112 protein-coding genes and 1 tRNA gene (2 of these 113 only partly in view) are annotated in these 115,343 nt (G+C 57.4%); 56 read left to right on the top strand and 57 right to left on the bottom strand.

Going from position 1 to position 115,343, the window contains the following annotated elements; all coding sequences use genetic code 11:
* Positions 1 to 392, bottom strand: partial view of a hypothetical protein gene (locus IPI71_09285; GenBank protein QQR70820.1) — the 5' portion only. It extends 46 nt beyond the left edge of the window; the window shows 392 of its 438 coding nt (coding positions 1-392); its start codon is at positions 390 to 392; its stop codon lies beyond the left edge, outside the window.
* 463 nt (positions 393 to 855) lie between these two features.
* On the opposite strand from IPI71_09285, the gene IPI71_09280 reads away from it, so the two are divergent.
* The 4 genes from IPI71_09280 (at position 856) to IPI71_09265 (ending at position 5,116) form a co-directional block, all read left to right on the top strand.
* On the top strand, positions 856 to 1,758 hold the full coding sequence (locus tag IPI71_09280; GenBank protein QQR70819.1) for a hypothetical protein: 903 nt from the start codon (positions 856 to 858) through the stop codon (positions 1,756 to 1,758).
* Positions 1,759 to 2,152: 394 nt separating this feature from the next.
* Positions 2,153 to 2,710 (top strand): bifunctional (p)ppGpp synthetase/guanosine-3',5'-bis(diphosphate) 3'-pyrophosphohydrolase, encoded by a 558-nt coding sequence (locus tag IPI71_09275; protein ID QQR70818.1) that lies wholly within the window; start codon positions 2,153 to 2,155, stop codon positions 2,708 to 2,710.
* Between the two features lie 105 nt (positions 2,711 to 2,815).
* Positions 2,816 to 4,669: a tetratricopeptide repeat protein gene (locus tag IPI71_09270; protein ID QQR70817.1), complete on the top strand. Its 1,854-nt coding sequence runs from the start codon at positions 2,816 to 2,818 to the stop codon at positions 4,667 to 4,669.
* A 15-nt stretch (positions 4,670 to 4,684) separates the two neighbouring features.
* On the top strand, positions 4,685 to 5,116 hold the full coding sequence (locus tag IPI71_09265; GenBank protein QQR70816.1) for a hypothetical protein: 432 nt from the start codon (positions 4,685 to 4,687) through the stop codon (positions 5,114 to 5,116).
* Here IPI71_09265 and IPI71_09260 read toward each other — a convergent pair.
* Positions 5,089 to 5,400, bottom strand: a complete 312-nt coding sequence (locus tag IPI71_09260; protein QQR70815.1) for a hypothetical protein — start codon at positions 5,398 to 5,400, stop codon at positions 5,089 to 5,091. The two genes, IPI71_09265 and IPI71_09260, sit on opposite strands and share 28 nt — an antisense overlap.
* 119 nt (positions 5,401 to 5,519) lie before the next feature.
* Here IPI71_09260 and IPI71_09255 point away from each other — a divergent pair, with 119 nt between their 5' ends.
* Genes IPI71_09255 through IPI71_09245 form a run of 3 tightly spaced genes read left to right on the top strand, consistent with a single transcriptional unit; the run spans position 5,520 to position 9,371 of the window.
* Entirely contained in the window at positions 5,520 to 6,572 is a 1,053-nt protein-coding gene (locus tag IPI71_09255) for an NAD-dependent epimerase/dehydratase family protein (protein ID QQR70814.1), read from the top strand.
* On the top strand, positions 6,565 to 7,629 hold the full coding sequence (locus IPI71_09250) for an NAD-dependent epimerase/dehydratase family protein (protein QQR70813.1): 1,065 nt from the start codon (positions 6,565 to 6,567) through the stop codon (positions 7,627 to 7,629). Before IPI71_09255 ends, IPI71_09250 begins: the two co-directional genes overlap by 8 nt.
* Before the next feature lie 14 nt (positions 7,630 to 7,643).
* Positions 7,644 to 9,371: a flippase-like domain-containing protein gene (locus IPI71_09245; GenBank protein ID QQR70812.1), complete on the top strand. Its 1,728-nt coding sequence runs from the start codon at positions 7,644 to 7,646 to the stop codon at positions 9,369 to 9,371.
* A gap of 455 nt (positions 9,372 to 9,826) precedes the next feature.
* Here the strand turns inward: IPI71_09245 and IPI71_09240 are convergent, their stop codons facing one another.
* The gene (locus IPI71_09240) at positions 9,827 to 10,744 is read right to left on the bottom strand and encodes a hypothetical protein (protein QQR70811.1); all 918 of its coding nucleotides are present in this window, start codon (positions 10,742 to 10,744) and stop codon (positions 9,827 to 9,829) included.
* Between the two features lie 476 nt (positions 10,745 to 11,220).
* Here IPI71_09240 and IPI71_09235 point away from each other — a divergent pair, with 476 nt between their 5' ends.
* Positions 11,221 to 12,279 (top strand): transposase, encoded by a 1,059-nt coding sequence (locus IPI71_09235; GenBank protein ID QQR70810.1) that lies wholly within the window; start codon positions 11,221 to 11,223, stop codon positions 12,277 to 12,279.
* A 287-nt stretch (positions 12,280 to 12,566) separates the two neighbouring features.
* Here the strand turns inward: IPI71_09235 and IPI71_09230 are convergent, their stop codons facing one another.
* From IPI71_09230 to IPI71_09215, 4 genes are all read right to left on the bottom strand, one after another.
* A complete protein-coding gene (locus tag IPI71_09230; GenBank protein ID QQR70809.1) occupies positions 12,567 to 13,400 on the bottom strand; it encodes a PrsW family intramembrane metalloprotease in 834 nt (277 codons plus the stop codon).
* A 259-nt stretch (positions 13,401 to 13,659) separates the two neighbouring features.
* Complete coding sequence (gene lon, locus IPI71_09225) at positions 13,660 to 16,041, bottom strand: endopeptidase La (protein ID QQR70808.1); 2,382 nt, start codon at positions 16,039 to 16,041, stop codon at positions 13,660 to 13,662.
* Between the two features lie 39 nt (positions 16,042 to 16,080).
* Entirely contained in the window at positions 16,081 to 16,497 is a 417-nt protein-coding gene (locus IPI71_09220) for a MarR family transcriptional regulator (GenBank protein QQR70807.1), read from the bottom strand.
* Between the two features lie 277 nt (positions 16,498 to 16,774).
* On the bottom strand, positions 16,775 to 18,283 hold the full coding sequence (locus IPI71_09215) for a DUF2769 domain-containing protein (protein ID QQR72016.1): 1,509 nt from the start codon (positions 18,281 to 18,283) through the stop codon (positions 16,775 to 16,777).
* Between the two features lie 329 nt (positions 18,284 to 18,612).
* Between IPI71_09215 and IPI71_09210 the strand changes: the two genes are divergently transcribed.
* The 5 genes from IPI71_09210 (at position 18,613) to IPI71_09190 (ending at position 21,767) form a co-directional block, all read left to right on the top strand.
* Complete coding sequence (locus tag IPI71_09210) at positions 18,613 to 19,146, top strand: amino acid permease (protein QQR70806.1); 534 nt, start codon at positions 18,613 to 18,615, stop codon at positions 19,144 to 19,146.
* Between the two features lie 43 nt (positions 19,147 to 19,189).
* Entirely contained in the window at positions 19,190 to 19,915 is a 726-nt protein-coding gene (locus tag IPI71_09205) for an amino acid permease (GenBank protein ID QQR70805.1), read from the top strand.
* 207 nt (positions 19,916 to 20,122) lie between these two features.
* Positions 20,123 to 20,278: a hypothetical protein gene (locus IPI71_09200; GenBank protein QQR70804.1), complete on the top strand. Its 156-nt coding sequence runs from the start codon at positions 20,123 to 20,125 to the stop codon at positions 20,276 to 20,278.
* A 43-nt stretch (positions 20,279 to 20,321) separates the two neighbouring features.
* Positions 20,322 to 20,912, top strand: a complete 591-nt coding sequence (locus IPI71_09195; GenBank protein QQR70803.1) for a DUF308 domain-containing protein — start codon at positions 20,322 to 20,324, stop codon at positions 20,910 to 20,912.
* A 54-nt stretch (positions 20,913 to 20,966) separates the two neighbouring features.
* Positions 20,967 to 21,767 carry an RsmD family RNA methyltransferase gene (locus tag IPI71_09190; protein ID QQR70802.1) on the top strand — a complete coding sequence of 267 codons (801 nt, stop codon included), beginning with the start codon at positions 20,967 to 20,969 and terminating at the stop codon, positions 21,765 to 21,767.
* A 4-nt stretch (positions 21,768 to 21,771) separates the two neighbouring features.
* Here the strand turns inward: IPI71_09190 and IPI71_09185 are convergent, their stop codons facing one another.
* The gene (locus IPI71_09185) at positions 21,772 to 22,503 is read right to left on the bottom strand and encodes a DUF2807 domain-containing protein (protein QQR70801.1); all 732 of its coding nucleotides are present in this window, start codon (positions 22,501 to 22,503) and stop codon (positions 21,772 to 21,774) included.
* Between the two features lie 532 nt (positions 22,504 to 23,035).
* On the opposite strand from IPI71_09185, the gene IPI71_09180 reads away from it, so the two are divergent.
* Both IPI71_09180 and IPI71_09175 read left to right on the top strand, forming a co-directional pair.
* Positions 23,036 to 23,707, top strand: coding sequence for a flavodoxin family protein (locus tag IPI71_09180; protein ID QQR70800.1), 672 nt, complete (start codon positions 23,036 to 23,038; stop codon positions 23,705 to 23,707).
* Positions 23,708 to 23,933: 226 nt separating this feature from the next.
* The gene (locus tag IPI71_09175) at positions 23,934 to 24,623 is read left to right on the top strand and encodes a small multi-drug export protein (protein ID QQR72015.1); all 690 of its coding nucleotides are present in this window, start codon (positions 23,934 to 23,936) and stop codon (positions 24,621 to 24,623) included.
* Between the two features lie 57 nt (positions 24,624 to 24,680).
* Here IPI71_09175 and IPI71_09170 read toward each other — a convergent pair whose 3' ends face one another.
* Entirely contained in the window at positions 24,681 to 26,933 is a 2,253-nt protein-coding gene (locus tag IPI71_09170; protein QQR70799.1) for a PAS domain S-box protein, read from the bottom strand.
* 198 nt (positions 26,934 to 27,131) lie between these two features.
* Between IPI71_09170 and IPI71_09165 the strand changes: the two genes are divergently transcribed.
* Positions 27,132 to 28,607, top strand: a complete 1,476-nt coding sequence (locus tag IPI71_09165) for an RNB domain-containing ribonuclease (protein ID QQR70798.1) — start codon at positions 27,132 to 27,134, stop codon at positions 28,605 to 28,607.
* A 227-nt stretch (positions 28,608 to 28,834) separates the two neighbouring features.
* Positions 28,835 to 29,269, top strand: coding sequence for a HEAT repeat domain-containing protein (locus tag IPI71_09160; protein QQR70797.1), 435 nt, complete (start codon positions 28,835 to 28,837; stop codon positions 29,267 to 29,269).
* Between the two features lie 623 nt (positions 29,270 to 29,892).
* Here the strand turns inward: IPI71_09160 and IPI71_09155 are convergent.
* From IPI71_09155 to IPI71_09145, 3 genes are all read right to left on the bottom strand, one after another.
* Positions 29,893 to 32,442 (bottom strand): cation-translocating P-type ATPase, encoded by a 2,550-nt coding sequence (locus IPI71_09155; GenBank protein QQR70796.1) that lies wholly within the window; start codon positions 32,440 to 32,442, stop codon positions 29,893 to 29,895.
* A 454-nt stretch (positions 32,443 to 32,896) separates the two neighbouring features.
* On the bottom strand, positions 32,897 to 34,603 hold the full coding sequence (locus IPI71_09150) for a PAS domain S-box protein (GenBank protein ID QQR70795.1): 1,707 nt from the start codon (positions 34,601 to 34,603) through the stop codon (positions 32,897 to 32,899).
* Positions 34,604 to 34,954: 351 nt separating this feature from the next.
* On the bottom strand, positions 34,955 to 35,359 hold the full coding sequence (locus tag IPI71_09145; protein ID QQR70794.1) for a YkgJ family cysteine cluster protein: 405 nt from the start codon (positions 35,357 to 35,359) through the stop codon (positions 34,955 to 34,957).
* 260 nt (positions 35,360 to 35,619) lie between these two features.
* On the opposite strand from IPI71_09145, the gene IPI71_09140 reads away from it, so the two are divergent.
* The 4 genes from IPI71_09140 (at position 35,620) to IPI71_09125 (ending at position 37,825) form a co-directional block, all read left to right on the top strand.
* A complete protein-coding gene (locus IPI71_09140; GenBank protein QQR70793.1) occupies positions 35,620 to 36,120 on the top strand; it encodes a hypothetical protein in 501 nt (166 codons plus the stop codon).
* Positions 36,121 to 36,266: 146 nt separating this feature from the next.
* The gene (locus tag IPI71_09135; protein QQR70792.1) at positions 36,267 to 36,938 is read left to right on the top strand and encodes a VTT domain-containing protein; all 672 of its coding nucleotides are present in this window, start codon (positions 36,267 to 36,269) and stop codon (positions 36,936 to 36,938) included.
* 66 nt (positions 36,939 to 37,004) lie between these two features.
* Positions 37,005 to 37,640 (top strand): HD domain-containing protein, encoded by a 636-nt coding sequence (locus IPI71_09130; protein ID QQR70791.1) that lies wholly within the window; start codon positions 37,005 to 37,007, stop codon positions 37,638 to 37,640.
* A gap of 47 nt (positions 37,641 to 37,687) precedes the next feature.
* Entirely contained in the window at positions 37,688 to 37,825 is a 138-nt protein-coding gene (locus IPI71_09125; GenBank protein ID QQR70790.1) for a hypothetical protein, read from the top strand.
* Positions 37,826 to 37,957: 132 nt separating this feature from the next.
* On the opposite strand, the gene IPI71_09120 is transcribed toward IPI71_09125, so the two are convergent.
* The 5 genes from IPI71_09120 to IPI71_09100 form a co-directional block, all read right to left on the bottom strand.
* Entirely contained in the window at positions 37,958 to 38,725 is a 768-nt protein-coding gene (locus tag IPI71_09120; protein QQR70789.1) for a hypothetical protein, read from the bottom strand.
* A 379-nt stretch (positions 38,726 to 39,104) separates the two neighbouring features.
* A complete protein-coding gene (gene cls, locus IPI71_09115) occupies positions 39,105 to 40,529 on the bottom strand; it encodes a cardiolipin synthase (protein QQR70788.1) in 1,425 nt (474 codons plus the stop codon).
* A 46-nt stretch (positions 40,530 to 40,575) separates the two neighbouring features.
* Positions 40,576 to 40,989: a DUF2703 domain-containing protein gene (locus IPI71_09110; protein QQR70787.1), complete on the bottom strand. Its 414-nt coding sequence runs from the start codon at positions 40,987 to 40,989 to the stop codon at positions 40,576 to 40,578.
* Between the two features lie 63 nt (positions 40,990 to 41,052).
* A complete protein-coding gene (locus tag IPI71_09105; protein ID QQR70786.1) occupies positions 41,053 to 41,505 on the bottom strand; it encodes an RNA helicase in 453 nt (150 codons plus the stop codon).
* Positions 41,502 to 42,137 (bottom strand): DUF2150 family protein, encoded by a 636-nt coding sequence (locus tag IPI71_09100; GenBank protein QQR70785.1) that lies wholly within the window; start codon positions 42,135 to 42,137, stop codon positions 41,502 to 41,504. The genes IPI71_09105 and IPI71_09100 overlap by 4 nt, the downstream gene beginning before the upstream one ends.
* A 271-nt stretch (positions 42,138 to 42,408) precedes the next feature.
* Here IPI71_09100 and IPI71_09095 point away from each other — a divergent pair, with 271 nt between their 5' ends.
* Positions 42,409 to 43,578, top strand: coding sequence for a tRNA sulfurtransferase (locus IPI71_09095; GenBank protein QQR72014.1), 1,170 nt, complete (start codon positions 42,409 to 42,411; stop codon positions 43,576 to 43,578).
* 3 nt (positions 43,579 to 43,581) lie between these two features.
* Here IPI71_09095 and IPI71_09090 read toward each other — a convergent pair whose 3' ends face one another.
* The gene (locus tag IPI71_09090) at positions 43,582 to 44,838 is read right to left on the bottom strand and encodes an NERD domain-containing protein (protein ID QQR70784.1); all 1,257 of its coding nucleotides are present in this window, start codon (positions 44,836 to 44,838) and stop codon (positions 43,582 to 43,584) included.
* A 130-nt stretch (positions 44,839 to 44,968) separates the two neighbouring features.
* Here IPI71_09090 and IPI71_09085 point away from each other — a divergent pair, with 130 nt between their 5' ends.
* Positions 44,969 to 46,018 carry a DUF1848 domain-containing protein gene (locus IPI71_09085; protein ID QQR70783.1) on the top strand — a complete coding sequence of 350 codons (1,050 nt, stop codon included), beginning with the start codon at positions 44,969 to 44,971 and terminating at the stop codon, positions 46,016 to 46,018.
* Between the two features lie 140 nt (positions 46,019 to 46,158).
* On the opposite strand, the gene IPI71_09080 is transcribed toward IPI71_09085, so the two are convergent.
* Positions 46,159 to 46,956: an N-formylglutamate amidohydrolase gene (locus IPI71_09080; GenBank protein ID QQR70782.1), complete on the bottom strand. Its 798-nt coding sequence runs from the start codon at positions 46,954 to 46,956 to the stop codon at positions 46,159 to 46,161.
* 255 nt (positions 46,957 to 47,211) lie between these two features.
* Here IPI71_09080 and IPI71_09075 point away from each other — a divergent pair, with 255 nt between their 5' ends.
* Positions 47,212 to 47,721, top strand: a complete 510-nt coding sequence (locus tag IPI71_09075) for a hypothetical protein (protein ID QQR70781.1) — start codon at positions 47,212 to 47,214, stop codon at positions 47,719 to 47,721.
* 30 nt (positions 47,722 to 47,751) lie between these two features.
* Here IPI71_09075 and msrA read toward each other — a convergent pair whose 3' ends face one another.
* Complete coding sequence (gene msrA / locus IPI71_09070) at positions 47,752 to 48,258, bottom strand: peptide-methionine (S)-S-oxide reductase MsrA (GenBank protein ID QQR72013.1); 507 nt, start codon at positions 48,256 to 48,258, stop codon at positions 47,752 to 47,754.
* 35 nt (positions 48,259 to 48,293) lie between these two features.
* Entirely contained in the window at positions 48,294 to 48,749 is a 456-nt protein-coding gene (locus IPI71_09065) for a YbhB/YbcL family Raf kinase inhibitor-like protein (GenBank protein ID QQR72012.1), read from the bottom strand.
* Between the two features lie 108 nt (positions 48,750 to 48,857).
* Between IPI71_09065 and IPI71_09060 the strand changes: the two genes are divergently transcribed.
* Positions 48,858 to 49,538, top strand: coding sequence for a diphthine--ammonia ligase (locus tag IPI71_09060; protein ID QQR70780.1), 681 nt, complete (start codon positions 48,858 to 48,860; stop codon positions 49,536 to 49,538).
* Positions 49,535 to 50,104 (top strand): hypothetical protein, encoded by a 570-nt coding sequence (locus IPI71_09055; protein ID QQR70779.1) that lies wholly within the window; start codon positions 49,535 to 49,537, stop codon positions 50,102 to 50,104. The genes IPI71_09060 and IPI71_09055 overlap by 4 nt, the downstream gene beginning before the upstream one ends.
* Here the strand turns inward: IPI71_09055 and pscS are convergent.
* The 10 genes from pscS to IPI71_09005 all read right to left on the bottom strand — a co-directional run bounded on the left by pscS (position 50,101) and on the right by IPI71_09005 (position 61,377).
* A complete protein-coding gene (pscS, locus tag IPI71_09050; protein ID QQR70778.1) occupies positions 50,101 to 51,282 on the bottom strand; it encodes an O-phospho-L-seryl-tRNA:Cys-tRNA synthase in 1,182 nt (393 codons plus the stop codon). The two genes, IPI71_09055 and pscS, sit on opposite strands and share 4 nt — an antisense overlap.
* Positions 51,279 to 51,464, bottom strand: coding sequence for a hypothetical protein (locus tag IPI71_09045; GenBank protein QQR70777.1), 186 nt, complete (start codon positions 51,462 to 51,464; stop codon positions 51,279 to 51,281). Before IPI71_09045 ends, pscS begins: the two co-directional genes overlap by 4 nt.
* Before the next feature lie 73 nt (positions 51,465 to 51,537).
* Complete coding sequence (locus tag IPI71_09040; protein QQR70776.1) at positions 51,538 to 53,160, bottom strand: ATP-binding protein; 1,623 nt, start codon at positions 53,158 to 53,160, stop codon at positions 51,538 to 51,540.
* Positions 53,138 to 54,166, bottom strand: coding sequence for a DNA double-strand break repair nuclease NurA (locus IPI71_09035; protein QQR70775.1), 1,029 nt, complete (start codon positions 54,164 to 54,166; stop codon positions 53,138 to 53,140). The genes IPI71_09040 and IPI71_09035 overlap by 23 nt, the downstream gene beginning before the upstream one ends.
* Positions 54,163 to 56,601, bottom strand: a complete 2,439-nt coding sequence (locus tag IPI71_09030) for an SMC family ATPase (GenBank protein ID QQR70774.1) — start codon at positions 56,599 to 56,601, stop codon at positions 54,163 to 54,165. The genes IPI71_09035 and IPI71_09030 overlap by 4 nt, the downstream gene beginning before the upstream one ends.
* On the bottom strand, positions 56,598 to 57,758 hold the full coding sequence (locus IPI71_09025) for a metallophosphoesterase (protein QQR70773.1): 1,161 nt from the start codon (positions 57,756 to 57,758) through the stop codon (positions 56,598 to 56,600). Before IPI71_09025 ends, IPI71_09030 begins: the two co-directional genes overlap by 4 nt.
* Before the next feature lie 341 nt (positions 57,759 to 58,099).
* Positions 58,100 to 58,630: a nucleotide-binding protein gene (locus tag IPI71_09020; GenBank protein ID QQR70772.1), complete on the bottom strand. Its 531-nt coding sequence runs from the start codon at positions 58,628 to 58,630 to the stop codon at positions 58,100 to 58,102.
* Positions 58,631 to 58,639: 9 nt separating this feature from the next.
* Complete coding sequence (locus IPI71_09015) at positions 58,640 to 59,518, bottom strand: formate/nitrite transporter family protein (GenBank protein ID QQR70771.1); 879 nt, start codon at positions 59,516 to 59,518, stop codon at positions 58,640 to 58,642.
* A 214-nt stretch (positions 59,519 to 59,732) separates the two neighbouring features.
* A complete protein-coding gene (locus IPI71_09010; protein ID QQR70770.1) occupies positions 59,733 to 60,497 on the bottom strand; it encodes a dihydroorotate dehydrogenase electron transfer subunit in 765 nt (254 codons plus the stop codon).
* The gene (locus IPI71_09005) at positions 60,490 to 61,377 is read right to left on the bottom strand and encodes a dihydroorotate dehydrogenase (protein QQR72011.1); all 888 of its coding nucleotides are present in this window, start codon (positions 61,375 to 61,377) and stop codon (positions 60,490 to 60,492) included. The genes IPI71_09010 and IPI71_09005 overlap by 8 nt, the downstream gene beginning before the upstream one ends.
* Before the next feature lie 58 nt (positions 61,378 to 61,435).
* On the opposite strand from IPI71_09005, the gene IPI71_09000 reads away from it, so the two are divergent.
* Positions 61,436 to 62,302, top strand: coding sequence for a lactate dehydrogenase (locus IPI71_09000; GenBank protein ID QQR70769.1), 867 nt, complete (start codon positions 61,436 to 61,438; stop codon positions 62,300 to 62,302).
* A 7-nt stretch (positions 62,303 to 62,309) separates the two neighbouring features.
* A complete protein-coding gene (locus IPI71_08995) occupies positions 62,310 to 64,763 on the top strand; it encodes a DNA polymerase (protein QQR70768.1) in 2,454 nt (817 codons plus the stop codon).
* Positions 64,764 to 64,903: 140 nt separating this feature from the next.
* Here IPI71_08995 and IPI71_08990 read toward each other — a convergent pair whose 3' ends face one another.
* On the bottom strand, positions 64,904 to 65,371 hold the full coding sequence (locus tag IPI71_08990; protein ID QQR70767.1) for an RDD family protein: 468 nt from the start codon (positions 65,369 to 65,371) through the stop codon (positions 64,904 to 64,906).
* Positions 65,372 to 65,589: 218 nt separating this feature from the next.
* Between IPI71_08990 and IPI71_08985 the strand changes: the two genes are divergently transcribed.
* The 4 genes from IPI71_08985 to IPI71_08970 all read left to right on the top strand — a co-directional run bounded on the left by IPI71_08985 (position 65,590) and on the right by IPI71_08970 (position 69,229).
* Positions 65,590 to 66,933, top strand: coding sequence for a cobyrinate a,c-diamide synthase (locus IPI71_08985; GenBank protein QQR70766.1), 1,344 nt, complete (start codon positions 65,590 to 65,592; stop codon positions 66,931 to 66,933).
* A gap of 210 nt (positions 66,934 to 67,143) precedes the next feature.
* Entirely contained in the window at positions 67,144 to 67,281 is a 138-nt protein-coding gene (locus IPI71_08980; GenBank protein QQR70765.1) for a hypothetical protein, read from the top strand.
* A 2-nt stretch (positions 67,282 to 67,283) separates the two neighbouring features.
* Complete coding sequence (gene ilvD, locus IPI71_08975) at positions 67,284 to 68,942, top strand: dihydroxy-acid dehydratase (protein ID QQR70764.1); 1,659 nt, start codon at positions 67,284 to 67,286, stop codon at positions 68,940 to 68,942.
* Between the two features lie 95 nt (positions 68,943 to 69,037).
* Complete coding sequence (locus IPI71_08970) at positions 69,038 to 69,229, top strand: hypothetical protein (GenBank protein ID QQR70763.1); 192 nt, start codon at positions 69,038 to 69,040, stop codon at positions 69,227 to 69,229.
* Between the two features lie 153 nt (positions 69,230 to 69,382).
* Here the strand turns inward: IPI71_08970 and IPI71_08965 are convergent, their stop codons facing one another.
* Positions 69,383 to 70,015 (bottom strand): RDD family protein, encoded by a 633-nt coding sequence (locus tag IPI71_08965; GenBank protein ID QQR70762.1) that lies wholly within the window; start codon positions 70,013 to 70,015, stop codon positions 69,383 to 69,385.
* A 585-nt stretch (positions 70,016 to 70,600) separates the two neighbouring features.
* Positions 70,601 to 70,674 (bottom strand) — tRNA-Lys (locus IPI71_08960).
* A 147-nt stretch (positions 70,675 to 70,821) separates the two neighbouring features.
* Here IPI71_08960 and IPI71_08955 point away from each other — a divergent pair.
* Genes IPI71_08955 through IPI71_08945 form a run of 3 tightly spaced genes read left to right on the top strand, consistent with a single transcriptional unit; the run spans position 70,822 to position 74,543 of the window.
* Complete coding sequence (locus IPI71_08955) at positions 70,822 to 72,288, top strand: NAD-binding protein (GenBank protein ID QQR70761.1); 1,467 nt, start codon at positions 70,822 to 70,824, stop codon at positions 72,286 to 72,288.
* Positions 72,278 to 72,898, top strand: coding sequence for a DUF115 domain-containing protein (locus IPI71_08950; protein ID QQR70760.1), 621 nt, complete (start codon positions 72,278 to 72,280; stop codon positions 72,896 to 72,898). Before IPI71_08955 ends, IPI71_08950 begins: the two co-directional genes overlap by 11 nt.
* Entirely contained in the window at positions 72,888 to 74,543 is a 1,656-nt protein-coding gene (locus IPI71_08945) for a radical SAM protein (GenBank protein QQR70759.1), read from the top strand. The genes IPI71_08950 and IPI71_08945 overlap by 11 nt, the downstream gene beginning before the upstream one ends.
* On the opposite strand, the gene IPI71_08940 is transcribed toward IPI71_08945, so the two are convergent.
* Positions 74,530 to 75,663 carry a CBS domain-containing protein gene (locus tag IPI71_08940; protein QQR70758.1) on the bottom strand — a complete coding sequence of 378 codons (1,134 nt, stop codon included), beginning with the start codon at positions 75,661 to 75,663 and terminating at the stop codon, positions 74,530 to 74,532. The two genes, IPI71_08945 and IPI71_08940, sit on opposite strands and share 14 nt — an antisense overlap.
* A 50-nt stretch (positions 75,664 to 75,713) precedes the next feature.
* On the opposite strand from IPI71_08940, the gene IPI71_08935 reads away from it, so the two are divergent.
* A complete protein-coding gene (locus IPI71_08935; GenBank protein QQR70757.1) occupies positions 75,714 to 75,971 on the top strand; it encodes a PRC-barrel domain-containing protein in 258 nt (85 codons plus the stop codon).
* A gap of 52 nt (positions 75,972 to 76,023) precedes the next feature.
* A complete protein-coding gene (locus IPI71_08930; GenBank protein QQR70756.1) occupies positions 76,024 to 76,755 on the top strand; it encodes a tRNA 5'-guanylyltransferase in 732 nt (243 codons plus the stop codon).
* Here the strand turns inward: IPI71_08930 and IPI71_08925 are convergent.
* Positions 76,723 to 79,926: an isoleucine--tRNA ligase gene (locus tag IPI71_08925; protein QQR72010.1), complete on the bottom strand. Its 3,204-nt coding sequence runs from the start codon at positions 79,924 to 79,926 to the stop codon at positions 76,723 to 76,725. The two genes, IPI71_08930 and IPI71_08925, sit on opposite strands and share 33 nt — an antisense overlap.
* A gap of 133 nt (positions 79,927 to 80,059) precedes the next feature.
* Between IPI71_08925 and IPI71_08920 the strand changes: the two genes are divergently transcribed.
* Together IPI71_08920 and IPI71_08915 are read left to right on the top strand one after the other, a co-directional pair.
* Positions 80,060 to 81,505: an aldehyde dehydrogenase family protein gene (locus IPI71_08920; GenBank protein ID QQR72009.1), complete on the top strand. Its 1,446-nt coding sequence runs from the start codon at positions 80,060 to 80,062 to the stop codon at positions 81,503 to 81,505.
* A gap of 26 nt (positions 81,506 to 81,531) precedes the next feature.
* Complete coding sequence (locus IPI71_08915) at positions 81,532 to 81,993, top strand: TIGR00725 family protein (GenBank protein QQR72008.1); 462 nt, start codon at positions 81,532 to 81,534, stop codon at positions 81,991 to 81,993.
* Here the strand turns inward: IPI71_08915 and IPI71_08910 are convergent.
* Positions 81,956 to 83,815, bottom strand: a complete 1,860-nt coding sequence (locus tag IPI71_08910; protein QQR72007.1) for a molybdopterin biosynthesis protein — start codon at positions 83,813 to 83,815, stop codon at positions 81,956 to 81,958. The two genes, IPI71_08915 and IPI71_08910, sit on opposite strands and share 38 nt — an antisense overlap.
* A complete protein-coding gene (locus IPI71_08905) occupies positions 83,809 to 85,014 on the bottom strand; it encodes a molybdopterin molybdotransferase MoeA (GenBank protein ID QQR70755.1) in 1,206 nt (401 codons plus the stop codon). The genes IPI71_08910 and IPI71_08905 overlap by 7 nt, the downstream gene beginning before the upstream one ends.
* A gap of 255 nt (positions 85,015 to 85,269) precedes the next feature.
* Here IPI71_08905 and IPI71_08900 point away from each other — a divergent pair, with 255 nt between their 5' ends.
* The 8 genes from IPI71_08900 to IPI71_08865 all read left to right on the top strand — a co-directional run bounded on the left by IPI71_08900 (position 85,270) and on the right by IPI71_08865 (position 90,843).
* Complete coding sequence (locus IPI71_08900) at positions 85,270 to 86,589, top strand: D-tyrosyl-tRNA(Tyr) deacylase (protein QQR70754.1); 1,320 nt, start codon at positions 85,270 to 85,272, stop codon at positions 86,587 to 86,589.
* Positions 86,586 to 87,677, top strand: a complete 1,092-nt coding sequence (gene ftsZ / locus IPI71_08895) for a cell division protein FtsZ (protein QQR70753.1) — start codon at positions 86,586 to 86,588, stop codon at positions 87,675 to 87,677. The genes IPI71_08900 and ftsZ overlap by 4 nt, the downstream gene beginning before the upstream one ends.
* A gap of 6 nt (positions 87,678 to 87,683) precedes the next feature.
* Positions 87,684 to 87,878: a protein translocase SEC61 complex subunit gamma gene (locus tag IPI71_08890; GenBank protein ID QQR70752.1), complete on the top strand. Its 195-nt coding sequence runs from the start codon at positions 87,684 to 87,686 to the stop codon at positions 87,876 to 87,878.
* Between the two features lie 5 nt (positions 87,879 to 87,883).
* On the top strand, positions 87,884 to 88,357 hold the full coding sequence (locus IPI71_08885; protein QQR72006.1) for a transcription elongation factor Spt5: 474 nt from the start codon (positions 87,884 to 87,886) through the stop codon (positions 88,355 to 88,357).
* A gap of 108 nt (positions 88,358 to 88,465) precedes the next feature.
* The gene (locus IPI71_08880) at positions 88,466 to 88,939 is read left to right on the top strand and encodes a 50S ribosomal protein L11 (protein ID QQR70751.1); all 474 of its coding nucleotides are present in this window, start codon (positions 88,466 to 88,468) and stop codon (positions 88,937 to 88,939) included.
* Positions 88,940 to 88,995: 56 nt separating this feature from the next.
* On the top strand, positions 88,996 to 89,640 hold the full coding sequence (locus tag IPI71_08875; protein QQR70750.1) for a 50S ribosomal protein L1: 645 nt from the start codon (positions 88,996 to 88,998) through the stop codon (positions 89,638 to 89,640).
* Positions 89,640 to 90,494: a 50S ribosomal protein L10 gene (locus tag IPI71_08870; protein ID QQR70749.1), complete on the top strand. Its 855-nt coding sequence runs from the start codon at positions 89,640 to 89,642 to the stop codon at positions 90,492 to 90,494. Before IPI71_08875 ends, IPI71_08870 begins: the two co-directional genes overlap by 1 nt.
* 28 nt (positions 90,495 to 90,522) lie before the next feature.
* Positions 90,523 to 90,843: a 50S ribosomal protein P1 gene (locus IPI71_08865; GenBank protein QQR70748.1), complete on the top strand. Its 321-nt coding sequence runs from the start codon at positions 90,523 to 90,525 to the stop codon at positions 90,841 to 90,843.
* A gap of 383 nt (positions 90,844 to 91,226) precedes the next feature.
* Here IPI71_08865 and IPI71_08860 read toward each other — a convergent pair whose 3' ends face one another.
* A complete protein-coding gene (locus IPI71_08860; protein ID QQR70747.1) occupies positions 91,227 to 91,772 on the bottom strand; it encodes an archaemetzincin family Zn-dependent metalloprotease in 546 nt (181 codons plus the stop codon).
* Between the two features lie 15 nt (positions 91,773 to 91,787).
* Here IPI71_08860 and IPI71_08855 point away from each other — a divergent pair, with 15 nt between their 5' ends.
* Positions 91,788 to 92,210 (top strand): hypothetical protein, encoded by a 423-nt coding sequence (locus tag IPI71_08855; protein QQR70746.1) that lies wholly within the window; start codon positions 91,788 to 91,790, stop codon positions 92,208 to 92,210.
* On the opposite strand, the gene IPI71_08850 is transcribed toward IPI71_08855, so the two are convergent.
* Positions 92,183 to 93,622 carry a replication factor C large subunit gene (locus tag IPI71_08850; GenBank protein QQR70745.1) on the bottom strand — a complete coding sequence of 480 codons (1,440 nt, stop codon included), beginning with the start codon at positions 93,620 to 93,622 and terminating at the stop codon, positions 92,183 to 92,185. The two genes, IPI71_08855 and IPI71_08850, sit on opposite strands and share 28 nt — an antisense overlap.
* Positions 93,623 to 93,703: 81 nt before the next feature.
* Between IPI71_08850 and IPI71_08845 the strand changes: the two genes are divergently transcribed.
* From IPI71_08845 to IPI71_08830, 4 genes are all read left to right on the top strand, one after another.
* The gene (locus IPI71_08845; protein ID QQR70744.1) at positions 93,704 to 94,714 is read left to right on the top strand and encodes a methanogenesis marker 2 protein; all 1,011 of its coding nucleotides are present in this window, start codon (positions 93,704 to 93,706) and stop codon (positions 94,712 to 94,714) included.
* The gene (mtxX, locus tag IPI71_08840) at positions 94,711 to 95,460 is read left to right on the top strand and encodes a methanogenesis marker protein Mmp4/MtxX (GenBank protein ID QQR70743.1); all 750 of its coding nucleotides are present in this window, start codon (positions 94,711 to 94,713) and stop codon (positions 95,458 to 95,460) included. Before IPI71_08845 ends, mtxX begins: the two co-directional genes overlap by 4 nt.
* 197 nt (positions 95,461 to 95,657) lie before the next feature.
* On the top strand, positions 95,658 to 95,864 hold the full coding sequence (locus tag IPI71_08835) for an NFYB/HAP3 family transcription factor subunit (protein QQR70742.1): 207 nt from the start codon (positions 95,658 to 95,660) through the stop codon (positions 95,862 to 95,864).
* Positions 95,865 to 96,205: 341 nt separating this feature from the next.
* Positions 96,206 to 96,415 (top strand): HEAT repeat domain-containing protein, encoded by a 210-nt coding sequence (locus IPI71_08830; protein ID QQR70741.1) that lies wholly within the window; start codon positions 96,206 to 96,208, stop codon positions 96,413 to 96,415.
* Positions 96,416 to 96,445: 30 nt separating this feature from the next.
* Here the strand turns inward: IPI71_08830 and hisB are convergent, their stop codons facing one another.
* The 17 genes from hisB to IPI71_08745 form a co-directional block, all read right to left on the bottom strand.
* Entirely contained in the window at positions 96,446 to 97,027 is a 582-nt protein-coding gene (gene hisB, locus IPI71_08825) for an imidazoleglycerol-phosphate dehydratase HisB (GenBank protein ID QQR70740.1), read from the bottom strand.
* Positions 97,014 to 97,733 (bottom strand): 1-(5-phosphoribosyl)-5-[(5-phosphoribosylamino)methylideneamino]imidazole-4-carboxamide isomerase, encoded by a 720-nt coding sequence (locus IPI71_08820; GenBank protein ID QQR70739.1) that lies wholly within the window; start codon positions 97,731 to 97,733, stop codon positions 97,014 to 97,016. The genes hisB and IPI71_08820 overlap by 14 nt, the downstream gene beginning before the upstream one ends.
* Position 97,734: 1 nt before the next feature.
* Positions 97,735 to 98,652 carry an ATP phosphoribosyltransferase gene (locus tag IPI71_08815; GenBank protein QQR70738.1) on the bottom strand — a complete coding sequence of 306 codons (918 nt, stop codon included), beginning with the start codon at positions 98,650 to 98,652 and terminating at the stop codon, positions 97,735 to 97,737.
* Positions 98,630 to 99,832: a methionine adenosyltransferase gene (locus IPI71_08810; GenBank protein ID QQR70737.1), complete on the bottom strand. Its 1,203-nt coding sequence runs from the start codon at positions 99,830 to 99,832 to the stop codon at positions 98,630 to 98,632. Before IPI71_08810 ends, IPI71_08815 begins: the two co-directional genes overlap by 23 nt.
* Before the next feature lie 133 nt (positions 99,833 to 99,965).
* Positions 99,966 to 100,481 (bottom strand): zinc-ribbon domain-containing protein, encoded by a 516-nt coding sequence (locus tag IPI71_08805; protein QQR72005.1) that lies wholly within the window; start codon positions 100,479 to 100,481, stop codon positions 99,966 to 99,968.
* 413 nt (positions 100,482 to 100,894) lie between these two features.
* Positions 100,895 to 101,761, bottom strand: coding sequence for a succinate--CoA ligase subunit alpha (gene sucD / locus IPI71_08800; GenBank protein ID QQR70736.1), 867 nt, complete (start codon positions 101,759 to 101,761; stop codon positions 100,895 to 100,897).
* Entirely contained in the window at positions 101,758 to 102,843 is a 1,086-nt protein-coding gene (locus tag IPI71_08795; protein QQR70735.1) for a succinyl-CoA synthetase subunit beta, read from the bottom strand. Before IPI71_08795 ends, sucD begins: the two co-directional genes overlap by 4 nt.
* Complete coding sequence (locus IPI71_08790) at positions 102,840 to 103,379, bottom strand: 2-oxoacid:ferredoxin oxidoreductase subunit gamma (GenBank protein QQR70734.1); 540 nt, start codon at positions 103,377 to 103,379, stop codon at positions 102,840 to 102,842. Before IPI71_08790 ends, IPI71_08795 begins: the two co-directional genes overlap by 4 nt.
* Complete coding sequence (locus IPI71_08785; GenBank protein ID QQR70733.1) at positions 103,376 to 104,164, bottom strand: 2-oxoacid:ferredoxin oxidoreductase subunit beta; 789 nt, start codon at positions 104,162 to 104,164, stop codon at positions 103,376 to 103,378. Before IPI71_08785 ends, IPI71_08790 begins: the two co-directional genes overlap by 4 nt.
* Entirely contained in the window at positions 104,161 to 105,243 is a 1,083-nt protein-coding gene (locus IPI71_08780) for a 2-oxoacid:acceptor oxidoreductase subunit alpha (protein ID QQR72004.1), read from the bottom strand. Before IPI71_08780 ends, IPI71_08785 begins: the two co-directional genes overlap by 4 nt.
* Positions 105,244 to 105,257: 14 nt before the next feature.
* Entirely contained in the window at positions 105,258 to 105,530 is a 273-nt protein-coding gene (locus tag IPI71_08775) for a 4Fe-4S binding protein (GenBank protein ID QQR70732.1), read from the bottom strand.
* A 15-nt stretch (positions 105,531 to 105,545) separates the two neighbouring features.
* Positions 105,546 to 106,094 carry a fumarate hydratase C-terminal domain-containing protein gene (locus IPI71_08770; protein ID QQR70731.1) on the bottom strand — a complete coding sequence of 183 codons (549 nt, stop codon included), beginning with the start codon at positions 106,092 to 106,094 and terminating at the stop codon, positions 105,546 to 105,548.
* Positions 106,091 to 106,930 (bottom strand): fumarate hydratase, encoded by an 840-nt coding sequence (locus tag IPI71_08765; GenBank protein QQR72003.1) that lies wholly within the window; start codon positions 106,928 to 106,930, stop codon positions 106,091 to 106,093. Before IPI71_08765 ends, IPI71_08770 begins: the two co-directional genes overlap by 4 nt.
* Before the next feature lie 76 nt (positions 106,931 to 107,006).
* On the bottom strand, positions 107,007 to 107,549 hold the full coding sequence (locus tag IPI71_08760) for a 50S ribosomal protein L16 (GenBank protein QQR70730.1): 543 nt from the start codon (positions 107,547 to 107,549) through the stop codon (positions 107,007 to 107,009).
* 103 nt (positions 107,550 to 107,652) lie between these two features.
* A complete protein-coding gene (locus IPI71_08755) occupies positions 107,653 to 108,414 on the bottom strand; it encodes an ABC transporter ATP-binding protein (protein QQR70729.1) in 762 nt (253 codons plus the stop codon).
* A gap of 31 nt (positions 108,415 to 108,445) precedes the next feature.
* On the bottom strand, positions 108,446 to 109,213 hold the full coding sequence (locus tag IPI71_08750; GenBank protein QQR70728.1) for an ABC transporter permease: 768 nt from the start codon (positions 109,211 to 109,213) through the stop codon (positions 108,446 to 108,448).
* A 12-nt stretch (positions 109,214 to 109,225) separates the two neighbouring features.
* Positions 109,226 to 110,431 carry an ABC transporter substrate-binding protein gene (locus IPI71_08745; GenBank protein ID QQR70727.1) on the bottom strand — a complete coding sequence of 402 codons (1,206 nt, stop codon included), beginning with the start codon at positions 110,429 to 110,431 and terminating at the stop codon, positions 109,226 to 109,228.
* A gap of 194 nt (positions 110,432 to 110,625) precedes the next feature.
* Between IPI71_08745 and IPI71_08740 the strand changes: the two genes are divergently transcribed.
* The 4 genes in view from IPI71_08740 to gatE are tightly spaced (at most 43 nt apart) and all read left to right on the top strand, a layout consistent with a single transcriptional unit that may run on beyond the window.
* Positions 110,626 to 111,159: a helix-turn-helix domain-containing protein gene (locus IPI71_08740; protein QQR70726.1), complete on the top strand. Its 534-nt coding sequence runs from the start codon at positions 110,626 to 110,628 to the stop codon at positions 111,157 to 111,159.
* Positions 111,160 to 111,202: 43 nt separating this feature from the next.
* Positions 111,203 to 112,681 (top strand): argininosuccinate lyase, encoded by a 1,479-nt coding sequence (gene argH, locus IPI71_08735; GenBank protein ID QQR70725.1) that lies wholly within the window; start codon positions 111,203 to 111,205, stop codon positions 112,679 to 112,681.
* On the top strand, positions 112,678 to 113,916 hold the full coding sequence (gene gatD / locus IPI71_08730; protein QQR70724.1) for a Glu-tRNA(Gln) amidotransferase subunit GatD: 1,239 nt from the start codon (positions 112,678 to 112,680) through the stop codon (positions 113,914 to 113,916). The genes argH and gatD overlap by 4 nt, the downstream gene beginning before the upstream one ends.
* Position 113,917: 1 nt before the next feature.
* A protein-coding gene (gatE, locus tag IPI71_08725; GenBank protein QQR72002.1) for a Glu-tRNA(Gln) amidotransferase subunit GatE crosses the window boundary here: on the top strand, positions 113,918 to 115,343 show its 5' portion. The gene runs 455 nt beyond the window's last position; the window shows 1,426 of its 1,881 coding nt (coding positions 1-1,426); it begins with the start codon at positions 113,918 to 113,920; the stop codon falls past the right edge of the window.

Here is a 115,343-nt window from a genome sequence, read left to right as displayed (position 1 = left end):
CACCAGGGTAAAGGGTAACCGGAGCAGGATTTCTTTCTCTCTCCGGCGCTCTTCACCAGGGTCACCGGGCAATTTCCCGTGCATGCTCCTGCTCTCCTTGCCGGAACCGGCACCCGCACCTCGCAGAGGATGTTAAGCACCACCAGATGGATGATCGAGAAGATGAGTGATGCTCGTTCGCCTTGCGTCACATCCCGGTACGAGACACAGGAATGCCGGTTCAGAAAGGAACGGGATGGGTGCACGGTTTCGCGGCATGCCCGGCATACGCATCGGGGATCTTTTTCAATGACCTTTGCATAAGCGATCCTGGGGTCCCCCCAGGCAGCCAGCGCGATGACCGCTAGGGGGCCGATGAGGAACAAAGCGGTCAGGCCCCCCCCGATTCCCACCAAAGATCAGGACAGGGACGATCCCGACCAGGAAAAAACCCCCGGTAACTATGAATATCGCTTCATTTACCTCTTTGTACCCGGTAAATCCCCCGCCTGCACTCGTGGCAGAGCCCTCCGGCGAGTTGGACCAGTGGAGTCCCATTGCGGTTTGTCTCATCTACTAATTACCTGACTTCGCCAGAAGAAGGATGAGAAGGTAGTGTTTATATAATTTCATGCAAAAAAACACAGCCTTCTCATTAGGTAATATAGCATTAATCGATAAAATTGATTCGGAGACCAACTTTTTCGCATCAGTTCTTGGCGGAGTTGGTGGTCGAAGCAAGTCATTCATACCATCCGTAAAGCTCTCATCAGCAACAAACTCAATCAATCGGTATCGATCAATAAGATTCTGGACTTTACCCCCGACGAACTTCTCAAGACACTGGGGTTTGAAGATACAATTTCAGACCGGAGTTTGTATCGGACTCTGGAACGACTGGGAGAAAGAAAGTCGATTGTTCTTGACCAGTTTCAACGCTGGATCTCCCAGCAGAGCCTCGTGGATCCAACCCAGTTCGTGGACTTCAGTTCGAGTTACTTTGAGGGGACAAAATGTCCGCTGGGGGAGTTAGGGTATTCCCGGGACAATCAGCCAGGGAAACTCCAGATCGCATTTGGGATCAGTGTCGGCCTCAATAACATACCGACGATGCTGACCATCCAGAAAGGAAATGTTCAGGATAAAAAGCATATGCAGATGCTGATCCGGTTATGCTCGAGCGTTCTTCCTGAAGGCAGTCTTCTGGTGTTTGACTGTGGAGGGAATACCCAGGATAACAAACGAAGGATCCGCGATCTGAAGTTCCATTATTTGACCCTGAAAGCAAAGAAGAAAGGACCATACCGGAACGAGATAACGATCTACCATGCCAGGAAAGAAAGCCAGGTTTCATTCGTTTCTGGCAACCGGGTCTATTCATGTGTCAAATATCGGGATGGCGAAGAAGTCCGGGACATATTTTTCTGTGACGACCTGGCCTGTGACCAGTTGACGAAGAAAGCAAGGAAACTTGAGAAAGACCTGGAGAAGGGGAAGGTTCTCACAAAGAAGGTTGAACGCGGAAAAGATCTCGGCCAGTATATCGCTCCTGAGGGTTGGATCATCGCCCGTGGTCATCTCCAGAAGATCATTGGCGATATCCCCAACCCCTATGTAACCGGTCTTGAAGGTTTCTTCGTGCTTGAATCAACCATCGATGATGATCCCGAAAACATCCTGAATGCCTACAAGAATCGTGACCGTGCAGAGAAGTTCATCCGGGACCTCAAAGAAGGAGCCGAGCCCGGCCGATCCGGCACTGGTCCAAACACGCGGTGATCGGGTGCGTGTTGATCGTTTTCCTCACCAAAGTCCTGGTGAGTTTGACACAACTTTTCTGTAAAGATCCCGTCGTGAAAAATCTGAAAGTCCTCAAAAATTATCTCACGAATTTGACACTTACGATCATATACCCTTCTTTTGGGTATCCTGTCAAGATCATTTCCAACTTCTCCCCAGAAATACGCCCAATTCTTGGAGATTTTATCAAGAGATATGGTAGCCTGGAGGCGCCAAATCACTGGTAAATTGCTTCTGGCGAATTGGGTTAAGTCGTTTAAATTTGATGGAAGTACTGAAAAGTGGCGAAGTTAGGTAATTACACACTCCGGGTTATCTCACATAATTCCAACAGGACACAAATAAGTTAAATTATCGAAGGTAAGTCCTTTTAATGAATGTCAACCATTTATCCGCGATACAAATTGTGTCCGAGGCGGCGGCGAAGGCTCATTCCGGGCGGACGAGAAAAGACGGTGTTACCCCCTACATCGTCCATCCTGCCCGCGTGGCAGCCCTCGTCTCACATTTTGGTGGCGGCCACATCGCAGTCCTTTCTGCATGGCTCCACGATGTTTTCGAAGACTGCACTCCAGACGCCTGCATACATGCCAAAGATACCCTTCAAAGCCTTCCCCTTCCTCCTGAAGATATACAAAGCATTCATGCAATCGTCATGGCACTGACCAAAAACCCTGATCTCCCGGGAGGTGCACAAATGCCTGATTCTCTCGACAGGATACTCAGTTCTCCTCCGGAAGCGATTTTGGTGAAAATTTGTGACAGGATAGACAACCTTGTTGATGCGGACAGCCGTGATGAGGAATTTAAAGCCACCTATTATCGTAAATCGGGATTGATTGTAGAAAAACTGCGTGATGCAGCGAAGGCATCCGGATATAGCGATGCGTTTCAGACCCTGGAGAATCTCGTTGAGAGTGCCCACGAGTGACATCCGTATATCCGGATATGAGGTGAAAAACCAAGTGAGAATCGCAACGGGATAAAATCAGACCATTTTTATATCGACCGTGTAATAGTTATTTCCGGGCATCTGATGAGTGAAGTACGTTACCCGTATATCGTGAAGAGATGGCATGCATGTGCCCATCAGAAAATTCCAATTATCTTCACCAAAAAGCGCGGTGTCAGGTTCGACAAAGGCATAGTCTATATCGGTTATCCAAAAGAACCGTTTCGGGAGGATGGAACACTGTCGGAGGAATGTCGTCAGTTTCTCATTGAATTACAGTTACGGGGAAAACTCCACCCGTTAATAGTATTTGGCCCTGATGATTCGGTTTTTATTGACCCTCATGCTTTCCCTGCAGGAATAAAAGAGCATCATGGGATCAAATATATCACCAGCAGGGCCTTCCTCAACGGAAAAGAAGGTATCATTGTGGATGACTACCTTCATGACGGACGACACGCGGCAGCAATAATAAAAAGGACCCCATATGGAGCATATCTCCTATTCCTCCGCTATACAGATACCGATGAAGAGCAGTGGATTCGGGAGGGAAGCCTTTCCGGTATGGTGGAAGCCTCAAATGAAATGTTTGGGCGGAATGACAGGGCAGATGAAGAAAAACCGATGTACCGGTTGGATCGTGGAACCCTTACCATCGATGGGTACCCCGTTCTGAAAATATTCGGCACGAATTTCGGCAAACAGTGGTTTGCTACCTGGTGTGAGGAAATCCAGGATGTTTCCTCATCAGAGGACAGCCCCGGAGAGGAGATCAGAGTGCTCCATCAGCAATATTTTGGCGTAATCCGGGATGGCGATGAAGAGCTCTGGGAATTCTGGATGGATGAGGAGATTGAACCAGGAATCCGGAGTGGCGAGATCAGAGAATACGAGCCTGGTGAACTCAGCTTTTTTGATGTCTCCACCTTTGACCAGGTTTACCAAGAAGGGGCCGACCCCGTTGAAACTGTCGCGAGTCCTTCTCCTTCGCCAGTTGCCGGAAAGCCCGACACCCTACCCATGAAGAAAACATCGAAGAGGAAACAAAAAAAGGTCCGGAGGAAACGGACAGGAAGTCACAAAAAGGGGGAGGCAGATGATCGCATTGCCGCATATGAAGCAAAGATAAAATCACTGGTTGATGAAGGCAGATACAAAGAGGCTATCGAATATTCCGAGGAACAGGGCCGGGTGTTGTCTGAAAGCGATGCTGATACCTGCACGTTCTATTCTTACAAAATCATCGGAGTATGTCTTTCAAAAAATATCCGGAAATCCTGGAGCAAGGAGGGATACCGGCCTCCGCATTGGATAGAAGTAGGCAACACCTTTTTTGATGCTGGGGATTATCAACAGGCCATAGAAGCGTATTACAAGAGAATCAATGAGAACCCTGATGACGACATGGCCTGGTATTTGATGGGGTGCGCCTACCGGGCCATGGGGAACCCCTACGAATCTGTTGAAGCCTGGGAAGAAGCGTTCAGCATTGTCCGGAGAGAGGCTAACCTGGAAGAACTCGAATCTGGTTCAGACAGCGCCCTGGCATGGGCCGAGAGAGGCGATATCGAATATGATCAGGAGAACTGGATGGCGGCGATAGACTCGTACAGGAATGCTCTCTCTCTTGATCTAAACCAACCGGCGATCTGGTTCCGGAAAGGGTGCAGCCATTACGAGATCGGGGAGTTCGAGGAGGCGCTAGCAACATTCCGGGAAGCCGTGAAACTCGACACCCGTAATTTCTATGCGCTGAATAATATAGGGGTGATCCATTGCCGTTCTGGACGGAATGCAAAAGGGGCAAGATATTTCCAGGCTGCACTTTCAGTGATCCCCGATGGATCATTTGAAACTTATTTCATCCGATCCAACTACGAAAAATCAAAGGACCAGCCGGATGGAATCCCTCTAGAAAACCTAGCATTCTTTTCATAACCACTGTGAGGGTGCATGATACGCGGAACTGGAATTGTTGATGAATCCACTCCTGTCGATACACAGGATCTCGAGGCAATCCTTTCCTATCTCCCATTATTTGAGCAGCCGGGATATGATTTTGGGGAGATGATAGAAGAAAAAGGGGCGTTACCCTGGGCAGATTATTCCGGGGAGGTTATGGAATTTTATCGGGACCTCTATTCTCACCACTTCATCGTTGATTTTGACTGGCCCTCATGGCAGCATGTCGCGATTGAATATTTTCAAAACCCTGAACTGATTACAACCGCAGATTTGACGACAATCCGACGTCTTTTTACTATTCATATCAGGAAAGACCGGTTTTGCGAGGGGCATCTCCTTTCTGTCCTTGAAAGCGGTCATATCACCATGATGCTCCAGCGACTGGCAACAATTTACAAATCCATGGTTGGAGGGGCATAGGTATTGTCATACCCTACTCCCCTGCCCTTGCGTCGCGCCGGGGGATAGGCAAGTATCCCCCTTCTCTCCGCACCCTTAAGGGTCAAATAATGGAACTTCAGATCGCGGGGATCGGCTTTTACACCGATTTCCCTGAACTTGGTTTCGAAAAATGAGCAGAATATGGCTGCATTGGCTGTTCTGAAAAAACGATTACCTATGCCGGGTTCTAATTGAGAAATCTCTGGGGAGATTTGGATAAACCGCTCACTTCGATGGCTCTCCAAGGCCGTCTCCAGGACCATGACGATCCCAGGGAACAGGTATTCGTATCGTCCCGATCCTGCGGGGTTCCTCTACCCGGGAAAATACAGTGATTTCTTTAAGGAATGCTTTAATAGAAACAGTATTTAATGTATTTTTAATGAAAAACGCTCTGGTCACAGGGTCGGGTGGCCTTATTGGATCAGAATCCGTGAAGTTCTTCGCATCGAAAGGATACCAGGTCGTCGGGATAGATAACGATTTACGCAGCTATTTTTTTGGCGAGGAGGCCAGCACCCGCTGGAACATCGAGAAGTTATCCGGGGAGGTGGAAGGGTACCAGCATTTTGCCGTGGATATCAGGGACAAGGAAAAGATCGAAGAGATATTCCGGGCCTATCCCTTTGACCTCGTCATCCATTGCGCCGCCCAGCCGTCCCATGACTGGGCTGCAAGGGAGCCCTACACGGACTTTGAGATCAACGCGTACGGGACCCTGGTGCTTCTCGAAAATTTTCGGAAATATGCCCCGGATGGAGCGTTCATTTTCACGTCCACGAACAAGGTCTATGGAGATCGCCCGAATGCACTTCCCTTGATGGAGCTCGAAACGAGGTTTGAGCTTGACCCGGACCATCAGTATTTCAATGGGATAGATGAGAGCATGCCGATCGACCAGTCGATGCACAGCCTGTTCGGGACGTCAAAGGCTTCGGCAGACCTGCTCGTCCAGGAATACGGCCTGTACTTCGGGCTCCACACGGTATGCTTCAGGGGAGGGTGCCTGACCGGGCCTGCGCACAGCCCGGCCGAACTCCACGGGTTCCTGGCGTACCTCGCCAAATGCATTGCGACCGGCAGGAAATATACCATTTTCGGCTACAAGGGGAAACAGGTCCGCGACAACATCCATAGTTACGACCTGGTCAATGCGTTCTATCATTTTGCCAGGGACCCCCGTACCGCAGAGGTGTACAATATCGGGGGCTCCCGCCACTCGAATATCTCGATGATGGAGGCAATTTCCATGATTGAAAATATCCTCGATAAAAAGGCTGTTCTGGAGTATTCTGATGCAAACCGGGCGGGAGACCACATCTGGTACATCTCGGACGTATCAAAATTCAGGGAGCATTACCCTGGCTGGGATTTCCGCTACAATATGGACCGTATTATAAAAGAACTCTGCGAGGTCCATGCACGCCATGTATGACAGCATCCTGATCACCGGCGGTGCAGGGTTCATCGGGTCCAGCCTGGCCGTATTCTTAAAAAAGAAATTTCCCTCGGCCGAAGTCATCTGTTTTGACAACCTGAAACGGAGGGGCTCGGAAGGAAACCTCCCCCGGCTGAAGGAGGCAGGGGTCCGGTTTTTCCACGGCGACGTGAGGGAAGAGGAGGATTTCGAATCCCTCCCTCCTTTTGACCTGATGGTTGAGTGCTCGGCAGAGCCGTCCGTCCTTGCCGGCGTCACTTCCTCCCCGCGGTACGTGCTGAATACCAACCTTTTCGGGACAGTCCGGTGCCTGGAGGAAGTGAGAAAGAACGATGCGGACATGATTTTCCTTTCGACCAGCAGGGTGTACCCGTACCGGCTGATCAACAGCCTGCCGTACGTGGAGGAAGAAACCCGTTTTTCGCTCGGTGAGAACCCCAGGCTCCCCGGGGTGAGCACATCGGGGATCAACGAGGAATTCCCCCTCCAAGGTCCACGGTCCCTGTACGGGGCAACAAAATTGTGTTCTGAATATGTCATCGGGGAATATATCGACTCGTACGGTATCAGGGCGGTAATCAACCGGTGCGGGCTCGTTTCCGGGCCGTGGCAGATGGGGAAGGTCGACCAGGGGGTCGTGATGCTCTGGACGGCCTGCCATATTTTTGGGAAAAATCTCGCGTATTTTGGTTATAACGGCACAGGCAAGCAGGTCAGGGATGTCCTGCACGTTGATGACCTCTGCGGCCTGGTTGCGATCCAGATTGAACGTATCAGGGAGATGAACGGGGAGATATTCAACGTGGGCGGTGGTGCGGGCAACAGTATCTCCCTCCGGGAAATGACTTCCCTCTGCAGGCAGGTAACAGGAGCGACAATTCCCATATCATCCGAACCCGTGAACCGGCCCAACGACCTGGTCTGGTACATAACGGATAATGCAAAAGTCAGGCGGTCATGTGGATGGCAGCCCGAAAAAACTGTGAAAGAGACCATCACGGATATCTCCCGGTGGATCCAGGCCAATAAGCACCTTGTTTCCAATATTTTCTAGGACCTGGGAAAACCATGACCATCGACGACCGCGTTCTCCTCTCGTGTATCATCCCGGCCAGGAACGAGGAGGGAAACATCGTCCGGGCGATCGAGAACCTCTCAAAAGTATTGCAGGCCTCCCCCTCCATCCCTTCATACGAGATTATCCCCGTGGATGACAACAGCACCGACTCCACAGGTGCCTTGATCGACAACCTCGCAGCAGGCGATTCCCACGTCCGCCCGGTCCACCGGACTTCATCTCCGGGTTTTGGCAATGCAGTCAAGGCTGGAATGAGGGAAGCAACGGGAGATATCATCGTCCCCTTCATGGGGGACCTTTCTGACGACCCGCATGACATCCCGCTCCTGGTGGAGGGGATCCGGAAGGGATATGATATTGCCTATGGCTCGCGTTTCATCGAAGGCGGGTCATTGAGAGGATACTCCCCGAAAAAGATGGTTGCCAACAGGGCATTCAACAACCTGGTAAGGTTCGCGTTCGGGATCCCCAACAGGGACATAACCAATGCGTTCAAGGCCTACAGGAAGGAGGTCCTCGATGCTATCGGAGTGGCAAACCTCGAGTCATCGGGTTTCGACCTTACGGTGGAGATCCCCGTCAGGGCACATATCCTTGGGTTCCGGAGTATCGAGGTCCCGGTCCACTGGACAGACCGCTCGGCAGGGGAGGCAAAATTAAAACTTTCGAGGAATGCCACGGTGTATGGAAAGAGGTTTCTCAGCCTCTTCTTCCATGGGAATTATATCGCCCTCAGAGATCTCTTCCATTTTTTTGTGAAAGGTTCATGGATTGGAATAGTCCTCGCACTCCTGTTCGGTCTCCTCATACTGGTCTTTCTATTTACCTTCACGGGATTTGCAGCCATTTTTGAGATCCTCGGGCACGTGTCGTGGCCCTGGATTTTTCTTGGATGCCTTGCCATACTGCTCTCGTTCCTGGTGAGGACCTGGAGGTGGAGTGTTCTCCTGAGGACCGCGGGATACGTGTACCCGCGGGATATCCTTTTCAAGTGCCTCATGTTCGGGTGGTTTTTTAATTATCTCGTCCCCATGCGCCTCGGCGATATTGCCAGGGGTGCCGCCCTGAAGACCACATCCGATGCGCCCCTTGGCATGACGCTGTCCACCATAGTCATTGAACGGATCATGGACATGGTCACCCTGGCCCTCCTCCTGGGTGTGGCATCGGTATTCTTTTACCAGGAGGCCTTCATGTTCATCGAGGCTGGAGCGTTTATTCTCATCGCTGCGATGTTCATCGCCCTTTTTCTTATCTATCGCTACGACGAAAAGATCATATGCATATTCGAGGGCCGGGTTCCGTCCATACGCCAGTCCATCGTCCTGCTCAATGAGGGACTGGTAAATACCTCGAGAAACACGGGGGCGGTTGCACTCAGCCTCGCACTCTCGTTTCCAGTGTGGCTCTTCGAGATCGGCAGCATCTTCTTTGCGGCCAGAAGTACCGGTCATGACCTGCCCTTCGCGTATGCCACGATCGCAGGAATCGTTGCTTTTATTGCACAGGCACTGCCCCTGACTCCCGCAGGCCTCGGGATCCACGAAGCCACCATCACGGGGATACTCCTGCTGTTCTCAGTGCAGAGCGTCGTGGGAATGTCGATCGCTCTCATCGACCATTTTGCCAGGGGGATAGTAATTTTTGGCTTTGGCAGCATTGCCACCATTCAGATCGCATTTGCATCGAGGTGGTATTTCAGGAGGATGAAAGAATAGGGAGAGCTGCGGTACCACAGGCCATGCCCAGGACCGTCCCCGCCATGCAGGGACCCAATTGAAGGAGTTGTATCCGCAGCAGCGAAGCCTGGAAGGACCGGCGGCTCCCGCTGGCACTCCTCGACCGGCATGAGGGAGCTGAAGAATCTTTTAACCTAACTTCGCCACTTTTCAGTACTTCCATCAAATTTAAACGACTTAACCCAATTCGCCAGAAGCAATTTACCAGTGATTTGGCGCCTCCAGGCTACCATATCTCTTGATAAAATCTCCAAGAATTGGGCGTATTTCTGGGGAGAAGTTGGAAATGATCTTGACAGGATACCCAAAAGAAGGGTATATGATCGTAAGTGTCAAATTCGTGAGATAATTTTTGAGGACTTTCAGATTTTTCACGACGGGATCTTTACAGAAAAGTTGTGTCAAACTCACCAGGACTTTGGTGAGGAAAACGATCAACACGCACCGATCACCGCGTGTTTGGACCAGTGCCGGATCGGCCGGAGCTCGGCTCCTTCTTTGAGGTCCCGGATGAACTTCTCTGCACGGTCACGATTCTTGTAGGCATTCAGGATGTTTTCGGGATCATCATCGATGGTTGATTCAAGCACGAAGAAACCTTCAAGACCGGTTACATAGGGGTTGGGGATATCGCCAATGATCTTCTGGAGATGACCACGGGCGATGATCCAACCCTCAGGAGCGATATACTGGCCGAGATCTTTTCCGCGTTCAACCTTCTTTGTGAGAACCTTCCCCTTCTCCAGGTCTTTCTCAAGTTTCCTTGCTTTCTTCGTCAACTGGTCACAGGCCAGGTCGTCACAGAAAAATATGTACCGGACTTCTTCGCCATCCCGATATTTGACACATGAATAGACCCGGTTGCCAGAAACGAATGAAACCTGGCTTTCTTTCCTGGCATGGTAGATCGTTATCTCGTTCCGGTATGGTCCTTTCTTCTTTGCTTTCAGGGTCAAATAATGGAACTTCAGATCGCGGATCCTTCGTTTGTTATCCTGGGTATTCCCTCCACAGTCAAACACCAGAAGACTGCCTTCAGGAAGAACGCTCGAGCATAACCGGATCAGCATCTGCATATGCTTTTTATCCTGAACATTTCCTTTCTGGATGGTCAGCATCGTCGGTATGTTATTGAGGCCGACACTGATCCCAAATGCGATCTGGAGTTTCCCTGGCTGATTGTCCCGGGAATACCCTAACTCCCCCAGCGGACATTTTGTCCCCTCAAAGTAACTCGAACTGAAGTCCACGAACTGGGTTGGATCCACGAGGCTCTGCTGGGAGATCCAGCGTTGAAACTGGTCAAGAACAATCGACTTTCTTTCTCCCAGTCGTTCCAGAGTCCGATACAAACTCCGGTCTGAAATTGTATCTTCAAACCCCAGTGTCTTGAGAAGTTCGTCGGGGGTAAAGTCCAGAATCTTATTGATCGATACCGATTGATTGAGTTTGTTGCTGATGAGAAGCTTTTACGGATGGTATGAATGACTTGCTTCGACCACCAACTCCGCCAAGAACTGATGCGAAAAAGTTGGTCTCCGAATCAATTTTATCGATTAATGCTATATTACCTAATGAGAAGGCTGTGTTTTTTTGCATGAAATTATATAAACACTACCTTCTCATCCTTCTTCTGGCGAAGTCAGGTTTTAACCCCCTTTTGAGATCCTGATGGATCCAGCGCTAAATTAGCATTAATATTCAGAATCAGAGGATAAATGCGCTCCCCGACAAAAAGTACAGTTAATAATCGACTAAAATACAGAAATGAGCAAGATTAAACCGTAAAATTGATCGTACTCAAGGGAGCATTCATATTTGAACACAAATGAACACTCCCATCATAGTAGATCCCGAAGACCCAAAATGGTTACTCCTCGAACAGATCATGAACATGACAAGGTCCCGTGTGGTCAAGCAGGCCATGGCACGGCATGGCGTTGTGCCAGTCGAGAAAGCAGGAACAATATTCCGTATCCTTTTCATTTCGATGTATTTCTCGGTAGATATCACCTATCTTCTGGAAGAACTCACAAAACGAAGCGCATTACGAAGTTTTGCGCATGTGGCACAGGTTCCCTCTGCCGCTGTCATCTATCAATTTATCAGCAAAATGAAGGACGATCAATTAGTCTTGCTGATCTCTGATATCCTGAATTCCATGTGCACACGCCCATCCAGGAGGAACCACAGGAAAATGATTGTTGATGGATCTGCTATCACTCTGGATCTCAATGTTTTCAGGAGAAAGTTCAGAAAAAAGGATCTGTTAAAGAAAGATTACCGGTGGGGCTTTTCCAATACGCGGGGATATTATCTCGGTTACAAATTGACCCTCGTGATCGAATACCCAACATTGTTACCGCTTTGTGTGCTCCTTCATCCAGGTTCACCACATGATTCTGCTCTCTTTGTAGAGATTATGAACGAATTGAGGAGAAGGAGAATCATTCGGAATGGTGACATGATTATTTTCGATAAAGGCTATTTTTCTTCAAAAAATTATCAACTTGGTGTGTTGAACTATAAGATCGTCCCGCTCATATTCCCACGAAGTAACTTCAAAATTGAGAAAGCGTTCAGTAAAATGTGTTATCCGCTTTCTGTGTATTCCCGACATGATGGGAAAAAGATCAAGCGAGAATATGAGACTCTTCTTGCCAGGCTAAAATGTGAACTGAATCAGTGGACTGACTATCTCGGTATTCGCTCTTTGATCGAAGATTTCTTTAAATTGGTCAAAGATGCGCTCTCTCTTCAGAGATTGCACAGATATTCACGGAGCTCTGTTGTCAAATTCGTTTGTATTGATGTACTTTTAGCCGGGATGATTATTTTAAGCGGATTTCGCTCAAAGAAGAAATTACAGGCCTTGGCTGAATGGTAATCCCGATAGGGGGCTAGAATCTTTTACTCTTTTATCCCAATTCCAGATACACTGGTACCGGCTGAGTTACACCTGCAGGTGACCATTTCGATGCCCTGGAACACGGGCAGAAAACACGTCACCATGCTCGGATAGAGACCCTGGCACTCTACGACTGCGTTCCCACAGCGGGGCTTCCGTGCCAGTGCGTGGATTGAAATGCGAGCTCTCTTCCCAGTCCGGTTTTCCTTTCTACGCGTGCTGGAGGAGTGTGTCATTTCTCTCGCCGCAGGGAGCGACTTTCCGGGTCATTCGCGATCGACCGGTGCCCCGCAGGACCGGCAGAATCCGTCAGCCGGTGATACCGGCGACCCGCACCTGGTGCAGAAACGTCCCTGCGATGGGGAGGCCCGGGCTTCGGTCTCGACCGTGGACAGGGTGTGCCCCTCCCCGCTTCCATCACCGGCAGGCCGGACGGCTTCCCCCATTCCCATCCGCATCCGCGCCGACGCCGGGTGATTATGGGCATGTCCGATGTTCCGGTGGGCAAGCCACCAGCCGGACGGGACCAGCAGCACCAGGATGACCACCAGGCCGAGCATCATCGAGTCAGATGCCAGGAGGTTGAAGAACCCGTGGAAGAGCATCGCCCCGGCAAGACCGGAGGCGACCAGGACCGTACGCTGGTTTGCCGGCCTGAACCGGGCAACCCCGAGGCTGTATCCCCAGATCGAGGAGAAGAGGGCATGGGCAGGGACAGAGGCCACGGCCCGGATGACGCCAACAGCCATTCCTCCTTCCAGGACATAGGCCACATTCTCGACCATTGCAAACCCGAGGGCAGCAGCCGAGGCATAGACGATCCCATCGACCGGTTCATCGAACTCTTCGTCCCGGTACACGGTGAAATATACCGCACAGAACTTCAGCAACTCCTCGATGATCGGGGCGGCAACTACCGTCGCCATTAAGCCTGGTGAAAAAGGCATCTCCAGGAGAACGGCCGGGATGGTCATGAAAGCCCCGATAAAAAAGACCTTTGCAACCCAGCCGAGAGGTTCGGGTTCGTACCGGTCCTTCAGGTAGAAGTAGCTGAGAATGAATACCGCCGGGGCGATGGCGAGGACGAACAGACCGAGCATGCTCTATACGGGTATTAGACGGCACGTTATAATCGCTGCGAAACAGGATGGCAAAGCCGCGGTCAGGAACACTGCGGGCGACAAAGACCGCCACCAGGGGGCGGGTCCGCCGTAAGACTGTGCAGGCCTGGCCGCGTTACGGCAGCACCCCGGGAGGGGAGGAGAATTGCGCGGGAGGTCTTCATTCAGGCATCAGAACAATTGGGACACCAGCTCCGGTCGGGGGGAGATAACGAAAAATGGAGAAGGGGGAATCCGTTCAGATATTCCCCACCGGGATGACGCAGTTCCTTGCCGGGAAGGGCACCATGCTCTCCTGGAGATCCAACCCAAGCGCCTCCTTGAGCACCTGGTCGATGGTATCCACGAAGACGAAGCGGATCCCGTCCCGGGCTTCCTCGGGGACATCCTCGAGGTCACGCCGGTTCTCCCCGGGGAGGATGATCGTCCTGATCCCGGCCCGGTGGGCGGCAAGTACCTTTTCGCGTATACCGCCGACCGGGAGGACGGCACCGGACAGCGTGATCTCCCCGGTCATGGCCGTCTTCGGGTCGACCGTGGTCCCGGTGATGAGGGAGGCAAGCGCGGCAAAGAGGGCTATTCCTGCCGACGGACCGTCCTTTGGTGTGGCCCCGGACGGCACATGGATGTGGACGTCACTGGCGATGAAATCAAACCCGGTCGCCTTGTACGCCAGCCGGGAGCGGGCCAGGCTCATCGAGATGGTTGCCGACTCCTTCATCACGTCACCAAGCTGCCCGGTCAGGGTAAGTCTCCCCTTTCCTGGCATGGCCGTCCCCTCGATGAACAGGATCTCTCCCCCAACCGGGGTCCAGGCAAGCCCGGTCACCACGCCGGGGACCGCGACCTTTCGTGCCGCTTCCTGGCGGACCACCTCCCTTCCCAGGATCGTATCAAGCATCTCCTCGCAAACGACGAAGGGCTTTTCGGCCCTCCCGGAGACGATCTTCTCCGAGGCATACCGGGCGACCCGTGCCAGCTGCTTCTTCAGCCACCGGACCCCGGCTTCGCGGGTATACCGCTCCACGATTCCCCGGAGAGCATCGTCCCTGATCTCGAGACTGCCTGCATCAAGACCATGTTCATCGAGGACTTCAGGGATGAGGTGGTTCCGGGCGATGGAGAACTTCTCGTTTTTCGTGTACCCGGGGATCTCGATCAGCTCCATCCGGTCAAGGAGCGGAGCCGGGATGGTGGCGGTGGTATTTGCCGTTGCAATGAACAGCACCTCGGAGAGGTCGTAGGGGACCTCCAGGTAGTGGTCTGAGAACGTATTGTTCTGTTCGGGATCAAGAACCTCGAGCAGGGCACTTGCCGGATCGCCCAGGTGGGAGAAGCCGAGCTTGTCAACCTCGTCCAGGATGAAGACCGGGTTCTTCACCCCGGCCCGCCGGATCCCCTGGATGATCCGTCCCGGGAGGGCCCCTACATAGGTCCTCCGGTGGCCCCGGATCTCGGCCTCGTCCCGGACCCCGCCAAGGCTGACCCGCACGTACTTCCGGCCCAGGGCATCGGCGATGCTCCTGCCAAGGCTCGTCTTTCCGGTCCCGGGCGGGCCGGTCAGGAGCAGGATCGATCCCTGCTTCTCGTGCTTCAGCTTCATCACCGCCAGGTGCTGGATGATCCGCTCCTTTACCTTCTCAAGCCCGGTGTGGTTGGCATCGAGAACCTTCCGGGCTTCCGCAATGTCAACGGTGTTCTTCTCCTCCGTCACCCAGGGTAGGTCGAGGAGCAGGTCCAGGTAATTCCTGATGATATGGCCCTCGTGGTTCTGCCCACCGGAACCCTCGAGTTTCCGTGCCTCGGAAAGGGCTTTTTTACGGACTTCTTCGGGCATCTTCGATTGCTCGATCCGCTCCCGGTACCCCGAGTCCCCGGGCACGCCCCCCTCGATCTCGTTCAACTCTTCCTGGATCAGCTTCAGCTGCTCACGGAGCATCGCCTCCCGGTTCGAGCTGTGAACCTTCTCGGAGACCTTCTGTGCCATCTCGACCCGGAAGTTGATATGCTCCCTGACCTTTCCAAGGAGGTCAAGGAACATCCGGGCCCGCTCACGAGCCGATTCGGTCTCAAGTATGGCCTGCTTCTCGCTGGTGGCAACCGGTGCAAACAGCAGGACGTACCCCATGACCTGGTCGACTGATTCCATCGCATTGACAGAGTGGGTGAATTGCGCGGCTCCCTTGAAATGGCTGCTGATATCGTGGATGATTGCCCGGATCTCGGCAAGCAGGGCTTTCTTCATCGGTTCATCGAGGTCATCCCGGTCCGGGAAGGGAGCCCAGGTGGCATAGAGCCGGCCATCCCGCTCATTCACCCCCACCACCCTGGCCTTCCGGCTGGCAAGGGCATCGATCACGTACCCTTCGTCGGAAGGCTCGGCAGCCATCACCTTAACGAGGCACCCGACCGGGAAGAGCGATGCCTTGGGCTCACCGGCATCACCGCTTTCGGCGATGGCGATTGCTTCTGCAGGACCGCCCCTGGAAAGTGCTTCGGCCAGCGCCTGACCGACAGGTTTTTCGACGTTCAGCCTGGTCCGGGTCAATGGAAAGACCACGATCCCGGAGAGGGGTATGACGAGGAGTTCAGGGTTCCTCGGAGTGTTGAATCCAAACATTGCTGTGATCCTTGTGTGCTGTGGGATCCTTTTCTCGGGTTACCAGACCTTCCTGATGATCTTTGCAAGGAGATCCAGGTCATCGTCATCGAGAGATTCTCTCATCCGCCCGATGAGCAGGGAGAGTGCATCCTCATCAGCCCGGGCGATCCTCCGGCCTTTCTCAGTGAGCCGGATAAAAATGACTCTCCTGTCGCTTGGGGACCGCTCCCGGTAGACACATTCCATGCTCTCGAACCGGTTGATCATCTCGGTAACCGTGGGCTTCGAGGTCCTCGTGATCTCGGCGAGGCGGGTGAAGGTCACATCGCCCTGTTCGTCGATGGTCTTCAGGTACCCGATCTGTTTAACCGTGATCTCGGGGACCCCGCATTCAGAGAGGATGAGGGAGGAGGTCTCGTTTCGTATCCTGATCAGATGTTCCACCGCGGCCAGCAACCGTTCCTCCGCCTTCATGACCTCTGCCTGTTATTAGTTAGGCTTTCCCTAATAATAAGCTTGAGATCGATCCTATCCTGGTACGCGGTCTCTCCCCCCCGCGTCCAGGCCAGGAGGGGATGAATTCGGAGGGGGAGAACAAATCCTCGCGGAAAAAGCAGGGACAGGGGCCCTGCTATCCGTTGAAAAGCCCGAAGAACTACTGATAGGGATCCTTTCAGGAAAAGACCCATCGAATTAAAAAAAAAAAACACCGTTGAAGAAGATTACAGGTCTGTTCACAGGACGGGATGGATCATGGGTTTTCCATGGAGCTATCTCCCACCCAGGGACACCCGGTTATGAGGGCCAGGTCCCTGTTGAACGAGACCAGGTCGCGGCACGAGAGATGATGAACGGAATCCTTGCCGGTAATCCTGGCCAGGTGGGCAATCTCCTCGGTCATCACCCTCACGAAGTTGCCCAGCCGGGAGACCCCTGTTGCAACATCACACCGGGCAACCAGATCAGGTCGCTGGGTGGTCACTCCTGTAGGGCAAAGACCTGTATGACAGAGCCGGTATTGTTCGCAGTTTATGGCAATCAGGGCAGCTGTGCCGATGTACACTGCATCTGCCCCCAGGGCAAGACATTTTGCGAAGTCCCCGGAGGTGCGAAGCGATCCTCCGCATATCAACGAGACCCTGTCCCTGACCCCGTGTTCCCTCAAGTACCGTGCGGCGCGGGGCAATGCCACGGCGAGCGGTATGCCGACGTTCTCCCGGACAAAGTCGTTGGTTGCTCCCGTCCCTCCCCCGAACCCGTCAATGGCAATGAAATCGACACCTGCAGAGACGAGGACCGCAATGTCCTGCTCAAGTGCACCACACCCGATCTTCGCCCCGATCGGTGCACCCCGGGTAATGGAACGGAGCCAGTCAACTTTTCCTGCAAGGTCCTCGGGAGTGAGGATATCCGGGTGGTGGGCCGGGGAATATGCATCCTCGCCCTCTTTTAACCCCCGTATACTCGCGATATCCTTCGTTATCTTGGCGGCAGGGAGGAAGCTCCCCTTTCCCGGGTAAGCCCCCTGCGAGAACCGTATCTCCACCCCTGCAGCCTGTGCAAGAAGTTCCCCGGTGATACCGAACCGCCCCGTCGAATACTGCACGATCAGGTGATCCCTGGCCAAAAGATCCTCGGGGAGGACCCCTCCTTCCCCGGAATTGAACACGATCTTCTCCTGTGCTGCCACCCGGGAGATGATCAGTTTCACATTCTTTGAGACTGCCCCGTAGCTCATACCCGATATGAGGATGGGGGAGGAGGAGAGGAGGGGCCTTGCAGAAGCCGGGCCGATCACGGTTGTGGTATCCACCGGGTCTTCCCGGTTCCTGGGGATTTTGTACACCTGTGCCGGGATGAAGTGGAGATCGTCAAGGGAGAAGGGGAGTTGTTTTTGCGATCCCATCGAGCGGACAACACTCTTTCCCGTCGAGGCGACAGCTTTGATGTCATGTATTGCCTGATATTGTGCAGTATCTTCATTGTGGCGCTTTTTCCGCATCACCACCCCTGATTCTTTATCGGATTCCTTGTCGCAGAAATAAATCCCTTTGAGAGAATACTGTTCATAGATCGCGCAATCAGGGCAGATGCACCCCCGGGCACTGATATCGCATGACGTGCTGCCGAGAGCACAGTACAATTTTTCGCCCCTGCACAGGTGAGGATAGGAGGGACACCTGGCGCAGAGACACAGTTTCCGGTTCTCCTCTGTTACCGGGATCTTCATCGTAACAACGTAGTCGTTCATGGGGACCATAAAACTTGCCACAACGCGGATTATCGACGATTCTTGGGTATTATATCCGGATCTGGTATCCAGGATAGCCTTTAATGGTGCTGGGTCATCATACACCGCCGGGGTGTTCCCATGGATACGTTTGAAGACCTGAAAGAGAAACTGAAGGCCATGACGGAGGAACAGCAGGCCCAAGTGGCCGATTGCGGATAACAGGAAGATCTGCACCTGTCTGACCTGCAGACTCCTAAATATGATGCAGTTTTCCCGTCCTTTCCTCTTAAATGATGATTCCCAAAACCTAATATACGGGTAATTGAAGGATATTCACTAATGGCCGGTGTATTGATATGACAACGCTGAAAAAATCCCTTGGCCTGTGGACTGCAGCAGGTATTGGGATTGGAGCGATCATAGGCACCGGTATCTTTGTGCTGATCGGGGTCGCTGCAGGGTTAGCCGGGCCCTCGGTCATTCTTTCGTTCCTGATCGCCGGTTTTGTGGCACTCCTCACCGGTCTCTCCGCGTCAGAACTCTCCTCGTTCATCACCGAGACAGGGGCTTCCTACATCTACACGGCCAAAGCCTTCGGTGCCTTTCCGGGTTTTGTGGTGGGATGGATGAAATCGTTTGATTATATCATCGGGGCAAGTGCTGTCAGCCTCGGGTTTGCTGCCTATCTGGCGTACTTTGTCGGCATCCCTCCCTCGACCGCCACCCTTGTCGCGGTGGGGACCGTCTGGCCGCTCTTTCTCATGCTCCTGAACCTGAGAGGGATGCAGGAGGCATCATGGACAAACAATGCCCTTGTCGTCCTTAAAGTAACAGCGCTCGTCCTGTTTATCGTCGTAGGAGGGGCATTACTATCTCGTCCACAGCGGTGACTTTTCCAATTATAAGCCGTTCTTCCCGGAAGGGATCAAGGGTATGCTGTCGGGAGCCTCTATCATCTTCTTTGCCTTCATCGGCTTCAATACCATCGCGATGGTGGCCGAGGAGGTGAAGGACCCGGAAAAGAACGTGCACCGTGCGATCCTCATCTCCTTCGGTATATGTACTCTCCTCTACATCGGTGTTGCGATGGTTGCTGTGGGGCTCATCGACTGGCAGACCCTCGGGCAGTCGAAGGCACCACTCGAACTGGCCCTCAGGGTGGCGACGAGCAACCCGCTCTTCCTCAAGTTTGTTGCGGTATCGGCCCTCTTTGCCACGACCTCGGTCATCATCTCCTCGATCATCGGTGCATCGAGGGCCCTTTTTGCCATGGCACGCCAGGGGGTAATCCCCGGGACGCTCGCAAAAGTCTCGGGACAGGGAATCCCCGCGACAGGTGTGGTCGTCTCCGGGGTCGTGATCAGCCTGATCGTCCTGCTCACCAGGGCCAATCTCGCAGGGCTGGCCTCGATCTTCAACTTTGGCACCCTCCTGACCTTCTTCTTCATCAATGCAAGCCTGCTCCAGCTCCGCCGGACGATGCCTGACGCCGATCGCAGGTTCACCGTTCCCATTTATCCTGTCACCCCGTTACTCGGCCTGGTGAGTTGTGTGGCTCTCGCCTTCTTCCTGGATATCAATGCCATCATTGCCGGCATAGGCTGGATAAGCGTCGGAGTCCTTGCTTATATCCTCAACAAGAAGCGTATGCACAAGTGATCTTCCAAAGCACAGTCCCCCTGGAATATGGTGATGGGCAGCCCATGTAAAGGACACACCCCACCCCGATGATAAAAGCCGTTCCCGGCACAGAACCGGAGATTTCCCGACATCCCGGTCATGGGGGGGAGAGAGTGGCAGAGGTTCATCGGAGGGATTTGCGGCCTGCCTCCATATAACCGGTAAAAGCAGGTAGTATTGGGGTCTTTGTTCAAGTACCAGGGGATCTCTTTTGCCACCGCGTTTGCAAACGCCCTGCTCCCCTGGTCCCGGAAGACCTCGGGTGCCGCCGACCGGGGCGTATACCCTGCATGTCTTCCCCTGGCATGGATACAACCAGGACAGGAAAACCCCGGGGTTTGACCGGGAACACATCCTTTTTCTCCGGGGACGTACACCTCCATGCATGGCATGCTGGATGGCCTGCGGCCCGGGGCCCTGGAAACCGCTGCTTGTGGCAGGGATAATCTTTCTTTTCCTGGGAGGGATCCTCTTCGTGTTCCCCGGGGAGTCGTTACGGATAGCTATCTTCCTGGCCGGGGTGCTGGCCTTCATGGCCGGTATCGGTCTATTTATCGGTGCCTGGATACTCTCCCGTTCGGGCGGGATGCTCTTTGTCGTCCCGCTGATCCTCGGGATCTGCGCCGTCCTGCTCGGTGCCGTCTCGTTCACCGATCCCGGGACGATTGGGGCATTTGCTGCAGTCCTCCTCGGGATCCTCATGGTTGTCGCCGGGCTTTCCGGGACGATATCCGCAGTATTCCACCCCGGTTCCGGCATCCGGCGGCTGGTATCAGCAGCTGGCGGGGTCGTCCTTGCCGCTCTCGGCGTCCTGATCCTCCTCTCGCCCCGCCTCTCTGGCCTGGTCATCGTCAGGATCATCGGCGGGGTGATGATAGCAGTAGGGGTCATCGCCCTGGCAGGCTCGGTGATGCTCGCCATCCGGGAACGTTCGTGTGCACCCCTGCCCGGGTTCGAGCGGCTGGAGCGGTTCTGACGCCCTGTCCCGGGAGCCATTTATGAGGTTTGAAGAGATAGTCTCCCTTACCGGATGAACCTGCGTACACTCCTTGCCGGCACCATCCCCGCTGAGAAGCAGCGCTACCTGCGGGACAGCTTCGATGTCATCGGGGACATCGCGGTGGTGGTCGTCCCTCCGGAACTTGCGGAATTCCGGCAGGACATAGCCCTGGCAGTCATGTCGATTCGCCGGAACATCCATACCGTGGTTGCCAAGGCAGCGCCGGTCGGTCATGCTGATCGGGTCCCCCGCTACGAGTTCCTGGTGGGGAACTCAACGGTCACCGAGCACCGGGAGGCAGGGTACCGGTACCGGATGGACCTCTCCGAGGTATTCTTTACCGGGCGGCTCTCTACCGAACACCAGCGGGTCGCCCGGCTGGTCGGGGCAGGAGAGCGGGTGCTGGTGCCCTTCTGCGGGGTTGGCCCGTTCGTAATACCGGCAGCAGACCGAGGGGCGCTGGTGACCGCGGTTGAGAACAACCCTGCAGCGGTGCGATGGCTCCTGGAGAACCTGGCCCTGAACCAGGTGGAGGACCGGGTCAGTGTTCTTGCCTCGGATGCCTTCGGGCTGACGCAGGCGGACGGAGCCCCGTTCGACCGCTTGATCTGCCCCACCCCCTACGGGAAGGACGAAATCCTTGGTACCCTTGCCCCGCTGGTCCGGGGCGGGGGGGTGTTGCATTTCTATACCTTCAAGGGAGATCGCCAGGTTGAAGGACTGGTCCGCGGCTTCGAGGAAAAGGGCTACACGGTCCTCTTCCACCACCGGTGCGGGTGGGTCGCCCGGGGCATCGGCCGCTACGTATTTGACCTGGAAAAAGGAGCGTGAGCGGTCAGGTAAGGGGCCGGACGCTCCCGGCCCCGGTGATGGTCTGGCTGACCTCCGGGTTCCCGGTGTAGAGGACCGTGCCTGCGCCGGTTATCTTCACCGTGAGCGATTCGACCGCATTCACCTTCGCATTCCCGGAACCAAGGATCTCCACGGAGGTGCGACTTGTCCTGAGCCCTGCGGCATCGACCGATCCTGCACCGGGCAGGGAGATGGTGTGGTCTGCGACATTACCGGTAAGGCGGATATTCCCTGTCCCGGTAACCGTGGTCGCCAGGGAAACGGCCTCGACCGCGAGGTCCAAGCTGCCGGCCCCGGTAATCTTTGCGGCGAGAGTGCCGGTACGCAGGATACCATCGCTCCGGATCTCACCGGTCCCGAGGATGGCGAGCTCCCGGAACGCGGTGGGGGCATTTGCCGTAATATGGATGGGAATGGAGGGGCGCACGCAGGGACGGGTCTGGCTGATGACCAGGGTCCCGTCTTTCACCGTGGTGACGATTAAGGGGAGGATGTTGTCATCGGCTTGTATCAGCACTTCGGCCCGGTCCCCTTCACGGACGGTGAGGGTTACCGGCATGGACAGGCTCACGGAATGGAAGAAGCCGACATCGCGGGACTGGGTGGTGATATTTCCCGATCCTGTGGTACATGCATCCGGGAGGGTGGTACACCCGGCGGCAAGCAGTGCCCCGGCCGCAAGAAGGGCGAGGAGCATCATCACGCGGGGAATCATTGTGAAAAGAGATCGCTGTGCGAGTATTTCAATCCAGGTGATGCTCACGGGCCTGAGCAGGGGCAATAGTCCCCCGGAGAATACCTGGAATTTTTACCCTCCACTCCCATCTACCCCCTCCCCGTCCCGGAGCCTGATGATCCGCTCGACATGCACGGCGGGTCACCCGGGGGATACTCCCACCAGGGCGTGGCCTTTCTCCTGGGTTGATCTCCTGGAAAGGATCGAACACAGCCTGTGAGATCTCTGAGTCACGGTTCGGCAGGACCCGTTGCCGGTGAAGACCGAGGGTCTGACGGCAATAGCCCGGGCAAAGGCCGCCCTGCCACCGGAAAATCGCCCATACGAAGCCCGGGGCTGCTGACCAGGGCCCGGGCGATATCCAGGATCTCCAAGGCCCGGTCATGGGAGGAGACCGGCGGGTTATCCCCGGGCCAATGAGGCAAGAGACCAGGGTCTTTGAGGACCACAAAGCCAGACCGACACCTTTATTCCGGCTCGCTCCTGATTCCACGGTATCGCGGAGGCTACCATGAAGGTCATCGGACTCAACGCCAGCCCGCGGGGCAAGGAGAGCAGGACGCTCCGGCTGGTGAATGCCGTGCTGCAGGGAGCGCGGGAGGAGGGAGCAAAGACAGAACTGGTCGATGTCTACTCGCTCCGGATCGAATACTGCATCGCCTGCGGTACATGTTACGAGACCGGGGACTGCGTTCTCCTGGACGATTTCCCCGATCTCCTGGAACGGATGATGGATGCCGACGGGATAGTCCTTGGTGCGCCAAACTACATCGACTCGGTCCCGGCCCCCCTGAAGGCGGTCTTTGACCGGATGGCCGATGCCATCCACTGCCGGATGTTTACCGGCAAGTTCGGCTGCTCGGTCTGCACTGCGGGAGGGAGCAACCACGACCAGGTGGTTGAATACATGAACCACGCCCTCTCGTCCTTTGGTGCCATAACTGTCGGGGGGGTTGGAGCAGCGGTGGGACGAAACCCCGGAGCCCTCCCCCCTGCAGAGAAGGAGGCGGTTACCCTGGGGCGGAGGCTGGTCCAGTCCATCCGTGGAGAGCACCGGTATCCCGACCAGGAGGAAGCGCTCCGGGAGCGACGTGAGTATTTCCGGGAGATGATCCTCGAAAACAGGGAGAAATGGACACACGAGTACGAGTGGTTTGTCAGGATGGGCTGGATCACGGAATAGGCGGGAAAGGGAGGAGTCCGGAGGACCGGGGGTTAATCGACCCTTCCCGGCAGGGTGGCAATACCAGGACTTACCGGGAGACCCGCACCCGGTGCGGTGAAAACGGCCCCCTGTACAAAGGCTGGGATTGGGGCCATTCCCTGGTGGCAGTCCATCGGCCGGGTCCGGACCGGTCCCGCGTATACAGATATAACCCCATCCTGCCATAGCTTTTTTGTTGATCGGTATGGGGCTTCCGAATCTTGACCGTCTCCGGCTCAGGAAGTATCCCGTCCCACCGATTTCACCGCGAATCCGCTTCATCCTGCCCATTCTCCTGGGGTTCGCGTTGTTCTTCTGTTCGCTCCCGCTCCTCCCAGTCAACCGCGCCATGATCCTCGGCGGACTGATGATCGCCTACTACATTCCTCCTTCCGGGAAGGAATCGCTCATCCCCCTGGGAATCGCGGCCGGGATACCGTGGTGGCTGATGGCCTTTACCCTGGCATACCTCGATGTCATCACCAGCCTCTTCATGATCTGGAACCTCGACCGGGCAGAACGGTTTCCCTACCTGGGACCCTGGATCACCCGCTCGCTTGTGTCGGGCCGGGAGTTCATGGAGCAGCGCCCCTGGCTTGCCCGGTGGAGGATCCCCGGAGTGTCAGTTTTTGTCATGCTCCCCCTGCAGGGAACAGGAGGGGTAGGGGCCACGATCGTGGGGATCATGGCCGGGCTCTGCCCGGCACAGATACTGCTTGCCGTCGGTATAGGCGCAACTGTTGAATCCCTGGCATTTGCGCTGGGGTCCGTGCTGGTGCTGCGCCTGCTGGTGACGAACATGGTGCTGGGAATTGCCGTCGCCGCAGGAATCGCCCTTGTGGTCATCCTGTACTTCCTGGTATCGGGGTACCGGAAGCGGCACGAAGCGACCTGAACCCGGGCTGACGCCCGGTAAAGGCCATCATCCGCTCATGCCAGTGCGGTGAACCTGTCACCCGGGAGGGTTCCCAATCGTGAAGAAGAACGTCGCTCCCTTCCCCGGTTCACTCTCGGCCCAGATCCTCCCGCCATGCCGCCGGATGATGCGGTCAACGATGGTCAGGCCGATCCCTGAGCCCTCATACTTGCCGGGGGTGTGGAGCCGGTGAAACGGCTTGAAGAGACTGTCGGCATACCGCATGTCAAAGCCCACCCCGTTATCGCGGATGAAGTAAGCAGGGGGTTCTTCTCCGGCCAGGGCTCCGATCTCGATCTCGGGGTGATCCACGTGCCGGGAGAACTTCAACGCGTTTGAGATCAGGTTGTAGTAGACCTGGCGAAGCATTACCGGATCGGCGTAGCAGGGGGGGAGAAGTCCTACCCTGACCTCCCCCCGGCCTTCGAGGCCTGGATGAAGTTCGGCAAGGATCTCCCTGACCATGGGCCCGGGGGAGACCCATTCCCGCTTCAGTTCGACCCGGCCCATGCGGGAGAGGGAGAGGAGCCCGTTGATCAGGTCATCCATCTGCTGGACACTCTGCCTGATGGCGTCGATATAGTGCCGTTCCTGCTCTCCAAGCCGCCCTCCTTTTTCCTGGAGGAGGAGGAACGAGTAGCCGTCAATGGCACGCAGCGGGGCGCGAAGGTCGTGGGAGACCGAGTAGGTGAAGGCTTCCATCTCGCTGGTGGCCTCTGCAAGCTCGGTTGTCCGTTGCGAGACCCGGCGCTCCAGTTCGACATTCAAGCGTCGCATCTCTTCCTCGATGCCCTTTAAGTGGGTAATATCGACAATGGTCCCCCGGGAACCGGTAACCAACCCTCCCTCGGTCTTTCGCGCCTTGTTGTAGATCATCATGGGAAATGTGCTCCCGTCTTTCTTGAGACCCGTGTATTCCGATCCCCCGGTTCTTTCTCCGCGAAGGACGGCCGCAAATGCTGTTTTTGCCCGCGCATGGTCTCCGGGAGCCAGCACCTCGAGGATATTCACTCCCTGTATGAAATCGTCCCTGGAATATCCGAAGAGATCCAAGGCGGCAGGATTCGCATAGTTGATGGTCCCCCGGGTATCCAGCTCAAAGACTCCCTGGGGAAGGAACTGGACAAGATCCATGAACCGTTTTTCATTGATCTCACACTCCCGGATCTGATCTTTCAGATGGTCCACCATGATCCGGATACTCCCGGCAAGGCTCGAGAACTCGTACCCGGGCACCGGCCTGATGGGATGGTCGAGGTCTCCGCCGGCAATACTGTCCATATCTTCGACCAGCTGCTCGATGGGCCGTGAGAGCTTCCTGGAGACCATGACCGCCATGAGACCTCCCGACAAAATGACCAGGAAACCTGCGAAGGCATGGAGCATGGCGATCCTCTTCAGCTCCCGGGCCACAAGGGCATCGTTATAGGTGAGCTTGGCAAAGATGCTCATATCGGCCGCATAATCCGGGTCGCGGAGGTCGATGACCTGCCAGAAGACCGTTTTTTCGTTTTTCCTGTCCCGGACCTCCTGGCTGGTCCGGTTCTCCCAGAGGATGTAATCGAGCATTGCATTATCCTCCGCAGTGCGTCTGTACGTTGTATTGCCAATCAGGCGTTTCTGTTTCTGGAACAGGAGCACCTCTTCGAGGTAAGGGTTGCGTTCCTTTACCTCCTCGGCTATGGTACGATAATGGAGCTGTTTTCGCTCCCCTCCGAAATACTCTGACCGGAGCCCGAGTTCGAGGACGTAGTGGTGATCGGGTGTCGGCATGTAGCTGTATTTTGTCAGGGTCCCCGTGGACCAGTCCCTGACAACCCGGTCCGGGTAAAACCCGGTCGTGTTCCGGATCTTGTGGAGGTACTCGCAGAAGTCGGGGTAGATGACCGCGAAATCGAGCCCGGTATCGGCAGGAGCAGTCGAATACTCAATGACACAGCGTTCGTTGATGACGTAGACATCCATTCCCCCGATTGCCGTCTTCACTGCCTCGAGATCCATCCTGGATGGATCTCCGCCGATCCTCTCGTACTCTGCAATGACAACCGGGAATGCTTTTTCCATGTCGTGGTTGTAGGCGGTATCATAGAGCTTGAGCCCGGAATCGATCAGCTGGAAGGAATTTTCGATATGGGACTCGGTCATGGTCCGCAACCGGTCGAAGTTCTCCCCCAGCTCATCGCAGGAGTTCACGTAGTTGATCCAGATCGCGGAGAGGACGATGACGATAACGATGATGAAGATGGTCCCCGTCAGGAGGTATTTAAAAGGTATCTTCCACCCGGGCATTCTTCAGACTTCGCCTCCCTTTCCATGGGAAGACCCGGCAGTCATGGTCCCGATATACGACAATGAGCGGATCTTATATAAGGTTCATCACTCCCGGGAGCCCCTGGAACCGCCCGGCAGATCTGCCGGCAGGGAAGGGGATGGCCGCGTGGCCCTTTCCCCGGGGTATTTATGCTCTGCCCTTCATGGTTTGTACAGATGACCCGCAGACCTCCCGTCAACCTGAAAGCGATCGCCGATGAGACAATGGAGCGCTACGGGTTTGCGCCTCGATTTCCGGAGAGCGTGCTCCGCGAGGCTGCCGCTCACGAGGAGGGGGAGCTCAACGTGCGGGAAGGGTTACGTGACCTTCGTGGCCTGCTCTGGTCATCCATCGATAACGAGGACTCACAGGACCTGGACCAGATCGAGTGGTGCGAACAGGGCCCGGAGGGTGAGATCCGGGTGATGGTGGCCATCGCGGACGTCGATTTCTTCGTTCCGAAAGGATCGAAGACCGACCTTCATGCCGCCCGGAACGGGACTTCGGTCTATACCGGAGTCCGGACCTACCCGATGCTGCCGGAGGCGCTCTCGGAAGGAATCTCTTCCCTCCTCCCTGGCCATGACCGGAGGGCGGTGGTGACCGAGTACACGGTCCTGTCTGACGGGAGTGTCCGGCACGGGGAGATATACCCGGCCCTGGTCCGCAACAAGGCCAGGCTGGTATACGAGGAGGTCGGTGCATGGCTGGAGGGGACCGGCCCGGTGCCGGGCGAGGTGGGGAGGGTTCCCGGGCTCGAAGATCAGCTCCGGCTGCAGGAAGAAGCCGCCATCCGCCTCAGGGATCACCGGATGGCGCGGGGGGCACTCGACCTCGAGACCATCGAGGCCCGGGCGGTCATGGAGGAGGAGATCGTCACCGGCCTCGTCATCCAGGAAAAGAACATAGCCCGGTCGATCATCGAAGAGTTCATGGTCGCCGCGAACGGGAACATGGCCAGCCGCCTGGAACAGGCCGGCATCCCGACCATCCAGCGGATCGTCCGCGAGCCCAAGTACTGGGACCGGATAGTCGGGGTGGCAGCGGAGCTTGGCTGGACACTGCCCCAGAAGCCGGACTCCAAGGCGCTGTCACGGTTCCTCGCCTCCCGCAAGGACGCCTTTCCCGACTCGTTCCCGGACCTCTCGCTCGCCATCATCAAGCTGATGGGGCCCGGGGAGTATATACCGCTTGGACCTCATGGCGTCCCGCTCGGCCACTTTGCCATGGCGGTCACCGATTATACCCATTCGACCGCACCGAACCGGCGCTACGTGGATATCATCAACCAGCGCATGATCAAGGCGGTGCTTGCCGGAGCAGACAGCCCGTATGCGCTCGATGAGCTGTCGTTCCGCTGTGCCTGGCTGACTGACCGGGACAAGGCAGCCCAGAAGGTGGAACGGTTCATGCGGAAAGCCGCGGCAGCCGTCCTCCTCCGGAACCGTGTCGGGGAGATCTTCGATGCCTTCGTGACCGGAGTCACCGCTCACGGGACCTATGTCCGCCTCCTCTCCCCGCCGGCCGAAGGGAGGGTGATGAGCGGCGAGCACGGCCTTGCCGTAGGACAGAAGATCTTTGTCCGGCTGGTAAAGACCGATCCCTACAAGGGATTCATCGATTTCGAACGGGTGGGGAGGAAGAAACGGTGAGGTGAGCCCTGGATCGATCCCGGAGGCTCAAAAATCTTTTATAGATCTTCAGATAATTACCTCCACATGCCAACCCGTGCATTTCACAGAGCACATGCGGTAGTACGGGGAGCGGCAGGTCCGACTCGTGGTAAGTGGGCCCTTTTCTGAACGATTTCACTCTATTTCTGCCGGAATCGGGCGGGAATCTGCATTGCCTGGAGAATATCATCAAGGAGGTTCATGGTATGTATGCGGAAATCAGGGAACAGACCAGCCAGGTGCCGACGACTGATGAGATCTACCGTCTCATTGGCATCGTCCGGGAAGGATCGCCCTTCCAGCACCGGGTTGCTGCATTGACCATCCTGGGATCCCACCGGGACCCGCGGGCGGTCATACCGATCGCGGAATGCTGCAGGGACGAGGATGCGGACATCAGGCGCTCTGCCATCAGGGCGCTCCACCAGATCAAGAGTGTCAGGTCGGTACCGGCCCTCATCGAGCGGCTGAAGGACCGGACCGAGCATCTCACCATCAGGAAAGAAGCAGCTGCGGCCCTGGCCGATATCCGGGCATTTCACATCCTCGAACCCCTCATCGAGCTCTCGCTGGACCCCACGGAAGACCCTGAGATCCGGATGCTGGTTGGGCTGATGCTCGGCCGGACTGAAAAGAAATGATCCCTCTCAAAAAAACGATTACAGGGCACATGGGGTGGCTTTCAGAGAATTCCGGCTTTATTCACCCTGCAGTTTCTTCAGCTGTGCGATATGGGCCTGGTCTCTCCTGATGATCTATTTTAGTGCAAAATCCATCTTGAAGTGCTGGTCTGGGAAGGTTATTTTGTTCCTTACCGGGCATTGGGCAGGGCCTTCATGTCGTGGCTCCCCTGCATTGGTCCCCGATGATCGCATCGATGCTGTCGGCCGGAAAGGTCTTTCCCATCTTCATCGAGGGGACGGCTCCGGGGCAATCTGCAATTAAGTGACGGGGCACATTCTGAAGGCGCCGGTGGTACCCGGCAATCCTTCCCAACCGCCTGGCTGGCGAGCCGGGCGTAGACAGACTTCACGGTTACCAGAGGCTGGAACGCAGGGTGGTGCATGGCCAGGGGATGGGCACGATCTTTACCGCTCGTTTTCAATCGCACGGGTGTGTCTTACATGACCGAAGCATTCATGGCGGTAACAAACGCCCTGGTCACCTGCCGGGACGGGAGATTCTTCCCGGCAGGCAGGGACCGGATCATGCCTGGGGAATGATCGACCGGGAGTGTTTCCTGTGCTTCCCGGCAGGGGACGGATCAGAGCGGTGCAGACCTGGCACGCAACACCTTGTAGATCTCAAACCAGGCAACGGTGAGGACGCCTCCGGTGATGCAGAGCAGGAGGGAACCGGAGGAGACTGGTGCAAACCGGAAGATCGCCCTCAGGCCGGGGATGAAGAGGACGGCGCCGAGGAAGAACAATGTTGCCCCGATCACCCACCAGAAAGCAGTGTTCGGTTTTTTGAAACTCGCAAGCATGCTCTGGGTCCATGACCGGTTGGTGCAGATCAGAGCAAGGTTGGCAATAACGATCGCGGTGAACGACAGGGTCCGCACTTCGTCCTCGGAAAGCCCCCGCATCGTGGCCGAGAAGTAGATGGCAAAGACGATGCCAAGCGCGACGAATCCCTGGACCAGGGCAATCGACAGGGTGGGGCGGTCAAGGATACGGTCGTCCTGCTTCCGGGGAGGTCGCTGCATGATGCCCGGCTCTTCGCGCTCCGCCTCAAAGACCACCGAACAGGCAGGATCGATGATCAGTTCAAGGAATACGATCTGGACGGGAAGGAGGATGAGGGGCCATCCGATAAGGACGGGAATAAGAGAGAGACCTGCGATGGGGACATGGACCGAAATGATGTAGGCCATTGCTTTCCGGAGGTTTGCGTAGATCCGCCGGCCCATCCGTATCCCTGCAACGATCGAGGCGAAATTGTCATCCAGGAGGACCAGCGAGGATGCTTCCCTGGCAACATCGGTCCCCCGCCCGCCCATGGCGATACCGATGTGTGCGGATTTCAAGGCCGGGGCATCATTTACCCCGTCACCGGTCATGGCCACGATCTCGCCCGACCGTTTCAATGCTTCGACTATCTGGAGTTTCTGTTCAGGGACGACCCGGGCGAACACGGAGGTTGCATGGATGGCCGCATCCCGCTCTTCCGCCGGCATCGATGCAAGTTCGGGACCGGTAAGGACGGGATCGGTGTCCGGGAGCCCGATCCGGGAGGCAATATTCCGGGCCGTAGCCGGGTAGTCACCGGTGATCATGACCACGCGGATACCAGCGTCCCGGCATTCACGGACTGCTGCTGCTGCATCAGGCCGTACCGGGTCGATGAACCCGATCAGCCCAAGGTAGGTGAAGGGGAAGGCATGCTGGCCTTCGGGGAGCTGCCCGATCCGGAAATGGGACTTTGCAACCCCAAGCACCCGGAGCCCCTGGGCAGCAAGTTCGTTCACCTCGCCGGTGAGCGCGCTGGTTTCCTGGTCGTCCAAGTGGCAGAGATCGAAGATCGCCTCCGGGGCCCCTTTCGCTGCGATGATGTACTCATCTCCCTGTTTCGATCGCCAGACATTGGACATGGCCAGCAATTCCCTTGAGAGCGGGTATTCGAGCAGGAGTTCCCAGTCCTGGTGGAGGTGCTCGGTCCCGGAGAGGTCATCGTATCCTGTCCTGAGCAGTGCCTGTTCCATGGGATCAAAGGGATCCTTCTTGCAGGAGAGGACCGCGAACTCGAAAAGCTCGTGAAACTGTTCTGGAAGCGGCGTTCCACTCCCTGCCAGGCACGCCAGCGAGGTGCCGGGGACCCTGCAGGTGGCAACGCTCATCCGGTTTGCCGTGAGCGTGCCGGTCTTGTCCGTGCACAGCACGGTCGTCGCACCCAGGGCCTCGATTGCCGGGACGTCCCGGGCAAGGACGTTGATCTTCGAGAGGCGCCAGGCTCCAAGGGCAGGGAATACGGACAGGACTACGGGGAATTCCTCAGGGAGAATGGCCATGGCCAGGGTGATGCCCGCAAGGAGACCGACAAGCCAGTCCCCCCGGGTCAGCCCGTATACGACAACCACGACGACAAAGAGGAATAGCCCGATGAGCGCTATGGTCCGGACGATATGCGCCGTCTCGACATTGAGCCGGGTCTCTTCCGGCTCGACGGCATGGAGCGCCCTGCCGATCTCGCCCGTGCGGGTGTGGATGCCGGTGGCCACCACTTCTGCAAGGCCCTGGCCCCGGACCACCAGGGTCCCCGAATAGATCCAGGGCTGGTCATCCCCTCCCGGCCTCCGGTCTCCGGGTTCCTTTTCAGCCGGCAGTTTTCTCACCGGGACCGATTCACCGGTCAGGAGCGATTCATCGGCCGAAAGGTTCGTGGAGGAGACGAGCAGGGCGTCTGCCGCGATGCGGTCGCCCTCGCTGATGAACAAGAGGTCTCCCTTCACCACATCTCTGCCTGCAACCCGGACGAGGTTTCCATCCCGTATGACCAGGGCCCGCGGGCTGGACAGGTTCCTCAAAGCCTCGAGGGCCCTCTCGGTTTTCCGCTCCTGGGTGACCGCGATCCCGATGATCACCAGGACAAAGGAGAGAAGGAGGGTCCCCTCCACAAAGTCGCCGAGGATGAAATAGATCGAACCGGCCCCCAGCAGGAGGAGGAACATCGGTTCACGGATGACATCTCCCAGGATGCCGAAGATCCCGCGAACCTCGCGTGAGGGTAGTTCGTTTGGACCGTCCTCGAGCAGGCGTTGCCGCGCTTCTTCGGTCGAGAGCCCGGTGTATTGTGAGAGGTCGAGGGGGTGCATGTATGCCAGCCAGGTAACTGGAACGATCATCGCGGTAACCGAAAGGTTTTCCGGTCCGGGGGAATGGCGGAGAGCAGGCCATGGACAAGCACACCCTTCCTGACCGCTGGAGCGCCCGATACTCTGTTACAGCTGAACGGTAACGGCCGGGAAAAAAGGAGGGAGGGATAAGGAAATTCCGGTTTTCTTACCACCGGATAGAGGAAAAGGCCTGTTCCTGGGGGAAAACGGGCCCGTGGCGGAGATAGAAATATAAAAGGGAGTCCTGGAGCCGGTCATAAGCACTCCGATACCTTTCGGAAAAAGGCAGCAACCGCCCTGGCCTGTCTGGCGTTCCTGTCCCCGGGCCGGACCAGGGGGGGGAGAGGAGGAGCTCCCTTGCGCCGGACCTGGGCCCCTGCCGACCGTTACCGCTGAAATGGCTGCAGCCTGTCAACCCGGCTGCACAGGCCTGTCATACCGCAAATTCCTTTACCATCGCACCGCCCCGATAGATGGTGACCGTCCCCCCACTTTCCGAGACAACGATACCCACTGATCGCGTTATCTGCGTCATTGCCGCAACCGAGGCGTGGCGGGTGCCATGTCCTTCCCGTACCCTGGTATCGTCAAGCGGGGCTAGGAGGTGGCGTGAAGATGCCTGCACGAGGCCGGAACCGTCGATTACAAAGGCTCCATCCATGAGGGAGAGGTTCTTGATGTTCTCGATCGTCTCCCGGTCCTGGACCATCCTCTGGGCAGTGTCCTTCCCTTCAAAGGCATTGATCAAACACTGTCGTGAATTCGCCATCACCCGTTCTGCATCCCCGATGAGGAACGATGTACCGATCTTGCGCGATTCCCTGCCGCCCCGCCCAAGCTCGATTGCAGCATGGAAAAGGATGTCAAATACCTCCTCACGGACATCTGTTCCATCCAGGATCTCCTCCTTCCAGGAGGCCTGCCTGCCGCCGGGATCTCCCCCTGGCCCGTAATCACTGATATCCTGGCCTATCCAGAGGATTCCTGACGCTCTTCCCGACGAATCACGGAACATGAGGGTGTTCCATGCCACCCATACGTATGTTCCATCCATCCTCCGGTTCTCAAGGACGTGCATGACGGTGTGATCCCGGACTGCTCCGGAATCGTAGAGGAGGACAGCGATATCACGTGCGGTCCGGGAGCCGGGATCGGCGATAGTATCGATGATATTGTTCCCGGATACAGCAGCCGCGGAAAACCCGAACACCGATTCTGCCAGACTGTTCCAGAAGGTGATCGAGCCGGAGAGGTCGGTCCTGATGACCACCAGGTTCAGGTTCCTGAAAATTTCAAGGTATTTTGCCTCGTTTCGCGCAATCTTCTCCCCGTACGTGGCAAGGGCTCCCTCCAGCCGTTTCCGGTCCCGGTCATCCTCTATGAATACCAGGGACCCTTTATCGGGATTCATCGGGTTTAACCGCCGTATCCGGATGGTGCAGTCCACGACTTCCCCGTCTTTCCGGGCGAGGGAACAGGATGCTGTCCCCCAACCTCCCGGATCGCGGTGTCTCGCGACCTGTCCCAATGCATCGCGGTAATCGCCATCGCCGGGAAACAGCGAGGAGAACGCGCTTCCCAGGAGTTCGCGTTCCGACCGGCCCAGCACCCGGAGCGCTTCACGGTTCATCCACCGGATCCTGTTCCGGACCAGGTGGAGGACTGCAGCCGAACCGTCTTCGACGATGGTCTGGAGGATCTCAGCGTCGTCCCGGAACGTGATGAAATCACGCTGGTACTTCCGGATGGTCAGGAGCAGCCGCGATAGCTTCTGGAATTGTTCCTCCAGCGGTTCGGAAGGGGAGCAGGTATAAGAGAGAGAAGCGTGCAGCGTTTCGATCTCGAACTGGAGGGCGTTTCGCAGGGGAGAGCGGGAATGGTCCCCGGCATGCTCCAGGTGCCAGTACAGGAATATCGGTTCCCCCTTTTCCCTTCCGGCCTGCGGGGGGACGGGAAGGTGGAGGCGGGAAGGGCAGATGACGAAGTCAAAGGGGGTGTTCTTCATCTTATGGGAGAGTTCGTCCCGGGAATACACCCGCAAAACCGAAAAACCCAGTTCCTTCTGGAAGTAGAGCCGGACCGCGTTTGCTACTGGTGACCGGTCATCGAACAGAGCAATGGATTTTGTTTGCGGTTTCATGCCCTTTACGCAGTAAACAATAGAAAAGAAGAAAGATAAATAGGTTTTGGAGGAAACGGGGGGATAGGATGATTCCTGACCCGGCGGTTAAAAAAATCTGACCCGCCCCGGGATGGCAGGGCCACGCCCATTATCTGTGGCGTCGACCAGGGCGGGACGCCGGAATCACCGTGTTCCTTCGCAGGTATTCACTATTGCTGGCTATCTACCCGGAGTGGGCATCGGCTACTTCCTGTTCATTACCATCACCATGTACCTGGTACTCTTCGCGTTTTTTGGCGGCCTCATCGCCGGTGCAGTCCGGAGATAACTCGCAATCTCCCTTTTTTCGTCAGATGTGCCCGTCCACCCTCACGGGGCTTTCTCACGGCAGGCCGGGCATCGGCCGTAGAATTCGGTATTCCGCCAGGTCCAGGGGGTGAACTCCCGGCACACCCGGGGCTTGACATCATGGATGGTGCACCATGCTGTTTTGTTCTCATCCCGGCGGAAGAACGGGCACTTACGAACCATGTTCCCGGTCGCGTCCTGCCAGTAGGAGATCCGGACGATGCGGGACAGGTCTTCCTGAGCGAGATCATTCCCGCTGATCCTCTTCCCGTCAGAAAGGCGGATTGCGACATGCTGGAGGATGTCTGTGCGGTTCTGTTCAAGCCAGGGCCGGAGGTCTTCAACCATCCCTTCCTGGCCCCATCCCCATCGCTCGCAACACCTCCCGCACTGGCGACAGATCTGGCGTTCCGACACGATGATCACCGTTATGGCAGATACACCTCTCCGCCAGGCATTCTTTTAATGGTCACGGTGGTGACAAAAGCCCGGAAAAAAACCGGCTCGACCGGTCCCAGGTTTTCTGCCCCGGCCTCCAGGCCAGGGGCGGGTGGTGCAGCAGCGTGTCGGCGGACCCTTTTTTTCAGCTCCGTTCCAGGACAGCACCTCTCGGCCCTGGTTCCCGGGACGATCCCGTGATCCCTGCACAACAACGATTATATGCGTTTCAGTCACCACGTTCAGCTATGAAGAGCTATGCTATCGCGGGGGCCTTGCTCGTTGTTGCCGCCTTCCTGCTGCTGGCCGGATGCACCGAATCTCCTCCCGCTCCCCCTGCTACCCTGGCACCGACCGCGGTGCCGACCACCGAACAGGTCTTTACCCCGGTGCCGACTGCTGCTCCTCCCGGGATGGGAACACCAGGACCCACCCAGACCCTCCCGCCCCAGTACAGCCTGACCTTCCAGGTAACACCGAATGGCCAGACGACAAATCCCCTGACTTCCGTGACGCTGAGAGGCGGGAACGGGATGAACTTCGTCTCCGAAATCGATATCATCCTCACCGAACCTGACGGCACAAGGCATACCGAGACCTGGACCCGGCCCCTCTTGATGGGCCAGAACGTAGGGTTCCCCTGCAACATCACCAGGAACCGGGTGGAGATCTGGACCGTTGCCCCCCCGGTCGGAAAGATCAAAGTGTATGACGAGATTGTGCCGTTCATGTCCCTCAACCCGACATGAAGGCCTCCACCTTTTTTTCCTGCAGGCAGGAAGAACCCTCGTCCGCGGTACGTTCCGGTCTGCCCAAGAAAAGTCCACAGGTAGTGGTATTTCCTGTTCCCGATGCAGCAACCTCTTAACCATGGACTGAACAAAATGAGATGATAATGATCCCCCCGGACCTTCTCTCCATCTCACAGATCCTCGGAGATGTGCAGGGGACGATCCCGCTGCTGATGGAGACCTACGGCATCTGGATCTATGCCATCCTCTTCCTGATCATCTTCTGCGAGACCGGGCTTGTCTTCACGCCGTTTTTGCCTGGCGACTCGCTCCTCTTCCTGATGGGGTTCCTTGCAGCCGGCGGCGGGATCAATGTCGTCCTTCTCATCGTTATCCTTGCCGCTGCAGCCATCATCGGCGACTCGGTGAACTACAGGATTGGTAACTACTTTGGCGACCGCCTGCTCCGCAGCAAGCGGTGCCTGGTCGACAAGCGGCACGTTACCATTACCCGGGAGTACTTCCGGAAGTACGGGAAGAACACCATCGTCCTGGCTCGCTTCATCCCGGGAATCCGGTCGTTTGCCCCGTTCGTCGCTGGCATCATCAGGATGGACTACCCGGAGTTCCTCACCTACAATGCTGCCGGCGGCATCTTCTGGGTCGGCGGTTTTGTACTCTTCGGCTACGCGGTGGCCTCGCTGCCGCTCTTCAGGGGGAACCAGGACTTCTTCCTCTGGGCAATCCTCATCATTACCATCGGGATGTTCTTCTTCATGATGATCAAGTTCCGGAAGAGCATGAAGGATTGTGCCCTTGAAAACCAGGAAATATGAATTGAGTTGAATACCATCACGTAATCTCGATTGGTGGTGATACGGATGATTCGGGCAGGCCGGGATATGAAACCCGGTCTGTTCCCGGAAATCGCCGTAACCTTTATGCCGGGTGCATCCCAGGTTGTCGTGATGATGGAGCCCTGGCAGATTTACGCAATCCACAAGGCTGCGGCTATCGCGGCACAGGCACATGACGGGCAGTATCGCAAAGACAAAAAGATACCCGCCATCATCCACCCGGCCCGTGTTGCCGGGCTGGTTCAAGCCTTCGGAGGCGGGTACCGGGAGGTCGTCGCCGCCTGGCTCCACGACGTCATCGAGGATACGAAGCATGGTGAGACCGCGGTGGCCTACGGGCTCTCCTCGATGAAACTTCCCGGCGATGATGCCATCATCGTCTACCAGATGATCACGGCCCTCACCAGGGACCGGTCCCTGCCGGAAGACGACCAGCTCCTGGACTCGCTGGACCGGATCCTCCAGGCCCCTCCGGGGGCAACCCTTATCAAGATCTGCGATCGCATCGACAACGTGCTCGATATGCATACCTTGAACGGCGACCTCACTCACTATGTCCGGAGAAGTGCGGTCGTGCTCACCCGGCTCTTCGGCAGCGCCATGCAGCACGGTTACGGTGATGCCCATGAAAAGCTCCGGCTCTGCCTCGAACTGCAACTACCATCACCCCCGCAGGAGTGAGAAAATACAATTTTTTATCCCTCCGGTTTATTGATCCCGAATATGCCATGATCGCGGAACGGTGCTCTTCCTGCCGCATGACCGCACCCCTGTATGCCGCTCCCGGCAGTGAGTGCTCCCTCCTGCTCCACCCTTTTTTCAGCAATACGGCCTGCCGCCCTGCCCGGGCTTATCTCGCCGTGTGACCTGTATCATTCATGGTAGATTGCGGCCATTTGCATGATCGCGGCAGTGGGCAAAGGTATATTCTTTTATTCAAGCAGACACCCTGGAAAAACCTCCGGGTGGATAATTCTTCACAGGGAAGGATGGTGGTGTTACTCCTGGCAGGACGGGCAGAAATAGGCGTACCGTCCTGCCACCATGACCCGGTCAACCGCCCCGCCGCAGCAGGGGCAGGACTCTCCGCGCGCCCGGTAGGGGATGATCCAGGTCTCCGGGTAGGCGCTGAAATCGGCAGCACGGTCCACCGCGGTACGGAGCACGTGGGGCAAAGCGGCTGCAAGGAGCGAGAGCCGGACCGGATCGCACCCGTGCAGGAGCGAGAGCGGGCGGATCCCGGCCTGGAACAGGATTTCATCGGCGTAGATATTCCCGATTCCGGCGATACGATGTTGATCGAGGAGAAACAGCTTAACCCGCCGGCGGGACCTGGTGGCTATGGAGAGAAACTGCGCCGGGACGAGGGTCAGGCCATCCGGGCCGAGTCGTTTGCCAGCGACAAATGCCGCCCGGTCAGGGACCCACCCGAGCCGCCCGAACCTCCGGGAATCGGTGAATGCCAGGCGTGAATGGTCATCAAAGGAAATCACTGCCCGGGTGTAGGCAGGATCGGGTTTGTCACCAGGGACCAGGGTGAGATCCCCGGTCATCCCGAAATGGAAGACCAGCGAAGAACCCGGATCGAGATCAACGAAAAGGAATTTTCCGTGCCGGGCCGTTCCGGTAACCTTCCGACCTGGGAGCGGGGCAAGCTGATCGCGGTCGATTGTCGGCCTGGACCCCTCGATCGCGGTTATGGTGCGACCGATGACGGATCGGTCGAGGAACAGGCGAATGGTCTCGACTTCGGGGAGCTCAGGCATGGCAGGTATGGGTGGTTATGACCTGCCGGAATTAAAAAACAGATGATTCTCCTTTGCGCATAGAAGGTAGCGTCCTTTATCGGGAAGATCCGGAAAAAGACCGAAGAATACCCCCTCATCGGGAAATACGGCCCGGTTACCTGCATCCTGATTGCATGGATCCCCGGCATCAGCCTCTAAGGGACGCCGGTAATCGCCTGGCTGCTTGGCTGGAAACGCCTCCCCTCCGTGATCTTCACCACCCCAGGTTTCCTCACCGCCGCGGTTTTCGTCCTCTTTTTTGCAAACAGGATCAACGAGGCGTTATGGTTTTGCATACCACAAAAACCGGTAGGTGACACGGAGTTGATCGAAGCCCTCCGAAACGAGAAGACCGGGCTCATCCCAACGGAGAGAAGAGGCGGGACACCGATTCCCTGGTCCTTGTCCACCGTGACCGGCTTTGGTAGGAACCAGGGGTGATCTCGGTACATTTCGGGAGATCATCAAGAAATGCCTGCTTCAACTGGCTGCCGTAGAGAGGATCATAGAAGAAGGCGTTTGCCTCGAAGTTCAGCCTGAAACTCCGCACATCGAAATTGGCGCTGCCAACCGATGCACCGATTCCATCGACCACGATGGATTTCGCATGGATGAAACCGGCATCATAGGTATAAGCCTTCACCCCGGCATCGAGGAGGTCGCCGATAAAGGAGAGAGAAGCCCAGTATACGAACGGGTGGTCGGGCCGGCAGGGGATCATGACCCGGACATCCACCCCGGACAATGCTGCTATCCGGAGGGCATCCGCGAGGCTATCATCGGGGATGAAGTACGGGGTCTGGATGTAGACCGATTCCTGGGCGGTCAGGATCAGTTTCACGTAGCCATCCTTGATCTGGCTGAAACGGACATCCGGTCCGCTCCAGACCGTCTGGAGCGGGCAGCGGCCTTTGCCGGGTACCATTGGGAAATAGACCGGATCAATTTCCAGGTGCTCCCTGGCAGCATAGTTCCAGTCCATGATGAACCGGAGCTGCAATCCCATGACGCCCATCCCATTGATCCTGATCGCAGCATCCCGCCAGGAGCCAAACGGCCCCCTGCCCAGATACTCTTCGCCGATATTGAACCCGCCGATGAACCCGGTAGTGCCATCAATCACGGCGATCTTCCGGTGGTTCCGGTAGTTGATGGTGAATATCCGGGGAAAGAAGACGGCATGCTTCCCGCCTGCCTGCGTAAACTCGTGCAACCCCTTCTTTTTCACCTTCATGCCCATCGAATCGGCAAGGAGACGGACTTCCACGCCCTCCCGGGCTTTCTTCGTGAGGAGCTCTATGAGCTCCCGCGAGAGGGCGTCGTTGCGGATGATGTAGTATTCGAGATGGATGTGGTGGCGTGCTTCACGGATGGCATCAAAGAGCGATGCGAATTTGGCAGTCCCTTCGGTGAAGATCTCTAGTTCGTTATCCGTGGTGATGAGTGCCTGGCTGCCTTCAAGCAGCATCCGTGCGATACTCATGTAGCGTTCATAGGTTTCCCCTGGGCGCGTCCTGCCGATCCGCTCAAGCTCCTTTTTCTGGGAGATCACGGCATCTGCAATGAGCCGGTCGTCTTCTGCTTTAAGGGAGAAAAGGCGGCGTTTGGTCCAGTCCTGGCCAAGAAAAAGGTAGAGGAAAAACCCCAGGCCGGGCAGCAGGATGAGGACGAGGACCCAGCCGACCGTTGATGTCGGGTTCCGCCGCTGATCAAAGATGATACCGAGTACCAGCACGATATTTATGATCAGGAAAACCTCGTGGATCGTGAGACCAAATATCATACCATCTCTTTTTGTCTGGTTTTTGGGAGGGTGGCAATATAAAGTATCACCTGAGCGCGGCATAGTGCGCCCTGACCTCATCATCCAGGGCAAGCAGGATGGCCTTCCGGAACAGGATCTCCGGGGCTTCATCGCACATCACACCGGATGCATCAGGGTAGTGACGGTGGATGTGCTCCGGGGGCCGGCACCGCGAGGCATGGCAGTACTCCTCACCACGGGCGGCGTGGGAGAGGAGGGGGCTGATGGAAATTTCGTTCAGTAGAACGACATTTTCAGGATTCCCACCATTTCCAGAGACGATCTCCTCCCGGTATTCGAGCACGATCCCTTCCTCGTTGAAGGCGGGGATGAGCAGGTCCAGCAGCTCGAAAAAGGACCTGCCGGTATCGGAACAGCTGAGGCAGGGTTTCTCCTGATCGCCGGTATGCCGCCAGAGTACCACGAGGGTTTTTTTCATGCCATTTAGGGGAACTCTCTCAGAACAGATAAACGATACTGTCGTTGCAATTGGTTCGTGCTGCTACCGCTCGATCTGGTCGATATGCCTGGTCGCTGCTGCTTCAAGAACGGCCTTTCCTTTCAGGGCTGCGATATCGCGTATCGCTTCGAGCACGTGGACGGAATCTTCAAGGAAGCTGAGCACATCGGCCGGGTAGACATCGATTCCGTACTCGTCCTGCAGGAACTGGGAGATCTGGCGGTGATCAAGACCATTCTCGCGAAGCTCGATTATCTCGCGGGCAAACTTCTTTTCCGGGCAGCCGCAGTGCGGGGAGTCCTTGCAGGAGCAGCCGAGAAAGGAATTGAAAAAAGCGATGACCTGTTCCCGGAGGATGTTGTCCAGGCGGTCAAGGTTCAGGCGGGAAGAGAGAGCGTCAAGCGTGGCGCCGTGGAAGGCGAGATCGGGGATCCGGTACCCGACCGCCCGTTCGATCTTGCGGGCCTGCCGGAACCGCGCCCTGCCCGCGATCACAAAGCCTCTCCCGCCTCCTCATCGAAGTTCTTGAGCGAGGTCATCGCCTCGTGCATGCTCTCGACCTCGATGAGCCACTCGTCAAAGAGACCGGGATGTTCAAGGTCTTCCTTGAGGTATTTGGCACAGCAGGCCGCCCCGGAGATAACGTTTGCCCCCACTTCGGCGGCAATGCTCAATGCAGCCTCGAGGTCGGTCTCGGCGGTCTTCTTCCCCTCCTTGATGAGAGCCTTCATGTCCGTGGAGAACCCTCCTTCGATGAAACGCTTGCAGGCCGCAAAGAGGACGAGCATGGAGAGCTGGAGCGACTCGATGTACTCTTCGAGTTCCCCGGCAGGGGCGTCGCCCATCACGATGCACTCGACGGCATTGAGTTTCTCGAGGGCTTCATCCCTGGAAAACCTCCCGTTCTGGTAGAGCCTGATGATCTTCAACACCTCTATGGTGATGTCCATGGAAAAATTGTAGAGGGTTGTATAGCCGTCGGGCATCTCGTCGGAGCCGGGTTCGACTGCAAACGAGCATTCCCGCAACGTGGAGATCCAGTTGTCCCAGCGTTCCTGGTTGTAGAAGATGTAGAACAATTTGAGCGGTTCTTCCCTTTTCCCTGTATCTCCTTTCTTTTTCGACATCAATACCTCATGGATTCTTGATTCTTAAAGATTTTTGGTTTTCATTACGAACGGAGCCCGGAGAATCGGTAATTTTATATACTGCCTGACAAGTGCGTATAAAAATGGTTTTGCAGTCCGCAGGAACGGTTCCTCCCGGGATGCCTGCCCGTGAACGCTGGACATGGACCGTACCGGGTGAATGGCCTTGCATGCCGGCGGCCCTCACTGCCTGTCGCTTATCTTTTAACATGAAAAACATCCTATCTCCTACAGGGAGGTGCTTGACGGAATGGACGTGGTCATGGTCAGGTACGGGGAACTCTTCCTGAAGAGCGAACCGGTGAAGCGGCAGTTCATCAGGCACCTCCAGCGGAACATCGCCAGGGCGCTTGAATCCGAAGGCCTGGCTCACCGCTTCGAGTTTCATCGGGGCCGGATCCTTATCCATGGCGATGACCCCCTCCGCATCGCTGCGGTCACAGGCACGATATTCGGCATCGTTGAAGTGGCGGTCTGCACCTTCACCGAGAGCACCCTTCCGGCTGTCTCCAGCACTGCCGTGGAGCGGGCAGGATCCTTCCTGGCAGGCGGCGGCAGTTTTGCGATACGTGCCCGCCGGCAGGGAGTCGAAGGAATCACCAGCCAGGAGATCGGGGCCCGGGTAGGGGAGGCAGTTCTCGAAGCTTTCCCGGGTGCGACCGTGAACCTGTCGCGGCCGCAGTTTGAAATATTTGTCGAGATGCGGGAGTTCGGGGCACTTGTCTATGACTCCCCGATCACCGCTCCCGGGGGGCTTCCCTGGGGGACCCAGGGAAGGGCGCTCGCCCTCCTTTCGGGAGGGGTAGATTCCCCTGTCGCGACCTGGCTCATGATGAAACGGGGCTGCGAGATGTCCTCTCTCCACATCGATGCCGGGAACTACACGGGTGCCGATACGCTCTCCCGGACGCTGGCCAGCCACGCCACCCTCTCCACCTGGTGCCGCGGGTACCCCATGGACCTCATGGTTGCCGATGCCCGCCCGTTCTTCGAAGCCCTGGTCAGCAGGCCACCGGCGCGCTTCCGGTGCGTGCTCTGCAAGCGGTTCATGCTCGCCCTCGGAAGCAGGATCGTCCGCGACCACCGCTTTTCGGCACTCATCACCGGTGACAGTCTTGGCCAGGTCGCTTCACAGACCCTTCCCAACCTGGCCACCATCTCAGAAGCAGCGACGGTCCCGCTGATCAGGCCGCTTATCGCCTTTGACAAGAACGAGACGGTGGCCATCGCCAAAAAGATCGGGGTATTTACTCCGGAACCCTCAGATCTCGCCTGCCGGGCGGTTCCCCGCATGCCGGCCACTGCTGCCAGGGTGCAGGACATCCGGGAGGCAGAAAAGCAGCTGGGAACTGACGAACTGCTCGAAAATGTGCTCGGGCAGGTCACAGTGAAGACAGCGCTGAACGGGAAGATCCAGTGAGGTTCAGGACTCCTGAGCGGTGACGTTTTCTCCATTGACCTCCGGGACACCGGTTGTCTCCGGCATGTCACGGATTCCGATGAAAGAGCAGTACCCCTTGGTGCAGGCGATCGATCCACCGGTATATTGGGCAAAGAGGCGGTTCCGGTTGCCCTCGTCAGACATCCAGGTGTCAAGCGCATGCTGCTCGATGCCGTAGGTATAACCGTTCCACTGGCCGTATGCTGACTCGACAACGGTAGAGTTCTCCGGGACCCCGAACGCTGCCATCAGCGTCCGTGCCGATTCTCCGGTCTCCGGATTGGTATAGTCGAGGTAACGGAACGCCGCCATGTCTGCGGATCGCGAGAGTGCGAGTCCAAACGCACGGTCATCATGGGGGACAGGGGCGAGCCCCTCGGCAATCCGTATCCGGTTCAGGTAGACCATGGCTTCCTGGGCATCTGCAGGGCCGCTGTTGGACTTGATCAGGTCCCGCCCCCTCTCCTTAACCATGCCCGAGAGGACCGCTCCCATGCCTGAGAAGGTGCTCATCATTGCCGTCCTCGCGCCAGGGACCAGCATGACCAGTGCCAGGATCCCGATGACCAGGAGGATGATGGCGATGACCGCGATATTTCCCCTGCTCAACCGGAAGGACTTCGGGGCACGGCCCGGGCGGGCGGCAAGGGGCTTGCCGGTCTCGAACTGGTACTCCTCGAGGTGCAGGCCCTGGACGATGGCATCCATGTCCTGCAGCCGGAGCGTGTAGCCCGAATCCAGGAACCTCATGGCTTCAAGGAGACTGTCCGCAGTCACGATGCGGAACCATTTCACCCGGCGGACATCGATCTGGTTCTGTGGGTAGCTGCTTCCCTTGCTGAAGTAGAGCCAGGAGCCCATCTTCCGCAGGTTGTTCTCCGGGATGTGTGGCAGATGTTCCCGGAAGATGGGGATCAGGCGGTCGATGAAGTCCTGGCGGTGGCTGCGTGCCTGGAAAAACAGGTTCGGGAGCTGGATTGGACCGTCTCCGGTGATCACCTCCCAGCTCCCGTTCTCGATGCCATGGATCTCGCCCGAGAAGGCCTTGAGTTCGAGGATGAGGGGGCCGCTCCGGGTGAGGATGATGCAGTCAATCTGGCCGTTTGCCACGAGGACATTGGTCAGGACGTAGACCGGCTCCTTCTGGAATTCACGGGAGAGGATGCCGACGATCTCTTTTACCTGGTGGTATTCGTGTTCGTAACGTATCCTTTCCCCGCGGAAAAACCGGATGCCCATCAGAGAACCCTCACCCTTCACACCGCGCTTGGTATATTCATGTTAGGTCTTATTTTTGATTAACCTAACCGGTACATACATAGATCCCGGGATCCCGGCAATAGCGGGCAGGTGGATCGGAGGATCGTGCATGGCCAGGTGGAAAGGGTGGGAAAAGGTCCGGATCAGGCGGGAAAACGGGGCTGTCCTGGCCCCGGGTGACCCCGGGTACCCTGCCGGCCTTGAGGCGATCGCCCCCATCATCATCTCGGCCAGTCGTTCGACCGACATTCCCGCCTTCTACGGGGACTGGTTCATGGACCGGCTCCGGAACGGGTATGCGGCATGGATAAACCCCTTCTCCGGGAAGATCCAGTACGTCTCCTTTTCCAGGGCCCGGGTGTTCGTCTTCTGGTCAAAGAATCCCCGGCCGTTCCTCCCGGCACTGGAAGATCTCGAAGCAGGTACAGGCCATACCCTGGTCCTGTATACCCTGAACGATTACGAGGATGAAGGTCTCGAACCCGGAGTGCCGCCGCTGGATGAGCGTATCCGGACCTTTGCCGAACTCTCCTCCCGGATCGGGACCGGGCGGCTGACCTGGCGGTTTGACCCGATCCTCCTCTCGGATACCCTCACGGCCAGCAGGCTTCTTGAGAAGATCCAGGGGGTCGGAGACCGGGTGTCCCGGTTGACCCGGCAGATGGTGATCTCCTTCATCGATATCGGACGCTACCCGCGGGTGCGCCGGAACCTTGCCGCTGCGGGGTATCCCGGCGTCCGGGAACCGACCGCCGGGGAGATCCAGGCCATCTCCCGGGGTATTGCAGAACTGAACGAAGACTGGGGCCTTGCCATCCATGCCTGCGGTGAGGACACTGACCTGTCGGCATCGGGGATTGGGCAGGGGGCCTGCATCTCCTATGAAACCCTGGTCCGCGAATTCTCAGGTGACAGGCCGTTGATGGGGTTTCTCAGGCCGGAAGAGGACCACCGGGTGCGGGAGCGGGAACTGAAGGACCGGGGCCAGCGGCGGTGGTGCAACTGCGTGGCGAGCAAGGACATCGGTCACTACAGCACCTGCATGCACGGGTGCCGGTACTGCTATGCAAACGCAACGCCAGCGCTGGTTAAACGGAACTACAGGCAGTACTGCCTGAACCGCGACAGGGGGTTGTTCCTGCCGGCGCTCGTAGAGTGATGGCCGGCCGTTTTCCTGCAGGAAAGGCTTTCTCTATCCGGGCAGGCCGTTCCGACGGCCTTCCGATGCGCGGTGGGAAGAAACAGCAGGTCTCACTACGAATGTCGTTTCCCCCTTACCAGTCATACGCTGCTCACCGATCAGTCTATCCCGTCCCAGAACCGGGTGATGGCATCCCAGACATGGTCCCCTGTCTCGTGCGCCCGGTCTGCATCCGCCCGGGCCGTTGCAGGGGAATCGGAACCGGTCTCGTACAGGGCGCGGGAGATCTCGATCTGGATCCAGGGGATACCCCGGTGCCAGTAATGTGCATTGGTGATGAACCCCCCCGAGAATGGCTTGTTGATGGCAACCTCTGCCCCGGGACCGAGCTCCTCGCGGAACGCCCCGGCAAGGGCCCTGATCCACTCTGCCGGGCAGGTCGAGAGGGAGCCGGGACGGCGGTTTCCCTCGCTATCGCCATTGTTGCCAAGACAGACCAGCGGCCGCACCTGCCCTGCATCACGGTGGGTGGGCGGGCCGGTCGGGAACATACTATGGCAGTCGAAGGCGATGGCGATCTTCCCGGGATCGAGGAGGCGGTCGAGATCGGCATGGTAGGGGAAGTAGTGGGTCATCAGGAGCTGGTGGATCAGGGTAATTTCGGGAGTGATACCGCCCCGGTAGACCGGTGTTTCGTGGACGGTCCGGACCTTCACCACCCCGTCCGGGTGTTTCGGGGGAAGGTGGTAGGGAGGCCGGTTGAGATCAACGATCATCCGCGAGACGCCGGTATCCCGATATTGGGCAACCCGGCCCCGGAACGAATAGACCAGCCGCGTGGAAGGATCGCTGTAGTAGCGCAGATCGGCCGGGCTTAGCGCGACCATGGCAGCAACCGGTTCCGGAACAATTGTTCCCCCGTGTGGCACCGAGATGAGGAACGGATACCTGCCCATGGAGAAACCATGGTATCCCGGCATGCATCAAGGTATGGCAGAGGGAATACGACAATGGTTCCCGGTCCGGGATACCGGGTAGCTTCGCCCGCGCAGGAAAGCGGGGATACCGCTGCTTCCGACAGCGAATGACGAAGTCGATCCACGTCGGGGCAGCGGGAAAAGGCGGGTGGGCACTGCCTCCACGGAATACTCCCGGAACCCGCTGGAACGAGAGCTATATAGGTTTTCCCCCCGAACTTTTCCTGATCCTCTATGGTCACGAAACTCCCCATCCCTGAAGAGATGCGGTGGCAGGCTGCCGCACGGATAGCCTCGGTCATGCCGGTCCTGTACAGGATGGTGTTCCATGACCTGGCCGGTGACCAGTACGATGAACTCGAACAGCAGGTCTGGGTCTTCCTGGCCAAGGAAGCAAAAACCCTGGCAGCGGGTTTTCACCTGCCTACCGGAACGGCACAGGAACTGGCATCAACGCTGTCGGTTATCACCACGGTCTTTTTCGGCCCGGAGACGACCGCCGAAGTGGCGTCCTTTGAAAAAGACCGGGCGGTGCTGATGGTGAAACGCTGCCCTTTCCTCATGAGGGAAGCGGAGTTCAGGAGTGAGCCGGGTGCGGTCTTCAACCGGTGCCTGGCGTTTTCCATCGCGGCGGTGGAGGCCCTGAATCCCGAGTACACGCTCAGGTTTGTCCGGAGCGCCTGCCAGGGTGACCGGAACTGCGAGATGAAGATCGCCACCAAGGCGATTCTCGATGGGAACTAGGCTGGTCCGGCCCCCACCGCACCCGGGAGATCACCAGAACCGGGAACCGGACCTTCCCTGTTTTTCGAAGTACTGCTGGTGATACTCTTCTGCCGGCCAGAACGTCCCTGCGGGAACGATCTCGGTCACGATGGGCCTCGAACCGAACCGGCCGGATGCCTGGAGCTGTTCTTTTGACTCTTCTGCCAGCCGTTGCTGTTCTCCGGAATGGGTGAAGATCGCTGACCGGTAGTTTGTCCCGATATCCGGGCCCTGGCGGTTGAGCTGGGTAGGGTCATGGATCGACCAGAAGATATCCAGGAGCTCCTGGTAGGTGACCACTGCAGGGTCATAGATGATCTCCACCGCTTCTGCATGCCCGGTCCTGCCCGTGCAGACCTCCTGGTAGGTTGGATGATCGGTCACTCCCCCGGTATATCCGACCCGGGTGGAGAGGACACCTTTCACCCTGCGATAAGATGCCTCAACGCCCCAGAAGCATCCTGCTGCAAACGTGGCAGTACCGGTCCCCCCGGATGCACTCCGGCTCGCTCCCATGAGGACGGAGGAACGGGGAACCTGTGCCCGGGCAATCATCTGGAAAACGTCCCCATCAGTTCTCCCTGTCCGATCACGTGCCCTTCCATGGTCGATACTATGATCTTGCGGGTGACCGGTGCCCTGAGATGGAGAAGGGTATCGAGGGCATACAAACGGAAGTAGTAGCGATGGGGTTTTCCAGGTGGCGGGCAGGGACCACCGTACTCCATCCGGCCGAAATCGTTCAGGCCATGGGTACTCCCATCGGGAAATACCGGGGAACGGGCAACAGCCCGGGGAAGAGCGGTCGTTCCGGCCGGTATGTTGTACAGGATCCAGTGGATGAACAGCCCGGTCGGGCTATCGGGATCTTCGCACAGCAGCACCAGGCTCGCGGTGCCTTCCGGTGCCGGCTCCCACGAGAGGGGGGGCGAATCGTTCTTCCCCGTGCAGGTAAACTCCGGGGGGATTCGGGCTCCGGTTGGGAAAGCCGGTGAAGTGAGCTCCATCTTCTTCATAGGAAAATAACCTCCAAGAGGAATACGGGTTAGCAGCGCTCATAAAACCTTCCGGCCAGGCGGACAGTTTCAAGCCTCCGGAAGCACAAACCCTCTCCCATGAGACTTGGGGTGCTCTGCTCGGGAGGAAAGGATTCCATCTATTCCTGCGGGATGGCGAGAGAACAGGAAGAGGTTGCCTGCCTGATCACCGTCCATTCAGAAAACGAGGAGAGCTACCTCTTCCACACCCCCAATGTCTGGCTGGTCCGCCTCCAGGCTGAAGCCGCGGGCATCCCGCTGGTGGAAACAGGGAGTGCCGGAAAAAAAGAGGAAGAGATTGCTGATCTGGGGAGAGCGCTTGATCGTGCTGTTGAATGCCACAGGATCGAGGGGGTGGTGACCGGGGCCATCCTCTCCGTGTACCAGGCAAGCCGGATCCAGCGCCTCTGCCGTGACCGGTCGCTGTGGTGTTTCAACCCGCTCTGGCACACCTCCCAGGAAGACTATATGCAGGCCCTGATCAGCAAGGGATACGAAGTCCTGGTATCCGGCGTCTACTCCGCTCCCTTCGATGCCGCATGGCTCGGGCGACGGATCGATGCCCGTGCGCTGGCCGATCTGAAGGAGTATGCACGGGATTACCGCATCACGCTGACCGGCGAAGGAGGCGAGTATGAAACCTTCGTTGCGGATGCACCGTTCTTCAGGAAACGGATCGAGGTGGTGGCCGCGGAGGAAACCTACCAGAACTTCCGGGGCCTCTTTCGGGTTACCGCGGCACGGCTGGTGGAGAAATGATACTGCTCGTCGACCTCTGCTATCGTGAGGGCTCACTTGCGCGTGAGGAGTTTGTACTCCCGGTTGGACGGATCGTCGAATCGGCGGGGGCGCGGTACCGCGTCGTGCACTATACCCGATCTCCGGAATCTTCAGCCCGCGATTGCGATGGGGTCATCCTCTGCGGGACGCCGGTCATGGACAAAGGGTACCTGGACGATCTGGCATTGTTCTCCTGGGTTGCCGGGAGCGGTCTCCCGGTACTCGGCATCTCTGCCGGGATGGAGATACTTGCCCTCCTTGCCGGGGGGACGGTAATCTCCTGCCAAGGTATCGGCATGACCGAGGTCCGGGTGACGGCATCCGACCCGGTGGTTCATGAAATCCGGGTATTCGAGGCATATGAACTCCATGACCATGCCTGCACCCTGCCGCCCGGGTACACGACCCTGGCCGAATCGGACCGCTGCATCCAGATGTTCCGCGATCCCGGCCAGCCGCTCTACGGCGTCCTGTTCCATCCTGAAGTCAGGAACGGATGGGTGGTCACCCGGTTCCTCAGTGAGTTCTGCCGGCCGTCCCGCTAGCGGTTCACCGGGAGATCGTTTTCTTCGGCAATCTCCTGGAACGTCGTTGCCAGGTACTCGGCCTGGGTCCGGGTCATGCCGTAGGTATTGTACTTCCAGACCCTGGTCGCCCCGGGGATGATCCCGGCGACACCCCGTTCTTTCAGGGCGCTTGAGAAGAAGTACCCCCGCTTTTTGTGGGTCTTTGCCACCCGGTCAAATGAGTTGATGGTATCCACCCTTGTCAGCGTGTGTTTCCGGGGGTACTCGCTCTTAATGACCGTTCCCTCAATGGATCTCAGGGCTTCTACCACCAGGTTTCCGTTGGCAAGTTCCTGGTCCCAGCGCTTCACCCGTTCCCGGACATGGGGAAACGATGCCAGCATGCCCATCAGGGTCACCCCCATCAGGGTGCACCCCATCAACCCCACTTCCTTGATCCCGAAGGTCCGTCCGGTCACATCGGTCCTTATCCCGGTGGTCCGGAAAACCTCGCTGGCCCGCTCGGACGTTGCCGCGAGCATCCCTGACGGCGCCGGGGCCGCCATGCTCTTGTGGCCTGAACCGACCACGAAATCGACCCCGAGCCCTTTCCCGTCGACCTGCATGATCCCCACGGTATAGGCACCGTTGTAGAGCACCGGGATGTCATACTGGCGGGCGATCTTTGCGATTTCCCCGACCGGGTGACGGTTCCCGTACTGGTAGTCGTAGTGATCTAGAAAGAGGAGCACCGGCGGCCGCCCGAACTCCCTCGCGACCTGCTCGATCGTATCTGCAGCGGCGTCTGCGGTGATGATGTTTCCCTCGCTCTTAGGGATCTCGCGGATCACCCCGCCCCTGCCTTCGATGGCGAGCACCTCGGTGTAGTGAGAGAGGGCGGTTATCAGCACCGGGTCGCCAGTCCTGATGTAGGTGTCGGCCACTGCCTGGAACCCCCGCCGGGCGCCGGGCACTACGCGGGCGACGTCCATGTTGACGAACGCTGCAAGGTCCCGGTGGAACCGGTCGATGGGGGGCTTCTTGATGTAATCGAGCCGGAATGGTTTCCGGCACTGGTCGCAGACCGAGTAACCGTCACCGTAGGCGATGACCGCCTTCATGGCATCGGCAGTCAGGCGGCCACCGGCCTGGATAGGATCGATGTTGATGCAGCATTCGTCGATATCGCGGACGTCGAATTCCCCGCTGCACTTCATCGGTCCAAATCCTCCCGGATTACGGAGATATCGCCTTCCAGGCGGGCAAGAAGAACCCGGACCTGCTCGCGCTGGTTCCCGGAGAGGGCGTGGTGCGGAGCGGTCTCGCGGAGCATGGCCCGCAGGTCCGTGAGAATGAATAAACCCTCGAAAACTGCGTCTACAGCCCGTTTAGACACCATATCACCATAATAAGTGTACGGGCCACCATACAAGAACTGATCGCCTGCCGGGAGATGGGGCCGCAGACCCCCGTCAAAATCCCTTCTCCAGGTCATCGGAGAGGGAAGGGCCTCTCTCCCTGTTCAGGACATCGATGTAGTGCTCGAACTTGTGGATCCTGGTACTCACGGGGAAAGGGATGCCGATGGTGCTGATGATCGCCTCTCCCCGGTCAAGGGTCTGGATCTCGATCTCCATCTTCGAGAGATCCTGTTTTGCACTTCCCATGACGATATCGCGGTCCCCCCGGTCGCCCAGGCCCATGACCACGAACGTGTTGATCTGGGCAAGTACCTTGGGGTCGATATTCTTTGGCTGCTGGGTTATCACGCAGAGCCCGACCCCGAACTTTCTCCCCTCCATGGCACATTCCCTGAATACCTGCGTGGCCGACCCGCCGCTTGCAAGAACCCGCTGGGCTTCTTCGATGGTGATCAGCACCTGATGGGTGGATTCCTGCCGTTCATCGATCCCGAATCCCCGTGCTTCGGACCGGTGCCGTTCCATGATGGTGCGTGTGATGATCGAGAGAACGAAGAGTTCGCTTCGTTCACTCATGTCCGGGATATCGATCAGGACGACGCGGTTGTCGTGGAGGCTGGTGATGATTTCGGGGATGGATGAACCATGTGCCCTGAAAAAGGCCCGGTTGCCGTTCACGATATTCTCGATATGGCTCTTGATCACCCTGACCGGGCCGCTCATGGAGTTCCTGATCTTCCAGGCAAGGCTTTCTTCATCGATTCCCGCACTTCCGGGATCCCTGATGGGAAAGATCTCGGGGTCCACGGTCCTGAAAAATCCAATTGCTGAACTCCCTTTCACACCGGAAAAAGCCTCCACGATCTCCTGCTGGGCTGCCGAGAGATCGTAGAGGATGGAGAGGTCGCTGATCCTGAAGTCATCGAACTCGACCGAGAGCCGGTTCATCGCGTACTTCTTCCGGTCACTCTCAGCACGGATGGTGAAGATGGCAAGCCCACCCTTTCCTGCCGTGTAATGGACGAGCCCTTTTGTCGGCTCGCCGATCGATGACCTCCCCCCGCTGACATATTCGCCGTGCGGATCCACGATCAGCAGCCCGAACTTCCGGGCCCTCATGCATGAGGCGCAGAAGGTCTTCATGAAATTGCTCTTACCCATGCCGGTCGTTGCAAAGACACCCATGTGCTGGGGCAGCACCCGGGAAGGAATCCGGACGGCAACGTCGCGGATAACATCCTGGCCGCTCCGCATGAGGCCGACTTCGATCTCCCCCATCTGTTCGGTCAGGAACCGGAAGTCGCCGGCATCGGGCTCTCCCACGGAGGAGAATTTTGAGGGGATCGTCCGCGGCCTGTGGAATTTCCCGGTTGCGTTATCCACGAAGCCAAGGGGTATGGCGTCAACCGAGAGGAACACATCCTCCCCGAGCCCGTAAAACTCCTCTGCGTATACCCGGGTATCCCAGTGCGTATCCGCGAAATTGCTGTCATGGGAGAGATCGGTTATCTTTGCAAAGAAGGTCACGTCCTTGCCGGTATCCGTGATCTTCTTGATCTCCCCGATATAGAGGGCCGTGTCGTACGGTGCAATGAAGCGGTAGGAAAGGACCGATCGCCCGATCAGGCGGTATTTTGAAGGGTCGTTCCGGTCAATATCGCGCAAAATCATCATGGTAATCTCCAAACAGTATCTCATAGGTCTGCCGCCCGATACCGGTTGCGGCGATGCGGTGCACCAGGTCCGACCGTGCATCCTCGACGATCTCCTCGCTGATCACCACGGTCCGATGGGCATCAAAGAGGGGGTAGGGATACCCCGGAATCCTCCCGTCCCCGGAACATGCCGCGAGGCGGTTCATGATGTCCTCTGCGTTCTGGGGTAGATCCAGGGACAGCTCGATCTTCAGGGGGGATTTCGCGCGGCTGTGCAGGCAGGCGACGTAGGTCTGTCCGTGACGCCACTGGGCAAACGGGACATGATCGAGGATTGCCGTGTCGATACAGATCCACCAGGGGGGACGTATCCCGAACGATCCTGCAAGCCCACTGACGGCGGGGAGGAGGGGGTATCCTCCGCCCCAGGTGGCTGAAGTCCGTTTACTCACCCCGGCAAGATTGATCTTCCGCGACCGGCATTGTTGTTCGATCCAGGAGAGGACCGGGTCATGGCTGGCATGGGAGACCCTGAGCGGCCCATCGCGCAGGAGCAGGGCTCCTGGAGCGAGCGCGGCTGCCATATGCCCGGTAATCCAGTATTCCAGGGTGTCCCGCAGGATCCCCGCTGCCCGTGAACGGTCTTCGTTTCCCAGCGGGGTTCCGGGGATCTGGCCGAAACATTCCTCGTACAACCCCGGGAAATCCTCGTTCTCTTTTCCCGGACCGATAACCGCGACCTGCAACGGCGAGATCGATCTCCGCGTCCGCTCCAGGTCGTTAAAGGTGCTCTGGGCTGCACGGAACAACGCAATTGCCATGCTCCCTGACTCCAGGAGCATGGCATTGCTCCCGTCAACCGCACAGACCTCCCCGGAGGGGGCCGGTGAGCAGTGGTGGAAATCTTCCGGAGACAGGTTCGTATGTGCCCGGAATTTATCAGGGAGATTGCCGGGCACGGCTGCACGGATCCGGTCTGCCGCGGAATCTGCGGACCGCTCGTACCGTGGATCGCGGCGCGTCATGTCACCTCCCTGACCCTGCTCGAGAGATCGGTCCCCATCTCCACCATGAGGGTCGTGGTGAATTCTCCCTGGATATCCGGGATATGAGAGATGAGGATGATCTGTGGAAACCGGGATTCCTGCGTCCTGAGGGCAGAAAGGAGGTTTGTTCTCCGTTCTTCATCCTGGCTCCCGAAGATTTCATCGAAGATGAGGAGGGTGCTTTCATGTACCTGGTGGAGCTCTGCAAGGTACCGTGAGAGGGCAATCCGGAGTGCAATGGCGATATCGTCCTGTTCCCCGCCGCTGAACCGCTCGATAGGGTAATCATTGTCGATGTCACGGACAAGGAGGTTGAAGTCCTCATCGAGAAGCACCTGGTCGTAGCGCCCACCGGTGATCTCGTTGAGTATGTGGCTCACCTCTCCTTCGAGCCTGCTACGGACGACCTGCATCAGGTAAACGACATACTCCCCGATCAGGGAGCGGGTCAGGCGCAGGAGGCCGATCTCGTCATGGAGTGCCGCTGTTTTCTGCTGCAGCCCGGCGAGTGCTTCCTCGTCTCTCCTGCACCGCTCGATCAGCCCTTCTGTATGCCGGAGGCGCTCGGTTGTCCTGGCCCGGTCCGCTTCAACAGCACGGAGATCAGAATCGATCCTGGCAAGCGATTGCTCGAGCAGGGTGCCGGTTTCAGGCTCGAAAGCGGATTTCTCGATCAGGGATCTGAGTTTCGTGAGATCGTCGTTCTTCTGCACCATGCTGCGATCGAGATCGGCAAGCTGGGCCTTTATCGCTGAACCATGGGAGATTATCTTCCCGAGCTCGATGAACCGTGCCCGGGTTCGTTCCAGTTGCGCGACTTCTCTCTCGGTCCTCGCACAGATCGCTTCATCAAAACCCAGTCCAAGTATCCGGGTTTCAAGGGTTTTTAGTTCTGCATTTTTCACCTGCAGCTGGGCGGTGAGATCCCGGAAATCGGCATCGATGGTATCGCGGGTCTTCAACCGCTCCAGGATGCCGCGTATCTCCTGGAGGGCAGGTTTCTGGCCGGTTATCAGGTCTTTCTCCGCCGCCAGCCGGTCCTGCTCGCTGCACACCCGCAGAGCTTCCTGCTCGATCCATTCGAGCCGCGATGAGAATTCATCCCTGATCTGCCCATAGTGGGAACCAAGTGTCTGGCGGCAGAGCGGGCATATCCCATCCGCACCGGCAGCCTCGATCGTGGTCCAATCCGACACCAGTTTCTTCCGTTCATCGATGAGCTGGGCAAGCCTGGCTGATATCGTGCCGCTCGCATGCAGGATGTCAGCCTCCCTGGATGCAACGGCCTGCTCAAGTGCCAGATCGGGGATATCCGGCCCGATACGCAGGAGATCCCTGACTTCCCGCCGCAGGGATGCCAGCCGGACCGCATCCCGGTCAAGGGATTGCATCTTTGACTGTTCCCTGGCGATACGCTCCTTCAGCGCCTCGCAGGCCTGCCCGGCGAACCGCTGCGCAGCGGTCAACTGGTCGAATTCCGATTTCAGCCGCTGCAGTTCTGCAAGCTGCTGCCGCTTCGCATCGTACCCGGCCATTTCCTGCTCGAGCCTTCCGAATTCCTGCTCCTGGCTCGCAAGGGTTGCGATCTGTGCCAGCAGCCGGGCCTTCTGATTCGCGAGCCCTTCTGTTTCACGGGAAAGGGCTGTATTTTGCTCCACAAGGCGCATAACCTCTGTTTTTTTCTTCGAGAACTCCTGCAGCTCCTGCACAACCTGCTGCCTCCTCGCCGCATAACCTTCGGCCTGTCGTGCCAGTTCTTCGAGAGTGCCCTTCCCCGCTGCCAGGGTGGACTCCAGGGCTCCCCGTTCTTCCGGATCGTACCTCCCGAGGAGTCCCATGAGTTCTCCTTCCGCGAACTGGCACTCCCGTTCCTTTGCATCGATCCGCTCTTTCAGCATCCGGTCGCTCTCATTCTTCAGGTAGTCGATTCCCAGCGCCCGCAGGAACCACTCCTTCCTCTTGCCGGGTGTGTGTTCCAGCAGTGTGAGGAGATCTTTCTGGGCGGCATATACCGTGTTCCTGAAGTCGACCGGACCCATACCGAGGGTCCTTTTCACTTCCGCCTCGACCTGGCTCACTCCGGTCGCACGGAGCTTCTGGCCGCGGTAGAAAGTGGCCTCGTGCTGGACGGTCTTTGCCCGCCTGAACGTCCTGAGGACCGTGAAGTCGTCTCCGCCAACCCTGAAGTCGAGGCGTACTTCACAACGCTCCCTGGGACCGGCAAACGAGGACACGATGAATTCAGATGATAGCCCGGTCGCCTGCACTCCGAACAGGGCAAAGAATATTGCTTCCACGATGCTGCTCTTCCCGGTGCCATTGTTGCCGAGGATACCGGTAATCCCGTCGCTGAACCGGATCTCCTGGTGTCTGAACCGCTTGAAATTCTTCATGACAAGACGGTCGACTATCACCCAGATCCCTCCCGGTGCCGGTCCATTGCCCTGCGGAGAATTTCCTGCCCGCACTGCCCGATAAACTCCCTCTGCCTCGTACCGAGCTGCTGCGCAGCTATGAATGACGAGAACTCCTTCAGGTAATCTATTGCATGGAAATCCTGCTGGAGCGGGACCGCCTGTCCCTCCCCGCTCTGCCGGACCCGGATCTTCAGGTCGAGCAGCTGTTCCCGGACTGCGGCAAGCTCACGCATGTCCGGCCCTTTTCCATGTTCCCGGGAGAGGGAATCGAGCGTTACCTGCGCCATCGAAAGCGGAGGGACTTTTCGTTCTGCGACCCGCGAGATGACCTCCTGCGAAATATCTGCCGGGTGCAACCCTTCGCATATAACCGTCCCCAGGTCGATCATCGGTGTCCGGGGAAGTACGAGCGGCTGGACGCACGGGCTGTCTCCCCCAGCTGAGTGGCCGAGGTCGACCAGGAGGCCTCCCTTAGGATCAGAGATCTCGCCATAAGTCAGGTATTCGAGGGAACCTGAATACCAGGCCTTCCCGGTTATCCGTGACTGGCGGTGGTAATGGCCGAGCGCGATGTAATCGAAGTCATCGGAGAGCATCGTGCTGTCCAGCTCGTGCTCCGCTACCGTTGCAAGCCGCCGGTCCCTGATAGATGTCGCAAGCCCGTGGGTCACCAGCACGTTGGCATGACCACCCGAGAGGGCCACTTTCTCATATTCGGCCCGGTAATCCTCGGGGCGCAGCATGTTCGGTATCAGGTGAAAGATGCAATCCCCGATCTCCACGTGCTCATAGCGGAACGAATATGCAGCGGTGATATCCCCCGGATGGTAGACAAGCACCTGGAACGGTGATGTGGTATACCGGGTCTTTACCATGCTGTGGTTTCCGGCAATGACCACGAACGGAATCCCTGCAGCATGGAGCCGTTCGAGGGCTTCCAGGACCGTAGTATAAGCACGGGTCTTGGGCTTAACCTGGTCGAAGAGGTCGCCGGCATGGACCAGAACATCGGGTTTCTCGAGGATTATCCGGTCGATTGCCGATAAAAAATTGTCGTAGAGCTGTTTCTCGCGCAAGTTCATCCCTGAATCGGGATCGAGCCGGTTGAACTGAGACAGGCCAAGATGCGTATCGGCGATATGAACCAGCTTCATGTCTTTGATGTATCGTTTGGAGTTACGAGAGGATATAAGTGGAAGGTGGGTGGGGTGAAACTGCGGTGCAGGTTTCGATCACCAGGGGCACCTGGTTCGAGCGAGATGACGTGGAAGGTGGAACCGGTTACCATGGCCCGGCGATGAAAAACAGGGGTAATCGTTGGGGGGGTTTCAAGGAATAATCATCATTATATTCGCCTGCCAGTCCCGGGCTCGGTCAATTCGCACCAAGATCACAACGAACCCGTTCCTTTGTATCGACAGAAGAACATGGCATGTGCCAGATGATAAAGAAGGAGAGGAAAAAGGCCGATTAAAACCCAGGTTTCTCCTGGAGATCAAGGCTTCTTCGGTTTCTCGCGCACTTTGATCGTTTTTTCGATCTTCCTGATGGAGATGCCGTTAATAACCGCATCTCCGCCAGCGATATACCTCTTGATGACCATGCCCAAAACCTCAACCACATCCCCGACCCGAATCTTTTCTTGCGGGCTGGTGAACATCTTGACCGATATCTCACCGCTCCGGTCGGCAACCAGGAACTGGGGGCGGTTGAGGAACTGGAAATAGATTCGCTCGACAACACCTTCGATCCTTACCGGTTCGCCGACCATGTTCAGATTGATCATCCTGATCCGGACAGGACGGGCCTCCCGTTCATACTGTGGTATCATATCGGCATACTCTTTCTGGCTCATGTAATTGAGACCAAGCGGTATCACCAGGAGCAGAACGAGCGTCGGGATACCCCAGAACAGGATATGGGTGTCGCGGCTGACGAAAAAGGCGTATGCCAAAAAGATGGTGAAGATTGCAACCACCGCCAGGGCGATGGGTGTAATCTTCAGGTTGATTTCTCCGATTTTCATTCAATCCCGTTATTTGAGGGCGGCGATCTCTTTCCTGAACGCAACCCAGTAGATGACGCCCACGAAGAACATACCACCGACAATGTTGCCAATGGTGACGTTGATAAGGTTATTCGTCCAGAACGTCACCCACGTCAATCCGGCATTGATCTTTGTCGGGTCAGTGATGAAGCCCTGGGTCATGATACCGGCGGGGATGAAGTACATGTTGGCGACACTGTGCTCGAACCCGGTTGAAACGAAACACATGATCGGGAACCAGATCCCAAAGAACTTGCCTATAAGGTCGTCAGCACAGATACCGAGCAGCACGGCCAAGTTGACCAGCCAGTTACAACCGATCGCTTTGAGGAAGCACGACCACTGGCCGGCCATACTGACATAGCTCGTCTTTGCCACTGCAATACCGATTGCACGTGTTCCGAATGCCGTGACGGTGACCGCCCCGGTCGCATCCCAGGAGCTCAGGGGTCCGTATGCCATGATGTACGCATATACGATGGAACCGATCAGGTTTCCAATATAGACCCATACCCAGAGGTTCAGGACCTGAGCCCAGGTGACCTTATGGATGAACGCAGCCATCGGGGCAAGCATCGCATCGCCAGTGAAGAGTTCTGCACCGGTGAGCACGATGATAATAAGCCCAACAGGGAACACAGCACCCGTGATGAGCTGGCTAAAACCAGCACTGGCAGTGCCATAGCGGAGTGCCGCATCGGTCGCCATGATGCCGGTACTACATACAGTAGCGAGGGCGCCTCCCATAGCGATGTACGCGCCGGCCATGAACCCGCGAAGGAGCATGTTCCAGGCTGGCAGCCCTACCTTGTACTTCCCAGCATCGCCGGCCTTCGCGACGATTGCCACTGGGGGATGAAATACCATTTTTTCACACCTCTCGAATGTCTACCTTAACCAATAACCCCAAACTCACTTCTCGTATAGGGTCAAAATTAAAATCTTTTCTGGTGTTATTAATAACTTTCTAATTGTTTTTAGAGAACCAATCCCATTTTCTTCTTTTTTTAAAAGGAGAACAGGCCTGTTTTACCAACTGCTATAAAAAGTGTTTGTATATATACCTCACGCTCGCAGCAGGTCAGACCGGTTTTTTCCTGCCGCTCGAGTCGCGACAATAGCGACCGAATTCCGAGCAGAGCAGGATATCCCCGGAGAAGACCGGGCCATCACGGCAGACACGGAGACCGTCGGGATCAATGCAACAGGACCCGCACAGGCCTATACCGCACTTCATATAGCGGTTGAGGCTGAAGAACCCGCGGCCGGCTATTCCTGCGCGGTCGAGAGCGCACAGGATGGCGTGCATCATCCTCTCGGGGCCACAGATGCAGATCAGGTCGTAGGCCCGGGGATCTTCCCGTGCCAGGAGATCGGTCACGAACCCGTGGTGCCCTGCCGTTCCGTCATCGGTTGCTGTGAGCAGCCGGGTGGCGCTGGAAAACTCCCGCGTGAAGAGGAGCTCGCCTGCGTTCCGCGCACCGAGCAGCAGCGTATCAACCCGGCCCTCCACAACCAGTGGCCGGAGCGGGGCAGCGCCGACTCCCCCGGCAATCGCAAGGATCCCGTCTCCCTCAGGAAACCCGTTGCCGAACGGTCCGCGGATCCCGATCAGGTCGCCGGGCCGCATCCCGCAGAGGGCTGCGGTGGCCTCGCCGACATCCTGGACGGTGATGGAGCGGGCAGAGGAGAGTGCCATCGGCACCTCATCGATGCCCGGAACCCATACCATGACGAACTGGCCTGGACAGAATGAGAATGACTCTCCGAAGTACAGGGTCCGGACGGACGGGGACTCTTTCACGACTTCCCTGATCTCAAGTACCCGGCCACACCTGTCACCCATGGGCGCACCCCACCAGGTCGTCTGCCCTGACACCGTCAGGGCTATAGAGATCTGCCGCGATCTTTCCGAATATCCGGGGGTCATCTTTTACTGCGGTTCCAATCTCCACAGCTGCTGCACCGGCCATCATCATCTCGAGCACATCCCGCGCAGAGGAAATTCCCCCGCACCCAATAATGGGAATTGAACATGCTTCGTAGAGTTCGTATACGCAGCGGACTGCGATGGGAAAGATCGCCTTCCCGGAGAGCCCCCCGAACCGGTTGCCGAGGACCGGCCGCCGCAGTTCCGGGGATATGCGCATGGCCTTCAGGGTATTGATGGCCACGATGGCGCTCGCCCCTCCCTGCTCGGCAGCCCGGCCGCAGGCGGCGATGTCCGTGACATTGGGGGTCAGCTTGACCCACACCGGAACACCAATATCGTTGACAGCACGGGTACATTTCTCGACCATGCGGGGGTCAGAACCCAGTGCTGCGCCGTAGCCCGCGGCATGGGGGCAGCTCACATTGAGCTCAAACGCTGCAACCTGCCCTGCAAACCATCCGGCAACCGTCCGGAACTCCGCAGGGCTGCCGCCATAGATACTGGCGATGACCGGTTTTCCTGCCAGGGGAGCGATCTCATCGACGAATTCATGAGAGGGATTGGGCAGGCCCATTGCATTCAGGACCCCGGCATCCACCTCGACCACGCAGGGGCCGGGATGGCCAGCACAAGGATACGGCCCAATGGACTTGGTGACTGCCCCCCCTGCACCGCTCTCCAGCATCCGTGCAAGCGATGCTCCCGTGGTCCCGAGAATTCCTGCAGCAAGGATGAGGTGGTTGGCAAGGTTTACTCCTCCGACATGCACGGTTCCGGGTCGCAGTTTCGGCAGCACAGTCGATTGCTCCAGTGGTTGTATTATATTTCAACCCTCCCCAATATTGAGGATTATGACCAGGCTCGCAGTGCTGGGAGTGGGAAGGATTGGGGGAGAGGTTGCCTTCCTCTCCTCGGTCCTCGGCCTTGCCGATGACCTGGTGCTTTTTGACACCGCAGAAACCCTCCTCCGCTCCCAGGTGCTCGACCTGATCCATACCGGGCTGGATATCACGATCAGCACCGACTGGCGTGATACTGCGGAAGCCGACATCTGCGTATTTGCCGCAGGAATTCCCCGGAATCCCGCAGTGAAATCCCGGGCCGACCTGCTCTCGGTCAACCTGCCGGTGGCATCGAGCTGCAGCCGGGCTCTCACCCGCTTTTCCGGAGTGCTGATCACCGTGACCAACCCGATGGATGCAAATAACTATTACCTCTGCCGGAACACGGGACTTGAACCCCGGCAGTGCATCGGGTTTGGCGGGCAGATCGACAGTGCCCGGTTCGGAACGGTGCTGCAGGAACAGGGCATCTCCGGAACCCCCTGGGTGATAGGTGAACATGGCGAACATCAGGTGCCGGTCTTCTCCCGGCTGGAGCAGGACGTCCCGGAACCTCTCAGGGATGATATCCTGGAAAGCCTCCGGAAGGCAAGCATGGAGGTTATCCGTGGCAAGGGAGGGACCGAGTTTGGCCCCGCCCTGCACATTGCACATCTCATCAGGATCATATCCGGTGATGAACGGACTCTTCTCCCCTGCTCATGTGTGCTGGAGGGCGAATACGGGCTTGACCGGTGCTCCCTGGGGGTTCCGGCAGCTGTCGGCAGGAACGGCATCCACAGTATCTCCGAATGGGATCTGGATGGATGGGAACAGGAAAAATTCAAGGCAGCCGGTGCGTTTGTGACCGACCTCTGCACGCGGCTTGGTATCTGAACGTAATATGACAAACAGGGAGGATGCCTCCAGGACAAGGGAGCATGAAATGACCGGGCCGGTCAGCATTGATATCAACCAGTTGGAATATTCCGTTGGCCCCGGAGGGCCGGTCATCCACATCTTCGGCCGTGATTTGAATAGAAATGCCCACCACCTCCAGGTCACCGGCTTTCGTCCCTACTTCTATGCACCGGCAGCGCAGGTGGATGGCAGGGCCCACCCGGCTCAGGTCACTGTCGAGGAAGAGGTAGCTTACCGCTCCATCCGGGGCGAGATGCTCCGGAGGCTCTATACCATAAAGCCTACCGATGTCCGGGAGATTCGCGACCGTTACAACCACTACGAGGCTGATATCCCGTTCACCACGCGGTTCATGATCGATACCGCGCTGACCGGGGGGGTTTCTGCACCATCCGAAGTCTGCATGTATGAAGAAGTCCGGCCGGCAGACGTCTCCTGCCCGGCCCGGATCTGCATCCTTGACATCGAGTGCGAGGACGTGAGAGGCTTCCCCGACCCGGCACGCGATGCGGTGATCTGCATCACCTGCTGGGATTCGTACGCCGGTGATTATACAAGTTTTATCTTTTCTCCGGGAACGGACCACTGCGATCTTGGTGTTCTCTCAACCAGGGAAGGGCTGGAAAACGGGTGCTTCTGCGCAGGGACCCACGATATACGGACCTTCCAGACAGAGCGCAGCATGCTCGAGGCCTTCTCGGGATACATCCGCGAGCGTGACCCAGATATCCTCTCTGGGTGGAACTTCCTGGAATTCGACCTTCCCTACCTGGTCAAACGGATGGAGGTCCTGGGCCAGAACCCCGTCTCGCTCGCCCGGCTCGAAGGAATGACTGAGCGAAACGCGCTCCGCGGCAGAACAGTCTTCGATCTCCTCTCGGCATACCGGAAGATGCACGCCACCCAGCAGGAGTCCTACCGCCTCGATGCCGTGGCCGAAGTAGAGATCGGTGAGACCAAGGTCCGGTATACCGGCACCATCAGCGAGCTCTGGAAGAACGATCCCTGCCTCCTCGTCGAGTATAACTTCAAGGACGTCGAGCTCTGCGTGGCCATCAACCAGAAAAACAGGATCATCGAATTCTACCGCGAGATCGCCCGGTACGTTGGCTGCCCGCTCGAGAGGACCCTGAACTCATCGAGCGTCATCGATGTCTTTGTCCTCCGGAAAGCCTTCGGGCGCTACGTCCTTCCCTCGAAAGGGTTTGCCCCCTCCGAAGAGTTTGAAGGGGCAACGGTCTTTGAGCCGAGCAGAGGGGTCCGGGAGAACGTCGTGGTCCTTGACCTGAAGTCACTCTACCCAATGGCCATGATGACCATCAACGCCTCCCCGGAGACGAAGGATCCGGGTGGAGAGCTGAAGGCCCCCAACGGCATCCGGTTCAGGAAAGAGCCGGACGGACTCACCCGGAGCATCATAAGCGACCTCCTGGTCGAACGGGAGGAGAAGAAGAAGATGCGGAACCAGTTCCCCTTCAATTCCCCGGAGTATATCCTCTACGACCTCCAGCAGAATGTCCTCAAGGTCATCATGAATACCTACTACGGGGTAAGCGGGTACACGCGCTTCCGGCTCTACGACCGGGAGATCGGTGCAGCAGTCACCTCGGTGGGGCGAGCAATCATCGAGCATACCCGGTCGGTCATCGAGGCGCTCGGTTACCGGGTCATCTATGGCGACACCGACTCCTGCATGGTGCTCATCCCGCCCGGCAACCTAGAAGAGACCATCGGGAAGGCCCGTACCATCGAGGAGGCCGTGAACCGGAGCTATACAGGGTTCGCCCGGCAGGAGCTTGCAGTGGAACGCCACTACTTCTCCATCAAGTTTGAGAAGATCTACCGGCGGTTCTTCCAGGCCGGGAAGAAGAAGCGGTATGCCGGACACCTCGTCTGGAAGGAGGGTAAAGAGGCCGATGAGATCGATGTCGTAGGGTTTGAGATCCGCCGGAGTGACTCACCACAGATCACCCGGGCGGTCCAGAAACGGGTGATGGAGATGATCCTCCACGGTGAAGAGTACGAGTCCGTCAGGGACTACCTGGCCGATATCATCAGGAACTATCGTGCCGGTAAGTATTCACTTGACGAGATCGGCATCCCGGGGGGGATAGGAAAGGATCTTTCCGACTACCAGACCGATGATGCCCATATTCGGGGTGCAAGATATTCAAACGAGCATCTCGGGATGGAGTTTGCAAAAGGGAGTAAGCCAAAACGGGTATACATCAAGAACGTCACCGCCAAGTACCGGAAGACCGATGTGCTCTGCTTCGAGTATGGCGACCAGGTTCCCCCAGAATTCCAGGTAGACTGGGAGCTGATGCTGGAAAAGACCCTCCGGCAGCCGATCTCCCGGATCATCGAAGCGCTGGGCTGGAAATGGACAGACATCGACCCATCCCGGACCACACTGGCCCAGTGGGGTATCGGTTGAGAAACGCAGGTTTTTTTCCGGTCCGGTCCGCTGGAACGTGTGCCGCTGGGAGCTGCACATCTCATTGCGGAAAACCGGCCGGTTTTTACACGTGCCGTGTTCGGATCGGAAGGCCTGGCCTGCAAAACGGGAATCGTGGGTTATTCCTTGTCGCGAATGTACCGGATCCCCGCCGGTTCCCGGTAATCGGTCTTGACCACGATGGTACCCGAGACACGGTTAAATAACCTGAGCTTTTTTCCCGGCATGCCGAGCCACCCGATAAGGCAGTCGATGGGGAGGATAAACGATTTCCCGAGACTTTCGACCAGGGCTTTCTGGAAACTGACTGGCTTTCCAGCGCGGTCGGTGACCTTGATGTTCAGCACCATCTTTCCGATCGACTGCCCATATACCCCTTCCATCGCTGTCCAGTAGACCAGGAATCCCAGGCTCCGGAGAAAATAGTCGAAATAATGCCAGGAGAACAGCCCACTGATGAAATGAAAGGGATTTGAGAATATGTTCAGGACCAGGCTGACCAGGATAAAATCGACCAGCCAGGCCCAGAACCGGGTATCCCACCGGGCAAGGTGAAGCGTCTCGTAGTCCAGGTCGTTCTCACCCATCACCCATCACGCAATGGTATTCTTTGGAGGCTGCCTCACATAATCACAGCTGTACCGCTTGCAGCGCGGGCCCTGGCGGCCGTGGAAAGGACGGGACCGGGGCAGTTGCTGGTATCCTGGACAGGTGCCCCCCCGGCTTATTTATCCCGCATAACCATGGAAAAGGAGCGTAAAAATCGGTCGGCATAAATTCCTCTACGATCCACCATTCATTCAGCATGCTGCCCGACCGCAGGAAACCCGCCGGCATCCCCCGGATAATGATCGCCGGTACCCACAGCGGGTGCGGGAAGACAACCGTGTCACGGGGCATAATGCAGGCCCTGCGCAGGAGCGGCCTTGTGGTCCAGCCGTTCAAGGTCGGCCCCGATTTCATCGACCCGACCCACCATACCGCGATCTGCGGCCGCATCTCCCGCAACCTGGATCCCTTCATGATGGGGGAGGACGGGGTTGCCGCGACCTTCCATGCCGCATCCGCTGGCGCCGATATCTCAGTGATTGAAGGTGTCATGGGGATGTACGATGGTCTCGAGGGAACATCCATGGCCAGTACCGCCCACGTCATGCGCATTCTCCGGACCCCGGCCTTGCTCGTTGTGGACGTTAGAGCGATGTCCCGCAGCGCACATGCCGTCATCAAGGGGTACCGTACATTTGAGCCCGGCATCAACTTGGCCGGGGTGATCTTCAACTGCATAGGAAGCCCCAGGCACCGGGCCATGATCGAGGAAGGGCTCTCGATCCGCGCCCTGGGCTTCATCCCGCGCATCCCAGAACTCGGTATGGAGAGCCGCCACCTGGGTCTCAAGATGGCATTTGAGCTGGAAGCCGACCCGCTCCCGGGGAACGTGGTGCTTGAGCACTGCGATGTGGACGGAATCCTTGAAATCGCCCGATCCGCTCCTTTTCTCCCGGCCGCTCCAGCTCGCCCGCGCCACATTATTCCTGATGTGACAATCGGTGTGGCGCGGGACGAAGCATTCTGTTTCTGTTACCATGACAACATCGAATGCCTCGAGCGGGCAGGTGCCCGAATCGCCTTCTTCTCTCCGCTGCGTGACCCGCTCCCTGAGGCGGACGGATACTATTTCTGCGGGGGATATCCCGAGCTCCATGCTGCTACCCTTGAGCGTGCGCCCTGCCGGACGGCAATAAGGTCGGCCGCGGAGAAGGGAATGCCGATCTATGCAGAATGCGGCGGTCTCATGTACCTCTGCAAGTCCATGACGGTTGGGGAGACGGATTTCAGGATGGCCGGCATCCTCCCCGGCAGTGCCCGCATGACCGCGGGTATCCAGGCGCTTGGCTACTCGGAGGGGCAGTGGACCGGAGGACCGGCGATGGCCGTTCCTGGCCTTCCCATCCGGGGACATGAGTTCCACTATTCAGCAGTGGAACCTGGCCGTGATGCACGCTTCGCCATCACCCTTAACCGGGGGACAGGTATCATGGAAGGCAGGGACGGACTCACCGAGTTCCAGGCCGTTGGAACCTATACACACTCGTATTTTTCGCCGGAATTTTCCGAGTCCCTGGTCAGCGCAGCCCGTAACCGGTAGCCCAACTGAAAAACCGGGCGCCAGGACGGGGTATCCCTGAAACGGTGATGACCCGGCAGTCCTGCTACTTCCCCAGCGCAGGAGGTGTGCGGGGTGGCCCGGAGAACCTGGGTCAGGGCAGACCATGGGTCCATGGCCCGGGAAAAACCATGCTTGCACAGGGGAGATGTGCCTGGTTTCCATGGGGCATGAGGCCAATCCGGTGGTCAAATGAGAGCCGCCGGTGGAACCCTGGGCAGGGGGCATGGGGAGGGGCTCCGGCACCAGGTAACCCTGGTTGGATGGGCGGGCGGTTTCCGGGAAGTCATAAAAGCGATCACGGACATACTCCTGGATAGCGAGGTGTGAATATGCCGGTCTTGAGAAGTGATGAAGTAAAGAAGGGCTACCACAGGGCCCCGAACCGTGCGCTGCTCAGGGCCCTGGGGATTACCCAGGGGGAACTTGAACGCCCGTTTATCGGGGTGGCAAATGCCTGGAACGATATCGTACCCGGCCATATCCACCTCCGGGCGCTTGCCGGGAAAGTGAGGGAAGGGATTGCTGCTGGCGGTGGCGTACCTTTTGAATTCGGGGTCATCGGGGTATGCGACGGTATCGCCATGGGCCATGAAGGGATGCGCTACTCGCTCCCTTCACGTGAAAACATTGCCGATTCCATCGAGCTCATGGCCCAGGCCCACCGGTTCGACGGACTTGTCCTTGTCGGGACCTGTGACAAGATCGTCCCTGGCATGCTGATGGCCGCGGCACGGATCAATATCCCGTCTGTAGTGGTGACCGGAGGGCCGATGTTGCCGGGTTACGCGGAAGGGCAAGACCTCTCGCTCATCGATGTATTCGAAGGAGTGGGCCGGGTTGCAGGCGGATCTCTTGATGAAAAAAGCCTTGCAGACCTGGAACGGTGTGCCATGCCGGGGTGCGGGAGCTGCCAGGGACTCTACACGGCAAATACCATGGCCTGCATGACCGAAGCGATGGGGATGTCGCTTCCAGGCTGTGCTGCTTCCCCGGCGGTCGATGCCGATAAACTCCGGATCGCCCGGTTGTCGGGAGAACGGGTACTCTCCCTTGTGCAGGAGAACATCTGCCCCCGCGATATCATTACCCGGGATAGCCTCGAGAACGCCATCCGGGTTGATATGGCCCTTGGCGGCAGCACGAACACGGTGCTCCACCTGATAGCAATCGCCAATGAAGCAGGTGTGCCACTCGACCTCGAGGCGTTTAACCGGATCGGCTCGCGGATTCCGCATATCTGTCACATGCAACCGGCAGGACCGCATTCGATGGCCGCACTCCATCGTTCGGGCGGCATACCGGCCGTCCTCAAAGCACTCGAACGGGAGCTTTCCGATACTCCGACCGTATCCGGGGAGAGCATCAGGTCGATTGCCAGGTCCGCACCGGTCCCTGCTCCATCGATCATCCAGACCATTGACTCTCCCATCAGCCAGGCGGGCGGGCTACGCATTCTGCGGGGGAGCCTCGCACCGGGTGGCGCGGTGATCAAGTCGGCAGCTGTCTCCCGCGATATGTGGACGCATCGTGGTCCCGCAAAGGTCTTTGACGGGGAGAAGGAAGCGATGGAAGCAATCCTTTCACGCCATGTCAGGGAAGGCGACGTGGTCGTGATCCGGTACGAAGGCCCCCGTGGCGGTCCCGGCATGCCGGAGATGCTCTCTCCGACCTCGGCGCTGATGGGGCTCGGTTACACCAGAGTCGCGCTAGTAACGGACGGGCGGTTCTCGGGAGGGACCCGTGGCCCCTGCATCGGCCACGTCACCCCTGAGGCAGCGGCTGGCGGCCCGATCGGTCTCGTCCATGACGGAGACACTATTGCAATCGACCTCCATGAACGGACGCTTGATGTCATCCTCCCCAGGGCGGAGCTTGAACGAAGACGCTCATTCTGGACCCCAAAAGCAAAGCCGATCAGCGGCGTTCTTGCCCGGTATGCAGAGACCGTTGCCCAGGCAGACCGCGGAGCCGTCCTTGGCAGAGAGTAACTGGAGGGGGCGGACACGAGGCCCGAATCCATCCCTGGACCTGGCATCAGTAACAACCCTTAACGTGCCAGGGCAGGAAGCTTTCTGGAGAGACCATGACAGAAGAATCGGATATCTATACAGAAGCGACCTGCTGCCACTGCGAAGGCATCGGCTGCATCTACTGCGACCGCACCGGTAAAGTCCTGGTGAAGCGCCCTGCCCGGAAGTGCCGCCACTGTGACGGGATCGGATGTATCTACTGCGGGTTTACCGGGTGGGCCGGGCTGAAGGGGAAATACGATTGAAAGCAACCTCGCATTAACACATCGGAAAGGGATCGGGAGCGGAAATAAAATCTCTCGTTTTTTTCCCGCGATCTGGTTTCAAGGGCAAGGGGCCCGGGCATTTCCAAAACAATTCAAACAATGGCCATTACCGGCGACTGAAAAAGAGGAAGGTTACTGGCAGAACACCATGGTTCCGGCAATCTTGTCATGGAGTCCCTGCCGGTATGCGGTGAATGCGATGATCAGGAATCCTATGAAGAGGGTGAGAACACATAGCCACTTTCCAAAGAAACGAAGGGTTGCTCTTGAGAACGTGATCCTGTTTCCCTGCATGTCGGTCACTGCTACCCGGATTACCAATTTTCCAAGCGATGCCTGGTTCCTGGAGCTTTCAAGGTAGGCGAAATAGATCCAGGGGATCAGGAGGAGGAAGATGCCAGCGGAGAGAAGGATCTGGGGCGGAATTGCGGCATTGACGATCTGCCCGGTGGCATCAGTCCTCGGAACATGCAGGTAGTACTGATACAGCATCCTGATCGTCTCCGATATCGGGTCAGGATACCTGAAAAGCCAGGAAACGATACCGACAAATGCAGCAGCCATAAGATCGAAGAGAACAAGAAAAATGAGATCGATTAGCCCCCCGAGGAACCTTCCTCCGAGACCGGCGAATTTCTCGGTCCTGATGCTCCCCACCCGTTTCCGGGTGAAGGGACGATCGCGGTACATGGTCAGGTTGGCACCACACCATTGGCAGTATTTTCCTGATTGTTCTGTCACTTTTCCACATTTGGGACAGTACATCAGTTTACTCCTCTATTTACACATTGTACGGTCATATCTTTAATGTATCGGTTAATCCCGGGCTCGGATTTCAAATACATGCAATTTAATAAAAATTGCGCATTTTTCTTCAGGGGGATTCCAACGTAGAAAGTTCCCTGGTGCCTGGCTTTCCTGCAGAACGAATGGACGAATAGGAGAGCAAACCTGTCGTTCCTGCCACAGGCAGGGAGACGGTTATCAGGGCCGTGAGCTGCCCTCCCGGGGTGGTGACTGAGAACATGGCTCTGGCAGGCTTAGGGTAGCGATTGAGAGAAGCGAAGCCACCGGACACCTGCGATGATGATGAGTACGGTCACCTCACGCACGTGTGAGCCGGAGGAAGATATCACCGTACCTGGCAGCCACGATGGTGACCGCCATGAACTACACGGCATCAAACACGTTCAACCTTCGACTGCCATGATCGCTCTCGTGCCGATCACGGGACGGCAGCAACAAGGAGGATACAACCCTTCATACAGGAGACGTGGATAACCATGCGGTTTATCCTTCTGGAACTGGATAAATTCCTGTTCCCCACAGGAGATGGATGAGAAGAAAAAACGGGCTTGGGGGGATTTGAACCCACGGCCTACGGATTAAGAGTCCGTCGCTCTGCCGAACTAAGCTACAAGCCCTGCTATGACCTATATCATTGGTTGCAGCAGTGTCATAAATCTTTCTTATTTTCCCTTGAACGGCCCTGGAATCGGAATCCGGCCTGTCAATGCCGTCAGAAACCTGGTTGTAACTTTAATATCCCGTTGGAGCCCATATGTGCACATATGCCTGATCCGGCGCAGACCGAACCTCCGGGCCGTGCGAAATATGCCCTGCTAGGGTGCGGCAGCACGGGATACCATATCCTCCAGGAGCTCCGTGATAATGCTGCCAGGATCCTGGTGTTCGACAGGAACGGGGACAGGGTCAGGGAGCTCCGCGACCAGGGAATCGATGCCGTGGAACGGGATATCACCTCGCCTGATCTGTTCTCAGGCCAGCTCGTGCCTGAGATCGCCTTCGTCCTTTCCGACAACGATGCCGCGAATCTGGCCGCCGTCAAGACCCTCAAGGAGTCTGACCCGCACGTACACGTTCTCGCCCGGGCCCCGGACGCCATCGCTGCTGCCCGCCTCGAAGAAGCCGGGGCGGACGTGGTCATCAACCCGCACAAGGTGATGGCGAAAGCGTCGGTCCACCAGATCATGAAGCTTCACTCGAACCGGATCTCCCAGCGCCTCTACTCCCTGCTCGCAGGATGGGAGGGGACTCTCGGGATCATCGCCCATAAAAACCCCGATCCGGATGCCATTTCGAGTGCTCTCGCCCTGTCGGTTATCGCAGCAAACGCCAACCCGAACCGTCTCTCGTGCCGTATCTTTTACGATGGTATCATCGGGCACCAGGAGAACCGGACCCTTGTAAACCTGCTTGAGATCAAGATGGAGAAGGCGGATCCCTCGGCCATCCAGGAATGTACATACCTCGCCCTCGTTGATTCCCCCGCCCCCGGGGTGAACAACTCACTCCTCCCCAGAACGCGGGTGCACATCATCATCGACCACCACCGGGATGATCAGGGTGAGGATTACGGGGCGGTGTTTGTCGATGCCCGTCCCGGGCTCGGCGCTACGGCGAGTATCTTCGCCCAGTACCTGCAGGAGCTCGATATCCCTGTTGATAAACGGGTTGCCACCGGGCTTCTCTATGGCATCCGGTCCGACACCCGCGACTTCCGTCGGAACGTGACTCCGCAGGACCTGAACAATGCCGCGTTCCTGCTTCCGCTCACCGATGCGGATCTCCTTGACCAGATAATGTCCCCCACGCTCTCCCAGGAAACGCTGGACGTTCTCGGTACCGCTATCCGGAACAGGAAAATTACCAGCGGGTACCTGATAAGCAATGTCGGGTTTGTCCGGAACCGTGATGCTCTCCCCCAGGCAGCCGATCTCCTGATCAGCCTGGAGGGGGTCAACACGGCGCTCGTCTACGGTATCTCAGATGAGGCTATCGTCATGTCCGCCCGGAACCGGGATGTCCGGATCCACATCGGGAATGTCCTGCGCGAAGCGTTCGGTGATGTCGGCGATGCCGGGGGCCATCCCAGCATGGCGGCAGCAACCATTCCCCTCTCTTACTTCTCCCGGGTCAGGGAGAAAGAGGAGCTCCTGGTTCTCATCATGGATCCCCTCATTGCCCGGTTCAACAGAATTGTCGGCCTCGAAAATGAGGGCAAGAATGGACTTTGAGGAGTGGGAGCCCTACTACACCCGGATCCTGGAAAGTTTCGGATTCGAACGGGAGAAGGACGAAGAGGCCGCCCTGTTGCTTGCCGCGCTCCTTCCCGGAGACGACCTTCCGCTCCTCGATGCGCTCTGCCGGGATACCGTTGTCACTGTCTGCGGGAATGCACCCTGCCTGAAGGACGAACTTTTCCGTATCGAGGGAAATGTCTTTGCTGCTGATGCCGCGTCCGAAGTCCTCCTCCGGGCAGGCATCCGGCCTGACGCTGTATTCACCGATCTTGACGGGGCAACCGATGACTACCTTTCCATGAATTGCGAAGGAACGGTCATGGTGATCCATGCCCATGGCGATAACATACCGCTCATCAGGTACTGGACACCAAGGTTCGCTGGTCCGGTTGTCGGTACCACACAGTCCCGGCCTGTCCCGCCGCTTCACAATTTCGGGGGGTTCACCGACGGAGACCGGGCGGTCTTTGCCGCAGACCACCTCGGGGCGGACCGGATTATCATCATCGGGTTCGACCTCGATGACCCGGACGTCGATTTTATCAAGCGGGGGAAGCTCCAGTGGGCACGGCAGCTCCTCGCCCTGATCGGCTATGCCTGCTGAAGCCCTCCTGATCGATGGCTATGTCGATGAACCTGCCTGTCTTGGGGTTCCTCCCTACATATCCCCGTATATCAGGACCGTTACCGGCGTGCTCCGTGAACACGGGTTTCTTCCCCGCTATCTCACCATCGACCAGATCCGCACCGATCCGCAGCTCCTCGTGCGAAGGGACGCCATAGGAATTGTCGTGATGATTGCCGGGATCACCGTCCCGGGAAAGTACCTGGGCGGGACCCCCGCCACCCTGACCGAGATCCAGCAGATCGGCACACGGCTAAGGGGAATCGTACGCCTGCTTGCCGGACCGATCGGGTTTGGATATGCCCCGGAAGGAGGAAAAAAAGCAACCCGCCAGGCTGTGTCGGGATTCGATCACCTGCTTGCCGGTTCGCCCCCGGAAGCGCTTGACAATTTCCTGTCCGAGGGAAGAACGTACGGATCCCTGGACTATGCCCGCTCGGATCCGTGGAGTGTCGGAGGAGCTGATATCATCAGGCAACACCCCTCGTATCCGTTCGTCATGTGCGAGCTCGAGACCGCCCGGGGGTGCCCACGGTCGCTTGCCGGCGGATGCTCGTTTTGCACCGAACCCTTCTACGGGGCACCCCGATATCGGAGCGTCAGCAGCATATCCGGGGAAGTTACAGCGCTTGCCCGTGCCGGTGCCCGCCATTTCAGGCTCGGGAGGCAGCCCGACCTCCTTGTCTACCAGTCACCCGGCGGTGCATATCCGGTCCCGCAACCGGAACGGATAGGCGAGCTGTTCGCCGAGATCAGGGCTGCGGCACCAGGCCTTAAAACCCTGCATATCGACAATATCAACCCTGGAACCATTGCCCGCCACGAGGATGCTGCCCGGAGTGCGCTCCGGGAGATAGTCTGTTACCATACCCCGGGTGACGTTGCCGCTTTCGGAATGGAGACCGCCGACCCGGCCGTTGTCGCGGCAAATAACCTCAAGGCAGGGCCGGAAGAGGTGATGCAGGCCATCGCTATCGTGAACGAGGTGGGGGCTGTCCGCCGGGATGGTATCCCCGAGCTCCTCCCCGGTCTGAACTTCGTCTGCGGCCTTGCCGGGGAGACCCCGGAGACCTATACCCTCAACGAGCAGTTCCTGTCCCGACTGCTCTCCGGCAACCTGCTGGTTCGAAGGGTGAACATACGTCAGTTGATGGCATTTGAGGGGACCCGCGCATACAACGACAACACGCTCGGGTTGCATGCCGCCAGGTTCAGGGTATTCAAGGAAAAGGTCAGGAAAGAATTCGATCTCCCGATGCTTCGGAAGGTGTTTCCTCCGGGAACCGTGCTCCGCGGGGTGGTGATCGAGCAGGAAGGGCGCATCTCATTCGGCAGGCAGATGGGTTCCTACCCTATCCTCGTGGGAATCCCTCTCAGACTCCCGGTCCGGGCCGTATTCGACGTGGTGGTCGTGGAACACGGGATGAGGTCGGTAACCGCCCTTCCCTCCCCGATACGGATCAACGAGCTTCCGCTCGCCGCTCTCAAGTGGATCCCCGGGATCGGTGGAAAACTGGCAGGAAGGGTTTTTTCGCACCGGCCGCTGAGGGATAAACAGGAGCTAAGGTCCCTGGCGGGAATACTCCCGCTCGAGGACCATATCTCTTTTATTACATCTCCTTGAGCTCGATCACCTTCATGATATCTGTCCGGCTGACGATCCCCAGCAGTATTTCGCCATCCATGATGGGGATCCGGCCGATGTTGCTGCCGGACATGATCCGAAGGGCATCGATGACCGGTGCCGATGGAGGGAGCGTTATGGCACCCGGGGTCATGATGTCGCGGACCTGCATGGCTTCCCTGTCCAGGGAGGGGATCTTATGGACGTCGGCAAGGGTGACCATCCCAACCACGATTCCCCGATTTAGGACCGGGAAGCCCAGGTGCTTGGTGGCGTACATGAGGTCGATCACGCTCCTTACCGTCATATCCGGCTGAACGGTGAGCACTTCCCGGGCCATGATATCGCCGACTGTGACATCCTTGAGTAAAAAACTGTACTTGACGGCTGTCGATTCCTGGGAAGCCCCGATATAGATAAAGAAGGCGATGAGGATCAGGATTGGGCTTAAGAAAAAAATTCCGACGAGCCCGAACACAACGGCAAATACCTTCCCAACGTCGGCGGCAATCTTCGTTGCCTTGTTCAGGGGCATCCTTCGTGCAAGCCACGCCCGGAGCACACGTCCTCCGTCCATTGGAAACGCAGGAAGGAGGTTGAAGCCAAACAGGAAGACATTCAGGAGACCAAGGTACCCAAAGGTGAAGACAAAGGCTCCTGCGACAGGAGCTGCAGCGATTACCGCATCGCACAGGTACATGATGCCGATACAGATGATCCCGACGGCAAGACTGGTGAGGGGGCCCACAAGCGCCATCGGGAGCTCGATCTTTGGATCGGGGGTCTGCTCCTCCATGGATGAGATTCCCCCGAAGATGAGCAGCGTAATGCTGTTGATCCTGATCCCTCTGCTCTTTGCAAGCACGGAGTGTGCCATCTCATGGATGAATACTCCGAAGAACAGGCCGAGGGCCACAACCGCCCCGAAGACATAGGGAGTGATCCCGGACCCTATCAGGCTGGTGTCGATCCCTATAGCGAACAATTTTGAGATCAGTTCGGATGTCAGGATGATCTGGCTCCCGATGACCCATGCAAAGAACGGGATGATGAGAATAAATGTCCAGTGAAGGAGCACAGGAATACCGTAAATCGTCCCGATTTTGAACGACCCGTTCATATAGAGGGGTATATTTTTAACTGAATAGTATATATCTTTCATTGATTGGGATGAGAAACCAGATTACTGAGATGTTTGAACTGAAGGTGTACACCGAAAAAAGCGTCTTTGTCGGTGAGGTTGAGGATGTCCTCATCGATGTGGAATCAAAGAGGATGGAATCGATTGTGGTGGGAAAGCTCAACCAGCAGCTTGTGGATATCAAGAACTACAAAGGCCTGAAAATACCGTTCCGCATTATCAGGAGTATCGGCGATATCGTTCTCATCCGCCACCTGCCCGGTGCATTCAGGCCGGAGGATGCCTGACCACGGGCAGGAGTATCTTTTTTCGTCCGGGAGTCCTCACAGGACAGCGCTCATGAAGAGACGGGAGATTTACAGTTCCCTGACCTGTATACCACCGGTCTTTGTCCGGATTGACGGAAGGAACTTTCATGTCATAGCCGACAAATGGGGACTCGAGCGGCCGTTTGACCTCAGGTTCTCGGAAATGATGACCACTGTTTGTGAACGCCTGATATCGGATTCGGGCCTTTCTCCTGCGTTTTCCTATACGTTCTCCGATGAGATCAGCCTGTATTTCCCTACCCTCCCTTTTTCCGGGAGAATCGAGAAGATCGATTCGGTGACGGCATCCTATGCCGCAAGTGCCCTGACCCTCGAGGCCGGTTCCCAAATCCCGGTTTCATTCGATGCCCGGATCATCCAGGTCACTCCCGAGGTTGCCGTCCAATACCTGATAGAGCGCCAGATCGAGGCTTGGAGGAACCATATCAATGCCTGGTGCCAGTATGCTTTGGCAGAAGCAGGGTGCAGCAGGACCGAGGCAGCACGGCAGTTAAAGGGACTCTCATCGGCATCATTGCATGAACTGGCATTCTCACATGGAATCAACCTGGCCAAAACGCCTGTATGGCAGCGAAGGGGCGTTCTGGTTTACCGGAAAGGTAGGACGATCGAAGGGTGGAACCCACGGCTTGGAAGGATGGTCCGGTCGGTCAGGACCACCGTTGAATGCGACCGGGCTCCCCCGCTCTTCAGCTCTCCCGAAGGACGGTTATTCCTTTCCCGGCTCTTTGCGGAACTGTGAAATAGCGATCACCACCGGGATGCCTTCCACATCCCATTCCCGTGACAGTTCGAACCCGGGCAGGTCTGCATTCCCATCCCTGGCGGTGATGGACAGGGCAGCGGCCCGCACCTGCTCCCCGATCCCCTCTTTCCAGAGATCGCCGACAAGTCCAGCCACCCGCTCATCGGTGATGGCCGCTGCCGCAGTAATGTAATCCTCGACCCGCAGGTCAAGCTGCCTGCGCATCTCCTGGATACGGCGGATGATCTCCCGGGCATACCCTTCTGCTTCGAGCTCGGGCGAAAGCGTGGTATCAACGTATACCTTCCCGCCATCCATCGGGGCCTGGAAAATGCCGGGGGGAAGTTCTTCCACGAAAGTGACCATGCCCGGCACGATGGAGAACGTTTCGCTGTCATGGCGGAGGACTACCTGCTCTCCCCGGTCATGCGCGGCCTTGAGGCGAGCCGCATCGGTTGCCGCGATGAGCTCGCGCACCAGGGGCCCTTTCTTCCCGAATGCTGGTCCGAGCGCTTTCATGACCGGTTCGGCCCGCCATCCGGACCGGTCATACGAGTTTTTGAGGACCCGGACTCTCCGCGCATTTGCCCGATCCCTGCAGATGGTGTTTAAGTCTTCGATCGCCCGGGCCACTGCATCGTCACCGGTCACTACCACGCATTCGGCAACCGGCCAGCGGAGTTTCCGATGTCCTGCCTGCCGGGCATTGGCCTGGGCCTCATCAAACGAGCGGACCGCTGCCATCTCCTGTTCGAGACGTTCATCGACAAGGTCTCGGTTGCCCGGGAACCAGGCGGTCATGTGGATGCTTTCCGGGTCTCCCGGAAGCTTGAGGTTCTGGTACATCTGCTCGGTAATATGCGGTGTAAAAGGGGCCATCAGTCCGCATAGCCGGCGCAGCACATAGGTGATGGTCTCGTAGGCATCGGTCTTTTCCGCCGATTCCCCTTCAAGCCACATCCGTTCCCTCACCAGCTGGACGTACCAGCGAGACAGGTCCTCGAGGATGAACGAGATGAGCATCCGTGTCGCCCGGTGGAGCTGGCGTTCCTGCAGGGCATTATCAACCTCTGCCGCGCACGAGTTGATGCGGGAGAGGATCCACCGGTCTTCCGGTGCCATGCGGTTCAGGCGCATTGCCACTCCGGAAGGGTCCCATGCCCCGTCCACACCGGCTGCCGGGGAAAAACCATCAAGGATCATGTAAGGGAGCGGGAACCGGTACACGTTCCAGAATATGTTCATTGCCCGGTTCACGGTCTTGACCCCGTCCCAGTTGAACTTGAGATCATCCCAGGGAGCGCTCGAAGAGAGGACGTAGAGCCGGAGGACATCCACTCCCTGGGATGCGACCACCTCTTCCGGGGTGACTACGTTTCCCAGGCTCTTGCTCATCTTCCGTCCTTCGGCATCAAGGGCAAATCCGTGCATCAGCACGCTCCGGTATGGGCAGCGGCCGAATGCAATGGTGCTTGCTCCAAGCTGGGAGTAGAACCAGCCGCGTGTCTGGTCCTGCCCTTCGGTAATGAAATCAGCTGGCCAGAGACGGTCGAATGCTTCTGTTTGTGCCGGGAACCCGAGTGTCGCCCAGGAAGCGACTGCCGAATCGAACCAGACATCGAAGATATCCTCTACCCGTCGCATGGATCCACCGCAGGTGCATGGGACCGGTATCTCATCGACATAGGGCCGGTGGGGATCAGGGAGCAGCGATCCACTAGCCTCCTCAAGCTCACGGACGGTGCCGAAAACCCGGGTCCTGCCACACGAACGACATTCCCAGATGGGGATGGGGATCCCCCAGTAACGCTGCCGGGAGATGCACCAGTCGCGCGCCTCCTTGATCCAGTCGTAGAACCGTGCGCTGCCGGCCCATTCGGGATACCAGGTCACCTCTGCAACTTCATCGAGCATGCGATCGCGCAGCTCCGAGGCTTTCAGGAACCATTGCTCGGTAGCCCTGAAAATGATGGGGGTCTTGCACCGCCAGCAGTGACCGTAACGGTGCACAACCGTTTCCCGGGCCAGGAGGTAATCGCCGAGATAATCGAGAACCACAGGGTCTGCCGCCTTGATGAAGGTGCCAGCGATCTCCCCTGCCTCTTCCTGGAACCGGCCGGTTGAATCTACCGGGCAGATGATCGGGAGGTTCTCCCGGCAGGCCAGCAGGTAATCATCCCACCCGTGCCCGGGTGCGATGTGGACCATCCCCGTATTTTCAAGGGTGACGAAGTCAGCGGTCACCACCCTGTGAGATATCTCCTTTTGCAGGGGGATCTGCTCTTCAAGCGGTGAGTAGAAGGTCAAGGACGTGAGATGACTGCCACCCGCTTTTTCGAGGACTGAATAATCCTGGTACCTCCCCTTCCTGAGCACAGGCTCGACCAGCTCATCGGCAATCCAGAGGATCTCTCTCCTCCCTCCTTTGATGGCCTCGACACGGGCATAGGTGATATCGGGGTGGACGGCAACAGCGACATTGGCCGGGAGGGTCCATGGCGTCGTTGTCCATATCACCAGGTATTCGTTTTCCCTGCCGGTGACCGGGAACTTGACAAAGATTGACGGGTCGCTCTCATCCCAGTACTCGACCTCGGCATCAGCTATCGCGGTCGCGCACCGTGGGCACCAGTTGACCACGCGGTGCCCGCGCTCGAGCATCCCTGCCTCATCGGCTTTCTTCAGGGTCCACCATGCCGCTTCGATGTACCCGGGGTGCATGGTCTGGTATGGGTCATCGAAATCCAGCCAGACACCGAGATCCTGGAACTGCCGGCTCATGATCGCCATATTTTTTGCGGCGAACTCCCGGCACCGATCGATAAACGGCCCGATGCCGAAACGCTCGATATCCTTTTTGGAGGAGAATCCCAGCTGCTGTTCGACCCTGACTTCGATGGGAAGACCATGCATGTCATACCCGGCGCGGGCAATGACGTTTCTCCCGGTCATGCGGGTGAACCGGAGGATGCAGTCCTTGATGATCTTGTTCCACGCCGTGCCAAGATGGATATGGCCGGTGGTATAGGGTGGCCCGTCAACAAAGAAGAAGTCCTCATCGGCTGCATGGAGATCTTTTGTCTTCCGGTACACGGCGCTCTCTTCCCAGAACTTCTGTATGGCGTCCTCGATCTCCCGTGCACTGTATGTACTGGCAGCTTCCTTCACCCGGATCCTTCCTCCCGGTTCATCTACCCGCATCTCCGGTTGCGCATATATTCACAGCTATTATCCTACTGAACACAAAGTAGTTTCTTTAACCAGGCACCTCCAATCCGGGGATGTGGCAACGGTGAGCAGGATGGCAGCAGGCAATGTTCCCGAATACCGGTTCTTGGTCGGCGGCGAGTGGAGAGAAAACCCGGCACCGATCGAAGTGAGATTTCCCTACACGGGCGATACCATCGCCCGGGTACACCAGGCAACCGTGAGGGATCTCGAAGATGCAGCAGGCATTGCAGAAGAGGCCTTTGAATGCACCAGGCGGCTCTCTTCCGGGGAGAGAAGCAGGATCCTCTCTTCCATTGCCGACCAGGTGGAGTCCAGGGCATCAGAACTGGCCAGGGTGATCGTTCTTGAAAGCGGGAAAACCGTGACGTCTGCCGCAGTCGAGGTCCAGCGGGCAGTTGCAACCCTTCGCACCTCTGCTGAAGAGGCAAAGAGGATCGGCGGTGAAGTTATCCCCCTTGACTGGACCGAGGGCGCCGAAGGCAGGATCGGGATATCCCGGAGGTTCCCGTGCGGGCCAGTCCTTGGAATCACTCCGTTCAATTTTCCGCTCAACCTGGCCTGCCACAAGCTCGGCCCGGCAATCGCCGCTGGAAACCCGTTCATCCTGAAACCGGCATCAGCCACACCGGTCTCCTCGATCCTGCTTGCCGAGATGGCACTGTGTGCAGGACTTGCCCCCGAGGCACTCAGCGTGGTCCCCTGCCCGGGAGAACTTGCCGAGCGTCTCGTCTCCGATTCCAGGATCGCGGTCCTGACCTTCACCGGGAGCCCGGAAGTCGGCTGGTCCCTTAAAGAGCGCGCCGGGAGGAAGAAGGTTACGCTCGAGCTTGGTGGAAATGCGGCCGTAATAGTGCATTCCGATGCCGACGCGGACTACGCAGCGACCCGGATCGTGGCCGGAGGGTTTTCCAATGCCGGACAGGTCTGCATATCAGTGCAGCGGGTTCTCCTGCATGAAGACATCCATGATTATGTACTTTCCCGCATCTGCGCCGGGACAGCTGTTCTCAGGACAGGTGATCCACGTGACCAGGGGACGGATGTCGGGCCGATGATCTCTGCGAGTGCTGTTGACCGTGCAGGCCGGATGGTCGATGAAGCGGTTGCCGGTGGAGCACAGGTCGTTATTGGCGGAACGCGGAATGGTCCGCTCTTTTTCCCGACAGTTCTTTGCGGGACCCATCCCGCGATGCGGGTGGAGCAGGAGGAGGTTTTCGCACCGGTCATCACCGTGAACCGGTACAGCAATTTCGATGATGCCCTGGCCAGTGCCGGCCGGAGCAGGTATGGATTGCAGCTCGGGGTGTTCTCCCGGGATTTCGGGCGCATCATGAAAGTGTTTGCCGAATCCCGCGTGGGAGGGGTTGTGGCAAATGATATACCCACGTTCAGGGTCGATCACATGCCCTATGGAGGGGTGAAAGGATCTGGAACCGGCCGGGAAGGTCCGCGGTATGCAATCCAGGAGATGACCGATGAACGCCTCCTTGTACTGGATGCCCGGGGTGACCGGTAGTGGGTGAAGATGCCGGAGAAGATGCAGTGGGGCCGCCAGCCCAGGTTGCGATCATCGGTCCGGGTACATGCACCCCTGACGAATATGCGGCCGGGCGTTGTATCGGCAGGATCCTTGCAGAAAACAAGGCCGTTGTCCTGTGCGGGGGGCTGGGAGGGGTGATGGAGGCAGTGTGCAGGGGAGCATGGGATGAGAAGGGTACCACGGTCGGGATCATTCCTGGTGCAGATGGCGGGAACCCTTACCTTTCCGTGGTGATACGCTCGAACCTCGGCAATGCCCGGAATGCGGTCATCGTCCAGTCAGCCGATGCCGTGGTTGCAATCGGAGGGGCCTATGGAACCCTCTCCGAGATTGCGCTTGCCCTGAAGATGGGAAAAGCGGTGTTCGGGTTCCGGACCTGGGACATCGCAGGAGTCGCTTCCTGCAGGAGCCCAGAAGAAGCTGCGATCAGGGCACTTGCCGCCGTACGCCGGTCTCGAGGGTAGCGTAACCGCCGAGACGGGATAGGATCTCCCTGAATTCGGGCGATGAGATTGCCGTTTCCAAGGCCCGCATCCTCGGGTCATCGCCATCGGCGGTCCGGAAGGCGATCTCATAGCGTTCTTTGCCGACCGGGACAAAGGGGAGCCCGAGCGCCTGTGCCGCCGAGTAGACACACATCCCGGCTTCCGCTTCACCGGTCTTTACTGCCAGCGCAACGCCGATATGGGTAGTCAGTTCCCGGTCGTAGCCCGGGATGCTCCCGGTAGCAATACCCATCTCCCTGAGCCGGTAATCGAGGAGGAGTCGTGTTCCTGACCCCTTCTGCCGGTTGACAAAGGAATGACCCGGAAGCTCGGAGAGAGTGAGCCCTTCCCGGGACACGATTCCCTGTTCACGCTCCGCAACGCAGACCAGGGTCACCTCTTCTCCCGGAAGGTATTTCTCCAGGAACGGGATGTTGTACTCGCCGTCTTCTGGGGAGAGGAGGTGCATGGGGGCAGCATGGCAGCTCCTCCGTTTCAATGCCAGGATCCCACCCATGCTGCCGGTATGGGAGGAATGAAGAGACACTCCCCTGGCGCCGACCAGCTCGGTTAGATGGTCGAGCGACGGGTCATGGCTCCCGGTCACCAGGAGAGCGGAAGCCGCCTGGCTGCGTGGAACCAGGAGTTCCACGGGGACCGTCTGTCCTGCTTCATAACCTTCGAGTTCATCGGGAATCCGGAGAAATGCGTTTGCCCGGACCCCGCTCATCTGGACCCCGGATCCCCGCGAGAGCGGTACAGCGACCCAGCGGTCCCGGATATTCCCAATTGACAGGAGGACGAATTCGCAGGTCCCGACCTCGGAATGGAGGGTTGTCGTGAGCTCTGCGGTAAGAACCTCCGGATCCGGAGCCGGGAGGCCGAACCGGGAGAGCAGGGGGACTATGACCTCCCGGAGCACAGTGAGTGCCGAAAGCGGGTAGCCAGGCATCCCGATGACCGGCACCGATTCGACCCTCCCGATTATCGCAGGTTTTCCCGGTTTGATGCCGATCCCATGGACCAGGACTTCTCCTATCTCCGCCATAACCAGGGCTGTGAAATCCCGCGTTCCAGCCGAAGAACCGGCAGAGACGATAACTACGTCATTTTCAGAGGCTGCATGGCGGATTGCGGCCCGGATTTGATCGGGTTCATCGGCTGTCGGGGGGTACCGCCTGCAGGTTGCTCCAAGCGAATTGAGCCATGCCTGGGCCATAACAGTATTGCTCTCGACGACCTGACCAGGGAGCGGGCGAATTCCTGCGGGAACAAGTTCCGTTCCTGTAGGGATGATCCCGATCGTGACGGTCAGGACCGGCACTTCCACGAACCCATACGCGGCAAGTGCACCGATATCGTGGGGACGGATGCGATGGCCCGACGGGATTATCATCTCTGATTCGGCGATGTCTTCGCCTGCCGGCCGAACATGCTGCCAGGAGCTCGCAGATTTCCGGATAACCGCGGTCCCGCCGACCATCCGCACATCCTCGATCATGATCACCGCATCATATCCTGCTGGTATGACATTGCCGGTGTTCACCCTGGCAAAGTCATGGAGCGTGACCGCCTTCTGCTCACTGGCCCCCCAGGTATCTTCGCTCCTGACCGCGATGCCATCCATTGCCGCAAGGTGCACCTCGGGAACCGAGTACCGGGCAAAGAGAGGTTCGGCCGTGATCCTCCCGACCGATCGTTCGATCGCACAGGTCGTGCGAACCCGCCTCTGTGGGAATTCCTGCCGGATGAGATCCTGCACTTCACGGAGCGTTTTGAGCGAGAGATACCGTTTCACCAGATTATCACCTCGACCACGTCGCCTTCTTCGAGACCCTCCACTCCGGGCGGTATCCTGACCAGGCCGTCGCTCCTGATGAGCGTATTGATGAGACCCGATTTTCCGAATTCGGGGAATGCCATGCCCTCGGACAGGCGGACCCGGACATAGTCCTCTCTCCCCTTCATGGACGAAATGTTCTCGGCGAGGATAGCCTGGCGTGTCGGCAGCCTGCTTTCCCGCTGCCCGGTCATGGCGGCGAGGAGCGGGCGCACGATCACCAGGCTGACCACCAGGGACGAAGCCGGGTGCCCGGGAAGGCCTATGACCGGCTTTCCCCTGGCGCGGCCAATGATGGTAGGCTTCCCGGGAGCAATCGATACCCCGTGCACCAGCACTTCCCCGGCATCCCGGATGATATCAACGGTCATATCACGGTCATCTTTCGAGCTGCCGCCCGAGAGAACAACCGCATCGCACCGGTGAAGCGCCTTGTCGAGGAACTCCTGCAGGCGGCTTCGGTCATCGGGTACGATGCCAAAGTATTCCGGCAGGCAGCCCTGTGAGGCGAGGTATGCACCGACCAGGTAACTGTTGATGTCCCGCACCTGCCCCCCTGCCGGGGTTTGCGAGACCGGGACCAGTTCGTTGCCCGTGGATATGATTCCGACCACCGGCTGTTTCCTGACCGGGACCAGGGTGGTGCCGACCGCTGCCAGGGCACCGATATCCCTGGCTGAGAGCCTGGTACCGCGTGCGATGACAACCGAACCACGGGTGAAATCTTCACCCCGGACCATGATGTTCTCTCCGACCGCGACCGGCCGTCTCACAAGAACATCATCGCCGATACTCTCGGTCACCTCGATCATAGCCAGCCCGTCCGCACCTCCGGGTATGGCTCCCCCGGTGGGAACATACACGCAGGTCCCGGGACCAACGGTCATTCCGGCCGGTGTACCCATCCCAACCATGCCGGTCCGATGGAGCATTGCAGGAAGCGACTCCGAAGCACCGATGGTATCGGAAGAGACCAGGGCATAGCCGTCCATGGTGGCCCGGGTGAACCCCGGGATGTCGATGTCGGCTGCGATATCCGAGGCAAGCACACGCCCGGATGCGAAGGTCAGCGGGACATCCTCCCGCTCCATCAGCGGGGCGATGGATTGGGCGGCCTTGACGGCATCTTCAACGGAAACTGTCCTGAAAAAGAGAGTCATCTGAAGCAGCCCAGCTGGCAACCCCTGATCTTGACACTATTCCGGTTACAGTACCGGGAGATGTCCATCTTTGCTATACCGTATTTTTCAGATATGGTGAATGCCTGTGGACACGTTATTTCCTTGCCGATCCCTTCCTTTTCGAAAACGGAACGTATCTTTTCTTCATCCATAGAAACAATAGTACGTGTACTGGGAGATAGGGTTTACCATGTTTCCAGCATCACGAGATAGAATATCCAGGGGACAGGCCCGGTGAGGATCGCTTTGGTGCACTCCCGGCAGGATCCGGGAGGACGCACGATACGGCATCATATCGATGATCTTCTCTCCCGGCCCGGTGCCGGCCTGCAATTCCCGCTCTGCCAGCATGATCTCTCGTTTCATGAAGTCAGGGAACGACTGATCGCGCAGGATAACCTTGACCAGTCGCTCGATGCCGACCTGATCCTCTTTCTATCCCGTCATTCAAGCATCAATCCCGTCCCGGTGCTGACCGTGCATGTTACGGGGAACACCGGTCCTGCACGACTCGGGGGCAGGCCATCGTCACTGGCACAGGCTGCGCCTTCGTGGATGCACGCCATCCTCTGCCGCCTCGCGGATCATGCCCCCCCTGGGTACCGGGTCTGCTACGAAGTGACCCATCACGGCCCCACAGAGCTCGACATCCCCTCACTATTCGTTGAAATCGGGAGCACGGAACGCGAGTGGACCGATCCCTGTGCGGGAGAGGCCGTTGCCCGGAGCATCCTTTCAGCGGAACCCCGAAGTAACATCTCCCTGGTAGGGATAGGGGGAACACACTATGCCCGTCGCGAGACAGAGATCGCCATCAGTTCCCGTGCGGCATTCGGGCACATCATCCATTCACGGGAGACGGGTTTTATCGACCGCGAACTGCTCCTGGAGCTGGTCCGGAAGAGCACGGCCGATGCTGTGTATTTCGATCGAAAAGCCCTCAAACCGGGCGAGCTTTCCAGGCTGGACCGCCTGGTAGCAGAAGCAGGCATACCCCGGCTCACCGAGACTGAGATACTCGGGATGAAGGACCTCTCCTGGGATACCTGGAACCGGATCAGGGAACTCGCCCGCTCAATCGATCCCCGGGCAGAACTGCACATTACCGGTGCAGTTGCAGATGGCGCTCCGGCTGCCATCAGTCTCCCCCTGGATCTTGTCCATGAAGCGAACAGGGTTGATCCTGCAGGATTTGGCGAGGCGCTGGAGAGGCTCCCGGTAATCGTCCTTTCCACGCCCAAAACTTCTATCCTTCCGGTCTTTATCGTCACCGGTGAAAGCTCATCCGTTGTACTGAATGATTTAATAAGCTTATGCGTTACAACCATAAGTAGAGGAGAAAACACGGCGATTGAGGGCAATCAGCTCATAATCAGGAAACCGAAGTTTGACCCGGACCGTGCGCGCAGTCTGGGTGTTCCCAGGGGACCGCTCTTCGGTGATCTGGTGCGGGGCATTCCGGTGATTGTCGATGGCCGTGAGATCACTCCGGACATGGTCCGCATCTGTGAAGAGAAGTATATCCGAATCCCGGGATTGGAGAAGAAAAGATGAGATCGATTGTTGAAGAGGCGCTGACCAAGGTGAGTTCCCAGCCGGATGATATAAAAACGGAAAATGAGGAACTCGACCAGATACTCAAAGAACTCAAGACCGAGATCACGGTGATCGGGTGTGGGGGGAGCGGCTCAAACACCATCACCAGGATGAAAGAAGAAGGAATCTGCGGGGCTACCCTGGTTGCCATGAATACCGATGCCCAGCACCTCGCCAGGACTGTTGCAGACCATCGGATCCTGATCGGGAGGCAACGCACAAGGGGTCTTGGTGCAGGATCCATCCCCCAGATCGGCGAGGAAGCCGCCCTCGAAAACGAGCAGGACATCAAGCGATTCATATCCGGCAGTGACATGGTCTTCATCACCGTCGGCCTGGGTGGAGGGACAGGTACAGGAGCGGCACCGATCGTCGCGAAAGCTGCCCGGGACGAGGGTGCCCTTACCATCGCGATCGTCACCCTGCCGTTCACCGCGGAAGGCTCGATCAGGATGGAAAATGCGGAAGCGGGTCTGGAACGGCTGAGAGATGTGGCCGATACGGTCATCGTTGTCCCGAACGACCGCCTCCTCGAAGTCGTCCCACGACTCCCACTCTACGCCGCGTTCAAGGTTGCCGATGAAGTCCTCATGCGGGCGGTCAAGGGCATCACGGAACTGATCACCATGCCCGGCCTGGTCAACCTCGATTTTGCAGACGTCCGAACAGTCATGGAACGCGGAGGGGTGGCCATGATCGGAGTCGGGGAGAGCGACAGCGAGGACAAAGCAGCCGATTCAGTCAAGAAAGCCATCCGCTCGCCCCTTCTCGATGTAGACATTTCGGGTGCAACTGCCGCGCTGGTGAACGTGATCGGAGGCCCGGACATGACCATGGCCGAAGCCGAGGGCGTCATCCAGGAAGTGTATAACAGGATCGATCCCGGAGCGCGCATTATCTGGGGGGCACAGGTTGATCCGGGGATGCAGGCCAAGATGCGGACCATGCTGGTCGTGACAGGGGTGCGGTCGCCACAAATATATGGTAGGAACGAAAAAATAACCCCCAAAGTCCAGAAACAGTTTGAGATAGATTTTCTCAAGTGATACCTCATGGAGATTGCAAAACCTGATTTCAAAATCAATATCAACGAGGAACTCTTCCGCAAGTACTGGCGTATCCTCAAGCTCGCACGAACTCCAACGAAGGAAGAGTTCAGGAAGATCGCCCTGGTTGCTGCGGCAGGCGTCCTCATTGTCGGGTTGATCGGATTCCTGATCTACATTGGCATGATTCCCCTGCCCTGATGGATATGGAAGAATTCACCAACCGTATTTTTGCTATCAAGACCACCTCGAAGCAGGAAAGAACGGTCGCTGATAACATCAAGAAGGCCATCGAGACCAAGGCCACTGATGTCCAGGTGGTAGCCATCATCGTACCCGATGAGCTGAAGGGATATGTTCTTGTGGAGACACCGGAGAGCCTGGCCCGGATCGAGCAGCTGGTCGAGAAGGTCGCCCATGCGCGTACCGTGGTTCGAGGTGAGACAACGCTTCGCGAGGTGGCCCATTTCCTTGTCCCGAAACCGGTCGTCAGCGGCATCTCGGAAGGCACTATCGTCGAGCTCATTGCCGGTCCGTTCAAGGGTGAAAAGGCCGTCGTAAAACGGATCGACACCGGAAAGGAGGAGATAACAGTCGAGCTTTACGAGAGCGTGCTTCCGATCCCAATAACCGTCAGGGGAGACAATGTCCGGGTTGTCGATCGCGGCGAGGCGAGCTGAACATGGGTCCAATGGACATCACTGGTCGGCTATAACATTTAAGTCCCTCCGGGTCAACCTTTTTTAACCCACGCTGAATACCCATCAGCGGGACAGCATGGTGATACCATGGCAGACGTGGTCGAGGTTTTAGTCCCTGGAGGCAAGGCAACAGCCGGTCCGCCCATCGGCCCGGCACTCGGACCACTTGGTATTAACGTGAAGGCGGTCGTCGACGAAATCAACAAAAAGACAGGGAACTTCAACGGTATGCAGGTACCGGTGAAGATCAATGTTGACGACAAAAAGAACTTCACGGTCACGGTGGGGATACCGCCCACAACGGCTCTCATCAAGAAAGAGGTTAATATCGAGAAGGGATCCCCCGAGCCCAACTTACAGGTTGTTGGGGACCTGCCGATGGAGGCTGCAGTCAAGATCGCCCGCATGAAGGCCAATGACATGCTCTCCTACGACCTGAAGAATGCGGTCAAGGAAGTTGTCGGGACCTGCGTGAGCGTTGGCGTCAATGTTGATGGCAAACGCCCCAAGGAAGTCCTTGCGGCAATCGATGCCGGAACATACGACTCGGTCTTTGTATAGGCTTGTGAAAGAAACCATAGGAGATCAGAAGAGGTCGATAACTATGGAGGAAAGGCATGGTAGAAAGGGCCAGGATTCTGGAGGCCGTGGAAGCGGCCATTAAAAAAGCGCCGGAACGGAAGTTCTCAGAGAGCGTTGATCTCACCATCAATCTCAAGAACATCGACATGGCGCAACCGAAGAACCGTATCGATGAGACGATTCTTCTTCCCCACGGCACCGGCAGGAAAGTGGGTATAGCGGTTCTTGGCAAGGGCGACATCACCACCCAGGCACGGGAGGCGGGTGTCGACCTGATTATCAGTCCTGAAGAGATTGAACGGCTCGGTGGAGAGCCACGCGAAGCCCGGCAGGTTGCAAGCTCGTATCGCTTCTTCCTTGCCGAGACCAGCGTGATGCCCCAGGTCGGCCGGTTCCTCGGCCCGCGACTGGGACCCCGGGGCAGGATGCCGACCCCGATCCCGGGCGGGACCGATATAAGACCGATCGTCGAGCGCCTGAGGAACTCGGTGAAGGTCCGGACCAAGGATAAGAAGACGTTCCATGTGAAAGTCGGGTCCACCAAGATGCCGCCGGAGCAGATCGCCGATAACATCGATGCAGTCCTCAAGAAGATCGAGAGCACCCTGGAGCAGGGGCCCATGAACATCAGGTCGGTCTACGTCAAGACTACCATGGGGCCGGCGGAGAGGCTGGTATAATGGCGCTGTACACCCATCACCTCCCTGCCTGGAAGAGGCGGGAGGTCGAGGAGATCAAGGCAGATGCCGGCAGGTACGCGCTCATAGGACTCGTTGACATGTACGGCATTCCCGCCACCCAGCTCCAGCAGATAAGGAGGAACCTGCGAGGATCGGTGAAGCTCAAGATGACGAGGAACACGCTGATCGAGCATGCGTTCTCCGAGATCGGCGGGGAGATCGCCGTGCTTGCCGGCCGGCTTTCTGGTCATTCTGCGCTCATTTTCACCAACGAAAACCCGTTCAAGCTGTTCAAGAAGCTCGAAAAGACAAAGACCAAGATGGTGGCAAGGCCCGGTGAGAAAGCCCCCGACGACATCGTGGTCGAAAAAGGACCGACCAGTTTCAAACCGGGTCCGATTGTCGGCGAACTGCAGCAGGCGGGAATTCCCGCCGCCATCGAAGCGGGGAAGGTGAAGATACGCGAGACCAGGACCGTGGTCAGGAAAGGGGACACCATCGGTCCCAAGCAGGCCGATGTGCTGGCAAAGCTTGGTATTAAACCGATGGATGTCGGGCTCATCCTCCAGGCAGCATTCTATGAAGGCAGCCTCTATGAGCCGTCCGTCCTTGCCATCGATGAAGATCTCATCTTCAGCCAGATCACCATCGCCTCACAGCAGGCATTCAACCTCTCTGTCAATGCAGTCATCCCGACCCAGGAGACCGCAGCGCCGATCATCGCCAGGGCGGTGAGAGAGGCACGGGGACTTGCCATTGAGGCAAGCATCTATGAGAAAGACGTGATCGATGGAATCATCGGAAAAGCACAGAGAGAAAGTGCAGCCCTCCAGAACATGGTCAGGGGATCCTGAATTCGAATTTGAAGAGTAGGTGAAAGGAATGGAGTACATCTATGCAGCCCTCCTCCTCCACAAGGGAGGAAAGGCAATCAAGGAAGAGAGTGTAAAGGCGGTCCTTACCGCTGCCGGTATCGCTGTTGACGACGCCCGTGTAAAGGCACTTGTTGCCGCCCTCGAAGGCGTAAACATCGAAGAGGCAATCAGCAAGGCAGCAGCGGCCCCCGTCGCCGTCGCAGCCGCACCCGCTGCCGCAGCTGTTGCAGCCGCGCCCGCTGCCGCTGCCGCAGAAGCACCGGCAGCCGAGGAGAAGAAAGAAGAGGAAGAGAGCGGTATGGCAGGGCTTGGAGCCCTGTTCGGCTGAATCCCTCTTTTCCCGTGAAAATGGCTCCGCCATTTTCATGCTGTATACCCGACCGCGGTGGTCACAGGCAGTACATATGAAATGGTCTTACCACTTTTTGTTCCGCATTCTTGCATCACCACGCAAATCATGCGGTTATCATCAACCAGTCCACTGCTTTTTACTCCCTTTCAGGGGTTTCCCGGGCCTGGGATAGAACAATTGCTGATCCGAAGTGAAATCCAGCTTCATTCACATTGTTGGGTAACTTCAGTATTCCCTGTCCCGATCGGCAGGTAAATTACGGTCTGATCATGATTGATCGCAGGTGGTTTCGTTCTGGAGCAAAAACCGAAGATCAGGAAAAAAGCCAGGCGGGATTCCCTTGCCCCATCCACCTTTGCTCAGATGCTTGCCTGCAGGGTGACGCTCTCAAGCATGGCCTGGCAGGACGGGCAGAACCATCGCTTTTTCCGATCGAGGTCATCAAGGGTCAGAGGAGGGAACATGATGCACCGGGAATCATCGCAATGTTCGAGCATGAAGAGGTGCCCGATCTCATGAGCACTCTCCTTGACCAGGCGGTCAACGAGATCCTCCTCGTTTTCCGGGAGGTCATAAAATCTATTGTCGAGGCGGGCCGTTGAGACCACGGCAACGAGAGAGCGGGGGCGGGAGAGCCCGAAGAGAGAGGTCACTCCTGCGGTGAAGAGATCGGCTCCGCAAACGAGGAGTATCGGATTCATGACTGCTCGCCGCTGCCTGAAAATCCCCAGAGAATCAAGGACCGCATGGGCATCGGTCTGGTTCCGGGAACCGTCATAACCATTCAGGATGAGGGGGTTTGGTCGGACCTGCGCCGGGAGTGCAAAAAGATCCCCGATACAACGTGAGACAGGAAGGCCGAGACCGCTGGGTGCACCGGAATCCCAAAAAATAAGGAGATCCATTACCATGTACTCACGATGGGCGCCAATAAATATATTGAACAGACCATCGGCGCCTGGATAGCGGCCCGGTACCGGTCAGCGGCTGAAGTGGGGGTTGGAGAGAATGATGCCGCAGCCCGTGCAATAGTCGCTGCCGGGGGGTCCGTTATCTGTACCGATATCAGGCAGCCGAGAAGGGCCCTGGCGGCTCCCGTTGTTATCGATGATATTTTTTCTCCCGATCCGGCAGTATACAAGGATGTCGAGGTCGTATACGCCATCCGCCCGGCGGTAGAGATGGTGCCGGCCTTGATCATGCTCGCCCGGCGCATCAACTGCGACCTGATTGTGTACCACCTTGGGTTTGAGACATACGGGGACGGTGGTGAAATCATCGACTGCGGTGTAGCCCTCCACCGCTACCACAGGTGTCAGAACCCATCGAAGAGGGTCTTTTGAGATCTTCTATCCTTCACTTCCACATCCGGGCGTGTATCGGCCTGTTCCTGCCCGCCGCCTTGATTTTCACCCCGTTCCTGTGCGGGTGCGGTGTCATGCGTGCGTTCCGTTCCCTTCCTGGTGGCAGCGGACTTCCTGCGTTCCGCTCTCTCGGCCGTTTCCCGCTCCTTCTCCAGCCTCTTCTCTTCGTCATAAAGAGTTTTTACCACTTTTGCGGACCGCGTCTTATCATGGATGAGGAGGTTCAGCTCATCGGCATCGAGCGAGAACTCCCGCGCAAACTCTGCAGGGTCACGGTCGGCCAGGGCTGAAACCGTCGGGAGATAGCGATCGCGGAGCGAATGCTGGGACATGTGCAGGCCGGAAGAGACCTTATCGAGCATCCCGGTGCGGATTGCCTTCTGTTTCCGGTAACTACCCATCTTTTTCCAGCGTTCAGGGGCTTTTATCCGGGTATGGATGCCAGAACCTCCCGCTGCTTCAGAGACCCCGAGAACCATCAACAACGTGGCGTATCGCCATAGCGTATAATACTGGTGACGGTAGGTAAGCCCGATGTACTCATCGGAACGCGCCAGGTACTGGTACGCCCGGGAGACCCGATTGCCCTCGCCGATCTGACCGATGTTAGCCTCGATCCACTGGGCAAGGGTGTCAGGCGTCTCATCCACTTCGTACGAGATCTTCATGAGATCCTCGCCGCCAGTCTTTCCGAAGATTGCGGCCACTAGATCAAAAACCGTTGACCGCCTGTCCTTTTTTGATGATGAGAGATCGGCCTCCACAAGAGCCTGTCTTCCGATGGCAGCGGCTTGCAGCATGGTGATGGCCGCTCGCATATCACCTTCCGCTGCCACGGCTATTGTTTCCAGGGCTGCATCATTACACGAGAGATGTTCACTGCTGCAGATGAACCTGAGGCGGGGTATGATCGACCGTGCGGGAAGGGCGCGGAACTGGACCGGGTCGCACCGGGACCGGATCTCCACCGAGATCTGGTAGAGATCATTGGCGACAAGGATTACCGGCTGGCGGGCCGTCCTGATCACCTCGAGGATTGCCCGGGCTCCGCCACGGTCTGCTGTTCCATGGAGGTTGTCTGCTTCGTCAAGTAAGATGACTTTCCGCCCGGCACCACTCAGGCTGCCGGTCTGGCTGCTCGTGCCGGCGATACGCAGGATTATATCCCGAGTCCGCTGGTCGCTGGCATTAAGCTCGATGATCTCCCAGTTTAAATCGGCAGCAAGTGCGTACACGCTCGACGTCTTGCCGGTGCCCGGTTTCCCATAGAGGATCAACGGCCGGCTTTCCCTTGTCCAGGTCTGCCCCCAATCCACCATCTGGCGTAGGGCGGTGCTGTTGCCGACCAGCTCTTTCACGTGCTTCGGGCGGTATTTCGACGCCCAGTCCATGCCTATCTCTTCAACGGTGTATCAAATAAATTATCTCTGATGATGCCGAATGGATAGTAAGAACCGGATTTCGAGGATTCCATGCCAGTACAAGACTGCTCCACCGCGAGAATTGCCTCTGTGGTCAGGGAATACGAAGGTGTAAAGAGGAAACATGCTATTGGCGCGATGGTTCGGGCTATCAGGATCGATGCTCCGGAAGTCATCGCGTCGTTCGGGGAGGACGCAGCCGTCATCGAGCATGGAGATGAGGTACTCCTCCTCGCTGCCGATGGCATCTGGAGCCGTCTCATGGAGGCCGACCCGTACTGGGCCGGCTACTGCTCGGTTCTGGTCAACATTCACGATATCGCCGCCATGGGAGGAAAACCGCTTGCCATGGTCGATGTCCTGTCCATCTCCGATCATCGCATCCAGGATGAGGTACTTGCCGGAATGCATGATGCTTCACTCCAGTTTGGGGTACCAATTGTCGGTGGACACCTCCATCCCGACACCCCGTATAGCGTCATCGATGTGGCCATACTCGGCATCGCTCCCAGGGATGCAGTCATCTACAGCCACACGGCCCGCGACGGGGACGCCGTTATGATTGCCATCGACCTCAACGGGCGCGTCCATCCGTCCTGTGCTCTCAACTGGGATTCGGTTACCATGAAGTCAGCAGGTGAAGTGCGTGCACAGGTGAGCCTCATGCAGGAACTGGGGAAGGCCCATCTCATGACCGCCGGAAAGGATATCAGTAACCCGGGAATGATTGGGACACTCGGGATGCTGCTTGAAGTCAGCGGGAAAGGGGCGGTAATCGAGCTCGAGCGGATCCCAAAACCTGACCTCGCAGCGAACTATATGACCTTCGAACAATGGATTCGGATATATCCCGGCATGGGATTCGTTCTCACCGTCCCCGAGGAAAACACCAATGAAATCCATCGTCAATTCGCCAGTGTCGGTATGAGCGCGGAGGTCATAGGTTCGGTTGATTCGACCAGGAAACTTCAGGTTGTGTATGCCGGAGAGAGCTCACCGGTTTTTGACTTCTCCAAGAACGGGGTCATGCGACTCTACTCCGATGACGGGTCACGCCTGTGAGGACTATCGGGATTGGAATTGCCGGAGATGCAGAGAAGGTTATCAGGAGTATCGCCGGATCTTTGAGCGGGGTTGCCCTTTTCGCCTACATACAGGACGATACGATCACCCTCCCCCCACGCTCCGGGATCAGAATCAGAACCTGCAAAGACCCCGCCGGTACACTCGTTGCCGATCTCGTGGACGGGCGCATTGATGCCGGTGTCCGCGGGACTTTGCCGGCAAACGAGACACTCTCGGCATTGAAAGCTGCATGCGGAGTGCAGCGCCTTGAGCGGGCTGCGCTTCTGGAAACAGCCGGGGGTGCACGTTTTTTTCTCGCTCCGGTCGGTGTTGATGAGGGGTGGGAAATTGGTGAGCGGATCGAACTTGCCAGGAAAGCACAGGCGATGGCGGTGCGATTTGGTCTTCCGGAAAGGATTGGCGTCCTGTCTGGAGGGCGATCCGGGGATATCGGACGACACCCAGCCGTCGACCGGAGCCTTGCCGATGCAGAGCTCATCGCACGGATGACCGGAGGAGTCCACTACCAGATCCTCATCGAGGATGCGGTACGGGACTGCGGGGTCATCATTGCTCCTGACGGGATATCAGGAAATTTAATCTTCCGTACGCTCATCTTTCTGGGATCGGGTCGTGGGCATGGCGCACCGGTCCTTAATATCGGCAAGATTTTCGTGGACACCTCGCGCGCAACACCGGACTACGCAAATGCAATAAGGCTGGCATATATGCTTTCAAAATAGAATCCAAATAAGATGCAGGCTTATTATTCCTTTCAGGATATGTAATGGGGTTTATTTCCAGATGGAGAGCGTCCTGTAAGGCACATTTCCACAGATTGGTCCAAAGTGATTCCCAATAGGCTATTGCAAGCAAATTAGGTCATAATTCGCGAAATGTTTAAATATTTCCTGATATACTTTTGTTTTGAGGTAATATTATGGCAGATTTACCTATTGCTGCAGTTGTGAGAATTGCCAAGAAGAATGGTGCTGAAAGAGTCGGTTCCGATGCAGCTGCCGCCCTTGTGGCAAAGGCGGAAGACTACATTGCAAACCTAACCAAGGAAGCAAACAGGCTCGCACTCCACGCGGGCAGGAAGACAATCAAGGAAGAGGACGTAGAACTTGCGGCTAAGTCCGCATAATCACACTATCCCCTTCATAATCCAACCGCAGCAGCCTCAAGGTGGCATCAAACATCTTTTCTCAACACCCTGATAGCGGTAGCCTTTGTTCATTTTCTCCAATCCTGAGCGCCATGCAGAGGTGCATTGCATAAACATTTTTAACCCTTCCACAAACCCTTTATTCACCCTCGTTACGAGGGAGCAGGGGGTTGATGAACAGGATGGGGCCGGCAATGTCGGAAAAACCAGACCGGACATATTCTGTTCCCGATACACATACACGGCCCGGAACAGGCTCACATACGTATCATTCACAAGCTGCTCAGGCCAGCTTCTCAATTCTGGTCGAAGGACCAGGCATGCCTGATTCGGAGCCCCTTTTTCAGGATATCTATCCTCTCCTGACATCTTCGGACAGGGAGATACGGATGATGGCGATAACCGCTCTCGGTACCTCCGGTGACCATCGCGCGGTGGAGCCGCTCTTCCGCGCCTGCATGGACGAGGATGACCTGGTGAAACATGCAGCCTATGAAGCCCTGACTGTAATTGCGGCAAAATTGCGATAAGAAGAAGGCGGCCCGTCTTTCCAGGTCGTTTTAAAGGACTCCTTTTGTGCTCGGTATATCGCTTATTCCTTCAACGATTTGGACAGCCCCGGAGAGGGCGATCCCGAATGCTTTGAAGACAGCTTCGCACTGGTGGTGATCATTGCGTCCATGGAACAGGATGTGTGCATTCAGCCCGGCTTTCGTGCACAGGCTGTGAAAGAAATGTTCGAAGACGTCATTTTCAATGCCTCCGATTTTCTTTGCCGAGAAACAGCCCTGATAGACGAGATAACTTCGCCCGCCGCAATCAAGGGCAACGGTTGCAAGGGATTCATCCATTGGCACGATGGCATGAGCAAACCGCCGGATACCTCTTCCGTCTCCCACTGCCTTCCTGATGGCTTCACCGAGCACGATTCCCAAGTCCTCCACTGTGTGATGCGCATCAACATGCAGGTCTCCTGTCGCAGTGCAGGTGAGATCAAAGCGTCCATGCCGCGTCATGGCTTCGAGCATGTGATCGAGGAATGGAAGGCTGGTGTTTATGGCTGCGATCCCAGTCCCTTCAAGAGCCAGCCAGACCGAGATGTCCGTCTCCCTGGTTGTCCGTGAAATTTCACCGATCCTCATCTGCTGCCTCCAAGGCGGCGCACAGGGAGAGCTTTCCCGAGTAGAGCGCAGAGCCCAGTACTATTCCATGGGCGCCTATTACTTTTAATGCTTTGATATCACCGGGCGAGGTGATCCCCCCTGCAACGACAACGGGTATCGAGACCGAACTGATCAGCCGGGAAACGGGAGAAGGAGATATCCCTTCCTGTCGCCCTTCAACATCGACATTGGTATAGAGGAGGAAGCCTGCTCCCTGCTCCTCGAAGCGTTTTGCCCAGTCAATGTAGTCGCCGGCGGTCTTTTCCCATCCCTCCACCGCGATCTTTCCCTGGCGTGCATCGACTCCGGCCATAACCCTCTTACTGCCGAAGGTATCGGCAAGCCGCGCAATCAGGTCCGGTTCCCTGACGGCACCCGTACCGATGATGACCCGCTCTACACCGAGGTCGAGCCATCCGACCGCATCCTCGAACGACCGGATACCTCCTCCCAGCTGGACAGGGATCCCCAGCTCTTTAATCATCTCCCGGAGCACTTCGGCATTGCACCGGGAATCACCGAACGCCCCATCGAGGTTGATGACATGGAGGTGCCGGGCGCCCTCCAGCATCCACCGACGGCCACAAGCAGCCGGCGTCCCGAAATCTGTTGCCGTTTCCCTCTTTCCCTGGACCAGCTGGACACAGCGGCCACGGAGGATATCAACGGCAGGAAAGACGTACATATCAGGGGATGATCCGTTCGATAGAGATGACCAGGATGTCGCGGGCACCGGCGCGTTTCAGGCGGTTGATGAGACCATAGACCCGTTCTTCGCCCACAACAGCATGGACGGCCACCAGGTCTTCGCGTGAGGCAACATCCATGACCGTCGGGCCGGAGAGACCGGGGAGCAGGTTCCTGATCTCATCGAGGCAGGATCGCTGCGCGTTCATCATCAGGTAACACTGGCCCCTGGCCCGGAGAACACTTTCAAGGGCAAGCACAATCTCATCGGCCTTTTCTCTCTTGTTTCGGTATGCATTCCGGTTCGCGATCAGGATGGTGCTGGTGGTGAGAACTTCAGCCACCACTCTGAGCCGGTTTGACCTGAGAGTCTCTCCCGAGCTCGTCAGATCAAGGATGGCATCGGCAATGCCAAGATGGGGGGTAACCTCGCAGGCACCGCCGACCGGAACGATTATGACCGGGATATTCAGCCCGGAGAAATACCGGGCCGCAATCCGGGGGAACTCGGTTGCAATCTTTGCCCCCGTAAGTTCTCCTGGCGCCCTGATCGGGGACTCGTCCCGCACGGCAAGCACGAGGGTAGCCTTCCCAGTGCGGAGATCCAGAAGTTCCTCGACATCCACCTCCCGTTCGCGCACCATGTCCCGGCCGGTTATCCCGAGATCGGCAGCACCGTTTGCCACGTATTCGGGGATATCGATAGGGCGGGCAAACAGCACTTCGATATGTGGATCTGGGGTCCGCGATATCAGGCGCCGATCCCCCTGGTCGAGGAGATGGAGGCCGCTCTTTTCCATCAGGTCGAGGATGGGGCCGGCAATCCGTCCCTTGTTGGGAATGGCAAGCCTGACGAGCGGTTCGAAAGATCCATTCCCAGGGGAACCGGGTACTTCAGAAAGTTCGGACTTCGCCACGGATGATCTTCTCGGTCATGCAGGTGATGTCTGCAAGCCCTGTATCAAGAATTGCTTCTATATCACTTTTGACCGCACTGAGTCTGGAACCGGGTTTCATGAGGACCTGGACGCTGGCAACCAGAGGCTGGTCGATGGGCTTCCCAATCTGCGAAAGGAGCCTGATGTAAATCTCTTCGATGCCCTCGACTTCCCTGGCGCACTGCTGGGCAAGCTCTGTGGAGAGAAGATTGTATATCTTCCCGATATGGTTGATGGGATTTTTCCCGCTCGTTGCCTCCATGCTCATGGGGCGGTTGGGGGTGATCAACCCGTTACAGCGGTTGCCCCGCCCGACTGAGCCGTCATCTCCCATCTCTGCAGAGGTCCCGGTGACGGTCAGGAACACACTTCCCGTATCGATATCGTCTGCGGTATTGACATCAATCACCACCTTCCTGGTGGTGAACATCTTTGCCACCCTTCCCGCCTCCTCTTTCAGTACTTCTTTGTACTCGAGATATTCTGGGAGACCTGAACAATACCGGTCGACGATGGCACAGGCAAGGGTCAGGGTGATGGTCTTGCCGTCCCGAAGCCCCATGATCTTGATATCCTGCCCGATGGCTGGAACCTTCGGCCGAAGAGTGGCATCGATAAAATCGCTCACCTCGCGGACGATGGTTTCTGTTTCAGAGAACGGCGCGTGTCCGACACCAAACGATGTGTCGTTTGCCCGCGGCGTGGTTTCCTGGCAGGGTTTAAATACATCCCTTAGATCGGTCGATCCCGTTCCCATGCGGCAATCAATGATGATGTCCCGTTCAAGATTCAGGTTGGTGAGGGTGGTCCTGAGGTAATTCCGGGCAGCCTCCAGGGCGATGGCATCGGTCGGGATATGAATCCCATTGAACTGTTTCGTGGCGCGGCCATCGAGAAGCATGTATATCGGCCGGATTACCTTTCCGCCCCCGTATTTTGGACGGGATTCTCCCGCGACAATTTCTCCCTGGTCGGTGTTGTGGTGGAGTACAGCCCCGCACTCTTCAAGATACGCCTGTGAAAGTGCACGGCTGATCGACTCTGCGACACCATCGGCAAGGCTGTCAGGATGGCCGATACACTTTCGCTCGACAAGCTCGATCTCCTGCTGTTCGAGCGGTATCTGCTGCAGGGCCTCCACTTTGATATTCCGCTTCATCAGGTCTCAAGTCTCCCGCTGCTGTTAATCATAATACAGACGATGGGAAATCATTTAATCATTCCTTTTGGCGACTATCGAGGAGGATGATATAAATGGTCAGGAGAACCGGGTTCTGGATAATTGCCCGCTTTTACCGTTCCCTGACAAAAAACCGTCGCCACCCTCGCTTTTTTTGGGGTTCTTCAGGTTCGGGCTCCCTAGAACGTTGGGGCGGGGGCGGGATATGACCTTCCTGGAATGGTACATCCTCGTGCCTGGTATGCACCCTTGTCCCACAAAACGGACAGAAATTTGCCATAGGCGGGAGTTTTTTCCCGCAATGGAAGCAGAACATGATTACTGCCGTCTCTTTTTGCTCCGGTGATCCATCGGGCAATGGTTTTGGGGCGGACGGGGCCGGTGCGAGCGTTATCTCGCGGGAAGGGGCAGGATATGCCTGCTCGCCATACCGGGAATCAGCTTGATATGGGAGAACGATGGTATCCGACAGGGCACGGGTTTCAGGGGGGATTGATGCCGTCTTTCCAGCCCGTTCCGCCGGTCCTTGCACCGTTGATTCGGTTGTTCCGGGCGCGGCATGTGCCAGGAGATGCACCCACTCCTCAGCTTCCGGCTCACGTTCCCTGCCGATATGGACGAACGTCATTTTCATTAAGCGGATATCGTCATCAGCCGTCCGGACCGAGAGGACGATAACCGGCTCATGCAGCGGGCTCTCTTCAAGGTATGAAGAGAGGATTGCATCCACGGGAATCTCTTTTGCCGTCACCCCCGAGTTCCGATCGATCTGATCGATGAGAAAGAAGCGGCGGTTGGTAAGATATGCCTCGAACATGAATTTTTTGATCTGGATGTCGGAAGAACAGACCCGGAGTTCCTCTCCCGGATAGAGATACCGTTCTGCACCCACGGGCTCTTCGGCAACTGCAGGATCCTGTGCATCAAACTGGGTGGTATCCATATTATATCCCCGAAACGTACTCTCTTTTTTGGGTTTTCTGGCATAAATTGTTTCAGGAGGATGGAGGTTTGCTCATCCCCTCATCGGGTGTAGAAATATCAGATCAGTTTTCTGATGAGGGCAGGTATCTCTGAAGGACGGGAGGCGACCGGGACCCCCATCGCCGTGAGCCGCTCTATCTTCGACCTTGCGTCCCCTTCCCCGCCTTCGATGATTGCCCCGGCATGTCCCATCCGTTTTTCGGGCGGGGCTGAGATCCCGGCAATATAAGCTGCAATCGGTAAATCCGTCGAGCTGGCCCCCTCTTCTTCGAGAGAGCCGCCGACCTCGCCAATCAGGACCACCGCACGGGTCTGTTCATCTTCTTCAAACTTTTTGAGCACATCGGTAAAGGTCTGCCCGATAACCGGGTCTCCCCCGATTCCTACGATGGTGCTCTGCCCGAGCCCGGCCCGGGTGAGTTGGTCGACGATCTCATACGTCAACGTTCCACTCCTGGAGATCACCCCGATGTGTCCGCGGGAGGAAAGATGGAACGGCATGATTCCCATCTTGACCTCGCCGGGAGAGAGGAGCCCCGGGCAGTTGGGACCGATAACAGTGCAGTCGTTCAGCTTCGCAAAGGAGATGGCCCGCATGCTGTCGTGAACCGGGATATGCTCGGTAATGGCGACAACGAGTGAAAGGCCGGCAGAGGCGGCCTCCATAATCGAGTCTCCGGCAGCAGAGGCGGGTACGAAAATGATTGCAGCCGACGCATCCTGTTCTTTGAGGGCGTCACGGACAGAGTTGAAGACCGGGACACCGACGACTTCCTGGCCTCCTTTTCCGGGAGACACGCCCGCGACAACCCCCCTGCCGCCAACCATCCGTGCATAATCGTTGATGAGGGAGATATGAAACGCACCCTGTTTCCCGGTCGCCCCGGCCACGATGATGCCCGTCTGCTTGTCGCCGTAAATCATTGCACCATCTCCACCGCAGCGCGCACCGCTGCCTCCATGCTGTCGAGCATCCAGTACCCGCACCCGTCAAGAATCCTTCGCCCTTCCTCTTCGTTTGTACCGGCGAGCCGGACAATCACCGGCTGGCGGATCCCGGCATTTATGATGCCTCGCGCTACATCGTCGCACCGGGTGATGCCCCCCAGGAGGTTGACCACGATCACTTTGACCGAGGGGTCTGATGCGACCAGGCGGACAGCATGCATGACCCGGTCCTGGTCCGCGCCGCCACCAACGTCAAGGAAATTTGCGGCCTTCCCATGGTAGTATTCGATCAGGTCGAGGGTAGCCATGGTCAGTCCTGCACCGTTTCCGATGACCCCGATAGATCCCGAAAGCTCCACATATGAGAACCCATGCCGCTCCGCCTCGCGCTCCCGTTCGGTCAGATCCCGGTTCTGGGTGATTCCCTGGCGTCCGAGAGCATTGTCATCGATGATCAGCTTGGCGTCTGCAGCAACAGGGCCCCCGGGAGTGGTAACCAGGGGGTTGATCTCTGCAAGAAGGGCGTCCCGGGTGAGAAATACCTGGTAGAGGTTCTGGATGATCGGACCGAGCTCTTTTGGTGCGGATCCCAGGAGGTTCCTCAGCATGAACGCTGGTATGCGGGAGAGCAGGAGGGGTATGGAGGATCTCCTGATGGCACCGGGATTCTCCCGTGCCAGGGTCTCGATATCCACCCCGCCGGACTCGGTGAAGAGGATTAGCGCCTGTTTTGATGAACGGTCAACGGCAATGCTGGCATAGTACTCATGGGTGATTGCCAGGCGTTCCTCGATGAGGATCTCCCTGACCGGGACTCCCCGGATCGTTTTTCCGAAAAGTTCCCCGGCGATCTTCTCCCCGTTTGTCCGGTCGGCCATGAGGATGCCCCCAGCTTTCCCGCGCCCCCCGACTTCGACCTGTGCTTTCAGGACAAACTCGGAAGGAAGGTTGTTGGAAACGCCGGTAAATTCCTTGGGCGATCGAATAATAAATCCCCGGGGGACCGGAATGCCATGTTCTGCAAAGATTGCCTTTGCCTCGTATTCCAGCAGTTTCATTCGCACTCCACCTGTTGGGCCAGTTCAAATCCTTTTTTCATCGCTTTCAGGTTCAGTTCCTCAGTTCCCTTTGGTACCGAGTCGAGTATGGCTTTCTCAATCGCCTCGCGGCTCACAACTCCGGTAGCCGCAACCAGCGCCCCAATCATGATGATATTGGCCACGATTTCCCTGCCAAGGGCTTCACGTGCAACCTTGGTGGCAGGAATGTCGAAACAGCGGCAGGTCGGACGGGTATGTACCAGGCTTGAATCCACCAGCATGATCGCCCGTTCACCTGCCGAAACGCCGTACTTCTCGAACCCTTCCTGGGACATGATCACGTATACGTCAGGGGAGGTTACCTTGGGGAAGAGCACCGGCTCATCGTCAATTATGACTGCACTCATCGATGCTCCGCCCCGTGCTTCAGGGCCGTACACCTGGGTCTGGACAGCGTATTTGGCATCGTACATCACCGCAGCCCGGCCAACGATGACCGCAGCGAGGATGATACCCTGGCCTCCGAAACCGGAGAACCTGATCTCAGTTCTCATTTCCGGACCCCCAGCGCGGGACGGTTCCGTCGGGCCAGCTCCCCGATGATGAACATGTCGTCCGGTATCTCCTTCCCCTCCCCGCGCATCCGTTCCGCCTTCTGGACCAGGAGAGCGTGGGATTTGAAGTATTCGATCTGGTCTGCAACCTGGCGGAATTTATTTCTTCTTCCGTAATTTGTCGGGCATTGTACCAGGGCTTCGATGAAGGAAAAGCCGGGATTCGCAAGACCGGCCCTGATGGCGAGAAGGAGCTCTCTGACATGGTAGGAGGTGTACCGTGCGACATAGTTCGCACCGGCTGCCGCAGCAAGGCCGCACAGGTCGAAGGCCGGCTCGGCAGATCCGTATGGTGTGGTGGTGGAGAGTGCCCCAAACGGTGTGGTAGGGCTTCCCTGGCCGCCGGTCATACCATAGATCATGTTGTTCATGCAGATGACCGTGAGATCGATATTCCTCCTGCAGGCGTGGATGAAGTGATTTCCCCCGATTGCGGCAAGATCCCCGTCACCGGTGAAGACGATGACCTTGAGGTCGGGGTTCGCCATCTTGATCCCTGTAGCGAAGGCGAGGGCCCTTCCGTGCGTGGTGTGCAGGGAATCGGTGACAATATATCCCGGTGCCCGAGACGAACACCCGATACCGGAAACAAAAACGGTCTCGTCTTTTTTCCAGCCCATCTGGTCAACAGCGGAGAGCGTGCAGTTTATAACGGTCCCGTTACCGCATCCCGCACAGTAGATATGAGGAAGCCGATCAGCCCGTAACCACTCGTCAAAGGTCATACCAGCTCCTCCACGAGAGCGACCAGGTCCGACGGATTGTGGAGTGCACCGCCAAGCTTTGGGACAGGGACAACCGCCCGGTCGGTATGCCGCTCTATCTCCCGCGCCATCTGCCCCAGGTTCAGTTCTGGTACGATGAATGTTTCTGCATTGGGGAACCTGGAGAGCATCGACTCGGCAAACGGCCAGACCAGTTTCAGCCTGAGGTGCCCGATATCATCGCGGTGGAGATCATGGAGCACCTGTTCCACTGCCCGAGATGGGGCTCCGTACGATATGAACACAACCCGTGCATCGGGATTGACTATGTCGCAGGACACGATGGCGTCCCGGGCAGATTCCACCTTGTCCACCAGGCGCTTTACCAGGGATTCATGCACGGATGGGCTCGTTGTGCAGGGATATCCCCGTTCATCGTGGGTAAGCCCGGTTACATGTACGCCGTATCCCTTTCCGAACGCCGGAAAACCGGGAATCAGGTCGTCATCGGCCCTGAAGGGAAGATTCCCCTTTCCCAGGAGTTTTCGCTCTTTTCGGACGACCATATCGGGTATCAACAACCTCTCCCTCATGTGACCGATGATTTCATCGGCCATCACGAAGACCGGTATCCTGAACCGGTCTGCAAGGTTGAATGCCTCTGCCGTGAGGTCATACATTTCCTGCACACTGGCGGGAGAGAGGGCGATCACGCTATAGTCACCGTGAGAACCAAACCGGCACTGGAACATATCGCCCTGGGCAGCCAGGGTAGGCTGCCCGGTTGAAGGACCTCCCCGCTGAATGTTCACCACAACGCAGGGGGTCTCGGTCATGACCGCAAAACCGATGTTTTCCATCATCAGCGAGAAACCGGGTCCGCTGGTTGCAGTCATGGCCCGTGCGCCGGTCCAGGAAGCTCCTATGACCGCTGCAATACCCGCGATCTCATCTTCCATCTGGATGAAAACCCCCCCCATCTTCGGGAGCTTCGCTGCCATATGCTCGGCAATCTCGGTTGATGGGGTGATGGGATACCCACCGAAGAACCGGCAGCCCGCAGCGAGCGCTCCCTCTGCACAGGCGGTATTCCCCTGCATGAAATCAATACGGCTCAATATTCAACCGCCACCTTCATTGGTTCACAGGGGCCTTCCTCTTCCCAGGATATTGCCTGATCGGGGCAGATCATCTGGCACATCCCACAGAGCGTCCGTCCGTACAGGCGCTGCAGCCGGCAGTTTGCACACCGTTCGGGCCGGTCCAGTTCAGGGACGATGACTCCCCGCCGGTTTGCTTTCGTTCCGGGCTTGAAAATCCGGTAGGGGCAGACCAGGGTGCAGAGGTTGCAGCCTTTACATCGGTTCTCATCGATTACCAGTCTCATGCGAGGATCCTGTATCTATGTGGTATATCGGCTGTCGAATTGTAATTTTGCTTCACGCTCCACCTTCCCAAAGAGGTCTCCGCCTTGCGAATCGATACCCACGACCAGCGGGAGACGGTCGGCTTCGATAATCCAAATCGCCTCGGCCATTCCCAGGTCTTCATGAAATACCCCACGAAGCGTCATCCGGGATGCTGCAAGCACGGCGCAGCCCCCGGTCAGCGCGAGGTACACCCCCCGGCCCAGTAACTGATCGACTACTCCGCCACCCATCCCCCCCTTGCCGATCAGGGCACGAACACCGGCATCAAGGAGAAATCCCGTCAGCCTGTCCAGCCTCGCGGAAGTCGTCGGTCCCGCAGCCAGGACGCGGGACCCGCTGATGATCGGCCCGCAGTGGTATACCGCAGCCCCTACGGGATCGAAGGGGATTCCGTCTTCCATCATTCTCAGGTGCGCTTCATCCCTGGCGGTATAGATAGTCCCTGAAAGGACCACCTGGTCTCCGGCCCGGAGGTTGAGGACATCACTGGAAAGGGGAGTTTTAAGGTGGACAGGGATCACCAGACAACCTCCCGCTTTGCTCTCCTGGCTGCCCAGCACTGAACGTTCACGGCGACCGGCAGCGAGGCGGTATGGCAGGAGGCGGTCTTCACCTTCACGGCAAGAGCGGTGGTCTTCCCGCCGAGTCCCATCGGACCGATCCCGAGTGCATTCACCGCATCGCAGAGTTCATGTTCAAACGGATCCATGCGATCAATCGGCTCGAGGAGTGCCTCTTTGGCAAGGGCAGCCACACCATCGAAAGTCCCACCGATTCCGACCCCCAGTATGACAGGGGGGCAGGCCTTGCCACCGGCAACAAGCATGGTCTCTGCAACGAACCGGGTGATCTGGTCCTTCTGGGTAGGGAGGAGCATTACCAGGCGTGACATGTTCTCGGCACCGGCACCCTTGGGCAACACGGTTACCTCCAGGCGGTCTCCAGGACGAATATGGATTGCCGGCATTCCCGGGCCGGTATTATCACCGGAATTCTGTCGTTTCAGGGGATGGACCGCGTTCGGCCTGAGAGGGATATCATGAGTGGCCTTCCTGACCCCGTCGGCCACAGCCTCCAGCAGACCTGCCGTGAGCGGTATTCCCGGGGGAATGGTGAGATATACCACCGGGACTCCGGTGTCCTGGCATATCGGTACACCCAGACGTCCGGCAAGGCTGATATTCTCGAGAATGCGTCCCAGTTCCTCCCGAGCGATGTCGCTGGTCTCGTTTTCTGCGGCATGCCTCAGCGCAGCAATGACGTCGGGGGGCAGCCGGATTTCCGCCTCGCGGAGCGCCTGGCAGGTTGCGTCTGATACAGCTGCTAACAATTCCTCTCCGGACGGGGGAAGCATCATTAGGAGTGAGGAGATGAACTCTATAATTATTTCCATCTATGGCAGCCGTTCGGGGAAAAAAGATGAGGAATGGTAATTATTCCGGTGGATGCCCTGTGACAGGAGCGGGGGCAGCAACCTTCTCGATGGTAGCGATATACGAAGGGGAAGGGAGTTTATGGCCCCCTGCCTTCAGGGCAAACTTCGCCTTGTCTGCATACTGGGGCAGGGTATAGGTGGTAAAGACGATCTGGTCCTTCTCGACCCGTGCTGCGGTCCCGACGGCTTTGCCAAAAGCGAGCCGCATACCCTCAGAAACACGGTCCGCACCCGCACCGGTGGCCTGCTTGTTCTCGCGCAGTACATGGTGAGGGAAAACGCGGAGCTTTAAATGGAAGTTCATCCTGCCGACTTCTTTCAGCAGTTTCCGGTTGATGCTGATGCGGGCTGCTTCCAATGCCGTGTGCCGTATCTGGCAGGTCTCTTTGACAATCAGGTTGACTTCGACAGGGAATTCCTGCGAGAGATTCCCCATGTCAAACTGGACGATCTTGCTTCCCGGGATACCGCCCATATATTCCCGCCTTGTATAGGCCCGCTTCGAAACATTCCTATACATCTTGCCTGGTTTTCGTACCATGATATCTCATTCCTGGAATCGATCCCGACAGGGATGTGGGGGGTTCCGGCGCCGGGACGGTGAACAACTGCTTTTATAAAATGGAGATGGTGCCTATTAAATATTATTGCAGGGTGCATTTGGGCTGGGCAATGAGATCGAGAACCAGCCGTCGGACCTGTGCAAATTCTACAGAGGTCCGCTCGCGGGGGCGGGAAAGGTGAATGGGGATGACTTCACAGATCCTGCCCGGGCGGGGGGTAAGCACGATCAGCCGGTCGGCAAGATATACGGCCTCATCGACGCTGTGGGTGACAAATATAATCGTTTTTTTTGCCTTCTCCCAGATCTCGAGAAGCTCTTTCTGGAGATTGTTCCTGGTCTGGGCGTCGAGAGAGCCGAACGGTTCGTCCATGAGCAGGATTTGGGGCTCGATTGCCAGCGCTCTTGCCACTGCAACCCGCTGGCGCATACCCCCCGAGAGTTCGTGCGGATAGCGCTCGGCAAAGTCACCGAGTCCGACCAGGCGGAGATAGTCCATAGCCACTTCACGCGCCCGCGACTTGTGCATGCCTCCCACTTCTAGGCCGAAGGTGACATTGTCCCGGACCGTCCTCCACGGATAGAGTGAGTATTCCTGGAAGATCATCGCCATCCGCGGGTTCCTGCCTGATATGATCTCTCCGTTAATCTCGATAGACCCTGATGTGGCGGGTTCCAGGCCGGCGATGATGCGGAGGAGGGTCGTCTTCCCGCAGCCTGATGGGCCGAGGACCGATACAAATTCCTCGTCTGCAACAGAAAACGTGATGTCGGATATGGCACAAATGGATTGGTTTCCCGTGATCGGGAATTCCTTGGTGAGGTTCCGGATTGTCAGCGTCATCTGAGGATCACCCTCTTTCCATCGGTTCGACTCATCGTTCGAGCGCCCTCCACGAGAACCATCTTCGTTCTCCAGCCTTGAATATCTGGTCGATTACGATCCCGATGACCCCAATCATGACCATGCCGGCAATGATGACGTTGGTCTGCCCGAAATTGTATGCATAGAGGATGAGATACCCAAGTCCAATGGTTGTTCCCGGCAGCCATTCGGCAGCAACAACACACATCCACGCGATGCCAAACCCAACGCGGAGCCCGGTCCATATGGTCGGCGCTGCACCATGGAGGATGACTTTCCCGAGAATGTCGGCCTCCCGTGCACCGAGTGTCATCGCCAGCTCCACCCATGTCCGCTTTATCGATTTAACGCCGTCAATGGTGTTGAGGAGAATGGGAAAGAATGCCCCGATAAAGATGATGAAAACCATCGAGGCGAGACCGATCTTGAACCATGCCAGCGCCAGGGGGACCCATGCGAGCGGTGGTATAGGACGGAGGAGCTCGATGGCTGTGTCCAGGAAATCGTTCAGGATCGCAGATCTGCCCATCACGATTCCGAGGGGGATAGCGACAAATGCGGCAAGCGCAAATCCCGATCCAACCCGGAACAGGCTCACCGCAGCGTTGTCCACCAGGCTGCCGGTACCGAGCGTGAACTCGTCAGAAAAAGGGTGGAGCAGGATTGGAATTACGGTGGTCAGGGAAGGAAGAATAAAAGGGTTGTCAATGAGATATGCAGCAACCTCCCATCCCACAATGAGAAGGACAGGGAGGAGCAAGGTGATTGGGCTCCTCATGTTCCTGAAAGGTTATCCTTCACTTACAGATAAACCACTCTCTTTCAGCGAGTACCGTATCATGACATCCTGGATGGATCCTTTTCCCGGAGCCGCGATAACCAGTGGTTTTCCTGCTGCTGAACGGGCATTGGCCCACTCCACGAAACTTTCCCAGTCCGTTGCCGGGGACTCGTTGGAAACAACAACTCCGGAGCCCTCGGTGTTGATGGCGAGCAGGATCTTGACGGGCGTTCCTTTATCCACCGCCGCGATAACGGGCGGGTTCCCGACATATGCCATCTGGATGGCATTTGTGGAGGCGAGTTGCATCAGCTGTGGCCCGGCATCCCCGGGGATGAGCCTAACATCGGCTACCTTCTGGCCGTTGACCATCAGTTCTGCCTTTTCTGGCCGGGAAGTTGTCGCGCCAACCGGTTTCAGGGCAATCCCATATTGGTCATTGAAGTACTGCCAGTTCTTCACCGCCACGAAGAGAGCAGCGTCGTGATCAGAATTAAGGTACCCGATTCCGATCTCCTTTCCGACAGGCGCTGGCGTGATGATGGTGCCTGAGTCGATCATGGCCTTCGCCTGGCTGTAGGGACCGGTATCGAACAGGATTGCGATGGTCTCTTCATCGGTCGTATTTGCAAGGGAGTCCGTCAATACCCCGAGCGCACGGAGGGCGTGAACGAATTCGATGTTTCCTTCAATCCATTTTTCGGTCGGTTCGTTCACGAACTTCACCGTGGGGAAGGCCTGCCTGAGCACCTCAACTGAAGAGACCGAGATATCACCAAAGGTGAAATTTCCCTTGCCCGCCAGCCAGTCAGCCACAATCTCCGCACTCTTGTCGGGATTCTCCCTCACGTATTCTGTGGAGAGGATGGTAAGCGCAGACATTGCATTAACGAGATCGGGATGTTCAGCGATGGTATCCTGGCGGGCGGAAAAGACACAGCAGGGGTGGTTTGTCCATTTTCCTTTTGGTGGAAGGTCACCGGAATACAGGAGTACCTTCCCGATTCCTGCCAGCGGCGCCACTTCTGGGGTGGGCTGCCAGGCAATATAGGCATCGATCTGGCCGGTCCCCAGGAGGATCGGCATCGGGCCGGTCCCCCGGGCCTGGATCAACGATACCGTGCCCTCTTCATGAGGGGGGGAGATTGTGTAGAATGCAACTAGCAGGGCAATCACCACGATTGCTGCTAGTGCAACGAGGAGTGATTTCTTCATGCATAGTAGGTATGGCTGGCAATCTATAAATTATCTTATTGAATCAAATCAATTATACATTTGTATTGTTTTAACAGTATTATTGTACATCACGATTGTTTTATGTATAGAAGCGTCCAGTATTTTCTTTTTGGGGCAATACAATATACAATAGTATTTTATAACGCGAATAATTACTCTTTCTGTACAATACTATGGTACTTACCGACCCTATCGATCGGCTGATTCGTGCAGCCCTGGCATCCGACCAGGAATTTGTCCGGGCACTCCACCAGATCATGAAGAGTGACTTCAGGATCAGTGTCCGCGAACTCTCGGAAAAAAGCGGGATCGCTCAAAGTTCGCTATATAAAATCCTCCATGGGCAGCGTTCCCCAAATCTCTCAACGCTCCGGTCGATCGTCAATGCCCTGCGCCTCTTCGAGGGAACCGGGGAGGGGGAATTTATCGGTCTCATCGCTGCCCGACCTGTCCTGGATACCGTGCAGGAACGGAATGCCGAGGTTGACGGGAGAAGGATACGGGTTCGGGAATACCCTGTCCACACCATGGAAGATGCAATCGTGGCCGCCGTCCGGGCCGAGCGGGAAGGTGCGACCGCCATCGTCTGCGCACCGATTGTCTCGAGCATCATAGAGCAGCTCGTCCACATCCCGGTTGCCACGATTGTCCCCCGGGACTCGGTGCAGCGGGCCATCGAGCTTGCTGCGCGGAAGGCGTGGCTTTAATCTTTTTTCGCGCCATTCACTAAGAACAGAGGTTGTTTTACAGATGAGCAACGATGTGGTGCGGCGGGGCCGTCTAACCGGCGAGCGGTCCGGCGAGATGATGCACTTTCTCTCTTCGATGGGAGCGGACCGGCACCTGGCAGATGCGGATGTTTTGGTCGATATTGCACATGTCATGATGCTGCAGAAACAGCGGATCATTGAACCCGGAACAGCTGCACCGCTGCTCTCTGCTCTCCTCAAACTCTATGACGACGGCATTCCCGAATCGGCGTTCGGGGACCAGTTCGAAGATATCCATGCCGCGATTGAGTCATTTCTTATCGAGAGCATCGGGGAAGAGGCAGGAGGAAGGCTGCATTCCGGCAGGTCCCGGAACGACGAAGTTGTTGCGTGCCTGCGCATACGCCTCCGGGAGGACATCCTCCGGCAGCTCTCCATCATCTGCAAGCTGCGCGACGTCCTCCTCGCGCTTGCGGAAAAACACCAGGATGCGGTCATGCCAGGGTTCACGCATCTCCAGCACGCCCAGCCGACAACCCTTGCCCACTACCTCCTCTCATATGAGCAGGCATTCTCCCGCGATTTCGACCGCCTGATGCAGGCATTCTCGCGGGTAAACCAGTCCCCGCTCGGATCTGCCGCTTTTTCGTCAACGGGCTTTCCCATCAACCGGGAATACACCGCTTCCCTGCTCGGGTTTGAAGGAGTCATAGGAAATACCATGGACGCCGTTGCCTCACGCGATTTTGCCCTTGAAGCCCTGGCAGACATGACGCTCCTCATGCTCACCGTCAGCCGCCTCTGCGAGGATCTCATCTTCTGGAGCACGGTCTTTGTCCGGTTCGTCACTCTCGACGATGCGTTCTGTTCCACAAGTTCGGTTATGCCCCAGAAAAAGAATCCCGACAGTGCCGAGATCATGCGGGCCAAGGCAGGGTCGGTCCTCGGAGCATTCATAGCATCGGCCGCCATCGTCAAAGCGCTCCCGATGAGCTACAACCGGGACCTGCAGGAACTTACGCCTAGCCTGATCCGCGGTGTGCAGGATACCAAGCACACCACCAGCCTGCTCGCTGAATTGCTGGCTTCTGCAACATTCGATACGGCAAGAATGAGGGAGGAGGCCGGACGCGGGAATGCCACGGCAACCGATCTTGCGGATATGCTGGTCCGTAGGTTTGGGCTCCCGTTCCGGACCGCCCACAGTATCGTGGGGCGTGCCGTCCAGAAAGGGGAGCCGGATCTCCGGAACCTCGACGCCGCTGCCGTGGAAATAACCGGATCTTCGCTATCTTCACAGGGACTTACAGCCTCCGATATCGTGGAAGCACTTGATATCGATAAGAGCGTTCAGGAAAAGCGGGCGACCGGTGGCCCTGCAAGGGTTGCTGTCGCTGCCATGCTGGAAGACCGGAAGAGGCAGCTTGCCCTGGACCGCGGATTACTGGATTCCCGGAAGGAGCACATTTCAGCGGCACTTGCGCGGCTTATCCGTGATGCACGGAGGGTTGTTACGTGAGCGATGAATTCAGTCCCGGGGATATTGTCACCTTAACGGTTGGCAAAAATCCCCGGAAGGGGACCTACATTACCAGCCGGGATGGCCATTGCGTAGTGAAACTGGAGAACGGCTATAACATCGGCGTTCCGCTCTCCTGCATCTCCCACACTTTCCGCCCGGAGCCGGAGCATGCACCGGAACCATTCATATACCAGGACGAGACCTTGCCCCGACTTTCCATTGTTTCAACTGGGGGCACGATTGCCAGCCGGATCGATAGCCGGTCGGGGGCCGTGACCAGCCAGTTTGATGCAGCCGACGTCCTGCGGGCCATACCCCGCCTCCGGTCCTTTGGCCACTACAGGGTGCGGAAGCTTACCACTATCCTTTCTGAAAATATGACGCCTGGCATCTGGCAGCAGCTCGCCAGGGCGGTATATGAAGATATTAGGGATGGTGTTGCTGGCGTCATCGTCACCCATGGAACGGATACCATGGCCTACAGTGCGGCTGCACTGAGCTTCATGCTCGAGACTCCGGTCCCGGTCATCTTTGTCGGATCACAGCGATCGGCGGATCGCCCCAGCAGCGACAGCACAATGAACGCGTTGTGCAGTGCCAGCGCCGCGACCTCCAGTCTTGGAGAGGTTGCGGTGGTGATGCATGCCAGCACAAACGATGATGCCTGCGCAATTCACCGCGGCACCAGGGTCAGGAAGATGCATTCTTCCCGGAGGGACGCATTCCGAAGCATTGGGATGCTCCCGATCGGGAGTGTCGAGTATCCCTCCCTTGCTGTCCATCTCGAACCCTGCGCCGTGCGCCGTGGTTCGTCCGAACCCGCCCTGAACGAGAGCCTTGAAGAGCGGTGTGCGCTCCTTACCTTTTTCCCCGGCATGTCTCCTTCAGTCATTGAGGCATTCTTAGGGTATGCTGGACTGGTAATCTCGGGAACAGGCCTTGGCCATGTGAGCACAGCACTGGTTCAGCCTATCCAGAAGCTGATTGAGGAAGGCACGATGGTGGTGATGACCTCCCAGTGCCTCCACGGGAGGGTCTGTGACCGGGTATACGATACCGGCCGGGACCTTCTCAAGGCCGGGGTCATCGAAGGGGAGGATATGCTCCCTGAAACGGCCCTTGTCAAGATGATGTGGGTGCTTGGAAACGTGAAAGATCCCGGCGATGCGGATGTCCTGATGCGGTCAAACCTCAAGGGAGAGTATACCAGGAGGTCTATTGATGGATTTTGAAATGACAGGAGGACCGCCGTTCGATTACGAGCACCTCGGCTTCAAGGCAGGAATCGAGATCCACCAGCAGCTGAATACCCAGGAGAAACTCTTCTGCCATTGCCCGACTGTGCTGCGGAAGTTCGATGAACGGAGTGGGGAGTTTTACCGGTACCTCCGCGCAACCGAGAGTGAACTCGGTGAGATCGACGAGGCGGCGAAAGCGGAGATGAAACATGAACGAAAATTCTGCTATTATTGTTACGATACGACCTGCCTGGTTGAAGACGATGAGGAGCCTCCTGCGCCGCTCAATTCGGAAGCCCTTGAAACCTGCTGTATTATCGCCCGTACCCTCTCGATGACTCCCATCAACCAGGTCCATACCATGCGGAAACTCGTTATCGATGGGTCTAATACCAGCGGTTTCCAGAGGACGGCACTGGTAGCGCTGGACGGCACGCTCCCTAATGGCGGAAGCATCGAGACCATCTGTCTCGAGGAGGAAGCTGCTCAGCGCATGGAGGGGGATACCTTCTCCCTGGACCGTCTGGGTATACCGCTGGTAGAAATTACCACTTCGCCCTGCATGAAAACGCCCGAAGAAGTCAGGGAAATCGCTGCGTTCCTGGGAATGGTGCTCAGGTCCACCGGACGGGTGAAACGGGGCCTGGGCACCATCCGGCAGGATGTAAACATCTCTATCCGGGACGGTGCCCGGGTGGAGATCAAGGGAGTCCAGGAACTTGATCTCATCACAGAGGTGGTGAACCGGGAGGTGATCCGCCAGTGCAACCTTCTCGCAATCAGGGAACACCTGAGAAGTCGTGGAGCATCGGTGATTGAAGAGTTGTTCGATGTCACCGGCATCTTTGTGAATACAAAATCAACGATTCTGAAGAAATCTTCTTCCATTCTTGCCGTCAGGCTTCCAGGTTTTGCAGGATTGGTGGGAAGAGATATCCAGCCGGGCAGGAGGCTTGGCAGCGAATTTGCTGACTATGCAAAGAAATGCGGTGTGGGCGGGATCTTCCATACCGATGAACTTCCCTCCTTCGGCATCACAGCAGAGGAAGTTGCACACCTGCGTGCGTTTCTTGGGTCGGATGACAATGAATGCATCGTCATCGTTGCTGCTGACGAAGGGAAGGCCAGGTGTGCGGCCCATCAGGTGGTTGCCCGGGCCGGTTGGGCTCTCAAGGGTGTGCCGGAAGAGACCAGGAAGATGCTAGATGAAGGTAGCACTGCATACATGCGACCTCTCCCCGGGGCTGCCCGGATGTATCCGGAAACCGATGTAGTCCCGGTCCCCATTTCAGCAGACTGGTTCGCATCCCTCCCGCTCCCTGAACTCCTGACTGCAAAACGGGAACGGTTTATCCGCGAATATCGCCTGGATCCTGCGCTTGCCACACAGCTCATGTCATCCGAGCAGGTATTTTTCTTCG

It is taken from the genome of Methanolinea sp., from assembly GCA_016699325.1.
GTDB lineage: Archaea > Halobacteriota > Methanomicrobia > Methanomicrobiales > Methanospirillaceae > UBA9949.
This window is presented reverse-complemented; position numbering and strand designations above follow the sequence as displayed.

Coding starts and splice junctions, on each gene's coding strand:
- IPI71_09275 (QQR70818.1), top strand. CDS start 2,153: ATGAATGTCAACCATTTATCCGCGATACAAATTGTGTCCGAGGCGGCG.
- IPI71_09270 (QQR70817.1), top strand. CDS start 2,816: ATGAGTGAAGTACGTTACCCGTATATCGTGAAGAGATGGCATGCATGT.
- IPI71_09265 (QQR70816.1), top strand. CDS start 4,685: ATGATACGCGGAACTGGAATTGTTGATGAATCCACTCCTGTCGATACA.
- IPI71_09260 (QQR70815.1), bottom strand. CDS start 5,400: ATGGTCCTGGAGACGGCCTTGGAGAGCCATCGAAGTGAGCGGTTTATC.
- IPI71_09255 (QQR70814.1), top strand. CDS start 5,520: ATGAAAAACGCTCTGGTCACAGGGTCGGGTGGCCTTATTGGATCAGAA.
- IPI71_09250 (QQR70813.1), top strand. CDS start 6,565: ATGTATGACAGCATCCTGATCACCGGCGGTGCAGGGTTCATCGGGTCC.
- IPI71_09245 (QQR70812.1), top strand. CDS start 7,644: ATGACCATCGACGACCGCGTTCTCCTCTCGTGTATCATCCCGGCCAGG.
- IPI71_09235 (QQR70810.1), top strand. CDS start 11,221: ATGAACACTCCCATCATAGTAGATCCCGAAGACCCAAAATGGTTACTC.
- IPI71_09230 (QQR70809.1), bottom strand. CDS start 13,400: ATGCTCGGTCTGTTCGTCCTCGCCATCGCCCCGGCGGTATTCATTCTC.
- lon (QQR70808.1), bottom strand. CDS start 16,041: ATGTTTGGATTCAACACTCCGAGGAACCCTGAACTCCTCGTCATACCC.
- IPI71_09220 (QQR70807.1), bottom strand. CDS start 16,497: ATGAAGGCGGAGGAACGGTTGCTGGCCGCGGTGGAACATCTGATCAGG.
- IPI71_09215 (QQR72016.1), bottom strand. CDS start 18,283: ATGGTCCCCATGAACGACTACGTTGTTACGATGAAGATCCCGGTAACA.
- IPI71_09210 (QQR70806.1), top strand. CDS start 18,613: ATGACAACGCTGAAAAAATCCCTTGGCCTGTGGACTGCAGCAGGTATT.
- IPI71_09205 (QQR70805.1), top strand. CDS start 19,190: ATGCTGTCGGGAGCCTCTATCATCTTCTTTGCCTTCATCGGCTTCAAT.
- IPI71_09195 (QQR70803.1), top strand. CDS start 20,322: ATGGCATGCTGGATGGCCTGCGGCCCGGGGCCCTGGAAACCGCTGCTT.
- IPI71_09190 (QQR70802.1), top strand. CDS start 20,967: ATGAACCTGCGTACACTCCTTGCCGGCACCATCCCCGCTGAGAAGCAG.
- IPI71_09185 (QQR70801.1), bottom strand. CDS start 22,503: ATGATTCCCCGCGTGATGATGCTCCTCGCCCTTCTTGCGGCCGGGGCA.
- IPI71_09180 (QQR70800.1), top strand. CDS start 23,036: ATGAAGGTCATCGGACTCAACGCCAGCCCGCGGGGCAAGGAGAGCAGG.
- IPI71_09175 (QQR72015.1), top strand. CDS start 23,934: ATGGGGCTTCCGAATCTTGACCGTCTCCGGCTCAGGAAGTATCCCGTC.
- IPI71_09170 (QQR70799.1), bottom strand. CDS start 26,933: ATGCCCGGGTGGAAGATACCTTTTAAATACCTCCTGACGGGGACCATC.
- IPI71_09165 (QQR70798.1), top strand. CDS start 27,132: ATGACCCGCAGACCTCCCGTCAACCTGAAAGCGATCGCCGATGAGACA.
- IPI71_09160 (QQR70797.1), top strand. CDS start 28,835: ATGTATGCGGAAATCAGGGAACAGACCAGCCAGGTGCCGACGACTGAT.
- IPI71_09155 (QQR70796.1), bottom strand. CDS start 32,442: ATGCACCCCCTCGACCTCTCACAATACACCGGGCTCTCGACCGAAGAA.
- IPI71_09150 (QQR70795.1), bottom strand. CDS start 34,603: ATGAAACCGCAAACAAAATCCATTGCTCTGTTCGATGACCGGTCACCA.
- IPI71_09140 (QQR70793.1), top strand. CDS start 35,620: ATGAAGAGCTATGCTATCGCGGGGGCCTTGCTCGTTGTTGCCGCCTTC.
- IPI71_09135 (QQR70792.1), top strand. CDS start 36,267: ATGATCCCCCCGGACCTTCTCTCCATCTCACAGATCCTCGGAGATGTG.
- IPI71_09130 (QQR70791.1), top strand. CDS start 37,005: ATGAAACCCGGTCTGTTCCCGGAAATCGCCGTAACCTTTATGCCGGGT.
- IPI71_09125 (QQR70790.1), top strand. CDS start 37,688: ATGATCGCGGAACGGTGCTCTTCCTGCCGCATGACCGCACCCCTGTAT.
- IPI71_09120 (QQR70789.1), bottom strand. CDS start 38,725: ATGCCTGAGCTCCCCGAAGTCGAGACCATTCGCCTGTTCCTCGACCGA.
- cls (QQR70788.1), bottom strand. CDS start 40,529: ATGATATTTGGTCTCACGATCCACGAGGTTTTCCTGATCATAAATATC.
- IPI71_09110 (QQR70787.1), bottom strand. CDS start 40,989: ATGAAAAAAACCCTCGTGGTACTCTGGCGGCATACCGGCGATCAGGAG.
- IPI71_09100 (QQR70785.1), bottom strand. CDS start 42,137: ATGTCGAAAAAGAAAGGAGATACAGGGAAAAGGGAAGAACCGCTCAAA.
- IPI71_09095 (QQR72014.1), top strand. CDS start 42,409: ATGGACGTGGTCATGGTCAGGTACGGGGAACTCTTCCTGAAGAGCGAA.
- IPI71_09090 (QQR70784.1), bottom strand. CDS start 44,838: ATGGGCATCCGGTTTTTCCGCGGGGAAAGGATACGTTACGAACACGAA.
- IPI71_09085 (QQR70783.1), top strand. CDS start 44,969: ATGGCCAGGTGGAAAGGGTGGGAAAAGGTCCGGATCAGGCGGGAAAAC.
- IPI71_09080 (QQR70782.1), bottom strand. CDS start 46,956: ATGGGCAGGTATCCGTTCCTCATCTCGGTGCCACACGGGGGAACAATT.
- IPI71_09075 (QQR70781.1), top strand. CDS start 47,212: ATGGTCACGAAACTCCCCATCCCTGAAGAGATGCGGTGGCAGGCTGCC.
- msrA (QQR72013.1), bottom strand. CDS start 48,258: ATGGGAGCGAGCCGGAGTGCATCCGGGGGGACCGGTACTGCCACGTTT.
- IPI71_09065 (QQR72012.1), bottom strand. CDS start 48,749: ATGGAGCTCACTTCACCGGCTTTCCCAACCGGAGCCCGAATCCCCCCG.
- IPI71_09060 (QQR70780.1), top strand. CDS start 48,858: ATGAGACTTGGGGTGCTCTGCTCGGGAGGAAAGGATTCCATCTATTCC.
- IPI71_09055 (QQR70779.1), top strand. CDS start 49,535: ATGATACTGCTCGTCGACCTCTGCTATCGTGAGGGCTCACTTGCGCGT.
- pscS (QQR70778.1), bottom strand. CDS start 51,282: ATGAAGTGCAGCGGGGAATTCGACGTCCGCGATATCGACGAATGCTGC.
- IPI71_09045 (QQR70777.1), bottom strand. CDS start 51,464: ATGGTGTCTAAACGGGCTGTAGACGCAGTTTTCGAGGGTTTATTCATT.
- IPI71_09040 (QQR70776.1), bottom strand. CDS start 53,160: ATGATGATTTTGCGCGATATTGACCGGAACGACCCTTCAAAATACCGC.
- IPI71_09035 (QQR70775.1), bottom strand. CDS start 54,166: ATGACGCGCCGCGATCCACGGTACGAGCGGTCCGCAGATTCCGCGGCA.
- IPI71_09025 (QQR70773.1), bottom strand. CDS start 57,758: ATGAAGCTGGTTCATATCGCCGATACGCATCTTGGCCTGTCTCAGTTC.
- IPI71_09020 (QQR70772.1), bottom strand. CDS start 58,630: ATGAAAATCGGAGAAATCAACCTGAAGATTACACCCATCGCCCTGGCG.
- IPI71_09015 (QQR70771.1), bottom strand. CDS start 59,518: ATGGTATTTCATCCCCCAGTGGCAATCGTCGCGAAGGCCGGCGATGCT.
- IPI71_09010 (QQR70770.1), bottom strand. CDS start 60,497: ATGGGTGACAGGTGTGGCCGGGTACTTGAGATCAGGGAAGTCGTGAAA.
- IPI71_09000 (QQR70769.1), top strand. CDS start 61,436: ATGACCAGGCTCGCAGTGCTGGGAGTGGGAAGGATTGGGGGAGAGGTT.
- IPI71_08995 (QQR70768.1), top strand. CDS start 62,310: ATGACAAACAGGGAGGATGCCTCCAGGACAAGGGAGCATGAAATGACC.
- IPI71_08990 (QQR70767.1), bottom strand. CDS start 65,371: ATGGGTGAGAACGACCTGGACTACGAGACGCTTCACCTTGCCCGGTGG.
- IPI71_08985 (QQR70766.1), top strand. CDS start 65,590: ATGCTGCCCGACCGCAGGAAACCCGCCGGCATCCCCCGGATAATGATC.
- IPI71_08980 (QQR70765.1), top strand. CDS start 67,144: ATGAGAGCCGCCGGTGGAACCCTGGGCAGGGGGCATGGGGAGGGGCTC.
- ilvD (QQR70764.1), top strand. CDS start 67,284: ATGCCGGTCTTGAGAAGTGATGAAGTAAAGAAGGGCTACCACAGGGCC.
- IPI71_08970 (QQR70763.1), top strand. CDS start 69,038: ATGACAGAAGAATCGGATATCTATACAGAAGCGACCTGCTGCCACTGC.
- IPI71_08965 (QQR70762.1), bottom strand. CDS start 70,015: ATGTACTGTCCCAAATGTGGAAAAGTGACAGAACAATCAGGAAAATAC.
- IPI71_08955 (QQR70761.1), top strand. CDS start 70,822: ATGCCTGATCCGGCGCAGACCGAACCTCCGGGCCGTGCGAAATATGCC.
- IPI71_08950 (QQR70760.1), top strand. CDS start 72,278: ATGGACTTTGAGGAGTGGGAGCCCTACTACACCCGGATCCTGGAAAGT.
- IPI71_08945 (QQR70759.1), top strand. CDS start 72,888: ATGCCTGCTGAAGCCCTCCTGATCGATGGCTATGTCGATGAACCTGCC.
- IPI71_08940 (QQR70758.1), bottom strand. CDS start 75,663: ATGAACGGGTCGTTCAAAATCGGGACGATTTACGGTATTCCTGTGCTC.
- IPI71_08935 (QQR70757.1), top strand. CDS start 75,714: ATGAGAAACCAGATTACTGAGATGTTTGAACTGAAGGTGTACACCGAA.
- IPI71_08930 (QQR70756.1), top strand. CDS start 76,024: ATGAAGAGACGGGAGATTTACAGTTCCCTGACCTGTATACCACCGGTC.
- IPI71_08920 (QQR72009.1), top strand. CDS start 80,060: ATGGCAGCAGGCAATGTTCCCGAATACCGGTTCTTGGTCGGCGGCGAG.
- IPI71_08905 (QQR70755.1), bottom strand. CDS start 85,014: ATGACTCTCTTTTTCAGGACAGTTTCCGTTGAAGATGCCGTCAAGGCC.
- ftsZ (QQR70753.1), top strand. CDS start 86,586: ATGAGATCGATTGTTGAAGAGGCGCTGACCAAGGTGAGTTCCCAGCCG.
- IPI71_08890 (QQR70752.1), top strand. CDS start 87,684: ATGGAGATTGCAAAACCTGATTTCAAAATCAATATCAACGAGGAACTC.
- IPI71_08885 (QQR72006.1), top strand. CDS start 87,884: ATGGAAGAATTCACCAACCGTATTTTTGCTATCAAGACCACCTCGAAG.
- IPI71_08880 (QQR70751.1), top strand. CDS start 88,466: ATGGCAGACGTGGTCGAGGTTTTAGTCCCTGGAGGCAAGGCAACAGCC.
- IPI71_08875 (QQR70750.1), top strand. CDS start 88,996: ATGGTAGAAAGGGCCAGGATTCTGGAGGCCGTGGAAGCGGCCATTAAA.
- IPI71_08870 (QQR70749.1), top strand. CDS start 89,640: ATGGCGCTGTACACCCATCACCTCCCTGCCTGGAAGAGGCGGGAGGTC.
- IPI71_08865 (QQR70748.1), top strand. CDS start 90,523: ATGGAGTACATCTATGCAGCCCTCCTCCTCCACAAGGGAGGAAAGGCA.
- IPI71_08860 (QQR70747.1), bottom strand. CDS start 91,772: ATGGATCTCCTTATTTTTTGGGATTCCGGTGCACCCAGCGGTCTCGGC.
- IPI71_08855 (QQR70746.1), top strand. CDS start 91,788: ATGGGCGCCAATAAATATATTGAACAGACCATCGGCGCCTGGATAGCG.
- IPI71_08850 (QQR70745.1), bottom strand. CDS start 93,622: ATGGACTGGGCGTCGAAATACCGCCCGAAGCACGTGAAAGAGCTGGTC.
- IPI71_08845 (QQR70744.1), top strand. CDS start 93,704: ATGCCAGTACAAGACTGCTCCACCGCGAGAATTGCCTCTGTGGTCAGG.
- IPI71_08835 (QQR70742.1), top strand. CDS start 95,658: ATGGCAGATTTACCTATTGCTGCAGTTGTGAGAATTGCCAAGAAGAAT.
- IPI71_08830 (QQR70741.1), top strand. CDS start 96,206: ATGCCTGATTCGGAGCCCCTTTTTCAGGATATCTATCCTCTCCTGACA.
- hisB (QQR70740.1), bottom strand. CDS start 97,027: ATGAGGATCGGTGAAATTTCACGGACAACCAGGGAGACGGACATCTCG.
- IPI71_08820 (QQR70739.1), bottom strand. CDS start 97,733: ATGTACGTCTTTCCTGCCGTTGATATCCTCCGTGGCCGCTGTGTCCAG.
- IPI71_08810 (QQR70737.1), bottom strand. CDS start 99,832: ATGAAGCGGAATATCAAAGTGGAGGCCCTGCAGCAGATACCGCTCGAA.
- IPI71_08805 (QQR72005.1), bottom strand. CDS start 100,481: ATGACGTTCGTCCATATCGGCAGGGAACGTGAGCCGGAAGCTGAGGAG.
- sucD (QQR70736.1), bottom strand. CDS start 101,761: ATGATTTACGGCGACAAGCAGACGGGCATCATCGTGGCCGGGGCGACC.
- IPI71_08795 (QQR70735.1), bottom strand. CDS start 102,843: ATGAAACTGCTGGAATACGAGGCAAAGGCAATCTTTGCAGAACATGGC.
- IPI71_08790 (QQR70734.1), bottom strand. CDS start 103,379: ATGAGAACTGAGATCAGGTTCTCCGGTTTCGGAGGCCAGGGTATCATC.
- IPI71_08785 (QQR70733.1), bottom strand. CDS start 104,164: ATGACCTTTGACGAGTGGTTACGGGCTGATCGGCTTCCTCATATCTAC.
- IPI71_08780 (QQR72004.1), bottom strand. CDS start 105,243: ATGCAGGGGAATACCGCCTGTGCAGAGGGAGCGCTCGCTGCGGGCTGC.
- IPI71_08775 (QQR70732.1), bottom strand. CDS start 105,530: ATGAGACTGGTAATCGATGAGAACCGATGTAAAGGCTGCAACCTCTGC.
- IPI71_08765 (QQR72003.1), bottom strand. CDS start 106,930: ATGATGCTTCCCCCGTCCGGAGAGGAATTGTTAGCAGCTGTATCAGAC.
- IPI71_08760 (QQR70730.1), bottom strand. CDS start 107,549: ATGGTACGAAAACCAGGCAAGATGTATAGGAATGTTTCGAAGCGGGCC.
- IPI71_08755 (QQR70729.1), bottom strand. CDS start 108,414: ATGACGCTGACAATCCGGAACCTCACCAAGGAATTCCCGATCACGGGA.
- IPI71_08750 (QQR70728.1), bottom strand. CDS start 109,213: ATGAGGAGCCCAATCACCTTGCTCCTCCCTGTCCTTCTCATTGTGGGA.
- IPI71_08745 (QQR70727.1), bottom strand. CDS start 110,431: ATGAAGAAATCACTCCTCGTTGCACTAGCAGCAATCGTGGTGATTGCC.
- IPI71_08740 (QQR70726.1), top strand. CDS start 110,626: ATGGTACTTACCGACCCTATCGATCGGCTGATTCGTGCAGCCCTGGCA.
- argH (QQR70725.1), top strand. CDS start 111,203: ATGAGCAACGATGTGGTGCGGCGGGGCCGTCTAACCGGCGAGCGGTCC.